Genomic DNA, 108,984 nt, shown 5'->3' on the forward strand with positions numbered 1-108,984 from the left:
TTTCGTGCGTTCGGGATGCCTGTTCGCGCAGCGGCGCCCTCTGCGGATGAATCTCGCAGGTAGGCGAACTCACCGGCGTAGGACGTTTGAGGGCTCAGTCGTCCTACGCCCAGGATTCCTCCTACCTCGGAAAGTCCATGCGAAGCATCCTGCCTCTGCCTGAGAGCGTCGGAGCGCCGACGTAGGCTGGCGGCCGTGCTGACCACATTGGCAATCGAGGGCTACCGCTCCATCCGAAGCCTGGTCCTGCCGCTCTCGCCGTTGACGGTTGTAACCGGCGCGAACGGAAGCGGAAAGTCGAGCCTGTATCGCTCGTTGCGTCTGCTGGGGGCCGCGGCGCGGGAAGGCGCCATCCGTGCCCTCGCCGCTGAAGGCGGTTTTCCGGGTACGTTGTGGGCCGGGCCTGAGGCCGGCGCGCCGACGAGCGGTCCCGTGCAGGGCACGGTGCGGAAAGGACCGATCGCGCTGCGACTGGGTTTCGGGTCGGATGCCGCGGGCTTCGGCTACGCCATGGATTTTGGCATCCCGATCCCCGCCACAACGATGTTCTGGGCAGACCCCGAGATCAAGGCCGAGGCCGTCTGGGGTGGGTCGGTGCTTCGCAACGGCTCGCTCGTCTGCGAGCGACGCGGCGCGATCTACCGTGTTCGCACCGACGCCGGTTGGCAGATGGCGCAGAGAGGGCTCGCACCGTGGGAGAGCATGCTGGCGGAATTCGGCGACATGGATGCCGCGCCAGAGGTCTTGGGCCTTCGCTCAGGCCTGCGCGACTGGCGTTTCTATGACGCGGTCCGTACTGACGCTGACGCTCCCGCTCGACGTCCCGCCATCGGCACACGGACTCCGATCCTGGCGTCCGATGGGAGCGATCTGGCCTCGGCGCTGCAGACCATCCGGGAGCAGGGTGATCCCCACGCACTCGACGCAGCGATCGAGCTCGCGTTCCCCGGCAGCAGGCTTGTCGTCACTGACCACACGGGGAGGTTCGAACTCTCGCTGCGACAGCCGGGGATGCTGCGGCCCCTGTCTGCGCCCGAGCTGTCCGACGGGACGCTGCGCTACCTCGTGTGGGTGGCGGCTCTCATGAGCACACGGCCCGCGAGCCTCATCGCCGTCAACGAACCCGAGACCAGCCTGCATCCCAGCATCCTGGAGCCACTCGCGGCGATGCTCACGGATGCGGCGACCCGAGCCCAGATCATCGTCGTCTCGCACTCGAAGACGCTCGTCGACGCGCTGGAGAGGTCCGGCGCGACGGTTCACACGCTGGAGAAAACAGGCGGGGAGACGCGACTTCGAGGTCAGGGGTCGCTCGACGCTCCTGCGTGGGTCTGGCCCACGCGCTGATCGCCCGCGAGCGGGCGGTGCCCGCGAGTCAGTCCTCCGAAGCCGGGCTGCGTCGCCGGCGAACCAGAACGACGACTCCCCAGACCAGCCCGCCGACTACCGCGACGACGGCAATCCAGGGGACGAGGAAGCCGAGCGCAACAACGATGCCGTTGAGCGTTGCGACCAGACCGTTCCAGCCGGCCACCAGGCCGTCCCAGAACCCCGCGGGGTTGGCGTCGACAGCCTCGTGACGCACGGTGATTGACACGCTCAGCGACGACATCGCGACCTGGTCCTCGAGCGTCTCGAGCTGCTGCTGGTAGGACTCGAGCGTCGCCTGCCGCTCGGCGAGCGCAGACTCGGCGGCGATCAGGTCCGACACCGACCCCGCCTGCGCCATGAGTTCCACCAGGCGGTCGACTGACGCCTGTGCGGCATCCACCCTCGCCTGCAGGTCGACGACCTGGTCGGTGACATCGAACCGGTCGATCGAGGATGCCGTCACCTCACCCACCTGCTCCAGGTCGGCCATGGCGGCAGTGAGCTCATCGGCGGGTACGCGCACGGTTATCCAGCCGTTGGTCACCGCGACGGTGGGGTCTGCCAGGTCGACGGGCATTCCGGTGTATCCCGATCCGATGCTCATCGACTCGACGTACCCGCCGCGCGCGTCAGCTCCCGCCGCGATCTGGTCTGCGGCGGCGCGCACGTCGTCGACGACGACTGTTGCAGATGAGGAGGCGATGATCGAGCGGCCGGAGTCGTCGACTGCCGATTCCGCGCTTTTGGCGCCGCCCGAACTGTCGACGACCGCTCCGTCCGTGAGCGCGATCTCGCCGCCCGACATGCCGCCATCCATGGACATGTCGGCTGACATCATGCCGCTGTCCGCGCTCTCGTTCGCACTCAGTCCGCTGAGCACGGCAGGCGAGATGATGGCCGCGACTGCGACAACCGCCGCAGCTGCTGCTCCCGTCATCCATACCCGGCCGCGCCGCACGGAACGGCGAACGGATGCCGCACGCTCACCTTCGATGGCCGTGAAAACATGGTCTTCCATCACTGCGACGCGGTCATCGTCAAGCGGCGGAAGGGCGGGGCGCGTCTCGGTTTCCGGGAGTCGGTCCGCGCCGGAAGGCTGCGGGTTTTCGGTGTTCATGTGCTCTCCTTGGCAACGGTCCGCAGACGCGTGCGGATGCGGGAGAGACGGTTGCGGACAGCGCCGTGGGGGATGCCGAGATGCTCGGCCGCGGCGCTGTAGGCATAGCCTTCGGCGGCGCACAGCCGCAGGATCTCCCGATCGGTGTCGGAGAGCGTCGCGATCTCAGCAGCGATGAGGCGAAGGTACTCCTCGTCGATCATCTGCTGTTCGACATCCACCGCCGCGGGAAGCGTGTCATCTGCCACCGCCGCGGTGTTCTCTCTATCTCTCCGCTGAGCTCGCATCCGGTTCGCTGCCTGGAAGCGGCAGATGGTTGCCAGCCACGGCAGCAGCGAGTCAGACGCCAGGTCGAGCTCGGGCAGCTTCCGCCAGGCGACGACGAACGTCTCCTGCACGACATCCTCGGCATCCGAGGAGTCACCCAGGAGCCGGTGCGCGATCCAGTACAGCGGCCGAACGTAGGCGCGATACAGCAGCCGGAAGGCCTGTTCGCTGCCGCCGGCGGCTCGGGCGACGAGTTCGGCATCGCCCGTGGTCACTGAATCGGTCATCGGTTCCCCTGTATCGCGTCGCGGATCGGCGCGCCTCATTGTCTCTCACCCCGTCAGTGTCGGCGTCCGGCGATTCGTCTCACGTAGTCTGGAGCGGCGAGAGGGAGTATCCCGTTCTTGCGCGTTCGTCATCACGGGCCGAAGGCCCCGGGCGCGCACCGCCACCTGGCGGGGGAGAGACTTTCGGTGCCCACACCTGCCCGCCTGCCGTGAAAGGCCCTCGTGGATCTCACCCTCCCGCTCTGGTTCGAGATCGGTTCGCTCGTCGCGCTGACTCTCATCCTCATCGCCGACTTGCTCATCATCCTCAAGCGCCCCCACATTCCCTCGACCCGGGAGTCGACGCTGTGGGTTGTCTTCTACGTGACGCTCGCGCTGATCTTCGCCGGGCTGATGTGGTTGATCGCCGGTGGTGAGTACGCGGGCCAATTCGTCGCCGGATGGCTCACCGAGTACAGCCTGTCGATCGACAACCTGTTCGTTTTCGTGCTCATCATGAGCCAGTTCGCGGTGCCACGGCGCTACCAGCAGGAAGTGCTGATGGTGGGCATCATCATCGCCCTCGTCCTGCGGGGACTGTTCATCCTCGCCGGCGCCGCGATCATCGAGAACTTCAGCTGGGTCTTCTACATCTTCGGCGCGTTCCTCGTCTGGACCGCCTACCGACAAGCCTTCCCCGGCGACGATCACGACGAGGACGTCAAGAAGGAGAACTTCGTCGTTCGTATCGTGCGGCGCACCGTCGACATCAGCGACCACTACGACGGAGCGAAGATACGCACCGTGGTCGATGGCAAGAAGATGTTCACGCCAATGATCATCGTGTTCGTCGCCATCGGCGTCACCGACCTCATCTTCGCGATCGACTCGATCCCCGCGATCTTCGGCATCACTCAGAGCGCCTTCATCGTGTTCACCGCGAACATCTTCGCCCTCATGGGGCTGCGCCAGCTCTACTTCTTGCTCGGCGACCTGCTCGACCGACTCCGCTACCTGCACTACGGCATCGCCTTCATCCTCGCCTTCATCGGCGTGAAGCTGTTCTTGCATGCGATGCACGTCAACGAGCTGCCGTTCATCAACGGGGGAGAGCCGATCGAGTGGGCGCCTGAGATCTCCACGCTCATGTCGCTCGGCGTCATCGTGATTTCGATGGTTGTCGCCACAGTCGCAAGCCTCGTCGCCTCGTCGCGCGAGCGCCGAGCGGCAGGTCAAGCGGAACCCGCGGACCCGGCGGATGCGGCATCCGTCGTCGCCGACGAGAAGGGCACGCCCTCGACGGTGGAGCCGCCCACGCCGAGCGAGCGCTCCGACGAGCGTCCCTGACACCGGTGGTATTCTGACCGAATGCGGATCGCTCGCCTCCTTCTTAGCGGCCGCGACGGGTCCTAGTTCTCAGGCCATCCCCGTCGCGGAGTTTCGTCGCGGGCTTGAACCACCTTTTCCTGGAACGAAAGAGCTCATGAGCGAATCCACCATCGATGTCGGCATTCCCGATCACCCCCGAACCCTGGCTGAGAAGGTCTGGGACGACCACCTGGTCGTGAAGGGCGAAAACGGTCAACCCGACCTCATCTACATCGACCTGCACCTGGTCCACGAGGTGACGAGCCCGCAGGCCTTCGACGGGCTTCGCGCCGAGGGTCGCCCGGTGCGACGCCTCGACCTGACGATCGCCACCGAAGACCACAACACCCCGACGCTCGATATCGACAAGCCGATCGCGGATCTCACCAGTCGGACCCAGATCGAGACGCTGCGCCGCAACGCCGAGGAGTTCGGCGTTCGCCTGCACTCGCTTGGCGACAAAGAGCAGGGCATCGTCCATGTTGTCGGCCCTCAGCTCGGCCTGACGATGCCCGGCATCACCGTCGTCTGCGGCGACTCGCACACCTCGACCCATGGCGCGTTCGGCGCGATGGCGTTCGGCATCGGCACGAGCGAGGTCGAGCACGTTCTCGCTACCCAGACGCTGCCTCTGAAGCCCTTCAAGACGATGGCGATCACCGTCGAGGGGGAGCTCAAGCCCGGTGTGACGGCCAAGGACATCATCCTGGCGGTCATCGCGAAGATCGGCACCAACGGGGGCCAGGGGTACGTCCTCGAGTACCGCGGCTCTGCGATTCGGTCCCTCTCCATGGAGGGACGGATGACGATCTGCAACATGTCGATCGAGGCCGGTGCCCGCGCGGGCATGGTCGCCCCGGATGAGACCACCTTCGCCTACCTCGAGGGGCGTCCCCACGCGCCGAAGGGCCAGGACTGGGAGGATGCCGTCGCGTACTGGCGAACGCTGCCCAGCGACGAGGGCGCCGTCTACGACGCCGAGGTCTTCATCGACGCTAACGAGCTCGAGCCCTTCGTCACCTGGGGGACCAACCCCGGTCAGGGCGTGTCGCTCAGTGACCGCGTACCCTCGCCCGAGTCGTTCACCGACCCCAACGAGCGTGCCGCGGCCGAGCGTGCCATCGAATACATGGACCTGGTCCCCGGGACGCCTCTGAAGGAGGTCCCGGTGGATGCCGTGTTCATGGGTTCGTGCACCAACAGCCGCATCGAAGACCTTCGCGCCTTCGCATCGATCATCCAGGGGCGCACAAAGGCCGAGAACGTCAGGGTCATGGTCGTTCCGGGATCGGCTCGGGTACGGCTCGAGGCCGAGGCTGAGGGTCTCGACAAGGTCTTCACCGACTTCGGCGCCGAGTGGCGCTTCGCGGGGTGCTCGATGTGCCTGGGCATGAACCCCGACCAGCTGGCACCCGGTGAGCGGTGCGCGTCGACCTCCAACCGAAACTTCGAGGGCCGCCAGGGCAAGGGTGGGCGCACTCACCTGGTCTCGCCCCTCGTAGCCGCAGCCACCGCTGTGCGAGGTACGCTGTCGAGCCCGAGCGATCTCGAGCCGCTCGCGGTCAGCGAAACGGTTACTGCCAGCGGAGCGGAGGCCTGACATGGACAAGTTCACAACTCACACCGGTGTCGTTGCGCCCCTGAAGCGCTCGGCAGTCGACACCGACCAGATCATCCCCGCCGTCTACCTGAAGCGCGTCACGAAGACCGGCTTCGAGGACGCGTTGTTCGCAAACTGGCGTCAGGATCCCGAATTCATCCTGAACCAGCCGACCTTCGCGAACGCTTCGATCCTTGTCGCCGGTCCCGACTTCGGTACGGGATCCAGTCGTGAGCACGCGGTCTGGGCGCTCCGCGACTTCGGTTTCCGGGTTGTCCTCAGCCCCAAATTCGCCGACATCTTCCGCGGCAATTCGGGCAAGCAGGGCCTGCTCACCGGTGTCGTCAGCGAGAGCGACCTCGAGGCGATCTGGGCCGCGATCGATGCCGAGCCCGGTGTCCAGATGACGGTGGACCTCGAGGCGCGCAGCGCGACGATCGGCGACCTTCAGGTCGCTTTCGAGATCGACGATTACACTAGATGGCGGCTCCTGGAGGGGCTCGACGACATCGGGCTCACACTGCGAAACGAAGAAGCGATCACCCAGTTCGAGTCGCGCCGCGCATCCTGGCGGCCGCGAACCCTCCCCGTTCCGTAGCCGACTACCGAGGCATCAGCAGACCCGATCGGTCCAGCGATGCCGAGATACAAGTGAGGTTCACCCCGGATGAAGACGCTTCTGAGCGACGACGCCGCGCAGGCGGCAGCTACCGAACCGACCGGCGAGGTGCTGCTGGTGCGCGGCGGACGTCCGCTCCGGGGACGGGTCACCGTCACTGGCGCGAAGAATCTCGCGACCAAGGCGATGGTGGCATCGCTGCTCGGCGACTCTCCCAGCACCCTGCGCGATGTGCCGCAGATCAGCGATGTCCGGGTCGTCCGTTCGCTGCTCGAAGTTCACGGGGTCAAGGTCAGCGACGGAGCAGAACCGGGCTCGCTCGTGCTCGATCCGACGGATGCCGTGTCGGCCCACATGGAAGAGATCGACGCCCACGCCGGTGCTTCCCGCATTCCGATCCTCTTCTGCGGTCCGCTCCTGCACCTGCTCGGTGAAGCGTTCATCCCCGACCTCGGCGGGTGCCGAATCGGCGACCGCCCGATCAACTTCCACCTGGATGCACTTCGTCAGTTCGGAGCGGTCGTCGAGAAGCTGCCGACCGGCATCCGGCTCTCGGCGCCCGAGGGGCTCCACGGCGCGAACATCGAACTGCCCTACCCGAGCGTCGGAGCCACCGAGCAGGTGCTGCTGACCGCCGTGCGTGCCGCCGGTGTGACCGAGCTTCGGGGCGCGGCTATCGAGCCCGAGATCATGGATCTGATCGCTGTGCTGCAGAAGATGGGCGCGATCATCTCTTACGAGCCCAACCGCGTCATCCTCATCGAGGGCGTCGACGAGCTCACAGGGTACGACCACCGCTGCATCTTCGACCGCAACGAAGCCGCGTCGTGGGCGTCCGCCGCACTGGCGACCGATGGTGACATCTTCGTCGAGGGCGCGAAGCAGCAGGAGATGCTCACCTTCTTGAACATCTACCGCAAGGCCGGTGGCTGGTTCGACGTGCGCGAGGACGGCATCCAGTTCCGCCGCGGCGGACCCCTCAAGCCGGTCATCGTCGAGACCGACGTGCACCCCGGGTTCATGACCGATTGGCAGCAGCCGCTCATCGTCGCGCTCACGCAGGCCGAAGGCGAGTCAGTCGTGCACGAGACGGTTTACGAGAACCGGTTCGGTTTCACTGACGCCCTGAACAAGATGGGAGCCAGCATCGCCGTGCACCGCGATGGCCTGGACGCGCCGTACCGTCGCGTTCCGCGGCGCGCTCTCGAGCAGGCAGCCGTCGTGACCGGTCCTACGCCGCTGCACGGGGCTGACGTCGTCGTGCCCGACCTGCGCGGCGGGTACAGCCACCTGATTGCGGCGCTCACCGCCGACGGGGAATCCACCGTCCGTGGCGTCGGGATTCTGAGCCGCGGCTACGAGAAGCTCTTCACGAAGCTTTCGGCGCTCGGCGCAGATTTCGATATCGTCGGCTGACATGGGCGACCCCAAACCGCGAGCCTCCTCGGAGAAGACGCGGCCCAGCCTCTTCTGGCCGTTGGCAGCCATTGTCGTGCCGCTGCTGGGAATCCTGGCGCGTGTCGACATCACCGATGGCCACAAGCTGCCCCGCGAAGGAGCATTCGTGCTCGCGCCCAACCACATGAGCGAGTTCGATCCGATCATCGTTGCGCGCGCCGTGTGGGGGATGGGACGGGCGCCTCGCTTCATGGCCAAGGAGAGCCTGTTCCGGGTCCCTGTCCTGGGCGCGATCCTTCGTGCCACAGGCATGATCCCGGTAGCGCGCGCATCGTCTGCCGGCTCTGCCAAGCAGACCATGGCGCAGGCGGAGCATTTGGTGGAGGCAGGTCGCGGCGTGATCGTCTACCCCGAGGGCAGCCTCACGCGCGACCCGGACCTGTGGCCCATGCGGGGAAAGACCGGAGCCGTGCGCCTGGCGCTCGAGGGCGGCATCCCGCTGGTCCCTGTGGCGCACTGGGGTGTGCAGCGCATCCTGCCGCGCTACGGCAAGCTCAGCCTGTGGCCGCTGCGCAAGCGTGTACGCGTGCTGGTGGGCGACCCGCTGGATCTCTCGGCTTTCGCGGGGCGGACGCGCGAGGCATCCGCCCTTGTCGCGGCCACCGATCTGCTGATGGCCGAGATCGCACGTCTCGAGGGCGTGCTGCGCGGCGAGACCCCTCCAGCGGAACGCTGGGATCCGGCATCCCACGGGCAGAAGGAGACCGGGCGTCTTGAGTCGTAAAGAGGATGCCGCCCGTCCCCGGGTGACCGTGGTCGGTGCCGGCAGTTGGGGCACGACCTTCGGCAAGGTGCTCGCCGACGGTGGTGCCCGTGTGACGATGTGGGCTCGGCGCCCCGAGCTTGCCGCTGAAATCACCGAAGCCAAGCGCAACAGCCACTACCTGCCGGGCATAAACCTTCCTCGGCACATGACCGCGACCTCCCGTCTGGAGGAGGCTATGGCGGGGGCCGAGCAGATCTACCTGTCAGTGCCGAGCCAGGCCCTTCGGCAGAACCTGAAGACGATCCGTCCGCTCATCGCCGATGCCGGTGTTCCGGTCGTGTCGCTGATGAAGGGCGTCGAGCGCAAGACCGGTCTGCGGATGAGTCAGGTGATCGAGCAGGAGCTGCGGTGCGATCCTGACCTCATCGCTGTCGCATCCGGGCCTAACCTGGCCCTGGAGATCGCGAAAGAACAGCCGACCGCGGCGGTCATCGCATCCAGCAGCCAGGAGACAGCGGATGCCGTCGCCCGGCGAGCCCGCAACTCGTATTTCCGGACGTTCGTGAACACTGACGTCGTCGGTACAGAATTCGGCGGCGTGCTCAAGAACCTGATCGCCGTCGCGATCGGCATCGTCGACGGCGTCGGTTACGGCGAGAACACGAAGGCGTCGATCATCACGCGCGGCCTTGTCGAAATGACAGACTTCGCTGTCGCACAGGGCGCCCACCCCGCTACCCTGCAGGGACTCGCGGGGCTTGGTGACCTGATCGCGACGTGCCAGTCACCGCTCAGCCGAAACAACACAGCCGGCCGTCTTCTCGGCCAGGGCTACAGCTTCCAGGATGTGGTGAAGCAGATGGAGCAGACCGCCGAAGGTCTTGCGTCTGTTGCCCCCGTCTTGGCGCTTGCCGCCGAGGCCGGCATCGACATGCCGATCGTTGAGCAGGTGAAGATGGTTCTGGACGGCACGATGAATCCCCGCGATATCGCGCCGCACCTCACAACGGATGACGACGAACCCCAGGGCGAGAGGACGCAGAATGGCACAGGCGACGGTGGCGGTGCTGTTTGGCGGTCGCTCCAGCGAGCACTCGATCAGCTCCGTCACGGCGGGAGGGGTGCTGCGGGCACTCGACCGTGAGCGTTTCCGGGTCATTCCGGTCGGCATCACCCGCGACGGCATCTTCGTCCTCGAAGAGGACGACCCCGACAAGTTCGCGCTCGACGCTGCGCACCTTCCCGAGGTGAGCGACAACGGCACGCGCGTGCTCTGGCCCGAAGGCGGTGCCGACCGCGTGCTCCGCGTACGCCACGCTGACGGGAGCGTCGACACGCTCGGTTCACTCGAGGTTGTGCTGCCGATCCTCCACGGAGTCCACGGCGAGGACGGCACCGTTCAAGGTTTTCTCGACACCCTCGGCATCCCGTACGCGGGAGGCGGTGTGTTGGATTCGGCGCTATGCATGGACAAGCACTTCATGAAGATCGTGCTGCAGGCATCCGGGGTGACCGTCGCGCCCTGGGTGACGATCACACGCGATTCTTGGGCGGCGGATCCGGATGCTGCGCGAGCGGCTGCGCGCGCTCTCGGCGTTCCGAACTTCGTCAAGCCCTCTCGGGCCGGATCCAGCGTCGGTGTCTCGAAGGTGCACGATTGGGATGAGTTCGACGCCGCTGTCGAGCTCGCGCTCGCCGAAGATGACAAAGCGCTCGTGGAGACCGCCATCGTCGGGCGCGAGATCGAGGTCGCCGTGCTTGCGTCGCCGGGGGCGGCACCTGCACGTGCATCGTTGCCGGGCGAGATCGTGCTGACAACGCGCGAGTTCTATGACTTCGAAGGCAAGTACCTCGGCGGCGACGGTGCCGAGGTCGTGTGCCCCGCCGCGCTTACAGAAGACGAGGTTGCGGCGCTGCAGGCGGCGGCAGTCCGTGCCTTCGAAGCCGTTGGCGGGCGAGGACTCGCGCGCGTGGACTTCTTCCTCACTCCCGCGGGGATCTACGTCAACGAGCTGAACACGATGCCCGGCTTCACGCCGATCTCGATGTTCCCGAAGTGTTGGATCGCCTCGGGGATGACCTACACCGAGTTGATCAGCGACCTTCTGGACACCGCCCTCGCGCGCACCTGACCGCCACGCATCGAAGCCGGCGCGGAGTCAGCCCTCGGCGGATGAGGAGCCGCTGACCTGGTCAGTGCACTGCAGACCGTTCACGGGGAGCGTGTCGACGATGATGTTCCCGAGTGTGTCGAGGACCTCGGCGCTCGAGACTGTGTCGCTGTCGAGGTAGACCTGCACCGCGGGATCGGTGCCGAACGAGGTGATCCGGTAGTAGGGCGCGTCGGTGTCGTCGACGATCCAGTCGACACCGCTGAGGGTCGAGCACGGAAGGGTCGTCGGACCGGGAACATCAACGCCGCAGGCGACGATGATGTTGCTGCCGCCGCCCTGCTCTCCCCACGCGCCAGTCGCCTGGGCATCCGTCCAGCGACGCTCGAAACCGTCGAGGGTCTGCGGGAACCGTACCGTCACCTCAGCACAGCGCGGGTTGTTCGCGTCGGGCACCGGTTGCAGCGAGACCGTCGTGCTGCACGCCGCGAGGGCGACCATGCTCGTCGCGCACATCACCATCACGGCGATGGTGCGACGGGCAAGAGGCATTGGTCCAATCTACCGCCGCGGTAGCGTGGGACGATGCAGGATCCCTGGGTTGGTGAGCTCTCCGAGGGCGAGATACTGTCAGCAATCCTGCGGGAGCTGGGGCCTTCGGCGGCCGAGGTGGGGCCGGGTGATGACGCGGCAGTGCTGACGGCATCCGATGGTCGCGTGGTCGCGACGGTCGACACTCTCGTGCATGGTCCGGACTTCCGCCTCGCCTGGTCGAGTGGGTTCGACCTCGGATGGAAAGCGGCAGCCGTCAACCTCGCCGATATCGCCGCGATGGGTGCGCGCCCGACATCGCTCCTCGTCGCCCTCGCAATGCCCGATGCCACCCGCCTCTCCTTTGTCGTCGACCTTGCCCGCGGGCTTCGTGCCGGGTGTGAAGCCCTCGCACCCGGTTGCGTCGTGGAGGGCGGCGACCTGACGGTATCGGATGTCCTCACCGTCGCGGTGACCGCGCTGGGCACCCTCGAAGGTCGCCCCGCGGTGCGCCGGTCAGGGGCTCGGCCTGGAGACGTCGTCGCTGCCACGGGGCGTCTCGGGGATGCCGCTCGCGGCTTGCGCCTGCTTTTCGACCGCTTCCGGGATGCCGCCGGCAACCCGGTCCCCGTGGACCGGGCGGATCTGACAGCCGACGAGGCTCGGGAACTCGACGCGCAACTGCGGCCCGCGCCGGGCATCACCGACGGGGTGCGGGCAGCCCTCGCCGGCGCCACGGCAATGATGGATCTGTCGGACGGCCTCGTCCTCGACGCCGGGCGCATGGCCGCGGCATCCGGTGTCACCCTCGATCTGCGTCGCGACGCGCTCGGGCCTCACCCCGACGACGCGCTCTCCGGCGGTGAGGACCACGGCCTGCTCGCGACGTTCCCGGCGACGGATGCTGTGCCCGACGCCTTCCAAATCATCGGGGTGGTCCGCGAGCACGGAGAGACGCCGGTCCTGGTCGACGGGGCACCCTTCGAGGGCAGCGGTGGGTGGGATCCCTATCGTGACTGGGATTCGTCGCGCGGCTGATCGTCGGCGTCAGCGACGCTGGGTGCGCACCGGAGCCACCAGATCGCGGTGTCACCGTACCGGCGGTGACGCGCGAGCGTGAGTCCGGCCGGAAGAGCGGGTTCGGGCGATCGTGCGGCACGCTCGGCCACGACGATCGCATCCGGCGCGAGCGAGGGGACGAGAAGCCGCAGGGTTTGGGCGAGGTCGTCCTCACCGAGGTCGTACGGGGGATCGATGAAGACGAGCTCGTACGGTTCGTGCGGGGCGGCGAGGTAGGCATCCGCTGCGGTTCGATGCACGCGGTACGCGCCGCCGACAGCGTGCCGCACGCGCCCCGCGTTGCGTTCGATGACGCTCGCTGCCCGCGGCGACTTCTCGACGAGGTCGACGGATGCCGCGCCGCGGCTGAGCGCTTCCAGCCCCAGCGCCCCCGACCCGGCGTAGAGGTCGAGTACCCGGGCGCCGGCGATGGCCCCTGACGCGTCGAGCGAGCCGAAGACCGATTCGCGGACCCGGTCGCTGGTCGGTCGCGTGCCGCTTTCCGGAACCTCGAGGCTCAGGGAGCCGGCGGCCCCGGCGATGATCCGTGTCACGCGTCCACTGTACAAACCGGTACAGCGCCGCCGCGGGCGCTCACCCGGTCTTCGCGCGTCGGAGGCTCTGCCTAAACTCAGGTGCATGGTCGCTCTCACGCTGTCGTCGCGACTGGACGGCGCGCTCGGCGGCAAAACGGCCAAGGCACTCGAGCGTGCGTTTGCGATGCGCACGGTGGGTGACCTGCTCGAGCACTACCCACGCCGTTACGCGCGCCGCGGAGAGCTCACACCCATCGCGTCTCTGCCGATCGGCGAACCGGTCACGATCGTCGCCGAAGTCCGCAGGGCGTCCGAGCGACGGATGCAGAATCGCCGGGGTTCTCTGCTCGAGGTGGTGATCAGCGACGGCAACGGGGAACTCACCCTGACGTTCTTCAACCAGGCGTGGCGGATGAGAGAGCTGGTCCCCGGCAGGCGCGGGGTGTTCGCCGGCAAGGTGGGCGAGTACCGCCGTTCGTTGCAGCTCGCGCACCCGGACTATGAGCTGTTCGACGACGAAGACCGAGCGAGGGCGACGGCAGAAGCCACCGCTAACCTTCCCGTGCCGATCTACCCGGCCACCGCGTCGCTGGCCAGCTGGCAGATCGCGAAGTTCGTCGGGATGGTCCTCGACGGCCTCGACGATCTGCCGGAGCCGCTGCCCGAGGATCTGCGGCGGGCGCATGGTCTGCTGTCGTATCGCATGGCGTTCGAGCGCATCCATCGCCCGGACTTTCCCGACCAGGTTGAGCCCGCGCGGCAGACCTTGCGCTGGCATGAGGCGCTGGTGCTGCAGACGGCCCTGCTGCAGCAGCGACAGTTCGTGCGCGCGATGTCGGCGACCCCGCGTGAGCCCGGCGCACTCCTCGATCGGTTCGACGCCTCGTTGCCCTTCAATCGAACTCCGGATCAGATCACTGTCGGTGACCAGATCGCCCGGGATCTGGTCGGCGAGTGGCCGATGAATCGGCTCGTTCAGGGTGAGGTCGGGTCGGGCAAGACGCTCGTGGCGCTGCGCGCGATGCTGCAGGTGGCCCAGAGCGGCGGCCAGTCCGCGCTCATCGCTCCGACCGAGGTGCTCGCTTCTCAGCATCTGCGCTCGATCGCTCGGATGCTCGGCCCCGACCTGGCGGTCGAGCTCATGCCGACACTGCTGACCGGTCAGTTGACGGCGGCCGAGCGGCGTCGTGCGGCGCTGCGCGTGGCATCCGGGCAGTCGCGCATCGTCGTGGGCACGCACGCGCTCCTGAGCGACGCGACGACCTTTGCCGACCTCGGGCTGGTCGTCGTTGACGAGCAGCACCGGTTCGGTGTGGACCAGCGTGAGGCGTTGCGGGCAAAGGGGACCACCCCGCACGCTCTCGTGCTCACCGCCACGCCGATTCCTCGAACGGTTGCGATGACCGTCTTCGGTGACCTCGACGTCTCCACGATTCGGTCGATGCCCGCGGGACGAGCCGGTATCGAATCGTTCGTTGCGCCGGTCGCCGACCGCCCCGCGTGGTTCGCGCGCGTGTGGGAGCGCGTGGCCGAGGAGGTGGCCCAGGGGCGCCAGGCCTTCGTCGTGTGCCCGTCGATCGATGCCGCCGCATCCGGCAAGCCGGCAGCAGACGAGGTAGCCGAGGTTCCGGCAGCCGAGTCTGCCACAGCCGCGGCAGAGGAGTCCTCGCGTAAGACGCGCTGGGGCGTGGTGCAGGTCGCCGAACTGCTGTCGCGGCATCCGGCATTCGACAAGCTCTCGGTTGAGATCCTCCACGGCAAGATGCCCGCAGAGCAGAAGGATGCCGTCATGCAGGCCTTCGCGGCGGGGAGTATCGATGTGCTCGTGGCAACAACTGTCGTCGAGGTGGGCGTGGACGTTCCGAACGCCTCGACGATGGTGATTCTCGAGGCCGACCGATTCGGCGTGTCTCAGCTGCATCAGCTGCGTGGCCGCGTCGGCCGCGGTTCCGTGCCGGGGCTGTGTCTGCTCGTGACCGAGAGCGAGGTAGGCACGTCGGGGCGTGAGCGCGTGGAGGCCGTGGCGGCGACCCTCGATGGATTCGCCCTCGCCGAAGTCGATCTCGAACTGCGCGGCGAGGGTGACGTGCTGGGTGCAGCGCAGTCCGGCGCCAGATCGTCGCTGCGCCTGCTGCGCGTCGTGACGGATGCCGATCTCATCGCCCGCGCTCGGTCAGCAGCTGAAGACATCCTGGCCAGCGATCCGGCGCTGCTGTCTCACCGACCGCTCTCGGATGAGATCGAGCGGCGGGTCGGCCAACAGGAGCGGGCGGCTCTCGCCAAGAACTGATGCTGACCCCCGATAGGCTGAAGGCATGAACAGTCGGATCGCCGTGGTTCCGGGTTCCTTCGATCCGCCGACGCGGGGTCACCTCGACGTCATCCGTCGCGCGGCGAGACTGTACGACCAGTTGCACGTGGTCGTCGTACACAACCCCGGCAAAGAAGCGATGCTTCCGATTGCGCAGCGGCTGTCTCTGCTGGAGCAGTCCATCGCTGAGGCAGACATCGAGGGCAGCGTTGTCGTTGCCTCCTGGAGCGTCGGCCTGCTCGTCGACTACGCGCGCGATGTCAACGCCGGCGTGCTCGTCAAGGGCATCCGTTCGCAGGCGGATGTCGTCTACGAAGTACCCATGGCGGTCGTCAACCGTGACCTCGCGGACGTGGAGACCGTCTTCTTGCTGCCCGATCCCTCGCACGCGATGGTGTCGAGCTCACTGGTGCGGCAGGTGGCAGCCCTCGGCGGCGACGTATCGGCCTATGTCCCGCCCGCGGTAGCTCGATTCCTGCACACCGGCGGCCACGACCTCTGACCCGGCACCGAGACTGCTCTCTCCCACGCGGGTAGCATGGACCCCCGTGAGTAGGCAGCACTCCGGACCGTTCGTCGTCCCCGTCCGCGACATCACGCACCGTCCCGGCGAAATGCGGGAGTTCTCTCTGGAGATACCGGCCCCGCAGAAGTGGGGCGAAGGGTTGGTCTCCGTCGCGGAGGGCGAGCCGCTCGTTCTGGACGTGCGTGTGGAGAGCGTCCACGAGGGGATTCTCGCCACCGGCGAGGTCGACACCGAGTACACCGGGGTGTGTGGACGGTGTCTGGGGGAGGTCGCCGAGAGCGTCCGCGTCGCGTTCCAGGAGCTTTTCGCGTATCCTGGGCAGGAAGAAACTGACTTCGAGGTTCAAGACGACCACGTGGATCTTGAAACTCTGGTCAGGGATGCGGTAGTCCTGTCGCTTCCATTTCAGCCGGTGTGTCAGCCGGATTGCCCCGGCCTTGATCCGGTCACGGGTGAGCGACTGACCGAGAGCACCGGTTCGCCCGCGAGCGAACCCATCGATCCCCGGTGGGCGGCGCTCCAGGGCTACAGCACCCAGGACGACACCACAGACCACGGCGACCACGACGCACGCGCGTGAGTGGCTGCCGAGAAGAAAGAGATGAGCTGAACAATGGCTGGTAACCCCCCGAAGCGCAAGGTCTCGCGTTCGAACACCCGCTCGCGCCGTGCGCAGTGGAAGGCCGACGCGCCCACCCTCGTCAAGACCGTTGAGAACGGTAAGACCGTCTACAGCCGCCCGCACCAGGCGAAGGTCGTCACCGACTCGCAGGGCACCGAGCTGTTCCTGGAGTACAAGGGCCGCAAGGTCGCCGACGTCTGAGCGTCGTAGCGACGTGACGACTCGCGAGTCCGCTGAACTCGCGCAGAAGCTCGGGGTCGACATTGACCCCGAGCTTCTCGCGCTGGCACTGACCCACAGGTCCTGGGCGTACGAGAACGGCGGAGTTCCTCACAACGAGCGACTTGAGTTCCTCGGTGACTCAGTACTCGGCCAGGCAGTTACGGTGCGGCTGTTCCGCGCGCATCCCGAGCTCGACGAGGGTGCGCTTGCCAAGCGCCGCGCTGCCGTCGTGTCGACCGTCGCGCTGGCAGAGGTTGCCCGGGGCATCGATCTCGGCGCCTATGTCAAGCTCGGGCGCGGCGAGGAACAGACCGGAGGCCGGGAGAAGGACTCGATCCTGGCCGACACCATGGAAGCAGTGTTCGGGGCCACCTATCTGTCGGCGGGGCCGGATGCGGCATCCGACCTGGTTCTACGGCTCATTGAGCCACTGCTTTCCGACCCCGACCGGTACGGCGCCGCAGTCGACCCGAAGACCGCATTGCAAGAGCTTGCCGCCCGTCGCAGCGTCGCTCCGCCGGCGTACGAGGTCTCATCGACCGGGCCCGATCATGACCGCCGCTTCACCGCTGTCGTGGTCGTCGGCGACCACCGAGCCGAGGGTGTCGGCACCAGCAAGAAGCACGCCGAAATGGCCGCTGCCCTCCGGGCCTGGCGCGACCTCACCTCGCGTAGCTGACATCGGGGCCTGAGCACGGTGCCTGAGCTTCCCGAGGTCGAGGTTGTCCGCGCTGGTCTCGCGCCGGCTGTCACGGGTGCCGTGATCGAGGCGGCAACCGTCTCCGATGATCGCGCACTGACGCGGCATCCCCCGGGAGCGTCAGACTTCGAGACACGTCTCCTCGGCCGCACCCTGGAGGGTCCGGCGAGACGGGGGAAGTTCCTGTGGATTCCGCTGGCGCCCCGTGATCCCGGCGCACCGCCGACGGAGGCCCTTGTCGCTCACCTCGGTATGAGCGGACAGATGCTGCTGCGCCCTTCCGGGGCGCCTCCGGAGCGGCACGAGCGCGTGCGGCTCGACATTCGGCATCCGAATCACGGCGACCTTGCCGTCGTCTTCGCCGATCAGCGCACGTTCGGCTCGCTCGCGATCGACCCACTTCAGGGCACGCGAGATGGACTCGCTGGCGGATACGGCACTGACGACGCCCTCGTCCCGGCTCAGGTCGCGCACATTGCGCGCGATCCCCTGGATCCAGGATTCGACGTTCGGGCCTTTCGCCGCACTCTGGAGCACAAGGCGTCTGCCATCAAGCGCGTGCTTCTGGACCAAACCGTGGTGTCGGGCATCGGGAACATCTACGCCGACGAGTCGCTGTGGGCGGCGCGGATCCACCCCGATACTTCAGCCTCGCACCTGACCACGCGGGCCGTCCATCGCCTCATCGCCGAGGTGCAGGCCGTGCTCGAGAAGGCTCTCGCCGACGGCGGAACGAGCTTTGACGCCCAGTACGTCAACGTGAACGGGCAGGCCGGATACTTCGCGCACTCCCTGAATGCGTACGGACGCACCGGCCAGCCGTGCGCACGGTGTGGTGCCCCCATCGTGAAGGTATCGTTCACGAACCGCTCCTCCCACTTCTGTCCGCACTGCCAACGTCCGCCCCGCACGAAGGCCTCGGCTTCCGCGGGCCTTCCCTAACGGAGCCTCCATGCGCGTCGTCATCTCGGGAACCCACGGCAGTGGCAAGAGCACGCTGCTCGGCGACTTCGTGGCTTCCCACCCCGAGTGGCACGTTCTGCCCGACCCCTACGAAGACATCGATGCCGCAGCAGACGAACCCGGGGCACTGTTGTTCGCGCATCAACTCGGCATCGCGGCATCTCGACTGCTCGAGCCGGCTCCAGGGCCGGTGCTCGCCGAGCGGGGGCCCCTGGACTTTCTTGCCTACCTCTCGGCGATGCAGTCCCTGGGCAGAGCGATCGTTGACTCCGAGCTGATCGAGCGCGGATATGAGCTGACAGCGGCGGCGATGCACTCGGTGGACCTTCTGGTGATTCTGCCCCTGAACCGACGGGATGCGATATCCATCGGCGAGAGCGAAGACCTCGAGCTTCGCGATGCGATGGATATCGCTCTGCTGGAGTACGCCGATGATTCGGATCTCATCGGGAACGCAACGGTGACGGAGATCGCGGGTGATCGTGATCGACGGCTGCTCTTGCTCGAACGAGCTGTCCGAGAACACCGCGACGCGTCAGTTGCTTCCTGAGCCAGCCAGCGTCCAGGTTCCCAACCCCTGCCGGTTGAAGAACTCCATCGTCAGTGCCGTCACGGCGCCGCCTGTGCGGGAAAAGGTCGCGGACGATCTCGAGCCCGGGGGCGCATTCTCGCCCGTCGGAGTGAAGGCAAACGTGTCGGCATCCCACGGATCAAGCGTCACGACGTACGCGCCATCCGGCCCGAGAGCTGCGCGCAGTTCGCCTGCTTCTTCGCTCACCGCCAGTTCGCCGTAGTACGGGTTCGTGTATGTCCCGACGTAATCGGATGCCGGTGCAGGAGGCGACGCATCCGCAGGTGGCGTTTGTTCGACGAGGTCACCGGTCGGGGCGTAATAGGACCCGATCGCCGCGTTGAAGTCTGTCACCCAGTCCCGGGTGACATAGCCGTATTGCACCAGATCCAGGAACTCCGCGTTGATGGCCTCCGGTACGCCCTGGGGTCCACCGTTGGTCAGGGTCACGATGCCCAGATCAAGACTCGGGACCAGCCGATAGCTCGTTGCCGCGCCCAGGATGAAGGCGCCCGAGTGACTGATCGAGGTTCGGCCACTCAGCTCCGTGCCCGTGTTGAACCCGAAGCCGTACATGCTCGTGCGCGCCGTGTTCGATACCGGATGCCCGCTGATCATTTCGCCCGTGGTGGCAGCTGTCAGCGCTGCCGGATCGATGTACTCGGCCCCGGCGATCTTCCCGTCCGAAAGCACGACATTCATCCAGGCGGCGAGATCGAGCACGGTGGACGAGACCCCTCCCGCGGGGGACTGGGGATCAGGATCTCGCTCGGAGAGCGGGACGAACTCGCCATCAACGAGGACGTGGATCGTTGCGCGGTTCGACTGCGCGAGAAAGTCGGCGTACCGGGCGCTCGAGGACGTCATACCTATCGGCTCGAAGAGCAGCTCGTCGATGGCATCCTCCCACGGCTTGTCGAGAGCGGCGGCTGCCGCTTCGGCACCGACGGTGATCCCGAAGTTCGAGTAGTTGTAGGTCGACCGGAACGCTGACAGCGGCTGCAGGTACAGATGTTCCATGATGTAGTCGCGGTCGTAACCGAGGTCCTCGAGATCGTCGCCGGCTCCGGTGGCAAGTCCCGTCCGGTGCGAGAAGTAGTCGCCGATTGTGGCGTTGCGGGTCACGTACGCATCAGAGAGCGCGAATCCTGGCAGTTCCTCGACCACGGGAGTGTCCCAGGTCACGGCGCCCTCCGTGATGGCCTTGGCGACGGCGGTCGCAGACAGGGACTTCGATACCGAGGCGATTTGGAACACGGTCTGCGCGTCGACCGTGTCATCGGTGCCCGCCGTCTTGACGCCGAAACCATCGCTGTAGACGATCTCGCCATCGTGGACCACCGCAACGGCGAGCCCCGGGACCCCGCTTTGCTCAAGCGCTGCGTCGATGAGGCCCGGCAAGGCATCAACGGCCTTCGTCACCGCCGCTGAGACCGACTCAGCCGGGAGGGCGATGGCATCTTCTCCCGGGTTGGGTTGGGTCTGCACCGGGATCGTCGCCGGTGGCGAGGTATCCGTGCAGCCGGTCAGGGCGACGAGAACGCTCGCTGACAGTGCGAGAACGGTGCAGCGTGCCGAAGGTCTGGACATCGGGTGCTCCTTGACGGGGTGCGCGGGGGCTTCATCAAGTCTTTTGTGTTGTCCGCGCCGCCTCCATAGACGTAGGTCCATGGGAACCCGCGGGTTGGGGCGCGATAGTTGTCTGCGTGGTCGATGTGTCAGGCTCGAGGCTCATGAGCTCGAGTCCGCCCGGCATCCGTGCCCAGCCGAATCCGTCCCATGCGCCGGGTGCGTTTCTGGTGGCGCTCGTCGCGAGCCTGGGCATCCTGCTCGCGGGAATGCAACTTGCCGTGATCCTGCCGGGATCGCAGCAGCCCGTCACAGCCGTCCTCATCGTGTACACCGCTGTCTTCGTCGTGTACATCGGGGCGGGAGTTCTGGCCTGGATGCGGCGACCGTCCAACGGAATGGGACCTCTGCTGATTGCGGCCAGTCTCGCGGTGTATGCCGGAAACCTCGGCAACGCTTCGGTTGTAGTTCTCGCGCTGGTCGGTGACGTTTTCGCGACTGTCGTGTTCGCGGCGATCGTGCAGCTGCTGTTGGCTTTTCCCTCCGGACGGCTGCGCGGCACAGTGTCGCGCGTGGTGGTTTCTGCTGCGTACGCGGTTGCGGTGCTCCCTGGAGTCGGTGCTCTCATCGCCCCGGGAGATCCGCAGGCTCAGGACGTCTTCGTGCTGACGCAGCGCCTGGGCGGGCTCGCCGTCATGGTGGTGACAGCTGGGCTTCTCGCGCGTACGGTCCTGGCAGCCGACGCCGTCTTCCGGCGGCTCCTTCTGCCGCTGTACGGGTACGGCATTTTCGCGGTGCTGGCTGTGCCGGCAAGCGCGGCGCTCTTCGACGTCCTCGGCGCCCAGGGCTCTGTGGCGCTCGCGACGATACAGCTCATCATCCTCGCGGGCGTTCCCGTCGCTTTTGTCGCGGTCATCCTGCGTGGCGGTTTTCCGCGCAGCGGCGGGTGGGAAGAGTTGAGTGAGGCCCTCGCGGTGGTCAGGGAGGGCAAAACGCCCCTGCGGGATGCGCTTGCTCGCACGCTCGGAGACGAGACCTTGCGCCTCGTGTTCACGGGCGAGGACGGTGCGTGGATCGACGAGCGCGGCGAGATCATCGATCCGCCGCCGGTCGGCGGTCAGCGCGCGCTCATCCCCGTCATGGTGGAGGGCCGCACCGTTGCATCGATCGAATACGATCCGCGGCTCACGGTCGATGGGGACTACGTCCGCCGAGTCGGTCAGGTCATTGCCGTCGCGATCGATCGCGCACGCTTGTCGGTCGAACTGCTGCGCAGCCGGCGCGAACTGATGGCATCCCGGGCGAGGTTGGTCGACGCCGCCGACCGGGAGCGGCTGCGGATTGCCCAGGACCTTCACGATGGGCTGCAGATGCAGCTGGTGCTCCTCGCGCTCGAAGCGCAGCAGATCGCGAACGCTGCTGAGGAAGGCGAGGCGACCAGTGCCCGCTCGCGAGTGCTCCGCGTGAACATCGATGCTGCCGCGAGTGACTTGCGCCGGCTCGTGCACGATGTTCTGCCGTTGCCCCTGGTCGGTCGCGGACTCGGCAACGCCATCGAGGATCTCGTTGACCGGATGCCGATTCCCACGGCGTTGGAGATGACATCGCTTGAGGAGATTCCCACGGCGGCGGCGACCACGGCGTACTTCGTGGTTGCCGAGGCGCTTACCAATGCCGTGAAGCATGCTCACGCCGACCGCGTCACGGTGACCGTCGCCCGAGTCGATGACGTGCTTCGCGTGTCGGTGACCGATACCGGTGTCGGTGGAGCGCACGTCGAGGGGCGAGGACTGGGCGGTCTCGTCGACCGCGTTGAGGCTGTCGGCGGCTCGCTGACCGTGACCTCGGTGGTGGGGGCGGGTACGAATCTGAGGATGGAGATCCCGTGCGGGTAGTGATCGCTGAAGACGAAGCGTTGTTGCGGCAGGGACTTGCCCTGGTTCTCGAACAGGACGGGTTCGAGGTCGTCAGCGCGGTGGGAACCGCCGCCGAGCTCGAGGACGCCGTTGGTGAACATCAGCCCCAACTGGTGATTACAGACATCCGGATGCCGCCGACGTTCACGGACGAGGGACTCGTGGCCGCGCACCGCATTCGCGCATCGTCGCCCGATGTAGCAATCGTCGTTCTGTCCCAGCACGTACAGCGCCGCTACGCGATCGAACTCGTCGGCACGGGTCAGGGCAAGGTCGGCTACCTGCTCAAGCAGCGCATCGCGGATGTTCGTACCTTCACGCAAGACTTGCGACGCGTCGTTCGCGGGGGGACGGCGCTGGACCCCGACGTGGTCGAGATTCTCCTCTCACGTGCCCAGGTGCTCGGCGGTGGTGTCGAGCGACTGACGCCTCGTCAACGCGAGGTGCTCGGCTACATGGCCGAAGGGCGCAGCAACAGTTGGATTGCGGGCGCCATCGGGTTCTCCGAGAAAGCTGTCGTCCAGCACACGTCGAAGATCTACGACGCCCTCGGTCTCGCGGTCGATGCGGACGACCATCGTCGCGTGCTTGCCGTGCTTCGCTATCTCACCCGCTGACGGCGTCGGTGCTGGCGTCGGATGCGGGCGCGAGCGTCTTCTTCCACGCGCCGATGTAGGCGACCGGGCGGAACCCGATCTCTTCATTCACGGCCAGCATGGGCCGGTTCTCCTCGGCGTTGTAGTGAGAATCCGCTGCGTGTGTGGCGCCAGTTCGCGCCAGCGAAGCAGCGCAGCGGTCTTGATCAGCATCCCGAGTCGGTGACCGCGGTGCTCGCGAAGCACCAGTGTGTCCTCCTGGTGCGTCACGGGGTGCCCAGGGCTCGACGCCAGCTCGGTGAAGGCAACCAGTCGACCCGACGCGCGATCGCGCGCCGCGACAACGAGCACGTCGCGCCCGCCCTCGATCCAATGGGTGTCGTGTTCGAGTATCCGGGCCGCATCCCAGCTTTCCTCGGCGATCTCCATGCCCGCGCTCGGTGCGTCCACACTCATTCGCGACTTCATCCAGGCGTAGTCGGCCACGAACTCCGGGGGAGTCGGCGGACGCCACGAGACGAGCTCGTACCCGGCTGACGCCACGGACGCCTGCTGATGGAGCTCGCTCACCAGATCGACACTGGTGGCCGAAAGGTCGAGGATGCTCTTGCGTTCGACCTGTTCCAGCGCGTAGCCGTGGCGAAGTGCGAATCGCGCAGCGTGATCGAGCGGAATCCGCCCGAAACCGGTCGGCGGAGCAAGTTGCTCACCGTCTGCGGTCGGGTGTTCGATCCATGACTCGATGACGCGACGCTCGTTCTCGGCGGCAGCCGCCTCGAGGATGCCGAGTGCCGCCGTTCCGACGCCATGACTCCACGCGTGGCGGCGAAGTTCGATCTGCGCGTAGGCAGCCGTGGCGTCCTCGTCGTGAGGGAGATCAAGCCCCGCGCGTCCCACGAACTCACCGCCGGACCACACCCCCCAGATGAGTCGCTGCGCGAACGGAGATGGCCGATAGAGGGGGAGAAGCACGGCGGGATCGAGTTCCTCGTCTCGGTTGCCGCTGATCTCGTCATAGACGATGTTGCGGACCCTCACCATCTCGAGGAAGTCTGCCGCCTCGGGGGCGTGGAGACTGCTCGGGATGGTGAGGGGCCGGATGTCGGGTGTTGCGGTTGTCACGTCGGATCCTTCGATCAGCGGGCGTTCAGATGCCAGGCGGCCAGGCGGACGGCCTGAGCTGCGCGCTCTTCGCGCGCACGCTCCTGGTCGTACCGGAGGCGTGCGACTTCGCGCTGTTCCCGGGAAGCAGCACGACGGAGGTGCTGCGTGAGCACCCAGACGGCTACCCGAAGGCTTGCGCGCTCGGCGAGCGTCAGATGTCGACGGACGTGGGGGTGGGTGGTGAGAGCCTCGACGGGCTCGAGCGTGGTGTACATGAGAGACCTTTTGGTCGGCTGCGAATGCCGGTGTTCTTCCGGCATGCAGCGGGGAGGCATCCGTGCGCTGGCCAGCGGGTCAGTGCAGATGCGGAGAAGTGAACGGACAGGTAGTCCGTGGGGCCGGAACCGACGAGGTCCGGTGGCTCAACCAGCGCGCGTTACGCGGCGGTGGGAGCGGCGAGCAGTCCCAGGAAGGTCAGTCCCATGGGAGCGCGCAGCGGGGTGTGTCCGAACACTGCATTGCGAATCATCATGGCTGTCCTCCTCTCGTGACGTGTCGCGATCTGGAACGTTAGCGGGTCGAAGCAGCGTTCGTCAAGCAAGCTCCCAGAATTCGAGGACCTCCGGGCGTGTCGCCAGTCCTGGGCCTGGCTCCCTCGGTGAAGCGGCCTAGCAGGGTAGCGTAGGTCGACGGTCGGTGGTGGGGGTCGATACGCCACACGTCGGGAAGGAACGCGCATGCACCTGAAGAGCGTCACGCTCAAGGGGTTCAAGTCATTCGCCCAGCCGACCACCTTCGCCTTCGAACCGGGGGTGACCGCGATCGTCGGACCCAACGGCTCGGGCAAGTCCAACGTCGTCGATGCGCTGGCCTGGGTCATGGGGGAGCAGGGCGCCAAGACCCTGCGCGGCGGCAAGATGGAAGACGTCATTTTCGCCGGTACCTCGACTCGCGGGCCGCTGGGTCGCGCCGAAGTGCAACTCACGATCGACAACAGCGACGGAGCTCTGCCGATCGAGTACTCCGAGGTCACGATCAGCCGGACGCTGTTTCGCAACGGAGCGAGCGAGTACGCGATCAACGGCGAAGGATGCCGTCTGCTTGACGTACAGGAGCTCCTGAGCGACTCGGGACTCGGGCGCGAGATGCACGTCATCGTCGGGCAGGGTCGGCTCGACACAGTGCTGCAGGCCTCTCCCGAAGACCGACGCGGGTTCATCGAAGAAGCCGCGGGGATCCTCAAGCACCGGCGCCGCAAAGAGAAGACGCTTCGCAAGCTCGAGGCGATGGAAGCGAACCTCACGCGCCTGAGCGATCTGGCCGGTGAGCTGCGCCGACAGCTCAAGCCTCTGGGCCGCCAAGCCGAGATCGCCCGGGAAGCTGCCACGATCGCCGCTGTCGTGCGCGACGCGAAGGCTCGCTTGATAGCCGACGAACTCGTCGGCTTGCGTGCGGAGCTGGCAGATCACATGCGGGCCGAGCATGAGCGCCACGCCGAGCGGCTTGTGTTGCAGGATCGATCCGATCAGCTGCGGGTACGGATCGCGCAGCTCGAGGCTGAGCAGCGGTCCGAGGCTGTCGATGGTGCGCGGCGGGTGCTGTTCTCGCTCGAACGCGTGCAGGAGCGCCTGCGCGGGCTGTACTCGCTCGCCGGCCAGCGGTTGACGCTTCTCGGGGAGTCGTCCGATGACGACGGTGCGGCAGTCCGAACCGTCACGAGCGCAATGATCGATGACGCGCGGGCTGAGATCGACGAGGTTTCTGCAGGTCTCGTGGATGCCGAGGATGCGGCATCCGAGGCTGCCCGTGACGTCATGCGAGCTCGAGCCGAACTCGACGCCCTGGATGTCGACATCGCCGAGCAGAGCGCGCTGGTTTCGCAGCATGAGATGAAGCTCACCGCTCTGCGGGGGTCGGCGGACGCCGCAGCGTCAGCGCTGGCGGCCATCGACGATGCGCTGGCACGGCAGCAACGCGCATTGGATGCCGCGACCGCTCGTCGCGAGTCGGCGGCGGCGGAGCTTGCCGGGGTCGATCCCGAGCTCGTTCCCGAGGGCAGCTCGGCGCAGTACGCAGCCGAGTACGACGAGGCTGGCCGCCGGGCGACGGATGCCGAGACCCGCGTCTCGGAGCTCCGGGACCGCCTTCACGAGACCGAACGCGAGATCGAAGCGCTCACCGCCCAGACCACGGCGCTGACGCGCGCGCTGGGCGTCAAGAACGCCTCAGCTGACCTGATTGCTGAGGAAGCTCCCGGGGTTCGGGGCCTGGTCGGTGACGCCATTCAGATCACGCCCGGGTATGAGGCCGCGATCGCCGCCGTGCTCGGTCCCCGCGCCGAAGGTGTGCTGGTGGACAGCCTCGAGGATGGCTTTGCGCTGGCCGAGCGAGTGCGTAACGCCGATCGCGGGGTGGTCGATTTTGTCATCGGCGAGGTCGCGGAAGCGGTTGAGGATCTTTCTGGATTCGGTTCGCTGCGGCCCGCCCCAGATGTTGTCACCGGTCCCGCCGGTGTGCGGGCGCTTCTGGCGCGTGTCGTCATCGCGGACGACCTCGACGCAGTTCGGAAGAGCGCGCCGCAGGTGGTCGCCGACCCGCGCACGATCACCGTCGTCACCCGGGCGGGTGAGGTGTTCACAGGCTCGTCGCTGCGAGCAGGCGCGGGAGCCTCTCGATCCCGACTTGAGCTCCTGGCCGAACGAGACGCTGCCGCCGACCGTCGCGATGAACTCGTCGTGGTGGCCGACTCCCTGCGGGAGGCGCTCGCCGATGCGCGCGCCGAGGCCGAGGAGGCCAAACGCCACACGAGCGCGGCGCTGACCCGGCTGCGTGAGCACGACGCAGCGGTGGCTGCGCACGCGGAACAGGTCAACCGCGCCACCGTGCAAGTCGAGGCTGCCAGCGCGGAGTGTGAACGGCTTGAGGCAGGACTCGCGCAGGCGCAGGCTGCCCGGGATGATGCTGCGGCAGCCGCAGCGTCGGCTCAGGCGCAATTGCAGCATGCCCTGGAGGCGCCGCGTCCCATTCTTGACGCATCGGCTCGCGACGGGCTTCTCGAGGCACTCGAGGGTGCGCGGGAGCACGAGATGCGGGCGCGGCTCGAGGTCGAAACGCTCCGTGAGCGGGTTCGCGCCGGACAGGCGCGTGTGCAGCAGCTGGAACGCCAGCGCGAGCGCGAGGCCGCGGCTGCCGCCGAAGCGGCGCGACGCGCTGTCATTCGTCGACGCCAACGTCAGGTTGCCGCCGATGTCGCAGCGACCCTGCCGGCCGTCCTGGATTCGGTCGACCGATCGGTCTCGGCGGCGCGTCTCGAGCTCGCTGAAGCCGAGTCGGCCCGCTCCGCCGTCACGTCAGAGCTGTCGGCAGTTCGGGCCGACGAAGCCGCGGTTCGGGAACGTCTGGCAGGACTCACCGAAAGCGTTCACGGGCTCGAGCTGCAGATGCACGAGAAGCGACTTCACGTGACGAGCATCCTTGACCGGGCGCGATCGGAACTGAGTCTTGAGGAAGACATTCTCGTTTCCGAATATGGGCCCGATCAGCCGATTCCTGCTGACGACGGCGAAGAGCCGGTGGCTTTCGACCGCGCGAGTCAGCGGAAGCGGCTCCAGGATGCCGAACGCAAGCTAGCGCAACTCGGTCGGGTGAATCCGCTCGCGCTCGAGGAATTTGCCGCGCTCGAACAGCGACACACGTTCCTCACGGAGCAGCTCGCCGACCTCACCAGCACGCGAAAGGACCTCGTCACGATCATCGAGGACCTCGATGAGCGGATGCAGACGATCTTCCTCGCCGCGTTCGACGACACCCGGACCGCGTTCGACGAGGTCTTTCCGATCCTGTTCCCCGGGGGCTCGGGGAGCCTGAGCCTGACCGATCCGGACAACCCGCTGACTACCGGAATCGAAGTTGCGGTGCGGCCGGTCGGAAAGAAGATCGAGCGGCTCTCGCTGCTGTCTGGCGGCGAGAGATCCCTCGCGGCGGTCGCGCTGCTGACGGCGATTTTCAAGGCCCGTCCGAGCCCGTTCTACATCCTCGACGAGGTGGAGGCGGCGCTCGACGACGCCAACCTCGGGCGACTCCTGGGTGTGTTCGAGCAGCTGCGCGCCAGTAGTCAGCTCATCGTGATCACCCATCAGAAGCGGACGATGGAGATCGCCGACGCACTCTACGGTGTCTCGATGCGACAGGACGGCGTCTCGGCTGTCGTTGGCCAGCGGATCGCCGATCGCGCGGCCAGCTGACCGTAGGCTGGAGCTATGGCCGAATCATCCTGGTCGCTCGGACGAGCGCTACGCGGCATGTTCGTCAAACCCACGATCGATGAGACGACGTGGGAGGACCTTGAGACGGCGCTCCTGACAGCCGACTTCGGCCCTGACATCACCGAGCGCATCGTGGATGAGCTGCGCGAGAAGGTCGACCGGTATCGGACCACTGATCCGCGTGACCTGCAGCGGATGCTCAAAGAAACGCTCGAAGAACACTTCGCGAGATTCGACACCACGCTCAAGCTCACCGAGCGCCCCGCCGTCGTGCTCGTGGTCGGGGTCAACGGGGTGGGAAAGACCACGACCATCGGCAAGTTCGCGAACTTCTTGCGCCGCTACCAGCGCAGCGTCGTCGTCGGCGCTGCCGACACCTTCCGCGCCGCTGCCGTCGACCAGCTCGCGACCTGGGCTGAGCGTGGCGGCGCGCATATCGTCCGGCCGCAGCATGAGGGGCAAGACCCGGCATCCGTGGCCTTTCAGACGATCGAGTACGCGAAGAACACCGGAACCGAGATCGTGCTCGTCGACACGGCAGGGCGCCTGCACACCAAGGGCGGCCTCATGGATGAGCTCGGCAAGATCCGCCGGGTCATCGAGAAGCAGGCGCCGATCAGTGAGGTCCTCCTCGTCCTGGACGCAACAACGGGGCAGAACGGCGTCATGCAGGCCGAGGCGTTCCTGGAGCACGCCGGCGTCACCGGCCTCGTTCTCACCAAGCTCGACGGCTCAGCGAAGGGCGGGTTCGTCCTCGCTGTTCAGGAGCGCACCGGCATCCCTGTCAAGCTGCTCGGGCAGGGCGAAGGAATCGGCGATCTCACCGGCTTCACCCCGCACGTTTTCGCTGCCGCCCTCGTCGATTGACGCCGCGCCGGGCGCGGGGACTATCGGTCGGCCCCCGGGGCTGGTTTCATGGGGTCATGGCGATCGAGCACGACTTCTTCGGCCTGCTGGAATCTGGTCCGGACGGTTCGATCTTCTGGTCTGAGAACGTCGAGTTCGCAGACCAGTCGGTCACCGTCGATCTGACCGCGCCCGATCAAGACGATGTCTCTCCGGACGCGCTCGATGTAGCCGCGAGCCTCATCTCGTCTCTCGAGACGATTGATCGGATCGCGCGCGAGGCGATGGTGTCGCAGCTGAGCGAGCGCACCAGCGAGGTAACCGAGTACATCCTGCAACAGCAGGAAATGCTGGGCGAGGAGTTGGAGTCGTTCCTCGTCGACATTTCCGGAGACACGCACATCGACGTCATCCGTGCCCTGCAACTGATGAGCATGACGATCCTGGCCGACGAACACGGCGGATCCGACCCGTTCGCCGTGCTCGAGTACGCCCTCGACCCGGATGCCACCGACGACGTGCTCCTGGTGAACATCGCCTCGGACGGCACGGTGCTCTCGGTCACCAGCGCTGATTGACCGCGCCCAGCTCGCTCACACGGCTTGAGCGAAGCTCAGGCCTTCGCGCGCGATGTCGTCGGCGAGGTGCGACAGGTTGTCGGGGATCTGTCGTCCCTTCGACAGCATCGACTGTGCCCACAGCCGCCCGGCGCGGTACGACGAACGGACGAGGGGCCCCGCCAGCACGCCGAGGAATCCGATCCGCTCGGCCTCCTCTTTGAAGGCGACGAACTCGTCGGGTTTGACCCAGCGCGCGACTGGCAGGTGACGCGGTGAGGGCCGCAGGTACTGCGTGATGGTGATGATGTCGGTGCCGGCTTCGTGGAGGTCGCGCAGAGCCTGAACCACTTCCTCGGGCTCCTCGCCCATTCCGAGGATGAGGTTGGACTTGGTGATCAACCCTGCCTGCCGAGCCTGGGTGAGAACGTCGAGCGAGCGCTCGTAACGGAACGCGGGGCGGATGCGCTTGAAGATCCTCGGGACGGTCTCGACGTTGTGGGCGAAGACCTCCGGGCGCGCCGCGAACACGTCATCAAGAAGGGCAGGCTCGCCGTTGAAGTCGGTAGCGAGCAACTCGACACCGGTGCCGGGATTCACGGCGTGAATCTGCCGCACCGTTTCTGCGTTCAACCATGCGCCCCCGTCGGGCAGGTCGTCGCGGGCGACGCACGTGACGGTGGCGTACCTCAGCTGCATCCGCTGGACACTCTCGGCGACCCGCCGCGGCTCGTCGGTGTCGTAGGCGGCGGGCTTTCCCGTGTCGATTTGGCAGAAGTCGCAGCGTCGGGTGCACTGAGATCCGCCGATGAGGAAGGTTGCCTCGCGGTCTTCCCAGCACTCGTAGATGTTGGGGCATCCGGCCTCTTGGCACACCGTGTGAAGACCCTCATCTTTCACCAGGTGCTGCAGCTGGGTGTACTCCGGCCCCACCTTGGCTTTCGTGCGGATCCAGTCTGGCTTGCGCTCGATGGGAGTCTGCGCATTGCGGACTTCGAGCCGCAGGAGTTTTCTGCCCTCGGGGGCAGTCTGCGCTCCGGTGGCGGACGCGCCGCCTGTCGATCCTGTCCCGCATGCACTCATGCTGTGACCTCCGCGTACTCTCGCTCGAACTGTTCGACGACGGTGGCCAGGACGTCTGCTGGTGCGACGGGCGCGCCGACCACCTCGCTGACCGTCGTGACGCCGGCATCCGTGATCCCGCAGGGGATGATCCCGCGGAAACCGGCGAGCGTGTTGTCGCAGTTGACAGCGAAACCGTGCATCGTCACACCCTTTTCCACGCGCACCCCGATGGCCGCCACCTTGTCTTCGGACAGGGGGCGGCGAACCCAGACGCCGCTGCGACCCTCGACCTGGTACCCCTCGACGCCGTGCTGCGAGAGGGCGGAGATGAGCAGCCGCTCGAGGCGACGGACGTGGGCCACGACATCGATCGGATCGGGAAGCCGCACGATCGGATAACCGACGAGCTGCCCGGGACCGTGCCACGTGATCTTCCCGCCGCGATCGACGTCGATCACCGGTGTCCCGTCGGCGGGACGCTCGTGCGGCTCCGTCCGCTTGCCAGCCGTATAGACCGCGTCGTGTTCGAGCAGGACGAGCGTGTCGGGGCGGGAACCTGCGACGACCTCGCGGTGGATGCGGCGCTGCATCTCCCAGGCGTCGAGATAGGGAACTGTCGCGGGAGACAGGCCCGCCACCACCACATCGAGCACGCAAGCCTCCGCAGTTTCTGGACTGCGTCCAACAATACGCTGAATCCTGGAAACGCCGACGTGTACCCTTCCTCCATGTCCGGAGGCAGGCCACATGCGGTATCGCGGGATTCAATCGCTGAAGCGGCATGCGAGCTCTTCCTCGAACAGGGCTACGAGCGCACGACTGTCGCGCATATCGCTCGCCGTGTCGGAGTGAGCAGGTCGAGCTTCTTCAACTACTTCGAGTCGAAGTCCGAAGTGTTCTGGTCGGGCCTGGATGAGCGGATCGAGTTTCTCGACGGATTCCTCGCTGCGGCGTGCCCGTCTTCGCGGGCGGCAGAGGTCGTGGCGGATGCTGTGCGTGAGGCCTTCTCGCGGTTCACCCCCGATGCGCTGGCGCTTGCGCTCGTGAACTCTGAAGCGATGGGAGTCGTTCCCGAGTTGACCCAGGAGATGGCGACGCGGCAGTGGCGTATCGCTGCGTCCATCAGCCCCTACCTGCGTCGAACGGGAGAGGAAGCGCTCGCCGCCGAAGTGCACGCCGCAGCCTACGCGGGGGCTGTCGTCGCTGCGCTGCGGGCCTGGGCGCTGGCTGGTGCGGGGCGCGAGAGCCTTGACGATCTGCTTCGTCGCGCCCTGGGAGTGCTTCGCTGATCCCCGGGGGCACGCTCACGTAGAATCGGACGATCATGGCAACCTTCGGCACGCTCTCGGATCGCCTTACCGAAACCTTCCGCAACCTCCGCACCAAGGGCAAGCTCACGCCCGCGGACGTCGATGGGACCGTCCGCGAAATCCGGCGCGCACTTCTGGATGCCGACGTCGCGCTCCCTGTCGTCAAGGAGTTCACCGCGAAGGTGCGAGAGCGCGCGCTCGGCGACGAGGTCAACCGTGCCCTCAACCCGGCCCAGCAGGTCGTCCAGATCGTCAACGAGGAGCTGATCGGCATCCTCGGCGGGCAGCAGCGGCGACTGCAATTCGCCAAAACGGCTCCGACTGTCATCATGCTGGCGGGCCTGCAGGGGTCGGGAAAGACGACCTTCGCGGGCAAGCTCGCGAAGATGCTCGAGAAGGACGGTCATACACCGCTTCTTGTGGCCTGTGACCTGCAGCGCCCCAATGCCGTGAACCAGCTCCAGGTCGTCGCCGAGCGGGCCGGAGCCGCGATCTACGCGCCCGAGCCCGGCAACGGCGTCGGAAACCCCGTGAAAGTCGCCAAGGATGGCGTCGAGTACGCGAAGCAGAAGCAGCACGACATCGTCATCATCGACACCGCAGGTCGGCTGGGTGTGGATGCCGAGCTGATGAAGCAGGCTGCCGACATCCGGAAGGCGACTGACCCCGACGAGGTGCTGTTCGTCATCGACGCGATGATCGGCCAGGACGCCGTCAACACCGCGAAGGCTTTCCAGGAGGGCGTCGACTTCACGGGAGTTGTCCTCTCCAAACTCGATGGCGACGCACGCGGTGGCGCCGCCCTGTCTGTGGCATCGGTCACCGGTCGCCCCATCATTTTCGCGTCCACGGGCGAAGGGCTGGACGACGTCGAGCCTTTCCACCCCGACCGGATGGCGAGCCGGATCCTCGATCTCGGTGACATCCTCACCCTCATCGAACAGGCGCAGAGCGCCTTCGATGAGGCCGAAGCGGCCAAGATGGCCGAGAAGCTCGCGACTGAGCAGTTCACGCTCGAGGACTTCCTCGAGCAGATGCAGCAGCTCAAGAAGATGGGCTCGATGAAGAAGATGCTCGGGATGCTTCCGGGCATGGGCCAGATGAAGCAGCAGCTCGACGACTTCGATGAGCGCGAGATCGATCGCACCGAGGCCATCATCCGGTCGATGACGCCCGGCGAGCGGCGCAACCCGAAGATCCTCAACGGATCGCGGCGCCTGCGTATCGCGCGCGGTGCGGGGATGACGGTCACCGATGTCAATCAGCTCGTGCAGCGGTTCGATCAGGCGGCCAAGATGATGAAGACCGTCGCGCGCGGCGGTGTTCCCAACATCCCCGGCATGGGTCCGGTTCCCGGCGGCGGTCGGCCCGGTGCGTCAGCCAAGCGCGGCAAGCAGTCCAAGGCGCAGAAAGCACGCCAGGGTTCCCGATCGGGCAACCCCGCGAAGCGCGCTGCCGAAAACGCCGGTCTCGCGACGCAGAACGCGACACCCACCGGTTCGGGCTTCGGCCTGGGCGGCGGGCAGCAGGCTCCGACCGAGGCCGACCTTGCTGAACTCCAGAAAATGCTCGGAAAGAACTGACGCCCGCGCGCTGACATTGCGCAGCTGAACTCTCGCCGCGGGACCGGGGCGTTCGCTACAATCCGCACGTCATCTGTCTTCCCCGGCGAGCGGAACCGAGAATGTCCGTGCTCAGCGGTCAGCACCTGTTCGACCGTGATGTGCCGCGCTTTCTCGAGAGCCCCGCGGGCGTGCTCCCGCCCTACCCTCGGCGCACATGGCTGCGCTGGGCGATGCGGGGAGTGCTCGCTCTCCCGCTGATCGTCGTCGTCGTGCGCTACGCGCTGCTGGCTCCCGAACCGTGGCACGACACGGCCAATCAGGCGCTGCTGTCCCGCGTGCGCGACGGAGCAGGTCAGCCAGCTCTTGACGACGTTCTCGCCGCCGCTGGGCGCGCTGCCGGCCCTGGTCCTCCCGTCGGAGTTACTCCTCGCGCTCGGCGGAGCGCTGCTGGGAGGTTTCTTCCTCCAGGGTCTTGACCAGGCGATGTTCCGCCGCGGGCTGCATGGCATCATCCGTCTCGTCGTCCTGGTCTCGCTGCTGATCTCGCCGGTGTTCGTTCTGCTCGCGGCAACCGACATCACAATGTTCGGCGCCGTCGTCCTTTTCGGCTTCGGACTCATCGACATCGTGCGTTTTGAGAATCTCGCCAACACCCAGGCGGGATTTCGTGCAGGGCTGTTGCTCGGGGCAGCGGCGATGACCGACGTACGGGCCATCCCACTCGTTCTCACCGTGGCGATCGTGGGTACTCTTCTCATCCACTCCCGCCCACAGGCCCGGGCGGCGAACGCGGTGATCGTGGCCTTTCCCACCGTCGCGGTCACTGTCGCGCTCGCCCTCGCCGGCGTGATCATCGGCTCGGGACCGCTCACTTTTCTCCGCACCGATGCGACAAGTGCCGCCCGCGCGATCGAGGCGCTGGTCTCGGATCCGCTCAGCGAGCCGCTCATGCTGTATCTCGCGCCCGTGCTTGTTGTGGCGATAACCGCGGGAGTGTTCGGATTCGCGCGCTCGGGCGTCATGATGCTCTTGATCGCGGTGGGTGCTCTGGCGGGTGTGCTGGTGGGTTCCCCGCTGATCGCCGCTGCAGCGCTCGCCTATCTGCTGGTGCACATCTCGGTCACCATCCTTCCGACCGAATCGCCAGCCCAGCATGCGGCGATCGTCGTGATGTGTTCCGTTCTCGTCGGCATCGTCGGGTGGGTGGTCGCCTCGCGACTTCCCGAAGCCCAGGAGTGGTCGGTCGTCTTCACCGGTTTCGGTTCGGTTCCGTCTGGCGGGGGCGACGGATGACGGACATCGATGTGAGCCTCCTGGATGTCGGCTTTCGCGCGGTGTACGCCCGTGAAGGGTGGATTCCGCTCGCGGCCGGTGAGGACGGCACGATCCTGGTCGGGGCGTCTCGCGAGTTGAACCCCGCGCAGGGGGAAGCGATCGCAGACGATCTCGGCGCACCGATCGAGGTGGTTCCGGTGAGCCAGCAGTTCATCGTCGATGCCGTGATCGAGGTGTTCGCGGCAGAGTTCGCTGCCGAGGCGGCAGATGGTCTCGCAAATGCCAATCCGGTGCGCTCGGCACGCACCGTGCTCTCCCGAGGCCAGGTCATCGGGTTCGCGATCGCGGCGAGCGTCGCCGTGCTCGGTGCACTCTTGCTGACCGGCGCGACACTCGTCGTCATCCTCGCTGCCATCAATCTCTTCTTCCTGGCCAGCGTGCTGTTCAAGTTCGTCGTGGCCTTCCGGGGATCCCGCTACGACCTCGTGAACAAGGTGTCGCAGTTCGAACTGGCGATGCTCGACGAAGACGAGCTGCCGTTCTACACCGTGCTGGTGCCGGTCTTTCGCGAAGAGAAGGTCGTCGCGCAGCTCATGACCAATCTCGGTCGCCTGGACTATCCGCGCGACCGCCTCGAGGTGCTGATCCTCGTCGAGGAGGGCGACGACGCAACCCGTGCGACGATCGCTCGGTCAGTAGTCCCGGAGCACTTCATCGTCGTTCCGGTTCCGGCCGGGGTGCCGCAGACCAAGCCCCGCGCGTGCAACGTCGGCCTCGAGCTGGCACGGGGGGACTTCCTCGTGATCTTCGATGCCGAGGATGCGCCCGAGCCCGACCAGCTGAAGAAGGCGGTCATCGTGTTCTCGCGAACCGATGAATCGACAGCCGTCGTGCAGGCCTCGCTCAACTACTTCAACGCGCGGGAGAACGCCCTCACGCGTCTGTTCACGCTCGAGTACGGGGCGTGGTTCGACTACATGCTCATGGGTCTCGAGGACTCCGACCTTCCGATCCCGCTCGGTGGAACGTCCAATCACTTCCGGATGACGGCGCTTCGACGCCTCGGGGGATGGGACCCGTACAACGTCACCGAGGATGCCGACCTCGGCATCCGCGCCAGCGCACTGGGCTATCGGGTCGGTGTCGTCGATGCCACGACGATGGAGGAGGCGACCTCGCGGGTCCCGCAGTTCATCAAACAGCGCAGCCGATGGATCAAGGGATACATGCAATCCGCTCTGGTGCACTCGAGGCAGCCCATCGCGCTGATCCGTCGGATCGGCCTGCGGCGCTTCGCAGCGTTCGCTCTGCTGATCGCAGGCACGCCGTTCACGTTCCTCAGCGTCATCCCGTTCGCGATCCTGCTCGTGCTCGCCCTCGCGCTGCCGTTCTATGTCGTTCCCGTTGAGGTTCCGCCGATCGTGATCGTGTTGAGCGCCTTGAACTTCTTGCTCGGCTACTCCCTGCTGATCTACATGAACATGATGGGCCCGTATAAACGGGGATTGTTCGGGCTCGTGCCCTGGGCCCTCTTGAAACCGGTGTTCTGGGTTCTGCACTCCATCGCGGCGTACAAGGCGCTGTGGCAGCTGATCACCAGGCCGCACTACTGGGAGAAGACCGAACACGGAACCTCCCGGTTCGCTGCGCCGCACGTCGACACCGCGGAGCATCCCGATCCCGCGCTGCCTGAGGAACCAGCCTCCGATGATCCGGAGGCGGGCCTCAGCCCCGAGGAGCGGGACGCGCGCAGCGCCGGGGAGCGTCAACGCCGGATGTCGTGGTGAATCTCCCCGCTAGCGCAGAGCGTTCAGGTGATCGCGTAGCGTCGGCCCGTCGCGGAACTCGGTGACGAGGTGACGCACGACTGCTCGCAGGTCTCCGCCGTTCTCGTCCGCCACCCTCAGTTGCCGTTCGTAGCTGGCACCGGTGGCGAGGATCTTCTCGACGCCGGCGAATTCCTTGGCGCATTTGAGCTGGACAGAGATCTCGGCGAGGTCATCCAGAACGTCGCGGAGGTGCTGACGAACTGGCGCGAGTGTTCCGTCCCGGTCGACGATGATCTCGGCATCCAGTCCGTACCTGGCCGCCCGCCACTTGTTCTCGCGGAGGAACCAGGGTTGGATGCCGGTCAGTTCTTCCCCGGCGTCGAGTCGCCGTGAGAAGTGCTCCACCAGCACCTGGATGAGCGCCGCGACCGCTGCAAGCTCGGGCAGCGTCGACATCCCGTCGCACGCGCGCACCTCGATCGTGCCCCAGCGTGGTGCGGGCCGGATGTCCCAGCGCACCTCGGTCGCATCCTCCATGACGCCCGTGCGCACCATGTCGTCGAGGTAGGCCTCGAACGCTGCCCAGTCATCGAGCAGCCAGGGCAGTCCCGCGGTGGGCAGTTGCTGGAAGACGAGCGCCCGGTTCGACGCGTAGCCGGTGCGGTCGCCAGCCCAGAAAGGACTCGACGCCGACAGCGCCTGAAGGTGGGGGAGATACGTCGATAGGGCGCGGATGAGCGGCATGACCTTGTTGACGTCCTCGACACCCACATGGATGTGGATGCCCCAGATCATCATGTTCCGGCCCCACCACTGGGTTCGCTCGATGAGCGCCTGGTACCGAGTCTTGTCGGTGACCTCCTGGTCGTACCACTGCGCGAAGGGGTGCGATCCGGCGCACATCAGGTCGAGGTCCCGCGGCTCGGTCGCCGTCCGGAGTGCACGGATGCCGTCCACCATGTCTTCGGCGGCGGCGGCCACTGTCGCGCCGATTCCGCTGGTCACCTCGACCGTGTTCGTGAGCAGCTCGCTCGTGAGCGAAAAGCGTTCGAGCTCGATTGCTGGCGCGAGCTCGTCGAGGATCTCGGGAGCGCGACCGACAAGGTCACCCGTGCCGCGGTCGGCGAGCATGATCTCCCACTCGAGACCGACGGAGGAGCGAGCGGATGTCGCAAAGCCGAGCGTCATGGCGTCAGTTTCGCATGCGTCGTGTCACCGGGCGCCCATTGCGGCCCGGTGCATCGACGATCAGGAAGCGCCGATCTCGATGAGCAGGACGCCTCCGGCGATCGCCACGACCCCCAAGCCCATCAGCCAGGTGAACGGCTCATCGAACAGAATCTTCGCCAACACCGCCGTCAACGCGACACCGGTAGCCGACCAGATTCCGTAGGCCACGCCGACAGGCATCCCCTCGGCAAGACACAGGAACAGCAGTGTGAAGGCGATGACGTAGGACGCGATGACCGGCGCGATCCAGACGGTGCGCCGAAAGCCCTCCGATGCCCGGAGGGACATCGTGCCGGTGACTTCGAAGACGATGGCGCCCACGAGGTACACCCACATCACTGTGCGTCCTCCGGATCACTCGCCGCCCGTCGCGGTACCGTGCGTGCAGCCCCGGCTCCGAACTCCACGAGAAACACCCCGGCGACGACCACGACGATGCCGAGGCTCATGAGCCACGTCAATGGATCCCCGAACAGCACCGATGCGAGCACTGCCGTCAGCGCGACTCCGGAGGCCGCCCACACTCCGTATGTCAGGCCGATGGGCGCACCGGCCCGCAGCAGGAGCGTGAGGCAGGCAAAAGCTCCCACGTAACCGATCCCGACGCCGACGAACCAGATAGCCGAGTCGACCGAAAGGCGAAGCGAGAGAGTGCCGCCCACCTCCAGCACGATCGCACCGATCAGATAGAGCCACTTCGTCACGCTGCACCTCCGCCTGGGGCAGTCTCTTGTCGTGTCACGGCTCACACGCTACCGGCGACGTGTGTCGACATCGGACGACAATCGGCGCGGTTCTCGGCATCCGGTCGGATCTGGCAGAATAGAGGGTCGGACCGCGCTCGACCCTCTATCCAGCGCGTCCACCCCCTGAGCTTCCGCCGGGTGTGCACCCCACGCTCCAGGCGATCAGTTCGTTCGAATCCACCACACAGGAGAATCGTGGCTGTCAAGATCCGCCTCAAGCGGCTCGGTAAGATCCGTGCCCCGTACTACCGCATCGTCGTCGCAGACTCGCGCACCAAGCGTGACGGGCGCGTCATCGAAGAGATCGGCAAGTACCACCCGACCGAGGAGCCCTCGTTCATCGAGGTCGACTCTGCTCGCGCCCAGTACTGGCTGAGCGTGGGCGCTCAGCCCACCGAGCAGGTGCGTGCCATCCTCAAGATCACCGGCGACTGGGGAACCTTCAAGGGCGACAAGAACGCCACCTCGACCCTGAAGACTGCAGAGACCAAGGAGGCCTTCGAGGCCGACTCGGCCAAGAAGTCGGTCATCAAGCCCAAGGCTGAGAAGAAGGCTGAGGAGGCCCCCGCGGCCGACGCCGACGCCGACGCTGCACCCGAGGCCGCTGAGTCGGCCGAGACCGCAGAAGCCTGATCCGTGCTCGCCGCCGCGCTCGAACACGTCGTCAAGGGAATCGTCGACAACCCGGATGACGTGCGTATCCTTTCGTCGGAGTCCTCACGTGGTGAGGTGCTCGAGGTGCACGTGCACCCCGACGACCGAGGACGCGTCATCGGGCGCGGCGGTCGCACGGCCAAAGCTATCCGCACCCTGATCTCGGCCCTGGCCGACGGGCGCCGCGTGCGGGTTGACGTCGCGGACGACTGACGTGGTCGATTCGGACGGGCGTCCGGCGCCGCCCCCTTCGGCAGGAACCCAGCTTCGGGTCGGACGCCTGGTGAAGGCGCACGGGCTGAAGGGTGCACTGAAACTTGAGCTCTACACCGATAACCCCGACGGCCGATTTGTCCCGGGAGCGACGTTCACCCTCCAGGTTCCCGACACCTCGCCCTGGCACGGCAAGCCGTTGACCGTTCGGGAGTTCCGCTGGATGAACTCCCACCCCGTCGCCTTCTTCGAAGGTGTCGATGATCGGACCGCCGCAGAGAGCCTCGTGCGTGCCATCCTCTGGGTCGATGAGGCAGCCGACGCGGCATCCGAGGAAGAGGATGCCTGGTTCGATCACCAGCTCGTCGGCCTCGACGTCCGCCGCGGTGACGCCTCCGTCGGCCGCGTTATCCGCGTTGAGCATCTGCCGGCGCAGGACCTGCTGATCGTGCGCACCGAGGCCGAGAGCGAAGTGCTCGTGCCCTTCGTCAAGGCGATCGTTCCGGTGGTCGATCCCGCTGCGGGGTATGTCGTCGTCACGCCGCCGGCTGGCCTGTTCGAGGAGCTCGTCGACGAGGATCCCGAACCCGCCGCATCCTCTGACGATTCCCCCGAGGACCCGGCTGCCGACACCGACGGGAACTGACGTGCGGATCGACGTCGTCACGATCTTCCCCGGGTTCTTCGACGTCCTCGAGGTTTCGCTGATCGGCAAGGCTCGCGAGCGTGGCCTCCTCGATGTCCGCGTTCACGATCTGCGTCAGTGGACGCATGACCGTCACCGCACCGTCGATGACACGCCCTACGGGGGCGGTGCCGGGATGGTCATGAAGCCCGAACCCTGGGGCGAGGCGCTGGACGAACTCGCTCCAGTCGATGCGTCACCTCGGCCGACGATCGTGTTCCCGTCGCCGGCTGGGGAACTGTTCCGCCAGTCGACCGCGCGTGAGCTCGCTCTCGAGGAGCACCTCGTCTTCGGGTGCGGACGGTACGAGGGCATCGACGAGCGCGTGTTCGAGGAGGCCTCCGCGCGCGGCTCGGTTCGCCTCATAAGCCTCGGTGACTACGTTCTCAACGGGGGCGAAGTGGCGGCCATGGCGATGATCGAAGCCGTCGGACGCCTCATTCCTGGGATGGTCGGCAACCCGGCGAGCATCGTCGAGGAGTCCCACGAAAATGGGCTCCTGGAGTATCCGTCGTACACGAAGCCCGCCGTTTGGCGAGATCGCGCCGTGCCCGACATCCTGCTCAGCGGCAATCACGGTGCGATTGCGCAGTGGCGCGCAGAACAACAGATCGAGCGCACCCGGACGCGCCGCCCTGATCTGCTACCGGAGTGAGCGGGCGCCGCTGAGGCGGCCCTCCGCCAGCGTGGGGAGTCACCGACTTGTCACATGCGAGAAACCCGCCGGCCGGTTCAGCGCGACAGACTGAGAGTCCGTCACCCGCTGAAGGGACCGTTGCCATGCGCCGCGCCAAGATCGTCGCCACCCTGGGACCAGCAACATCCTCATACGACCAGATCGAGGCTCTCGTTCGCGCGGGGATGGATGTCGCGCGGCTGAACATGAGCCACGGCGAGTGGGACATTCACGAGCGGTCGTACGCCAACGTGCGCCGCGCGGCTGACGCCACGGGGCGTGCGGTCGGCATCCTCGCGGATCTGCAGGGGCCGAAGATCCGGCTCGGACGCTTCGCAGACGGCCCGCACCACCTCGAGCCAGGCGACATCTTCACGATCACCACCGAAGACGTCGAGGGGACGCGCGAGATCTGCGGGACCACGTTCCCGCAGCTGGCCTCGGATGTCGTCGCCGGCGACACGCTGCTCATCGACGACGGCAAGGTGCGCCTGCGAGTGCTCGATACCGACGGCGTCCGGGTCCGCACCGAGGTCGTCGTCGGGGGAGCGGTCTCGAACAACAAGGGAATCAATCTTCCCGCCGTGGCAGTCAGTGCACCCGCGCTGAGCGCGAAGGACGAAGCCGACCTGCGCTGGGCGCTGGCGCTCGGTGTCGACATGATCGCGCTCTCGTTCGTGCGTTCGCCCAAGGACGCGCAGCGGGCCCGGATCATCATGGCCGAGGAGAATCGCCGCATCCCGATCATCGCGAAGATCGAGAAGCCGGAGGCCGTCGAGCACCTGCAGGAGATCATCGACGCGTTCGACGGTGTCATGATCGCGCGGGGCGATCTCGGCGTGGAGTTGCCGCTGGAAACCGTGCCGATCGTGCAGAAGCGGGCGATCGAACTGGCACGACGCTGGGCGAAGCCGGTGATCGTTGCGACCCAGATGCTCGAATCGATGATCGAGAATCCGGTGCCGACCCGCGCCGAAACCTCGGATGTCGCCAACGCCGTGCTCGACGGTGCTGACGCTGTGATGCTCTCGGGCGAGACGAGCGTCGGTGCGCATCCCGTCACAGTGGTCGAGACGATGGCGCGGATCGTCAGATCAACCGAGGAGACCGGGCTCGAGCGCGTACCTCAGCTCGGCACGAAGCCTCGGACGCAGGGCGGCGCTCTGACCCTCGCTGCCGCGACGATCGCCGACTTCGTCGACGCGAAATTCGTGTGCGTGTTCAGTCAGTCCGGCGACTCAGCCCGTCGTATGGCGCGGCTTCGCCACCGCGTGCCGATCCTCGCTTTCACCGATCTGCCGGGAACCCGGTCCCGTCTGGCGCTCAGCTGGGGCGTGGAGCCGTTCCTGGTCGCGCGGGCCACCTCGACCGACGGGCTCATCGAACTGCTCGACCGGGTGCTCATCGAGGCCGGTCGGGCGGTTCCCGGCGACGTCGTGATCATGACCGCAGGGGCGCCCCCGGGGACGCCGGGGTCGACGAACAACGTGCGGGTGCACCGCGTCGGTGCCTCCGACGGGTCTTGACCGCGAGTGCAGTCGCTACTCAGCTGACGCCGAGGAAGCTCCGGTCGGTGAGGATGACGGGGCCATCCTCCGTGATCGCGATCGTGTGCTCGGAGTGAGCCCCGCGCGAGCCGTCCGCGCTGCGTAGCGTCCAGCCGTCGGCATCCGTTCGCAGCTGGTCCGTCGACTGCAAGAACCAGGGTTCGAGTGCCAGCACGAGTCCGGCGCGCAGGGGGTAGCCCCGGTGTGGTTTGCCATCGTTGGGGACGTGCGGGTCCCCGTGCATCTCGCGCCCCACGCCATGACCGCCGAAATCCGTGTTGATCGAAAGGCCCTCGCCGTGAGCGACGGCGGCGATGGCTGCCGAGATGTCGCCGATGCGGTTCCCGACGACAGCCGCACCGATCGCGGCGTCCAAGGCGCGCTCGGTCGTGTCGATGAGGACGAGGTCCTCGTCACGCGGCGTGCCCACCACGAAAGACACCGCGGAGTCGGCGACCCAGCCGTCGACCGATACGGCGAAATCGAGCGTCACGAGGTCACCGTCTCGGATGGCGTAGTCGAAGGGAAGTCCATGGAGCACGGCGTCATTGATCGACGTGCAGATGACCTTGCCGAAAGGACTCGCCCCGAAGGACGGGTGGTAGTCGATGTAGCACGACTCGGCGCCCGCCTTGCGGATCATTTCGTGCGCTCGGCGGTCGATGTCGAGGAGGTTCGTGCCGACGCGGGTCTCATCGCGCAGGGTCGCGAGCACTTCGGCGACGAAGCGACCCGCCGGTTTCATCGCCTCAATCTCGGCAGGGGTGCGCAACTCGATCATCAGTTTCCTCTCGACCGATCCATTCTGTCCGATCTACTATCGATCGGCTGTGAGGATGCCTCGCATCGCGCGCCCCGGATGCCGCGGCCCAGAGCCGGGCGTAGCATCGAAGCATGTGGCTGCGACGCGCGTATTACGGCTGGATGATCCCCGCCGCCTTCGTGCTGCCGTTGTGGCTCTTCGTCGGCTGGATCGCATTCAACGCCGGCGCGTGGGCGTTGCTGTGGGTCTTGCTCATGGCCATTCCCTCGGTACTCATCGGCCAGCTCGTGCTCACGCTCTTGGTCCGCGCGCGTCCGACCGCCCGGTCTGAGCGAGCGGTGTCGTGGTGGGATGTCGCAGGATTCACGGTGTGGCACGCCCTCACCATCGCGCTGGGCTTCTTCGTCGCAGCGTGGTGGTTCCCCGTCTTCCTGCTGACGGTCGCCGTCGGGCTTTCGCTCTTCTGGCTGATGCTCTGGCAGCTGTGGCGCGAAGCACGTCCGGGCCTGTCTACGCTGCGTAGCGCGTCTGGAGTGTCATACATCCCGCCCTCGCCGTCGACTCCGCCGCGCCGCGAGGACCCCGAGGTCATCGTCATCACCGAGCAGCAGCGCGGCTCCTGACGGTTTTGTTCGCGGCGGCTGTCGTGGCAGAATAGCTGTTTGTGCCTTGACGGATTCTGCCTCAGGGGAATCCACCGCCGGTCCTGACCGCGGTTCGGCACGCCTCATCCTTTTCTATCCACCCGCGACCGACCTGTGGCGGCCGCAGAGAGTAGCGATCATGCAGACCCTCGATATCGTCGACGCAGCCTCCCTGCGCAGCGACATCCCCGCTTTCGGCCCCGGCGACACCGTCAAGGTGCACGTGAACATCGTCGAAGGAAGCCGCTCGCGCGTCCAGGTCTTCCAGGGTGTCGTGCTCGGTCGCTCCGGCGACGGCGTGCGCGAGACCTTCACCGTCCGCAAGATCAGCTTCCAGGTGGGCGTCGAGCGTACCTTCCCCGTGCACAGCCCGATCATCGACAAGATCGAGCTCGTCACCCGCGGTGACGTGCGTCGAGCGAAGCTCTACTACCTCCGCGAGCTCCGCGGCAAGAAGGCAAAGATCAAGGAGAAGCGCGACAACTGAGTCCGCACCTCTCCACGTGTGCCCCGGTACCCCTCGGTGTCGGGGCACACGTGTCTTCCCTGGGTGTTGCCCGCCACCCGGGAGCCCCATCGTGTGACACCCTTATCTGAGCGTCCGCAGCACGGCGGACGGATTGGATCGCTGCATGACTTCCGACGCCGAGGCACCCGCTGAGCCCGTGACACGGTCGCAGCGGCGTCGAGAGGGAGGCCGGCGCGGCGGCTGGGTGTTCCTGCGCGATGTGCTCGTCATCATCCTGATCGCCGTCGTCGTTTCGGCTCTGGTGAAGACGTTCCTGGTCCGTTCGTTCTACATCCCGTCGAGCTCCATGGAGAACACGCTTCAGGTCGACGACCGCATCCTCGTCGACGAGCTCACGCCGCGATGGAACGGGTACCAGCGCGGTGACATCGTCGTGTTCCAGGACCCGGGTGGATGGCTTCCCCCGAGCGTGCGCCCGGCACAGTCTCCGTTCGTCGAGGGCATCGATTGGCTGCTCACGCTGGTCGGTCTCTCGGTCTCGGACTCCGAAGACCACCTCATCAAGCGGGTCATCGGGGTCCCCGGTGACCACGTCGTGTGCTGCAACGCGCTCGGCCAGATCACGATCAACGACGTGCCGATCGACGAGTCGGCATACGTCAAGCTCGACCCGGGCCAGAGCGCGCCGGATCCTGTGCCGTTCGATGTCGTCGTTCCCGACGGGAGCCTCTGGGTCCTCGGCGACAACCGTGACCACTCGAAGGATTCTCGATTCAACCAGGACCAACCAGGTTCTGGGTTCGTGCCGATGGAGAACGTCGTCGGTCGCGCATTCGTGATTACGTGGCCGATTGCTCGGTGGGGACTCCTGGACCCGCACAGTGAGGTCTTCGCCGGGGTTCCCTCGGGCGAGGGAGCCGACGCTCGATGACGAACGCATCGCGAGCGGTCCCGCGCCTCACCCTGGAGCGGAAGCTGCTGCGCGAGTACGACCTCGTCATCTCGTGCGACGAGGTCGGTCGCGGCGCTCTTGCAGGGCCGGTTGCTGTCGGGGCTACCGTGACAGATGCTGCGCTGTCTCGCCGCCGCGTTCCCGAGGGGTTGCGCGACTCGAAGCTGATTCCCGAACCGCGCCGTGCGGAGCTGGCTCGACGCGCCGCTGGTTGGGTCGTCGACAGTGCTGTCGGGTGGGCGAGCTCGGCCGAGATCGATGAGATCGGCATCCTTCCCGCGCTCGGGCTCGCGGCCAGGCGCGCGCTGGCGGAGCTCACGGCCCACGGCGTGGACCTGTCGCGCGCGATCGTGATCCTCGACGGGAACCACGACTACATCTCGCGGGCAGCCGGGCCCCGACTCACGGTCCGCCCCGTGATCAAGGCCGATCGCGACTGCGCGGGCGCTGCTGCGGCATCCGTCATTGCGAAGGTCGCCCGAGACGACCTCATGGTCGGTCTCCACGACGACCTGCCCGCCTACCAGTGGGTTCGCAACAAGGGGTACGCGAGTCCCGAGCACCGTGCTGCGATCCTCGAGCACGGGGTGAGCGATCACCATCGGGTGTCGTGGGCCTTCGCTGGAGCTCCGACGCTCTTCTGAGGTGCCCCAGGAGGAGCCTGGCCGTGGTCGCTTGCCGCATCCCGGGAACTAGGATGAAAGCACCATGGATGACGAGGTCTTCGAGGACTACGACCGCGAACTGGAACTGGCGCTGTATCGCGAGTACCGGGACGTCGTACACCAGTTCCAGTACGTGATCGAGACGGAGCGACGCTTCTACCTCGCCAACGATGTCAATGTCGTTCGCCGGGACACGGAGCACGACTTCTACTTCGAGATCACGATGAACGACGTGTGGGTGTGGGACATTTACCGCGCGGATCGATTCGTGAAGTCCGTGCGCGTGCTCACCTTCAAGGACGTCAACGTCGAGGAACTCCAGCGCGGCGACTTCCAGTTGCCCGACGAGCTCACGCTCGACAGCTGAGCGTCTTTCCTCCCCAGGGGGTTCATTCCCCAGCTTCTTCGTTTCTTGCCTCGACCTTCGCGCTCGCCGATCCGTGTGCGGCGACGCTGGAGATATGGCACGCAAAGACGAGCTCGGCAGAGCGGGCGAAGAGGCCGCCGAGGCCTACTTTCGGGCACGAGGCTTCGAGATCCTCGATCGCAACTGGCGTTGCCGGGCGGGTGAGATCGACCTCGTCGTTGCCGACGCCGACACTGTCGCCATCGTCGAAGTCAAGACGCGACGCTCTGCCGCTTTCGGTCATCCGTTCGAGGCGATCGATGGCCGAAAGCTCCATCGTCTGCACCAGCTGGCGCGGGAGTGGCGCACCGCCCACCGTGATTCGGCGGGCAGCCGTCGCTTGCGCGTCGACGGGCTCGCCATCACCGGCGACCCGACGGCGCCCCTGCGGATCGAGCACCTGCGAGACCTCGCGTGAGCCTGGCCCGAACGTGGGCGATTTCGCTGGTGGGAATCGAGGGGGTCGCCGTCGAGGTCGAGGCCGACCTTTCCGATCAGCTGCCTGACTTTCGCATCATCGGACTTGCCGACCGGGCGCTGGGAGAGTCATCTCAACGCGTACGCAACGCCTGCGCCAACAGCGATGTGCCGCTTCCCAGCAGGCGCCTGACCGTCAATCTCTCGCCCGCAAGCCTTCCCAAACACGGCTCCGGGTTCGATCTCGCGATCGCTGTCGCTGCCCTTGCCACGCAACTGCCGATTTCGGCAGACGCGCTGATCCGCACTGCGCATATCGGCGAACTCGGCCTCGACGGCAGATTGCGTCCGGTCCCCGGCATCCTTCCCGCGGTTATGGCTGCCGCTCGCGCGGGGCTCGAGACCGTTGTCGTGCCGCGAGCCAGTGAAGACGAGGCAGCGCTTGTGCCCGGAATCACGGTGGTCGGTGCGACGAGTCTCGGCGATGTGTTGTCACGCCACGGGATCGACGCACGAATTCCCGAGGCCGATCCCGTCGACGCGTCTGCTGACGGCGACGCGGCCGAGGAGACGCTGGACCTTGCCGACGTCGTCGGCCAAGACGAGGCGGTTGCCGCGGTCCTTGTAGCGGCGGCTGGTGGGCACCATCTGCTGATGACCGGTCCGCCGGGCGCCGGCAAGACGATGCTCGCCCGACGGCTCCCCGGGATTTTGCCGCCGTTGGATGATGACGCTGCCCTTTCTGCGGCATCCATCCGTTCGCTCTCGGGGAGCGCTGTCACCCATCTCTCCCGCATCCCGCCGTTCGAAGCGCCGCACCACAGTGCGAGTGCTGCAGCCCTTGTCGGCGGCGGCACCCGGGCTCCGCGCCCGGGCGCGATCGTCCGCGCCAGCGAGGGCGTGCTGTTCCTGGACGAGGCTGCAGAGTTCGCCACCACGGTGCTCGATGCGCTGCGGCAACCTCTCGAGTCCGGGCGCATCACCGTTCATCGGGCCGGATACACGGCGTCTTTTCCCGCACGCTTTCAGCTGGTGCTGGCTACCAACCCGTGCCCGTGTGGAAACCGGGGGCTTCGGGATGCCGTGTGCGAATGCCCGTCGCAGGCGATCAGGCGCTACCAAAACCGGCTGTCTGGCCCGCTTCTTGATCGCGTCGACATCGAGTTGACCCTGCTGCGGGTCGGCCGTGTGCCCGAGGCGCGGGGAGCCCTGGACTCGACTCGGGCTCGAGCCCTCGTGGTCGACGCCCGCAACCGGGCCGCGCGCCGCCTTTCGGATACGCCGTGGCGGCGAAATGCCGACGTGCCGGGCACGTGGCTGCGCTCCGGCGCGGGGGCGCTTCCGCCCGGGGTTCGCGCTCCTCTCGATGCTGCACTGGCCCGGGGCAGTCTGACGCTGCGCGGCTACGACCGGGTTCTTCGGGTCGCGTGGACACTCGCCGACCTCGACGGCGAACGGATGCCGACACCCGACCACATTGGCCGAGCGCTGTTCCTGAAGAGAGGAACCATCTCATGATCGATCCGCAACGCGCTCGCGATGAGCTCGGTGCCCTCGTGGCTGGCCCGCTCTCCGACGACGACATCCTCGATCGATACGCCCGCGTGGTCTGGAACAGTCTCACCGAGCCGGGTGACGCGGCGGCAGGCATCCTGACGGGTTCGCTCGGGGCATTCGAAGCGCTGGCTCGCGTGCGGCGCGGAGACATCAGCGACAGCATCCTCGAGCCCGGCGAAGCGCGGGCGGCGATGCAACGATGGGAACCGAGGATGCGGCCGGGTACGGTGTCCGGGGTACTGCGCACAGCGCGTGCCGCCCGGCTGCGATTGATAACACCAGCTGACGAGGTCTGGCCGGATGCCGTCGATGATCTGGGAGTTCACGCGCCGGTCGCGTTATGGGTCCGTGGGGACCCGCGATCCATTGCGACGGCATGCACCGGTGTGGCTATCGTCGGAGCGCGTGCCGCCACCTCCTATGGCGAACATGTGGCGGGAGAGTTCGCCGCGGAACTGGCAGCTTCGGGCATCCCCGTCGTCTCTGGAGCGGCGTTCGGTATCGACGCCGCAGCTCACCGCGCGACCCTCGCCGGTGGCGGTCACACAATCGCCCTGATGGCGGGCGGCCTGGAACGGGCCTATCCGCAGGCTCACACCGACCTCGTCGAGCGCATCGCCGCGACGGGAGCCGTCGTGGGGGAGGTCGCGCCCGGCTCGGCTCCGACAAAGTGGAGGTTCCTCCAGCGCAACCGCCTCATCGCAGCGCTGTCGGCCGCGACAATCGTGGTCGAAGCCGGGTGGCGCAGCGGATCCCTGAACACCGCCCATCACGCGAGCGCCCTGGGTCGGCTCATCGGAGCAGTGCCTGGGCCCGTCACAAGTGCGGCCTCAGCTGGCTGTCACCGGTTGCTCCGCGAACTCGAAGCGACCTGCGTCACGACGGCTGGCGAGGTACGGGAGCTGATCGGTTGGGGCGAGCTCATCGGTCCAGGCGATCAGGAAGCCGCGACGCGCACCACCGACGCAACGCGTGTACGCGACGCTCTCAGTGCACGGGTCGCGCGGACGCCTCAGGAGATCGCGCGGCGCAGTGGCCTGGGCATCGCCGACGTCCAGTCCCATCTCGGGATGCTGTACCTGGACGGCGCCGTCACAAGCGACGCGGCAGGCTGGCGTCTCGCGTGAGATGCTCGGGGCAGAAAGGCGCTGAGGCTTCGCGATCTTGAGCGCGCGACAGCGGGTAGGTCGCGCCACACCGCAGCGGGCTCCAGTCCCGTTCGAGCAGCTGAGGCATCCTGTGTGCATGGAGATCTCCGCGGCGGCCGAGCAGTACTTGCGCTACGTCGCCGACGTTCGCCGGCTGTCTCCCGCAACGGTGCGCGCGTACCGGTCGGATCTCGCCGACCTGGCCGACGCTGTGGGTCCCTCCCGAATCCAGGACGTTGATCTCGAGATGCTGCGGAACTGGATGTGGCGTGCCAGCGAGCGGGGCGACGCCCGATCCACTCTCGCGCGGCGCGCAGCCTCGGTGCGCACCTTCTTCGCGTGGGCGTTGGACGCGAACCTCATCGGCACGGATCCGGCAGTGCGGCTTGTGGCCCCAAAACGGGGGCGGACCCTCCCGAAGGTTGCGTCTGCCGAGGGCCTGGCGCAGTTGCTCGATGAGCTCGGGCAGTCGGCACGCGCGGGTGGCGACCCGATCGAGCTCCGGGATCACGCCATGCTTGAGCTCCTCTATGGCGCTGCGCTTCGGGTGTCGGAACTGTGCGCTCTGGATCTCACCGATCTCGATGGCGGACGACACACTGCGCGCGTGTGGGGTAAGGGGTCCAAGGAGCGGGTCGTGCCCTACGGGGGCGCCGCGGCACGAGCACTGGATGCCTACCTCGTGCGGGGCAGACCTGCGCTGGTCGTATCCGATACGGCTCGTCGAGCGCTCTTTCTCGGAGCTCGCGGTGCGCGTATCGGTTCCCGCACCGTCTATGACGTGGTGGCACGCCGCGTCGGGGTCGTGACGGGAGGCAACATCGGCCCGCATGCGCTGCGTCACTCGGGCGCCACGCATCTGCTCGATGGTGGCGCTGACCTGCGGTCGGTACAGGAGATGCTCGGCCACGCGAGTCTCGGAACCACGCAGATCTACACCCACGTGTCGAGCGAGCGACTGACCGCGAGCTATCGCCTCGCGCATCCCCGCGCGTAGGCGCGACGAGCACCAACCGCCGCGTATCCGACGATCCGCACTTCGCCGTAGGGTTATCGCATGCATGCTCCGCGCCGCACGCTCGGTGTCGCCCTGGCGCTCGCGACGACTCTCGCGCTCGCCGGATGCATCGTGGTACCCGGACCGCGCACGACCGTGATCCCGACCCGCGGGCCCGCGACTCCCGTGCCCTCGCCGACGTGGGAGACGCTCGCCCCAACGCCGGCGCCCACAGTCACGGTTGATCCAGCTCCGGCTCCGGATGCTCTCTGCGTGAACGGCAAAGCTGTCCTCGCCGGTAACGACGTCAGCTTCGCTGTCACGGGAGACTGTGCCGAAGTGACGATTGCTGGCAACCGGATCATCGCGCAGATCGCCGGGTCCGCGGACACCGTGCTACTCCAGGGGAGTGGTAACAGCGTCACGATCGGCGACATGGGTGATGTGCGCATCGAAGGTAACGACAACAGCTTCGTCAGCGGAGCGATCGGATCCCTGCAGATCGCCGGCGACCGTATGCGTATCGACGCTGACGGTGCCATCGGAGACGTCACGGTCAACGGCAACGACAACACCTTCAGCGCGACCGGGTACGGCACGATTCAGGACAACGGCGGCAGGAACGTGTTCGGCTGATCCGGTCGCACGCGCTCATGCGCAGCAGGGAAGCAGAACTGCCCTGGGCACGCCGCCCAGCACCACCATCGGGTTGATGTACTCGCCATGCCATCGCACGCCGAAGTGCACACCGCCAGCGGGCGTGTGGCCGCCGTCACCCACGATGCCGACGTCTTCGCCTCGCGCGACGCGGTCACCTGCCACCAGCGGAGAGGTCACGGGCTCCAGTGTCGTCACGAGCCCGTTGCCGTGGTCAATCGTGATGAGGTCCCGATCGACCACGCGGCCGCTGAACTGCACGAAGCCGGCCGCGGGGGAACGGATGGTTCGCACGCCGAAAAGCTCAAGGTCGATGCCACGGTGACCCGGTCCGTAGCGATGCGCCGGTGCAACGTAGGCAGTGAGGATGCGGAATCCCGACACGGGCCAGACCCAGTCATCCGCCACCAGCGCAGGGTCGGCTGAGCGTACCGCGGCTGCTTCCGCTGCGATCCCTGGCGCGGCGGAAGCGGGTGCGGATGCTGCCAGTGAAGCGGCAGCGGTGAGGGCAAGAACCGCGGTCAGCAGATGACGAAAGGTTGACATGCCATTGAGCATCCGGTTCGCCTCAGCACTCCAGGGGCGGCCGATGCCTCGTCGGGGACAGGCGCCGGGTTCGTCGGGCCTGGGGAGGAACCAGCGCTCCGACCTCTCACGTATCTGGGCCAGGCTACCGCTGGTACACTGGGAGGGCATCCCGATCTCGGGGTGACTTCGCGTGCCCACAGCCTGACTATCAGTCAGGTGGCACGACTTCCATCGGTCTGAGCTCACCAGAGCACAGCGGAAGCGTGTCGGGCGCCAGGATCGTCGGTCGCCGACCGGCGAGATCAACCGTAAGAGACGCGGACTCGCGTCAGCAAAGGAGTACGGCCATGGCCGTCGTTACGATTCGCCAGCTGCTCGACAGCGGCGTGCACTTCGGACACCAGACCCGCCGGTGGAACCCGAAAGTCAAGCGCTTCATCCTCACTGAGCGCAGCGGCATCCACATCATCGACCTGCAGCAGTCGCTGACCTACATCGACAAGGCTTACGAGTTCGTCAAGGAGACCGTCGCCCACGGCGGCTCGATCCTCTTCGTCGGCACCAAGAAGCAGGCTCAGGAAGTCATCGCCGAGCAGGCAACCCGCGTGGGTCAGCCCTACGTCAACCAGCGGTGGCTCGGTGGCCTCCTCACCAACTTCGTCACCGTCTCCAAGCGACTTCAGCGCATGAAGGAGCTCGAGGAGCTCAACTACGACGACCCGGCTGCGAGCGGCTTCACCAAGAAGGAACTGCTGATCAAGAAGCGCGAGCTCGACAAGCTCCACAAGTCGCTCGGCGGTATCCGCAACCTGCAGAAGACCCCGTCGGCAATCTGGGTCGTCGACGCCAAGCGCGAGCACCTCGCAATCGACGAGGCCAAGAAGCTCGGCATCCCCGTTATCGGCATCCTCGACACCAACGCCGACCCTGACGAGTTCCAGTACCCGATTCCCGGTAACGACGACGCGATCCGTTCGGTGAGCCTGCTCACCCGCATCATCGCGGATGCCGCCGCTGACGGTCTCATCCAGCGCCACCAGCCCGCTGGCGAGGCCGAGGCTGCTGAGCCGCTCGCCGAGTGGGAGCGCGAGCTTCTCGAGCAGGGCGCACCCGTCGTCACCGACGTCGCGGAGGTCGAGACCATTGCGACCGAGTCCGAGGCTGACGCTGCCGGCGCCGCCGCGCACGAGGCAGTTGCCGGTGACGCGGAAACCGTCGCCGCTGACACTGACGCTGACGCCGTCGCCGAGTCCAAGTAAGCCGATCGACATCGCTCCGGTGGCGCCACCGCGCCACCGGAGCATCCACGAGAACTCATCACGAACAAGGAGCCGCCACCCATGGCAAACTTCACGATCGCCGACATCAAGGCGCTGCGCGAGCAGCTGGGCACGGGAATGGTCGACACCAAGAAGGCGCTCGAAGAGGCTGACGGCGACGTCGAGAAGGCCGTCGAGATCCTGCGCCTGAAGGGCGCGAAGGGTAACGCGAAGCGTGCCGACCGTTCCACGAGCGAGGGGCTCATCGCCGCCCGCGAACTGGATGGCAAGGTCACCCTCATCGAGCTTGCCTGCGAGACCGACTTCGTTGCGAAGAACGACCGCTTCGTGGCCCTCGCCGACAAGGTCGTCGAGGCTGCCGCAGCCGCCGGCGCGAACTCGGTCGACGAGGCCCTGGCCGCATCCGCGGGCGCGGGAACTGTCGACCAGCTCATCTCGGACGAGGCAGCGATCATCGGAGAGAAGGTCGAGCTGCGCCAGGTGCGCACGCTCGAGGGCGAGAAGTTCGAAATCTACCTGCACAAGACCAACAAGGACCTTCCGCCGCAGGTGGGTGTTGTGTTGGCCTACACGGGTGATGACGCCGAGACCGCTCGCGCGCTGGCGCAGCACATCTCCTTCGCCAACCCGTCGTACCTGTCCCGCGACGATGTCCCCGAGGCCGACGTCGAGAAGGAGCGCGAGATCGTCACCGAGATCTCTCGCAACGAGGGCAAGCCCGAGGCTGCCCTTCCGAAGATCGTCGAGGGCCGCGTGAACGCCTTCTTCAAGCAGGTCGCTCTGCTCGACCAGGACTACGCCCGAGACAACAAGCTCTCGGTCGCCCAGGTTGCGAAGGACGCTGGCCTCACGCTCACCGACTTCGTTCGGTTCAAGGTCGGCGCGTAAGCATCATGTCGAAAGGGTCCGCACCATCCAGTGCGGGCCCTTTCTGATGTGCTTCGGTAGGTTGTAGGCGACAAGAGGAGACGTACGTGGCGGATGAATCGACGGGGCGCCGACGCGTCCTGCTCAAGCTTTCGGGGGAAGCGTTCGGGGGAGGGCAGCTGGGGGTCAACCCGGATGTCGTCAGCCAAATGGCACGCGAGATCGCTGCGGCGGTCGACGAGGTAGAGATCGCCGTCGTCGTTGGCGGCGGTAACTTCTTCCGCGGCGCGGAGCTCAGCCAGCGGGGAATGGACCGAGGTCGCGCGGACTACATGGGGATGCTCGGCACCGTCATGAACGCACTCGCGCTGCAGGACTTCCTCGAGCAGGCGGGAGCCGCAACGCGCGTCCAGTCGGCGATCTCGATGACCCAGGTGGCCGAGCCATACATCCCCCGTCGCGCAGAACGGCACATGGAGAAGGGGCGCGTCGTCATCTTCGGAGCGGGCGCGGGCCTTCCCTACTTCTCGACCGATACCGTCGCCGCTCAGCGCGCGCTCGAGATCGGCGCGAGCGAGGTTCTCGTCGCGAAGAACGGCGTCGACGGCGTTTACACTGCCGATCCGCGCAAGGATCCCACTGCGACCCGCATCGACCGGATCACGTATCTCGACGCGTTGCAGCGTGGCTTGAAGGTCGTGGATTCGACGGCCTTCAGCCTGTGCATGGACAACGGCATGGACATGCGCGTGTTCGGTATGGAGCCCGAGGGCAACGTCACACGCGCTCTTCTCGGCGAATCCATCGGCACTGTCGTCACGGTCGGCTGAAAGCCTGCCGACTAGACTATGCAGGTCACACGCAGTAAGGAGTCGCCGTGATCGCGGATGTTTTGACCGATGCCGGAACCCGCATGGATCGTGCAGTGGAGGCCGCGAAGGATGACTTCGCGACCGTACGCACGGGACGCGCCAACCCGCAGTTGTTCCAGCGGATCATGGTCGACTACTACGGTTCGCCGACCCCGCTTGCTCAGCTTGCCTCGCTGAACAACCCTGAGGCGCGCACGCTTGTTATCAACCCCTACGACAAGTCCGCGCTCAAGGCGATCGAGCAGGCCATCCGGGATGCTCCCAACCTCGGTGCCAACCCGACCAACGACGGCACGATCGTTCGTGTCACGATGCCAGAGCTCACCGAAGAGCGCCGCAAGGAGTTCGTGAAGCTCGTGCGCGCGAAGGCCGAGGACGCCAAGGTGCACGTGCGCGGCATCCGGCGCAAGGCCAAGGATGACCTCGACGCCCTCAAGAGCGACATCGGTGAAGACGAGCTTGCTCGCGCCGAGAAAGAGCTCGATGCGCTCACGCGCGCCCACGTCGACCAGATCGACGAGGCGCTCAAGCGCAAAGAAGCTGAGCTTCTCGAGGTGTAGCGGTCGACATGACCGATGACCGTTCCGATGCGCGCGTCCCTGGCGAATCCGCCGGGGAAGCTACGGAGGAGGCCGGCCCCGGCCTCCAGGCGCAGATGCGCACCGCGCGAACCGAGTTCGAGCAGCATGTGGCACACGCGCGCGCGGAGTTCGAAGAGGCCAACGAGCGCATCAAGAAGCGTACTGGCAGGGACCTGATCCTCGCGATCCTCATCGGCGTGGGTATCGGGGCTGTCGCGCTCCTGTCGCTGATCTTCATCAAGTGGGTCTTCATCTTCTTGGCTCTGGGCGTCGTCGTTCTCGGCGTTGTCGAGTTCTCGCGTGCGCTGGCGGGCTCGGATCGCCGTATCGATCTCGCGCCCCAGATCGTTGCTGCAGTCGTGGTGCTTCTCTCGGGGGCGTTCCTTGAGCTGTGGCTGCACTGGGTGGCGCTGTTCGCTGCGTTGGCTTTCGTCGTCGTCTGGCGATTGATCACCCAGATGGCTGCTGCCGACGGCCGGCGATATTCCGCCGTCACGAGCGACGTACTCGCCGGGACTTTCGTGGTGTTCTACGTTCCGTTCCTCGCGAGCATGGCGATGGTGTTGCTGCGTCAGGATGCCGGTGAGTGGTGGATCATCGCGTTCATCGCGGTCGCCGTTGTCGCTGACACCGCCGCCTACGCTTCCGGACTCACCTTCGGGAAGCATCCGATGGCGCCGCGGATCAGTCCGAACAAGACGTGGGAGGGCTTCGCGGGCGCTGTCGTCGGCGCCGTTGCTGCGGGCACCCTGCTCGGTATCTTCATGCTGGGCATTCCCTGGTGGGCTGGTGCGATTCTGGGTGCTGTGATCCTCGGTACGGCGACAACCGGCGACCTCGGTGAGTCGATGGTGAAGCGAGACCTCGGCATCAAAGACATGAGTTCATGGCTGCCCGGACACGGGGGAGTCCTCGACCGGCTCGATTCGATCCTCCCGTCGGCAACAGCGGCGCTGGCCCTGTACTACCTGTTCTCGCCGTTGGTGGCATCATGATGTGGCGTAGCAGCGTGAGGCTGGCAACCGAATGACAATGACTTCTTCTCCGGAATCGGCAGCGCCCGCTGTCCCCGAACCGGCTCGTGCGCTGTTTCCCGTCACGCGTGGCCGAGTGAAGGGCTATGAGCGCGCCGCGGTCGACAGCTTCCTCTCGCACGCGCGTGATGCCTTTGAGGCTCCGGGACACCCGTCGATGACGTCGGGTCAGATTCGGGCTGCTGCTTTTCCGCTCGCGCGCCGCGGATACGAAATCACGAGCGTGGATGCCGCGCTGACCCGTATCGAGGACGCCTTCGCTCGTCGGGAACGCGACGCCGCCATCGCCCGGGTGGGGACGGATGTCTGGATCGCGCGGACGCGGCGAGACGCCCAGACGGTGCTCGACCGCCTGCAACGACCTTCTCGCCGTCGCTTCCAGCGGACCGGAGCTCTCCGATACGGGTACCGGATCGACGAGGTCGACTTCGTCATGAACAAGCTCGCTCGGTATCTCGAGACCGGGAGCGGCGCGACCATCGAGCAGGTTCGTGGGGTCGCCTTCCGCATGCAGCGGGGCGGCTACCGCGAAGTGCAAGTTGATGCCGTCCTGGACGCTGTCGTCGAGATCATGCTCGCTGTCGAGTGAACCCGCGCGTCGCTCGAGGCGAACCCGTGGCTTCGCCTCGGTAGAATCGGGTCATTGTGACTGATGAACGCCGTGGCGCCGACGTAACCGCGCGCGCGAGCAGTGAGCTCGCCCCGCGGCGTTCCAGCGTGCCGCCCCGGGCAGCTGCAGCCCCTGTCGGACACTGGTCGAAGCGCCGCGGCGTGCTCGCGGTCTTCGCTGCTTTCGCGGCACTGGGCTTTGTTGCGGCTAACGCCGGCCCGAGCGGAATGGCTTTCGCGACGGCCGAGGACGACACGCCCGAGCCTGTCTCGCTGTACGCGAGTTCGATCGTCGACGCGCAGTCACTGGTCATAGACACGGATGCCGAGCCTGTCGCTTTTGATCCAGATCGCGGTGGCTACGAGGTGTACGTCAAGCCCAAGCCCAAGCCCACTCCCGTCGTGGCATCCAGCGGTGGTGGAGGCGGCGCAGCAGCACCGTTGTTCTACTCGGGCGGTGGTTCGCCGGCCGAGTGGATGTCGGCGGCCGGGATTCCCGAGAGCGACTGGGGCTACGTCGATTACGTCGTCTCACGGGAGAGCGGGTGGAATCCCAACGCGACGAACCGGCGGTCGGGAGCCTGCGGTCTGGTTCAGGCTCTGCCGTGCAGCAAGGTTCCCGGAAGCGGCTACAACCCGGTCGACAATCTGCGGTGGGCCAACGGCTATGCCGTGGGACGCTATGGCAGCTGGGCCGGCGCGTACAACTTCTGGGTCAACAACCACTGGTGGTGACCGTCGAAGATGCCACGATCCCATCGTCGTCGACCCGAGCCTGCCGGCGATGACGGCCTCGAACGCCTGATCGCCGGCTGGAAGCGAACCGAGGTACGCCGCGGCGTGGAGTGGACGGTTCAGCCGGTATCGGCGGCGCAGGCGACGAAGTCGTATGCGTGCCCCGGATGCGTTCGCCCTATCGAGCCGGGCACCGCCCACATCGTCGCGTGGCGCGCAGATGGCGTCCTCGGGGACGCTGCCGATCTCGCGGCTCGCCGACATTGGCACTCACACTGCTGGAGGATCAGCTGACATGGAGATTCGCGGACCGATGCTTCTTCCCGCTCGCCGGCAAGAGATCGAGCTTCACACGCAAGACGGACTGACTCTGGTCGGTGAACTCGCCGTGCCTGCCGAGCGCACCCCCCACGCCACGCTCGTCACGCTGCATCCGCTGCCGACGGCTGGTGGATTCATGGACTCGCACATCTTCCGCAAGGCGGCGGCGCGCCTGCCCGCCCTGGCCGATCTTGCCGTGCTCCGATTCAACACACGCGGGACGACGTCGCCGCGGGGGACCAGCGACGGCTCTTTCGACGGTGGTGACTCCGAGCGGTGGGATGTCGCTGCGGCAATGTCGTTCGTCGCCGAACGGGGACTGCCGCGTCCGTGGATCGTCGGCTGGTCCTTCGGGACGGAGCTGGCGCTGAAGTACGCCGCCGACCACGACGTCGAAGGAATCGTGCTGCTGTCACCGCCGCTGCACCGAACCACCGAGGATGAACTGGCGGGCTGGGCAGAAGACCCGCGGCCCATCATTGTTCTTGTCCCCGAGTTCGATGACTTCCTGCGGCCCGACGAGGCGGCCAAGCGTTTCTCGGCGATCCCGCACGCCACGCTCATTCCGGTTGAGGGCGGACGCCACCTCTGGGTGGGGGAGAACCAGACCAGGACGGTGCTCACCGAGATCGTCGCTGCGATCAACCCGGATGCCCTGCCGTTGCCGACGGAGTGGGACGGCGAGCTCGGCGAGCCCGCCTGAGGCTCAGCGCTCGTTCTGGCGCGGGATCACGACCTGCCGGTAGATGATCAAGACGCTCGCCGCCGCCGGGATCGCGATCAGGGCGCCGAGGAGCCCAAGAAGCGATCCTCCCGCGAGTGCCGCGACCACCACGACCGCTCCGGGAATCGCGACGGCGCGACTCATGATTCGAGGCGAGATGACGTACGCCTCGAGCTGCATGTAGATGAGGTAGTAGATCGCCGCGATGAGGGCTATCGTCGGCGAGCCGAGACCCGGGATCAGGCAGGTCAGCACGATAATCGTCGACCCGGTGAGCGTTCCCACGAGCGGGATCAGCGAGAACAGTAGCGCCACCACCGCGAGGACCGCGGGGAACGGCGCATCGATGATGCTGAGGAAAATCCAACTCAGGATGCCGTTGATGACACCCAGGCTGACCTGGCCGATCACGTAATAGCCGACCGAATTGGTGATCTGTTCGGCGAGGTCGACGAACCGCTGACGCTTGGATGCCGCGACCAGTTGGTACACGGCCTTCTTGAGCGAGGGGATGGATGCCGTGAAGTAGATCGTCAGGATCAGCACGATGAAGGCGCCGAAGAGGCCACTTGCGATGGTGGCACCGATAGCGAGGATGTTGCCACCGATCGACCCGCCGATCGACGCGAAGTCCAGTCCCTGGAGCCACTGCAGGATGTAGGCGAAGATGTCATCCCATCTGAGCATGGGGAACACCGACTCGAGCCACGTTTGGAGCTCATCCGGCCACGAGGGGTTCTGCAGAATGCGGGTGACCTCGACGACGAACTGCGTGATCTGTTCCACGATGATCGGGAGCACCATCAGGATGACGCCGGCGAAGACGCCCAACACGACGACGATCGTGACGAGTACCGCCGCCCACCGCGGTACGCGACGGCGGATCAGCCACGAAACCATCGGTTCCAGGCCGAGCGCGAGAAACAGCGCTGTGCCCACATAAAGCAGGATCGTCGACAACGTCTGCACGCTCGCGATGAGCAGGAGTCCGAGACCCACGCCGAGGGTCGCGACGAATGCGACGCGGAAGGGGTTCTGCAGCTTCACGGGACCTCGTTCTCTCAGGCGTGACCCGCCTGGCGATCAGAATACGCATAGCCGGGGCCTAGTCGGTGATGCATCGCCTCCCTGGGGACTTTCAGGACATGTTCGCTAGTCTGAAATGTCGAGTTTTCGGCGTGCGTCGACGTCCGTGCGCCGAGGAAGGTTTTTCGTGCGTTTCGTATGGGCTGTGGTCGCGCTGGTTCTGGCGACCGTGATGATCGGGGCGGGAATCGCCCAGCGGACGATCTTCCAGGGCCCACGGTCGACGACAGCCGATGTTTCGATCACCCAAGACGAGCCGTATCTGGTCATCGACGGCGCCGTGCTGACCGCGAACCCCGGGTCCCAGACGCTGCGGGTGCTGGGGGATGGCTCTGTCTTCGCCGCTTACGGCAGAACTGCCGACGTGCAGGCATGGCTTGCTGACACCACCTACAACCAGGTAGTGCAGACCGAGGACGGCTCGCTCGTTACCGAGGAGATCGAGCCGACTCCTGAGCCCGAACCGACCGTCGACCCCACCGCCACGCCGGCAACCGACGCCCCGACTGAGGACGGGGCAGCGGCGGGGGATGCCGCGACCGATCAGGGCACCGAGGAGGAAGCTATTCCGGGGCGGAACCCGGCAGGGTCCGATCTCTGGCTGGATGAGTACCAGCAGGAAGACCTCGTCATCGCGCCGCTGCAGCTTCCAGCCGACATGAGCGTCATCATCGCCTCGGATGGAACAGAACCTGCCCCGACGACGGTGAGTGTCACCTGGCCGATCGAGAACTCCACGCCCTGGGCTGGACCCCTGATCGTCGGTGGCGGCATCCTGATGGCGGTCGGCGTTGTGCTCTACGTCCTCGGCATCCGTCACGTGCGCCGTTCGCGGGGTCCGCGCCGCAAGGGTCTGCCCGTGCCGGTGACGGAGCCGATTGATCTGTCTGTCGCGGAGTCTGACAAGGGCGTCATCAGTGCCAGCAAGCCACGGCGGGCGCTCGGGCGCGGACGAAAGACGTTCATTGCTCTCCCCGTTGCGGCGGTCACGGTCGGCCTGCTCTCTGGCTGCACGTCTGACGCGTGGCCGCAGCTGGTGCCGACCGAGACGCCGAGCCCGACCGCGTCGGTCATCGTGCCGGAGGGCCAGCAGGCTCCAGCCGTCACCAAGCAGCAGGCCGAGCGGATCGTCGAGCAGGTGGCTCAGACGGTGGCGCAGGCCGATGAGGCTAAGGATGCTGACCTCGCAGCGACCCGGCTCGACGGTGCGCTTCTGGCAGAGCGCAAGACGAACTACACACTGAGGGAGGCCATCGCCGATTATGCGATGCCGACGGCAGTTCCCGGCAAGCCCGTCGAGGTCGTGCTGCCGCAGGCCTATAACGGCTGGCCGCGTTCGTTCCTGGCGATCGTCACGGATGACGAGGCCAACACGTCGAGCATCATGGTGCTGACCCAGGCAGACCCGTGGACTCCCTACAAGCTGAGCTATATCGGCAACCTCGGTGGCAATACGCTGATGCCCGAGCTCGCCCCCTCCTACATCGGCGCCAGCCAGCTCGCCCCGGATTCGCCGTTCCTGTTGCTGCCGCCTGACGAGCTCGCCTCCGCGTACGCCGATGTGCTCGACAAGGGCGATGAGTCGGAGTTCGCGGGGATGTTCGACGAGCAGAGCGACCTCTTCCGTGCGGGAGTCGTCGCCGACCGCAAGGAACGTCTCGACGACTTCAACGAGACCGGAGCCGAAACCGGCAGTCTGACCTTCAGCGCCGCCGCCGGTGAGTTCCCTCCGTTCGCGATCGCCACGCTCGAGAGCGGCGCGATCGTCGCGGTAAGCATCGCCGAGACCGACACCGTCAAGCCGACCAACGAAGACGCCGTCATCAAGCTGGACAACAATGCGACGGTCAAGACTCTTTCGGGCGCGGACCAGTCGGCATCCGGGTTCTCGACGACCTTCAGCGACCAGCTCTTCTTCTATGTTCCGGAAAAGGGATCGAACGAACCGATCCGGCTTCTGGGGTACTCGAGTTCGATTTTGAAAGGCTCTGTGCTGTGACACTTCCCGGCTCCAACGTTCCTCTCCGGGGCGCCGTCGACCTGTCAGCCCTGCGCAACCGCCCGGCAGCGGCATCCCCGAGTGAGCCTGCTGCTGGCGCCCCCGCGGGGGGAAACACGGCGCGGCTGGTGATCGACGTCACAGACGCGATGTTCCCCGAGGTTCTTGAGCTGTCCAAGACGGTGCCTGTCGTCGTGGACCTGTGGGCCGAATGGTGCGGGCCGTGCAAGCAGCTCAGCCCCGTCCTCGAGCGCGTTGTCACGGAGCATGCGGGCCGGTTGGTTCTGGCAAAGGTCGACGTCGACGCCAACCCGCAGCTTGCTCAGGCGTTCCGCGCCCAGTCGATTCCAATGGTCGTGGCCCTGGTCGGCGGTCAGGCTGTGCCGTTGTTCACCGGCGCCGTTCCCGAACAGCAGGTGCGCGAGGTGTTCGCCCAGTTGCTGCAGCTTGCCGCGCAGAACGGCGTCACCGGCTCAGTCGGCTCAGGCGACGCCGACGCTGCTGATGAAGAGGGTGCTGCTGCCGAGCCCGCGATGCCGCCGCTTCACGCCGAGGCGTTCGCTGCGATCGAGTCCGGCGACTATGCGGCGGCGATCTCTGCGTACGAGCGCGCGCTCGCTGAGAACCCGCGCGACGCCGACGCGCGGGCGGGGCTCGCCCAGGTGCGGCTGCTCTCTCGGGTCCAGGATGCCGACCTCCAGGCCGCGCGCGCAGCGGCTGCGGCTGCTCCGACTGATGTCGACGCTCAGCTGCTGGTCGCCGACCTCGATCTTGCGGGTGGTCACGTTGAGGACGCCTTTGATCGATTGCTCGATCTGTTCGCGGCGTTGCCCGACGATGATCGCGCGCCAGTGCGGGAGCGGCTGCTTGAGCTGTTCGGCATCGTGGGCGACGACGACCCGCGCGTCATCCGGTCGCGCAGTCGCCTCGCGTCGCTGCTGTTCTGACAGTGGGCGCCCGGAAGGGCGAATTGCCCTGCGTCAGTCGCGGATAGTGGAGGGCACCCGGGCCTGCGGGTCGTAGCGCAGCCAGATGACGCTCGTCGCGGGCAGCACCATTGACGCTCTGCCGTCCTCGCCTGCAACAACCATCCCGAGGTTGCCGACGCCTGCGCCGCCGTAGTCCTGCGCGTCGGTGTTGAGGATCTCGCGCCAGACTCCGCTGTGGGGAAGGTCGAGCGCGTAGTTCGAGAGCGTGGACCCCGAGAAGTTGCACACTGCGGCGACGATGTTGCCGTCCCAGTCCCGTCGGGTGAAGGCGAGCACACTCGGGTTCCATGAGGGAGCGCCGATGCGCGAGAACGCAGACCCGTCGTTGTCGCGACTCCACAGGGGTGGGTTGGCGCGGTACGTGCCGTTGACAGCACCGACGAAGTCCTGGAGCTGTCGGTGGGTCGGCTGGTCTAGCGTCCACCAGTCGAGCCCGCGCGATTCAGACCACTCCGCCATCTGCCCGAACTCTTGCCCCATGAAAAGCAGCTGCTTGCCGGGGTGCGCCCACATGTAGGCGAGGTACGCCCGCATGTTCGCGAGCTTGGCAGCATGATCGCCCGGCATCCGAGAGAACAGACTTCCCTTGCCGTGCACTACCTCGTCGTGGCTGATCGGAAGCACGTAATTCTCGCTGAATGCGTACACGAACGAGAAGCTCAGCTCACCCTGATGGTAGGAGCGGTACAGGGGATCTCGCTTGATGTATTCGAGACTGTCGTTCATCCAGCCCATGTTCCACTTGAACCCGAAACCGAGCCCGGCGTGGTCGGTGGGCGCGGTCACACCGGGGAAGCTCGTCGATTCCTCGGCCATCATGCTGATGCCCGGGAACGTCTTGTAGCACGTCGCATTGACCTCCTGCAGGAACCGAATGGCCTCGAGGTTCTCCCGACCGCCGTGGATGTTCGGTTCCCACTCGCCAGCGTTGCGCGAGTAATCGAGGTAGAGCATCGAGGCGACGGCATCCACGCGCAGTCCGTCGACGTGGAACTCGTCGTACCAGTACAGCGCGTTGGCGACCAGGAAGTTGCGGACCTCGTTGCGTCCGTAGTCGAAGATGAGCGTTCCCCAGTCCTTGTGCTCGCCGCGACGGGGGTCCGGGTGCTCGTAGAGGGCCCTGCCGTCGAACTTCGCGAGTGCGAACTCGTCCTTCGGGAAGTGTCCGGGAACCCAGTCCATGATGACGCCGATGCCGGCCTGGTGCAGCCGGTCGATCAGGTACTTGAGGTCGTCGGGGCTGCCGAATCTGCTCGTGGGTGCGAAGTAACCCGTGACCTGATAGCCCCAGGATCCGCCGAACGGATGCTCCGCGAGGGGGAGGAACTCCACGTGGGTGAAGCCAAGCGCGCTCACGTGTTCGATCAGAGGGTCGGCTGCGTCGCGGTACGACAAGCCGGGGCGCCACGAGCCGAGGTGGACCTCGTAGATCGACATGGGCTCGGTCACCGGGCGACTCTTGGAACGTCGTGAAATCCAGGCCGAGTCCTGCCATCGGTACGACGACGCGGTGACGACCGACCCGGTAGCGGGGGGAACCTCCGCGAGTCGGGCCAGCGGGTCGGCCTTCAGCCGCCACTGCCCGTCCGGTCCCTGGATCTCGTACTTGTAGACCGCTCCCTCATCGACAGCGGGGATGAACAACTCCCAGACCCCGGAGCCACCCATCGAGCGCATCGCGTGGGCTGCGCCGTCCCACCCGTTGAAGTTGCCGACGACCCGAACTGCGCGGGCGTTCGGCGCCCAGACGGCGAAGGATGTGCCATGGCTGTCTTCGTGGGTTCGAACGTGTGAGCCCAGGACGTCCCAGAGCCGCTCGTGGCGTCCCTCGCGGATCAGATGGAGGTCCAGTTCGCCGATGGTGGGAGAGTGCCGATAGGGATCGTCGTCCCGGTAGTCGGGTCCGTCGTCGTACGTCGCGTCGATCCGGTAGGAACCAATCGGTCCGGTGACCGTGCCCTCCCAGATGCCTGCCGCGACATGCTCCAGCCGCACGCGTTTGCCGCCATCGAATACGGCGGTGACCGTCGCGGCGAGCGGTCGGCGGGTCCGGATGACCCACGTGTTCTTGCCGGTGGGATGGATGCCGAGAACGCTGTGGGGGTCGTGATGGCTGCCGTGCGCGACGGCGTCGAGTGTGGCGGGGTCGATCGTAGTCATCGCTGTCCCTCAATCCGCAGGATGTGCACGGGCTCGCGGAAGGCGTCGAGCCGCACGTAGTTGTGGTCTGTCCAGGTCCACTGGGCCCCGGTGATGAGGTCGGTGACCCCGAAGGCCTCACCCGGTTCGACGCCCCACACGCGAGTGTCGAGGTGGACCGTGGTCTCGCGCACCGAATGGGGGTCGACGTTCACCACGACGAGGATCGTGTCGGATTCGCCCGTCGGCGAGAGGGCGGCATCCAGGTGCTTCGAATAGACGAGGATCGCGTCGTCGTCGCTCCAGTGGACCGTGAGATTTCGCAACTGACGCAGTGCCGGGTGATCCCGGCGGATCTCGTTGAGGCGGGTCAGGAACGGCGCGAGGGATGAGCCCGCCGCGTCGATCGCCTCCCACTCGCGGAACTTGTACTCGTACTTCTCGTTGTCGATGTTCTCTTCGGAGCCCGGCCGGGCGACATTCTCGAACAGTTCATAACCCGCATACACGCCGTAGACCGGCGCAGCCGTGGCGGCGATCGCGGCACGGATGACGTACGCCGCGTGGCCGCCGTACTGGAGGTACTCGGTGAGGATGTCGGGGGTGTTCACGAAGAGGTTGGGCCGAAGGAAATCAGCTGTCTCGTGGGCAAGCGAGGAGAGGAACTCCTCGAGCTCCTCCTTCGTGTTGCGCCAGGTGAAGTAGGTGTAGCTCTGTTGGAACCCCGCCATTGCCAGCCCCTGGAGCGGAGCGGGGCGGGTGAACGCCTCGGCCAGGAAGACGACATCCGGGTGCTCGGCGTTCACCTCGCGGATCAACCACTCCCAGAACTGGAGCGGCTTGGTGTGCGGGTTGTCGACGCGGAAGATGCGTACGCCCTGCGCAATCCAGTGGCGCACGATCCGCAGCACCTCGGCGCGGATTCCCTCGGGATCGTTGTCGAAGTTGATCGGATAGATGTCCTGATACTTCTTCGGGGGGTTCTCGGCGTACGCGATGGACCCGTCGGGGAGCGTCGTGAACCACTCCGGGTGGCTTGTCACCCACGGATGATCCGGGGACGCCTGCAGCGCGAGGTCGAGCGCAACCTCGAGCCCTTCGGCGGCAGCTGCCCGCACGAACGCACGGAAGTCGGCGAGAGTGCCGAGATCAGGATGCACGGCATCATGTCCGCCCTCTGCCGCGCCGATCGCCCACGGCGAGCCCGGATCGCCCGGACCGGGGGTCAGCGAGTTGTTCGGGCCCTTGCGATTCGTGCGCCCGATCGGATGGATCGGCGGCAGGTACACGACGTCGAAACCCATCCGTGCAACCGCGGGAAGCCGCTTGCTGGCAGTGCGAAACGTACCGCTCTTGACGGTGCCGTCTTTGCGGAGTTTTGCCCCTTCGGACCGGGGGAAGAACTCGTACCAGGCGCCCACGCCTGCCCGTTCGCGTTCGACGAGCAAGTCGCGGTCGCTGCCCACGGTCACGAGGGACTGCAGCGGGCGAACCGTGAACGCTGCCTCCAGACGCGGATCGTCAATAAGGCTGAGCGGCTCGGTGCCGGCATCCGCGCGGAACTGCTCTGCCATCTCGGTGAGCATGCGGCGCTCGGCTGCCGGTCGATCGCGTTCGGCAGCGCCGCGTTCGCACAGCAGCGCCCCCATCTCCAGCATGAGGGGGACATCGACACCGGCGAGCACTTTGACGTGGGCCGCGTGGTGCCAGGTGGCGAAGTCGTCAGCGAAGGACTCGAAGTGGAACGTCCAGGTTCCCTCCTCAAGGAGCGCAACGTTCGTCCACCAGCGGTCGAATCCGTCCCCCGCAGGGTCCAGGCGATGCAGCGACTCGTCGCCCGACGGTGAGGTCAGGCGCAGGTGAACGCCGATGCGATCGTGGCCCTCGCGGAAGGCCGTGACGCCGAACGCGACAGCCTCGCCGTGAAAGGCGCTCGGGCTATAGGCCGCGTCGGGGGTGTCAGGCCTCGGCCGGACCATGGGGATGCGTCCCATGGCGGCGTCAGCGGCCGGCGCGAGCGGCGAGGCGGGGCGCACCGGGATCGCGGTGGCGCTTCGCCACGGCCGAGGAACGGGGGAGCGTCTGCTGGTTGCCACGTTTCGAACCTACCCCGCGCACCGCCAGCGGGAACAGGTGTGGACAGGGGGCGCGCCGTCCGCAACAATGCGCCCCTGGAAGAGGCTCAGGCCGGGTCGGCTACGAACAGGCGCATCGATGTCGGACCGAGCTCGACGGATGACGCGGGCTCGTGGGCGGTGATGTCGTCCGACGGATGCTCGTCCTCGCTCGACCAGACCGCTCGATATCGCGCGACCCCCTCGACCCGTGGCAGAAGCACGGTAACCGGACGCTCGGTGCCGTGCACCACGAGAAGAATCCGGTTGGGTGCCTCGAGTTCGGGAGTCGAAGTCGCGAGGTACTGCAGCGTGCGGTGCGTCGGATCGGCCCACCGCGCGCCCGACATCATCTCGCCGTGTTCGTCGTACCAGTCCATGACTGACGCTGACGGCGTCTCCTGGTCGTCGCGCGCGAATCTGCTCGGACGCAGCGCGGGGTTCTGCGCGCGCAGGGTCAGGAGGCGCTGGACGTGGGCGAAAAGGTTCGCCTGCCAGGGCGCGTGCTCCCACGGCAACCAGGTCAGCGGCCCGTCGTGGCAGTAGGCGTTGTTGTTGCCATGCTGCGTGCGTCCGAACTCGTCACCTGCAGTGATCATCGGGACTCCCGCGGAGAGCAGGAGCGTGCCCATCAGATTGCGCATAGCCCGGCGCCGCGTAGCCAGGATGAGCGGGTCGTCAGTCTCGCCCTCGGCCCCATGGTTGAACGACCGGTTCGTGTCGGCGCCATCACGATTGTGTTCGCCGTTTGCGGTGTTGTGTTTGACGTCGTACGACACCAGGTCGTGGAGCGTGAAGCCGTCGTGTGCTGTCACGAAGTTGACGCTCGCAAGCGGACCGCGTTCGGCGCTGAAGGTGTTCGACGACCCAGCGAGCCGTGTCGCGAACCCGCCGACCCCCACGGGCGCGCTCGCGGCGCGACGACCGTAGTCGACATCGCTGAGCCAGAAATTGCGCACGCTGTCACGGTAGCGGTCGTTCCATTCCATCCAGCCCGGACCGAAGTTGCCTGTCTGCCAGCCACCCATCCCGACGTCCCACGGCTCGGCGATCTTCTTGACATCCGCAAGCGCGGGATCGTCGATGATCGCTCGAAGCAAGGGATGCTCGGGGGTGAAGGTGTGCTCGCGGTCACGCCCGAGCGTCGTGGCGAGATCAAAGCGGAAACCGTCGACCTGCACGTCGTTGGCCCAATACCGCAGCGAGTCGAGGACCAGGCGGGAGGCGGCATCCGTCGCGGTATCGACGCTGTTTCCGCAGCCTGTGACGTCGATGTAGGCGCCGTCGGCGTGCTGACGGTAGTAGCCCCGGTTGTCGATGCCCCGGAAGCTCGAGCGCGGGCCACCGAGCTCGGCCTCGGATGTGTGGTTGTAGACGACGTCGAGGATGACTTCCAGGCCGGCCTCGTGCAGGAGCTTGACCATGCCCTTGAACTCCCGCAGCACCGCTTCCGGACCCTGGCGCCGGTTCTCTTCGGTCGCATAGGCGGCATGGGGAGCGAAAAAGCCGACGGTGTTGTAGCCCCAGTAGTTCGTGAGGCCCAGCTCGAGCAGGCGGGGCTCGCTCGCGAACTGGTGGACCGGAAGCAACTCAATGCTGGTAACCCCGAGCGCGGTGAAGTGCTCGATCATCGCCGGGTGCGCAAGTCCCGCGTAGGTGCCGTGCAGGGCGGGGGGAACCTCGGGGTGGCGCTTGGTCATTCCTTTGACGTGACCCTCGTAGATGACCGTCCGGTCCAGAGGCACGAGGGGTTTGCGCGCGCCGCACCAGTCGAAATCGCCGGCGACGACCACTGATCGCCATCCGCGGAAGCCATTGGATGCGAGGCCCCGTGCGTAGGGGTCGATGAGCAGCGTGGAGGGATTGAACGTGTTCCCGGGGCCCTGCGGTCCATCCACCTGGATCGCGTAATGGGTTCCCGGGCGCAGCCCCGCCGCATACGCCGACCAGATGTCACCGTCGGTGCGCGCCAGCGGAACAGTCTCGACGACCCAGTCCAGGTCGTCGTTGTCGAAGATCAGGAGGTCGATCGAGGATGCGTGCGCTGACCAGACCCGCAGCGTGCCGCCACCGTCATGCAGCCGGACACCGAGGTCGTCGAACCGCGGTGACAGGAGACCGGCGTCGGTCGTGTCGGCGCGCGAAAGTACAGCTGACTCGGGGATCGGCATGCGTAGAGCATAACGACGCGGTGCCTGCCGCAGACGGGTCTGCCGCAGGCGTCGGCGGCCCACGACCCCGGGGCAGTGGCACAGTGGAGTGCGTGAGCATCTACCTCGACCATGCGGCCTCGACGCCGCTGCGTCCTGAGGCGCGCGAGGCCTGGCTGCAAGCGGCGTCGGTCGTCGGCAATGCATCGTCGATCCACGCGAATGGCCAGAGTGCGCGGCGAGTCCTGGAGGATGCTCGTGAACGGCTCGCTGCGGCGGTGGGTTGCGACCCGATCGAGATCGTGATCACCTCCGGTGGGACCGAAGCCGTGAACCTCGCCCTGAAGGGGCTCTGGCAGACCCGTCGCGCCGGCACCTCCGACATCGTCCTGCCTGACGGTGAGCATCACGCCTCCATCGACCCCGTGGACTGGATCGCGAGGCGCGATGGTGCCGGCATCCGGAGTGTGCCACTCACAACCCGGGGAGCCATCGACGCTGCCGAGTTCGCGGCGGCTCTCCCTGGGGCCGCTCTGGCAACGGCGCTTGTCGCCAACAACGAGGTGGGGACGGTCAACCCCGTCGCCGATCTTGCCCGGGCGGCAGCCTCGGAGCGCGTGCCGCTCCATCTGGACGCCGTTGCGGCGTTCGGCCACATGCCGGTGTCGTTCGCGGGCCTGCGCGGAGATGCTCGGCCCGGAGCCGGACTCCTCGCCATGAGCCTGTCAGCGCACAAGGTCGGCGGACCGATCGGGGTGGGCGCTCTCGTGGTCGCCCGCTCTGCCCGACTGGACCCGCTGCTGCACGGCGGTGGTCAACAGCGCGGACTGCGCTCGGGGACCCAGGACATCGCTGGAGCGGCGGCCTTCGCGGTAGCTGCCGAGCTCGCGGTCAGGGAGCTTGCCGAAGAGTCGGCGCGCTTGTCGGGGATGCGCGATCGGCTGATCGCTGGCGTGCTCGCCACGATCCCCGCGGCCGAACTGCTCGGTGATCCGGTCGATCGCCTATCGGGGAACGCGCACATCCTCTTTCCTGGGGCGTCGGGGGAGTCGCTTCTCTTCCTGCTCGACATGGCCGGGGTCTCGGTGTCGACGGGGTCGGCGTGTCAGGCCGGTGTTCCCGAGCCGTCCCACGTCGTGACGGCCATGGGCAGAAGCGATCGGGAGGCGCGCGAGGTGCTGCGGTTCACCCTGGGGCGCTCGACGACGGATGCCGACATCGACGCGGTTCTGCGGGTGCTTCCTGATGCGGTCGAGCGGGCGCGGGCGGCATCCGGGTCCCATACAGATGGCCGCTCGTAGACTGGGACCATGCGTGTTCTTGCGGCCATGAGTGGCGGAGTCGACTCCGCCGTCGCCGCGGCGCGCGCTGTGGATGCCGGCCACGAGGTCGTCGGGGTGCATCTCGCGCTCTCGCGCGCCGGAGGGACGCTGCGAACGGGCAGCCGCGGCTGTTGCACGATCGAGGACGCGATGGATGCTCGCCGCGCGGCCGATCGCCTGGGCATCCCGTTCTACGTGTGGGACTTCTCGGAGCGGTTCCGCGACGAGGTGATCGACGATTTCATCGCCGAGTACCGGGCCGGGCGCACGCCGAACCCGTGCATGCGCTGCAACGAGAAGATCAAGTTCGCAGCGCTGTTGGAGCGCGCGATCGAGCTCGGCTTCGATGCCGTCTGCACCGGCCATTACGCGACCCTCGTCGAGACGCCGGAGGGCCGCGAGTTGCACCGGGCGTCGGATGCGGCGAAAGACCAGTCGTATGTGCTCGGCGTGCTCGACGCTGACCAGCTTGCGCACTGCCTGTTCCCGCTCGGTTCGACCCCGTCGAAGGCTGTCGTGCGCGCCGAGGCGGAGGAGCGGGGCCTGACCGTTGCGCACAAGCCCGACAGCCACGACATCTGCTTCATTCCCGACGGCGACACGAAAGGGTGGCTGGCTGAGCGCGTCGGGGTCGCTGAAGGGCCTATCGTCGATCGTTCCGGCGCCCAGGTGGGCACTCACGATGGTGCCCACGCCTACACGGTCGGTCAGCGCCGCGGGCTCGCACTCGGCACTCCGGCTCCTGATGGCAAGCCGCGGTTTGTTCTCGAGATCCGACCCGTGACCAACACGGTGGTCGTCGGGCCGAAGGAGGCTCTCGCGACCGCCGAGATCGCCGGATCACGGGTGACCTGGGCGGGGCGGGCGCCCGATGCGGCATCCTTCGCGTGCGACGTACAGATCCGCGCCCACGCCGATCCGGTTCCCGCGCGTGCAGAGATCCTCGACGGCGAGGTCGTGGTCACGCCCGATGAGCCCCTCGACGGGGTCGCTACCGGGCAGACAGCGGTGCTCTACGACGGCACGCGCGTCATCGGCCAGTTCACGATCGATCGCACGAGGTCGGCTGTTCCCATCGAGGCGTGAGCAGCGGCATCCTGTGTCGGCCTGCCGTGTCGTGGGTGGTGCCTAAACTGCACTCGTGGCCACGAACGACGTTTCCCCTGCATCTGTGACGACTCCGGATGCGGAGCTCGCGCGGCTCAGTCTCGACGATGCTCGGGCGGAGGCCTCGCGCCTTACCGACCTCATTGTCGATGCCCGCGAGGCGTACTACGGGCGCGACGAGGTCATCGTCGACGACGCCACGTACGACACGTGGATGCAGCGGCTGGAGGCTCTCGAGCGACTGCATCCCGAAGTTCAGGGGCAGGATTCGCCGACGCTGTTGGTCGGTGCAGCGTCCGGCACGCTGTTCTCGCCGGTCGAGCACGCCGAGCGGATGCTGAGCCTCGACAATGTCTTCAGCGACGAGGAATTCCGGGCCTGGGCTGCACGCGTGCAGCGTGACGTCGGCGGCTCAGTTCGTTACCTGTGTGAGCTCAAGATCGACGGTCTCGCCCTGTCGTTGCGCTACGAGCACGGGCGGCTCGTGTCTGCTGCCACGCGGGGCGACGGACGCGTCGGAGAGGACGTGACCGAGAACGTCCGGGACGTGGCCGGTATCCCGACCGCGCTTGCCGGGACGGGACATCCTGAGCTTGTCGAGGTGCGTGGTGAGGTGTTCTTCACCGTGGCTGACTTCGAGTCGCTCAACGCCTACCAGGAGTCGATGGGAGATCGCCTGTTCGCGAATCCGCGGAACGCGGCATCCGGGTCGCTCCGGCAGAAGCGCGAGGGCAAGAACGAGCGCCAGCTCGAGGCGATGCACGAACGGCTCTCGCGGCTGCGGCTGACCGTCCATGGCATCGGCGCCTGGCCGAATCCTCCGGTAGCGACCCAGAGCGAGGTCTATGGGCTGCTGGAGTCGTGGGGTTTGCCGGTGAGTCGGTACTTCACGGTCGCAGAGTCAGTCGATGCCGCCGCCGATTACATCCGCCACTACGGCGAACACCGTCACGATGTCGAGCACGAGATCGACGGTGTCGTCGTGAAAGTCGATGAGTTGGCTTTGCACGACGAGCTGGGCGCGACGAGCCGCGCGCCGCGGTGGGCGATTGCGTACAAGTACCCGCCCGAGCAGGTGAACACGAAGCTGCTCGACATCGTCGTTTCGGTCGGGCGAACCGGCCGCGCGACACCGTTCGCCGTTATGGAACCGGCGCGTGTCGCGGGCAGCGTCGTACGTCAGGCGACGCTGCACAACCAGGACGTCGTGAAGGCCAAGGGGGTCCTCATCGGCGACACGATCGTCATCCGCAAGGCCGGCGATGTCATTCCCGAAGTCCTCGGGCCGGTCGTCGAGTTGCGTGACGGCAGCGAACGCGCATTCATCATGCCGACGCACTGCCCCGAGTGCGGCTCTCCGCTCGCCCCCGCCAAAGAGGGCGACATCGATCTGCGGTGCCCGAACACGCGATCGTGTCCGGCCCAGGTTCGCGGTCGGGTCGAGCACATTGGTTCGCGCGGCGCTCTCGATATCGAGGGGCTCGGTGAGGTGTCAGCTGCCGCCCTGACGCATCCGTTGCGGCCCGAGGTGCCGCCGCTGGTCACCGAGGCGGGGCTGTTCGATCTGCGTGCCGAGGACCTGTTTCCAATCGACGTCGAGGTGCGCGATGCCGAGACGGGGCTTGTTCGGCTCGATGCCGACGGTGAGCCGGATGCGCGCAGCCCGTTCCGTCGTCAGCGCAGGTCTCCGCTGGAAGGTCGTGCGCCGACAGCGTCGCGCCCCGATCCCGTGTTCGATCCTGAGGGGCCGTTCGATGGGGATGCCGACTTCATTCTGTCGGCGGCGGCGTATGAGCTGCTCGACAATCTCGAACGCGCCAAGACGAAGGAGTTGTGGCGCTTCCTCGTCGCGTTGAGCATCCGTCACGTTGGCCCGGTCGCTGCCCGCGCGCTGGCGCAGTGGTTCGGGTCGATTGATGCGATTCGTGCGGCGTCCCGTGAGGAGCTCGCCGCGGTCGAGGGCGTCGGCCCGATCATCGCCGATGCGATCATCGACTGGTTCGAGGTCGACTGGCACGTTGAGATCGTCGAGCGGTGGGCGGCCGCAGGAGCGCAGCTGTCGACCCCCGGCCATCCTGGTCCTGGCGCTGCTGTCGTCTCGGGCGGAGTGCTCGAGGGCGTCACGGTTGTGGCTACCGGAACCCTGGAGGGATATACGCGCGAGGGCGCACAAGAGGCGATCATGGCAGCTGGCGGCAAGGCTGCCTCGAGCGTGTCCAAGAAGACGGATTTCGTGGCTGCTGGCCCGGGCGCCGGCTCGAAGCTTGCGAAGGCGGAGGAGCTCGGTGTGCGGATTATCGATGCAGCCCAGTTCCGCATCCTCGTGGAGCAGGGTCCAGCCGCGCTGGGGGAGTAATCTGGCGCCAATCTGAGTGTCGTACGTTTGTTCTAATCTCATGATCGAGATCACTGAGGGAGGACAAGATCATGAGTGCACTGGACGGCGCAACGCAGGCGTGGCTCGACCAAGAAGATCGCCACACCGTTGAGACCATTCGAAAGTACGGCACGTACATCCAGTACGTCGGTGGGGCCGGGCACGTTGAGCGCGCGCCGTTCGCGTACACGGTTGGTCTGTACGGGATCGGTCATCCCGAGCTCGCGATTCTTGGCGTGGGGCCCGAGACTGCGGCAGCGGTTCTCAACGATCTCTCGGCGCGTGTCCGGGACGGATCCGATCTCATTCCGGGCGAGATTCTGAGCTTCCAGGCGTGGCAACATCGCGTCCGCGTCGAGGCGGTTCCCAACCCGGGCGAGATCGCCTTCGCCGCCAATCGGTTCTACGAGCGACCCGACGCGTTCTCGGTTCCTCTTCTCCAACTCACCTACGACGATGTCAACGGCCACTTTCCGGACGAGGTGGAGTACTCGATTCCCGCATGGATCCAACCACGGCCTGGGCAGTGGCGAGCCTGATGCCGCGAGGCCTACTCCTCGCCCGAGAGCTCCAGAAGCTTCGCGCGCACCTGCCGCCGCAGGACCTTTCCGATCAGTGACTTTGGTAGCTCATCGACGACGAAGATGCGGCGCGGCACCTTGTAGGGGGTGAGGATGCTGCGCGCGAACTCGCGAATAGCGGTCTCGTCGATGTCCTCGACGCTGGACTCGAGCACGATAGCGGCGACAACCTCTTCACCGGAGTGCTCCGACGGCATCCCGACGACCGCGACATCGGCAACGGCAGGATGCTGCCGCAGCACTCCCTCGACCTCGGTCGGGGCGACGTTGAAGCCTCCTGTGATGATGAGCTCCTTGATGCGGTCGACGATCCGCACGAACCCGGCGTTGTCGATTGTGACGATATCGCCGGTGCGGAACCAACCGTCGACGAAGACCTCCTCGGTCTCTTCCGGTCGCCCGTAGTAGCCAGAGAAGACCTGGGGGCCACGCACGATCAGTTCGCCACGCTCGCCCTGCGCGACGTCCGTCGTCGGATCATCTGGGTCGACGACGCGACACTCGGTGCCCGGAAGAGGCAAACCGACGGTGCCGGGGACGCGGTTGTCGGCGACGGGGTTCGCCATCAGTACGGGGGAGCACTCGCTGAGGCCGTAACCTTCGACGAGGTATCCGCCGGTCTCGGCCTCGAACGGCACGACGAGTTCGTGCGGGAGTGCCATTGCTCCCGAGATCGCGACGCCCGTACCCGCGAGCGAAATCCCCGTGCGCTTCGACTCCTTCAGCAGCCGGTCGGCAATGGGAGGCACAAGGGGCAGGAAAGTCGCCGGATGCTTCTTCGTGACCTCGAGCACCATGTCGGGATCGAACCGCGGGAAAAGTACCAGGCGGGCGCCCATTGACATCGCGAACGTGAGACACAGCGTCAGTCCGTACGCATGGAACATCGGCAGGACGGCGTAGACGACGCATCCTTCGCCGCGCTGGATCGTGGGAACCCACGCTCGCGCCTGGGCAGCGTTCGAGAGCAGGTTGCGATGTGTCAGCGACGCGCCCTTGGGGTTGCCCGTCGTTCCGCTCGTGTACTGGATCAGGGCGAGATCGTCGGTGGAGGGTGACGGGTGCGTGTCGGGCAGCGGCTCGTGGCTCGCGACGTCATCCCAGCTGACGGCACCGCTGACTCGCTCGGTGAGGGCGGTGCGCGCCTCGCGTGCTTTGGCGATCGGGAGCTTGAGTGCCAGCTGCATCGTCCAGGGCATCGCCTTGGTGATGTCGACCGAGATGAGTGTGTCGACACGCAGATCGCGGGGGAACTCCTGAACGGTGCGCACGACCTTGCTCCACACGATCGCGTGCTTGGCGCCGTGGTCTTCGAACTGCTTGCGCAGTTCCCGCGGGGTGTAGAGAGGGTTGTGCTCGACGACAACGGCTCCCAAGCGCAGGATCGCGTAGAACGCGACGATGTGCTGCGGGCAGTTGGGCAGCACGATCGCGACCGGGTCGCCTGCCCGGACGCCGTGTGCGTGCAAGGCGGCAGCAGCGCGTTGGATCTGCTCGTCGAGCGACCGATAGCTCGTCGTACGTCCGAAGAACTGCAGCGCGGGAGCATCGGGATAATCCCGGACGGATGCCGCAACGATGTCGACGAGTGACCCGCTGACCGGATCGAGGTCCTCGGGGACCCCCTCCGCGTAGCTGGCGATCCAGGGGCGAGGCGGGTCGTACTGCATCACGGCATTCAGCCTAGGGGAGAGCGCGCCGCCCCTGAAGGTCCGGCTCGCGGTCAGAGTGTCTCGAAGGCGAGATGGCGCACGATCGCACGAGCGCGTGAATCCGGATCGGGAGGAGGCGGCGTTGCGCCACTGAGCCAGATTCCGGCGAGTCCGTGCACGATAGCGAACGCAGCGTACGCCGAATCGTGCGCCTCCTCGTCATCCGACGCGTCAGTGCGGGCATCGGCAACGGCCCGCTCGAGGATGCCCCATGTCGCCATCCGTGCTGCAGCGAGTGAGGAATCCTCCTCATCGGTCAGTCGCGGTGTCCACATCACCGCGTAGTGGCCAGGATGGGCGAGCGCCCACGTCACGTAGGTCACGCCGTGGTGGTAGATGTCGCCGCCCGCCTCTGTCAGCGCCGCACTGACAACATCGTCGCGGCCGCCGGGGTAGACAACCCTGCCGCGCCTTCGACGCCGCTCCTTCCGCGAGCGATGCTGCAGGTCGTCTTCATCGCGAGCGGGATCGTGGCTGCGCTCCCGGCTCATCGACTCACCGTGCGTCGGACTGAGCGCTCTGCGGCGTGAAGCCGGAGGGGTCTGCGGGGCACAGGCGGTCGAGGTGCCCCACCTAGAATGGTGCGGTGTCTGAAATCACCCCCGATCTCGTGCGCCATCTTGGTGTGCTCGCCCGGATCCGCCTGAGCGACGACGAGGTTCAGCGCCTCACCGGCCAGCTCGACGCGATCGTCGACAACATCGCCAAGGTGTCGCAGGTGGCCACTCCCGAGGTGCCTGCGACCAGTCACCCGATCGCCCTACACAATGTGTTCCGCGCTGATGTTCCGGGCGACATGCTCACGCCCGAGCAGGTGCTGCAGAACGCCCCGGATGCCGCAGACGGCCGCTTCCGTGTGACCGCGATCCTGGGAGAAGAACAGTGACAGACCTCACCCGCCTGACAGCTGCCGAGCTGGCGTCGTCGCTCGCCTCGGGCGAGATATCGAGTGTCGAGGCTACGCGCGCGCATCTCGACCGGATCGCCGCGGTGGATGCCGACATCCACGCCTTCCTCCACGTCAGCGACCACGCGCTCGAGGTGGCAGCCGATATCGACGCCCGGCGCACGGCAGGCGAAGAGCTCCCCGAGTTGGCGGGAGTCCCGCTCGCCATCAAGGATGTGCTCGTCACGACCGACATGCCGTCCACGAGCGGATCCCGCATCCTCGAGGGGTTCATGTCGCCCTACGATGCGACGGTCGTCGCGCGTTCGCGTGCTGCCGGTCTCGTCCCGCTGGGCAAGACCAACATGGACGAATTCGCGATGGGCTCCTCGACCGAGCACTCGGCCTACGGTCCCACGCGCAATCCATGGGATCTCGACCGAATCCCCGGCGGGTCTGGCGGTGGATCAGCCGCGGCAGTCGCAGCTTTCGAGGCGCCACTTGCTCTCGGGTCCGACACCGGCGGTTCGATTCGTCAGCCGGCGCACGTGACCGGCACGGTGGGTGTGAAGCCCACGTACGGCGCTGTGAGCCGGTACGGGGCGATCGCACTGGCCTCCAGCCTCGATCAGGTCGGACCGGTCACCCGGACGGTGCTCGACGCGGGTCTGCTCCACGACGTGATCGGCGGTCACGACCCCCACGATTCGACCTCGCTCGCCGAGGACTGGCCGTCGTTTGCGGATGCCGCACGCGAGGGTGCCCGCGGCGATGTGCTGAAAGGTCTGCGGGTCGGCGTCATCCGGGAACTGCCCGACAGCGGTTTCCAGAGCGGTGTTTCGGAGTCCTTCCGTGCAGCTCTGGCACGTATGGAGGCGCAGGGTGCCGAGATCGTCGAGATCAGCGCGCCCCACTTCGAGTACGGCGTCGCCGCCTACTACCTGATCCTGCCCGCTGAGGCATCCAGTAACCTCGCGAAGTTCGACTCGGTGCGCTTCGGACTGCGCGTCGACGTTCCGGGAGGAACTGTTGAAGACGTCATGGCAGCTACGCGAGAAGCGGGCTTCGGCGACGAGGTCAAGCGCCGCATCATTCTCGGGACATACGCCCTGAGCGCCGGCTACTACGACGCGTACTACGGATCGGCCCAGAAGGTTCGCACCCTCATCCAGCAGGACTTCGACCAGGCGTTCGCGCAGGTCGACGTCATCGCCACACCCACCGCCCCGACCACGGCGTTCCGCCTGGGGGAGAAGATCGACGACCCGCTGCAGATGTATCTCAACGACGTCGCGACGATCCCTGCAAACCTCGCCGGTGTTCCCGGGATCTCTCTTCCCTCGGGTCTGTCGGCAGACGATGGCCTGCCTGTCGGCATCCAGTTCCTCGCGCCGGCTCGACAGGATGCGCGGCTCTACCGCGTGGGTGCGGCGCTCGAGGCGCTGCTGCTGGACGAGTGGGGTGGTCCGCTGCTTGACCGGGCCCCGGTATTGAGCGCATCGACGGGAGGGCGTGCCTGATGGCTACCGCGAAGCTCATGGATTACGACAAGGCTCTCGAGCTGTTCGAGCCGGTGCTCGGGTTCGAGGTGCATGTCGAGCTGAACACCGAGACCAAGATGTTCTCGGCTGCCGGCAACCCGGCCCACGCCTCCAACCACAGCGCTGAGCCCAACACCCTTGTCGCCCCGGTCGACATGGGGCTTCCAGGGGCGTTGCCGGTCGTGAACGAGACAGCAGTGCGCTCGTCGATCAGTCTGGGGCTTGCCCTCGGTTGCTCGATCGCGCCCTCGAGTCGGTTCGCTCGCAAGAACTACTTCTACCCCGACCTCGGAAAGAACTATCAGATCTCGCAGTACGACGAGCCCATCGCGTTCGAGGGCAAGGTCGAGGTCGAGCTCGAAGACGGCACCATCGTCGAGGTTCCCATCGAGCGCGCGCACATGGAAGAGGATGCCGGAAAGCTCACCCACATGGGCGGTTCCACGGGCCGCATCCAGGGCGCCGAGTACTCGCTCGTCGACTACAACCGCGCGGGCGTTCCGCTGATTGAGATCGTCACCAAGCCGATCTTCGGCGCCGAGCACCGCGCGCCCGAGATCGCCAAGGCCTATGTGCGGACGATCCGCGACATCGTGCTCTCGCTCGGCATCTCGGAAGCGCGTCTGGAGCGTGGGAACCTCCGCTGTGACGCGAACGTGTCGCTGCGCCCGCGCGTCGCGGCCGGCGAGCCGCCGGCTCCGTTGGGAACCCGCACCGAGACGAAGAACGTCAACTCGATGCGCTCGGTCGAGCGCGCGGTTCGTCACGAGATCCAGCGCCAGGCCGCGATCCTCGCTGCCGGCGGCACGATCACGCAAGAGACCCGTCACTGGCACGAAGACACCGGCACGACCTCGCCCGGACGCCCGAAGTCGGATGCCGACGACTACCGCTACTTCCCCGAGCCCGACCTGCTTCCCGTTGAGCCGTCGATCGAGCTGATCGAGGAGCTTCGAGCGGCGCTTCCCGAGTCACCGGCTGCGCGTCGGCGCCGGCTGAAGGCGGAGTGGGGATTCACCGACCTCGAATTCCAGGATGTCGCCAACGGCGGCATCCTCGCCGAGGTCGAGGCGACGATCGCTGCAGGCGCATCACCGGCATCAGCACGCAAGTGGTGGACCGGTGAGATTGCCCGAATCGCGAACGCGCAGGACCGCGAAGCGAGCGACCTCGTCTCGCCCGCCGACGTCGCGGCGCTCCAGCGGCTCGTCGATGCGGGAACACTCACCGACAAGCTCGCCCGACAGGTCCTCGAGGGCGTCATCGCCGGCGAGGGCACTCCGCAGGAGGTCGTAGACGCGCGAGGGCTCGCGGTCGTCTCGGATGACGGGGCGCTGATCGCCGCGATCGATGAGGCGCTCGCGTCCCAGCCCGATGTGCTCGAGAAGATCCGCGACGGCAAGGTTCAGGCTGCCGGCGCGATCATCGGCGCTGTCATGAAGGCGATGAAGGGCCAGGCTGACGCCGCGCGCGTGCGCGAGTTGATTCTCGAGCGCGCTTCGCAGTCCTGACCCTCGGTCGGCTCGAGCTGGTGCAGCCCCGCGCGGGGCTGCACTTCATCAAGCCTGCCGCTCGAACGCGGCGAGGTGATTCTGGGAGCCGGCAAGCAGGCGCTCCAGGACAACCGCGACATCATCGGCAGCGTCGTCTAGGGCACGCGTCAGATCGGCGATGTCGGTTTGCTCGATGAGGACTCCGACATCGATGGCGGCGGCCCTGGACTGGCTGCCATCGGCCACGAGCTGGTCGTAGAGAGACTGGAGGTCGGGGTCGGTGAACACGCCGATCTCGTCCGAGCGCGGATCGGCAAGGTCGTACTCCACGAGAAGTGTTGCCACGGCATCCTGATGCGAGATCTCGGACGCTGCGATGTTGACGAAGACGTTCCCGCCCCACAGGTCACCGAGCACGGTGTACACGTCGTGAGCGAGCTTCTCCTCTTCGATGAGGTACAGCAACTGCGCCTCCAGGTCGCTCGTGACGATCTCCGCGGGGATGGGTGACCCGGTCGGCGCCAGTGGGCTCGCGGTGGTCGGGGCAGCGGATGCCTCGGCCTCGGCGGTCGGTGCGGACGCGACCGTGCACCCCGAGATCCCCAGAGCCGCAGCTGTGACCACTGCGACGGGGAGGACATGGCGTGCTGAACTGATCATGACGTGCTCCTTCGATGTCGGACTCTTATACCCCCTAGGGTATCCCGGAAGGGTCCGCGGTGACCATCCAGCGCCTATGGGAACGCCGACAGAACACTGTCGGTGGGGCGGGCGAGAATGGATGCATGGGACGAGGGGACGGCAGGAATCGCCTCGTGTCGCCCGACGATGCTGACGACACCGGCGCCGACATTCTGCACGTCGACATGGATGCGTTCTACGCGGCTGTCGAGGTGCTCGATGACCCGACCCTTGCAGGAAAGCCGATCATCATCGGCGCACCCGAGAGCCGGTCGGTCGTGTCCAGTGCTTCCTACGAGGCTCGCGCGTTCGGTGTTCGAGCTGCCATGCCGGTCGGGCAGGCGTTGCGCTTGTGCCCGCAGGCGATCGTCGTGCCGCCTCACTTCGATCGCTACGTGGCGCTCTCGCGCGAGGTCATGCGCGTGTTCCACGAGATCACACCGCTGGTCGAACCGCTGTCGATCGACGAGGCCTTTCTCGATGTGCGTGGGGCGCGGCGCCTGTGGGGGTCTCCCGGAACGATCGCACGGATGCTTCGCGCCCGCGTGCGCGACGAGACCGGCCTGACCTGCAGCGTGGGTGCCGCCGCAACGAAGCATGTCGCGAAGATGGCCTCCACCCTGAGCAAACCCGACGGCCTTCTGATCGTCGCCGAAGCAGACACCGCGGCATTCCTCGCGCCACGGTCTGTCCGCGCGCTGTGGGGCGTGGGACCGAAGGCCGCCGAGGCGCTCGAGTCGCGTGGCATCCGTACGGTTGCCGACGTGCTGGAGACGCCGCAGGCCGTCCTCGAGCGGGCCCTGGGTCCTGCGATGGGGGAGCGGGTGTGGAACCTCGCGCGGGGGCGAGATGCCCGAGCGGTCACGACAACCCGCGTGGAGAAGAGCGTCGGGCACGAAGAAACCTTCCACACCGACATCAGTGACGCCGTCGTCTTGCGTTCGGAGCTTCGGCGTTTGGCAGACCGTGTTGCGGCACGCCTGCGCGCAGCATCATGGGAAGCCGGAGCTGTCGCGATCAAGGTTCGGTTCGCCGACTTCAGCACCGTGTCCCGCTCGCGCAGCCTCCCGGAGCCGAGCTCCGTCGGCCAGCGCATCGGGGATGTCGCCCTCGAGCTGTTCGAGGGCATCGACCAGCGACTGCCCGTGCGTCTCGTGGGCGTGCGCGCTGAGAAACTCCGCACCCTGAGTGAGTCGGCGCCAGCGCTCTGGGACGACGACGGCGAGTGGCGCCGCGTCGAGTCGGCGCTGGATACTGCCGCAGCGAGATTCGGTCGAGGGGCGATCACCCGTGCGACCCTCATCAGCGAGCGCGGCGGCGGCACTCTCCCCTCGAACCCGCGCCTGTCCCGCGACGGTCCACGCTGACGAGAATCCATGCCAGGCCGGCCTGTCCTGGAACGCCCGGGGAAGGTAGCGTGGGGCCATGCCCAACATCGCGCTCGAACTCGGCAAGCAGGCAGCATCCTTCGGTGTCTCCGGCATCTACGGAGAACAGCAGGACGTGGATGGCATCAAGATCATTCCCGTCGCCCTCGCGTCCTCCGGTTTCGGCGGGGGCTCGGATGAGGGCGGCAACGGTGGCGGTGGGGCCGGCGGTACGGCGATCCCGATCGGCGCGTACATTCGCCGCGGTGATGACCTGCGCTTCGAGCCCAATCTGATCTCTCTGCTTGCTGTCGGCATCCCGTTCGTGTGGGTCGCCGGGCACGTCCTCATTCGTGTCATCCGCGCCCTCAAGAAGTGACGATCCCGTCGGTCAGGTCCTGACCGAGGCCACCGACGCCCTGCGCGACGACATCCTGGCGCTGGGTGGCCCGGCGCCAGTCATCCTGATCGACGGGCGCAGCGGAGCCGGCAAGACGAGCCTGACGCGCCTTCTTCTGGAGCGGTGGCCGTTGGATGCCTCACCTCAGTTGCTCGCGCTGGACTCGACGTACCCGGGTTGGGACGGGCTGGATGCCGCCGTCGAGGACGTCACACGTCACGTCCTCATCCCGCATGCCAACGGACAGCAGGGCCGGTGGCGACGGTGGGACTGGAGCGCGGGTGAGTATGCGGAGTCGTATGGCGTGGATCCGGATCTTCCGCTCGTGATCGAAGGATCCGGCATCCTCACCCCGACGACCGCTGCGCTCGCGAGCGTTCGCGTGTGGGTCGAATCGCCGGCGGACTCCCGACGAGAACGGGCCCTGGAGCGCGACGGGGACACGTACCGACCACACTGGGAGCGGTGGGCGCGCCAGGAGGATCGCCACATCACTCGTGACGACCCGGCAGCACACGCAACGCGGGTCTTCGTCGTTCCGTGAGCCGATCGGTGCCTGGTGTCGTCAGGTGCCGCGGGGATCGGAATCTGCGTCGATCGCGCTAATGAGGCTGTCGAGGCGGTAGCCGAGCCAGTCGTAGATCCCGAAACGCGGATCAGAGGCATCGTGGTCGTCATCGGCCTGAATCCCGAGCCTCGTCGCGAGTACGAGCCGAATCGCCGACAGCGTGCGCAGCAACGCGCTCACATCAGCTGCGCTTGCGTGCACGACGACCTCCTCCGTGAGCGCCGGGTCGTCGGATGCGATCGGCATGGCGGGTAGCGTCGGGCGCAGGATGCCGAGAACAGTCTCGGCATCCGTGTGACGGCGGTCCAGCAGCTCGCGCTCGGTCAAGCGGCGGAACTCGCGAGCTGCGGCGTCATCGTCGAGATACCCCTCGGGAACGAGGCGTGCCACGGCATCATCGCTTGATGCGTCTGTCGTGGCGTCGAGGAGGTCCCGGAACTGCTCCGTCATCTGCGAGAGGTGCAGAGCCTCGATCCGCGTGATGGCCATCACGAGTTCGCGGGTCATGCCGGAGCCCTCCGCACCGTCGCCGAGAGCCCGTAGTCATGCATCGCGTGAACGTGGAGCTCCATCTGCTCGCGCGCACCTTCGGCCACTACGGCATGGCCCTCATGATGCACGGCGAGCATCAGTGATTCGGCCCGCTCGGCGCTGAACCCGAAGTAGCTCCGAAAGACATGGGTGACGTAGCTCATCAGGTTGACCGGGTCGTTCCACACGACTGTCTGCCACGGCGTTTCAGCGGCGCGGAGCGTGTCGACATCCTCATCGGCTCGAGGCAGTGTCGCGCTGTTCATCAAGCCCATCCCAACTCGTGGAGCCGGTCGTCGTCAATCCCGTAGAAGTGCGCGATCTCGTGCACGAGAGTCGTATGGATCTCGGCGCGAAGGTCGTCCAGATCGTCGCACGCTGCCAGGTGCGCTTCGCGATAGACGATGATCCGGTCCGGAAGCTCACCCACGCCATATCGATCGCGTTCGGTCAGCGCCCACCCGTCGTAGAGCCCGAGGAGGTCCAGGGAACCGTCCTCGCCGCGGTCTTCGACGACGAAGATGACGTTGTCCAGTCCGTCGACCATGTCATCGGGAAGTCGGTCGAGTTCTTCGACGACCAGGCGCTCGAACGCGTCGGCATCCATCTCGACCATCGTGCCCCGCGCCTTCCCGCCACTCATCTCGTGCCCCCGACTGGACTCGAACCAGTAACCGTCGGATTAGAAGGCCGATGCTCTATCCATTGAGCTACGGAGGCGCATCAACCAGATTACCGGGAGCCGCCGCAGTAGCCGGGAGCGCCCGCTCTAGGATGGGCGGCATGGCTTCGAGCGAGAACGACCGGCTGGTGTGGATCGACTGTGAGATGACCGGACTGGACCTCGCCGTCGACGAACTCGTCGAGATCGCGGTGATCGTCACCGATTTCGAGTTGCGCCCGCTGGATCCCGGCTTCCAGATCGTTATCAAACCTGACGCTTCTGCGCTGGCGAACATGAATGACTTCGTCACCGCCATGCACGAGAAGTCCGGACTGCTCGAGGCGATCCCGAACGGCGTCAGCGTCGCAGAGGCCGAATTCGAGGTTCTCGAGTACATCCAGCGCTTTGTTCCCCTCGAGGGCAAGGCGCCGTTGGCCGGAAACACGATCGGGACTGACCGGATGTTCCTCGCGAAGTACATGCCCCGCGTCGATCGGTGGCTGCACTACCGCAACGTCGATGTGTCGAGCATCAAGGAACTGGCCAGGCGCTGGTACCCACGCGCATACATCCACGCCCCGGCGAAGGATGGCGGCCACCGCGCGCTCGCCGACATCAGCGAATCGCTGCGCGAGCTGGCGTATTACCGCAGCGTCGTGTTCGTTCCCGAACCGGGTCCGACCAGCGATGAGGCCAAGCAGGCAGCGGCTGTCGCCGTGTCGGCGTTCGCCCCCGGCGTGTGAGAGAATCTTTTGGTTGCGCACTCCGGTGTGCACATGGTGGCTATAGCTCAGTTGGTAGAGCACCGCGTTGTGGTCGCGGGGGTCGCGGGTTCAAGCCCCGTTAGCCACCCCACGTATTCCTACCTCGGTGACGCGAGGGGAGTGGTCGGCGCCGCTACCAGCCGCGATGTCGCCCGCGTGCGAGCGGTGTCGAACAGCGGCAAGGTGAGGTGGACCAGCGGGCCGATGGTCGCCGCGAACAGGACGGTCCCGAGCCCGACGGTGCCTCCCAGCAGCCACCCGATTACCAGCACGGTGAGCTCGACGCTGGCGCGAGCTGCCCAGATCGGCATCCCAAACCGGCTGCGCAGGCCGGTCATCAGGCCGTCGCGGGGACCCGGCCCGAAGTGCGCGCCGATGTACAGCCCCGAGGCGACGGCGACGAGCAGGATGCCGCTTACGAGCACCGCGAGCTGCGCGAGGAATCCCGTGATCGGTGGCAGGACCCAGAGGGTGACCTGCATCGCGGTTCCGACGACGAGGATGTTGGCCACGGTGCCGATGCCGGGGCGTTGGCGCAGCGGAATCCAGAGAAGCAGGATCAACAGGCCGAGGATGTTCGTCATCCACCCGACGCCGATACCGGTTCTGATCGACAAGCCCTCGGCCAGCACAGTCCAGGGGTCGACGCCCAGTCCAGCATCAACCGTCAGCGCAGCTCCGGCCCCGTAGAGGGGGAGCCCGATGAGAAGTTGCAGGATGCGGCGCGACATGGCACCATCCAAGACCAGAAGTGGACTGACGTGACCAGTCCAATCGGGAAGGAGTGGCCGTGGAGTCCCGAATGTCCGCGCGATCATTGACCCTCGCACTGGGCGGATGGCGCACGCGCGAACCGGCTTACGAGGCGCTCGCTGACGGCATCCGTCTGCTCTGCTTGGACAACCGCATCGCGCCCAGGACCGCGCTTCCGGCTGAGCGCGAACTCGCCACCGCACTTCGAATCAGTCGCAGCACCGTCTCGATGGCCTATCAGAGCCTTCGCGACTCCGGGCACATCAGCAGCCTGCGGGGGTCGGGAAGCGTCACCCTTCCGCTCGGCCGGCGCGAGGTCGCGAGGGTGCTCGGAACTGACGGCACCATCGACCTCCAGCAGGCGAGCCCCCCAGCTTGGCCCGGGCTTGCGGGTCACATGGCCGAGGTTGCGGCCGATGCCGCGACCCTCGCCTCGCGCTCGGGGTACGACGTCCTCGGTCGCGCTGAGCTGCGCGAAGCCATCGCCGAGCTGTTCCGCGCTCGGGGACTGCCGACCGAGTCTCGCCAGATCATGATCACCGCCGGTGCCCAGAGCGCGATCCACCTGCTTGCGAGCGTGCTCATCGGACGCGGCGATCGCGTCGCGATCGAGACCCCCACGTATCCGCATGCAGCCGACGCACTCCGTCGCGCCGGCGGGCGGCTCGTCGGCATCCCGGTAGCGGCCGAAAGCGGATGGGATCTCGAGCGCGTCGCCGAGTCCTTCGCTCGCACCCGCCCCTCCCTTGCCTACCTCATGCCCGACTTCCAGAACCCGACGGGCCGCAGTATGTCGGCGTACGAGCGCGAGACCATCATGACGGCTGCACAGCGCTCTGGAACCCTCCTGGTGATCGACGAGACGACCGCCGACCTCGACATCGATCGAGGATCCCAGGACCGCGGTTTCCAGGCGACCGATCAATCCCTCGTGGTGCGCGTCGGGTCGCTCGGCAAGACCGTGTGGGGAGGTTTGCGTGTCGGGTGGATACGGACCGACCATGACCTCATCGACCGGCTCGTGCAGGAACGCCCGGCGTACGACCTCGGGACACCGGAGTTCGAACAGGCAGTGGCAACCGGGCTGATTCCGCGGCTGCCCGAGATCGCGCGACATCGCGGTGAGTTCCTGCGCGAGGGACGGGATGCGCTGGTCTCAGCGCTGGCGGAACGGCTGCCGGAGTGGCGCGTGCCCTCGGTTGATGGGGGAGTCGCCCTCTGGGTCGAGCTGAACGCGCCACTGAGCTCTGCTCTCGTGCTTCAGGCGCGAGCGGCCGGGCTGCTGCTGGCGGCAGGCCCCCGATTCGCACTGGAAGGCGGGAACGAACGGCACTTGCGCATTCCGTTCACGGCCCCTCCGGGGGAACTGCGCCGCGCCGTGGAGATACTTGCGGACGTTTGGCCCGGGGTCCTCCAGGATGCCCCGCACGGTGTTCGAGATCTCTGGAGCTCACCGGTCTGACGCGGGATCCGCGAGAGCGGCGTCAGGTCGACAGCACGAGGGCATCGATGGCGTCATCGCGGCTCCAGAACCGTCCGAGCGCATGGAATTGCCTGTCACTCGGGTGGAAGCGTTTCACCGCGAAGTGCTCACCCTGAGCGTCGCGATCGACGCGCAGGTGACCGATCGGCCCGCGGCCCGCATCAACGACGCGCCAGGCGTCGATCCCGATCGGCACGAGCTGTATCTGTGAGGTCTGCATCAGTGTCTCCCTGAGATCGAACATAGATCCGACCTCCGACACATCGCAGGGAACAGCAATACGCGCGAGACTGTTGTTGCCAGTGGCGCCGAGAACCCGGCGCCACAACAAGGAGAAATCATGCACACGTTCGTTCTCGCAGGCGGCTGCTTCTGGTGTCTCGACGCGGCGTACCGCGCTCTTCGCGGAGTGTCGTCGGTCGTTTCGGGGTATGTCGGCGGCACCGTCGAGAACCCCTCCTATGAGCAGGTCTGCACGGGCCGTACCGGGCACGCCGAGGCCGTCGCCGTCACCTTCGATCCCGACGTCATCTCGGACGACGTCATCCTGGATGCCTTCTTCACGATGCACGATCCGCGACAGCTGAACCGACAGGGAAACGACGTCGGCACCCAGTACCGCAGCGCGATGTTCCCCGCCGACGACCAGCAGCGCGAGCTCTTCGAAGCAGCCCGCGATCGCGCGGCCGAGTGGTGGGATGGCGGCATCGTCACCACGATTGAGCCCCTCGGTGAGTTCTATCCCGCAGAGGAGTACCACCAAGACTTCTTCGCGAAGAACCCCACGCAGGGCTACTGCCTCGCTGTTGCAGTGCCCAAGGTGAATAAGGTTCGTGCGCGCTTCGCGGAGTATGTGACGGCCTGAGTTTTCCTCCCCAGCCACGCCGGTGCGCGGTCTGTCCACGGCTCAATGGGGCGGCGGACGTCAGTTAGCGATGATCGGCGAGCCTGATCTCGGCGCTGGTACCCGACGGGCACTCGGGTACCAGCGCAGCCCGGAACCGCTCCGGGCGGGAAAGGGAGAAATGCAGGACATCATCACCGTCACGGGAAACGTTGCGGGCCCTCCGGAATTCAAGATCACGGCGGGAGGTCTGCCCGTCGTCAACTTTCGGCTCGGCAGTGCGCAGCGCCGTCTCGATCGCTCGACCGGCACCTGGGTCGACGACGGGACGAACTGGTACAACGTCTCCGCGTTCCGGGGTCTTGCCGAGCACATCGCCGCCTCGGTCACGAAGGGGGAGCCGCTGGTGGTCACCGGCCGTCTGCGGCTTCGTCCCTGGGAGGCCGGCGGCAAGAAGGGTGTCAGCATCGATATCGACGCCGACACTGTCGGTCACGACTTGCGGTGGGGAACCACGACCTACACCAAGCAGGCAACCGCGCAGGGGACCGCATCCGCCGCTCCGGTGAGCCACGATGACGGTGCGGACTCGTGGGCTGCACCGGGACTCGACGGCGCCGCCGCTGCCTCAGCGGTCGGCAGCGAGACACCGTTCTAGGCTCCCAGGGAGCTGAGGGGAGTGGGGCTCTAGACTCCTCAGCGTGTGTGCCGCTGGAATTACCGCTCCGCCCCCTGTCAGGGGACGCTCTCGCTTGGGCGGATTCGCCTCCATAGTCAGCGCGGCACTGGTGGTCGGGATGCTCGCGGGGTGTACCGCGACTCCGGAACCATCGCCGACGCCGACTGTCACTGCCATACCCACCCCGACTGAAACAGCGTCCGCGGCACCGGCTCAGGTCAGTGAGGCGACGACCGCCGACGAGGCGCTGCCGTTCTTCGCCGACGTCGTCGCAACCGTATGGGCAACCGACCAGCGTTTTCAGGGGCGCGCCTATATCGATGGCCTCACCCAGGCGGGTTTCGACAAGTCGGCAATGGAAGTCACGTACGACGAGTCGACCGTCGGCAACCCGGCTGAGAGCATCCAATTCTCGGTTCGGTGGGGCGAAGAGTGCCTTGTCGGCCAGGTCGGCCCTTCGACGGGAGACCCCGTGGTAGCCGTCATGCCGGGTCTTCAGACCGGCCGTTGCCTCATCGGGGACACCCGACCCATCGATTGGTGAGGCGCGGGCGACGCTCGGGCGGCCCGTAGACTGGTCGGGCTATGGCTGAGTACATCTATCAGATGGTCCGCGCCCGCAAAGCTGTGGGCGAGAAGCTGATCCTCGACGACGTGACGATGGCGTTCCTCCCGGGAGCGAAGATCGGAATGGTCGGCCCCAACGGTGCCGGAAAGTCGACGATCCTGAAGATCATGGCGGGTCTTGACGCCCCGTCCAACGGTGAGGCGACCCTCAGCCCGGGGTTCAGTGTCGGCATCCTGATGCAGGAGCCGGAACTCGACGAATCCAAGACCGTTCTCGAGAACATCCAGGACGGGATCGCGGTCAAGGCCAAGCTGGATCGGTTCAACGAGATCTCGGGCCTGATGAGTGACCCCGATGCCGACTTCGACAGCCTGCTGGCTGAGATGGGGACGCTGCAAGAAGAGATCGATGCGGCAGACGCATGGGACCTCGACTCGCAGCTGGATCAGGCGATGAACGCGTTGCGCACCCCGCCGGGCGATGCGCAGGTCGCGCACCTGTCGGGAGGCGAGAAGCGCCGCGTCGCGCTCACCAAGCTCTTGCTGCAAAAGCCCGACCTGCTGCTGTTGGACGAGCCGACGAACCACCTCGACGCCGAAAGCGTGCTCTGGCTCGAGCAGCACCTCCAGAAGTATGCAGGCGCGGTGATCGCAATCACTCACGACCGGTATTTCCTCGACAACGTCGCCGAATGGATCGCGGAAGTCGATCGCGGCCGGCTCATCGGGTACGAGGGCAACTACTCGACGTATCTGGAGAAGAAGGCCGAGCGCCTCGACATCCAGGGCAAGAAGGACGCCAAGCTTGCCAAGCGCCTCAAGGACGAACTCGAGTGGGTCCGCTCCAACACCAAGGGGCGCCAGGCGAAGTCGAAGGCACGTCTGGCCCGCTACGAGGAGATGGCAGCCGAGGCCGAGCGCACCCGCAAGCTCGACTTCGAAGAGATCCAGATTCCGCCGGGTCCCCGCCTGGGAAGCGTCGTCATCGAGGCCAAGAAGCTGAAGAAGGGGTTCGACGGCCGATCCCTCATCGATGGACTGAGCTTCAGTCTTCCGCCCAACGGCATCGTCGGTGTCATCGGACCCAACGGTGTCGGCAAGACCACGCTCTTCAAGACCATCGTCGGTCTCGAACCGCTTGACGGCGGTGACCTGAAGATCGGCGAGACCGTCAAGATCAGCTATGTGGACCAGTCGCGCTCCAACATCGACCCCACCAAGACGCTGTGGGAGGTCGTGTCGGACGGGCTCGACATCATCACGGTGGGCAAGACTGAGATCCCGTCCCGCGCCTACGTGTCGAAGTTCGGCTTCAAGGGGCCCGACCAGCAGAAGAAGGCCGGCGTGCTCTCCGGTGGTGAGCGCAACCGCCTCAACCTGGCGCTCACCCTCAAGGAGGGTGGCAACCTACTGCTGCTCGATGAGCCGACGAACGACCTTGATGTCGAGACCCTTCAGTCTCTTGAGAACGCTCTGCTCGAGTTCCCGGGCTGCGCTGTGGTCATCACCCACGACCGGTGGTTCCTGGACCGGATCGCGACCCACATCCTGGCGTACGAAGGCACCGACGAGAACCCGGATGCGTGGTACTGGTTCGAGGGCAACTTCGAGGCCTACGAGAAGAACAAGCTTGAGCGCCTGGGGCCGGATGCGCTCAACCGCGCGAGTTCCACGTACCGCAAGCTCACACGCGACTGACCCGGCAATGAGCGAGACCGAAGCAAGTGTGCCCGGCGGGGCTCGGCTGCACCTACCGATCCACCTGCGGTGGGGCGACCTCGACGCATTCAATCACGTCAACAACACCTCGATGCTCAAGCTCCTCGAAGAGGCGCGGGTTCGCGCGTTCTGGCGGCCCGGCGCCGGCGAGAGTGCACCGCCAACGGCCGTCATGGACTCGAGTCTGCACGCCGGCGTCCTGACGCTCATTGCTCGCCAGGAGATCGAGTACCTGCTCCCTGTTCCCTACCAGCGGCATCCGTTGGACGTCCAGCTCTGGTTCGGCAGGCTCGGCGGTTCCAGCATCGACGTGTGCTACGAGGTCTGCAGCCCCCTGGAGACCGCCGGCGCGGACGGCCAGCAGATCTACGCGCGTGCAACGACGGTTGTTGTGAAGGTGGATGCCGAAACCGGCAGGCCCGTCCGTCTGAGCGAGGTCGAACAGGAAGCCTGGGCACCCTACGTCGGTGAACCATTGCGATACGGACACCGCCGCTGAGCGGGCTCAGACCAGACGCTAAGCAGGTCAGTCGCGGTCGTGCGGCAGGCGGATCGTGATCTCCTGCGCGACGCTCGCCACCAGTATTCCTTCCGAGGAATAGATTCTGCCGGTAGCGAGACCCCGGCCTCCACGGGCACTGGGTGATTCCTGAACGTAGAGCAACCACTCGTCGACCCGCGCGAACCGGTGCCACCACATGGCGTGGTCGAGGCTCGCAACCTTGAGTCCCGGGGTTGACCAGGCGACGCCGTGAGCGCGCAGCACCGACTCCTGGATCGTCATGTCGCTCAGGTAAGCGAGCGCGGCGCGATGCAGGTCGGGGTCGTCGGGCAGCGATCGGCGCGTACGAAGCCACACCGCCTGGTGAGGGACGTGCTCGCCTTCCACGTGAAGATAGATGGGGCCGGGAACATGGCGCACATCGAGCGGCCGGTCGGTGAACATGCGCTTGCTCATGGGATGCAGACCGACCAGGTGATCCTCGAGGTCGGGGAGCTCGTCCGCGTGAGGGATGCCGCTCGGCATCGGCTCCGCGTGTTCCACGCCAGGGCCCTCATCCTGGAATGAGGCGATCATCGAGAAGATCGGCACGCCATCCTGGTACGCCTGCGTTCGGCGGGTCGAGAATGATCGCCCGTCGTGGATCCGATCCACCGCGAAAGTGATTCCCGCAGAGGAGTCTCCCGGTCGCAGGAAGTACCCGTGCATCGAGTGGACGGTTCGTCCGGGCGGCAGCGTGTGCGATGCCGCCACGATGGACTGGGACAGCACCTGGCCGCCGTACACACGTCCGAGCGGCATCGACTGGGAGACGCCGGTGAAGATGTCCTCCGTCGTCCGGGCACCGCTGAAGGAAAGCGTGAGAACGGCAAGGAGCGAAGCTACCGGATCGGCTTCGACGACCTCCCTGGGGGTGTTCGTGGCGCCGTCGGTCATCGGTTCTCCCGTAGCTTGCTGGTATCGCCGCGGCCGCGGCAGCTGTTCCGCTTGGTAGTTTAGGTCGGATGTCGACGCCCCTGAATCTCGCCGATCCCGAGACCGCCGTGGACGCGCAGACCTTTGCCTCTCGCGCAGCGCGCGTCGGAGACGGCGCCGTGCGGTTACGGGCAAGCGGCGGCATCCTCGTCATGTCCTGCGCACCCATTGCGCCACGCGGCATCCTGGATACCGCGCCGACCATTCTGGGTGTTCGCGCTCTCGCCGCCGACCCGGAACTCGTATGCGACCTGGTCGTCGACGGCGCTTCTCTGCGGGCGCACGGCGTCACACTCGAATTGCCCGACGCGGGCGTGCGCGCGGCCTGGGCCGGTATCTCCCCGCCGGTGTCGGGCTGGACGGTGACCGGTGAGATCGCCTCGACCGACCTGGCCGCGGCTGCCCACCGCGGCATGGAGGAGGTCGCGACGTCGGTCCCCACGAATGCGGGTGAGGATGTGGTGCGTCAGATCCGTGCAGCGGTGTGGGGAGCGCCGGATGCAGGCCTCGGCGGACTACCGCGCGGCGTCGGATTCGTCGCCCAGGTGCTTGGCTTTCTCGGGCCAGACGTCGAGAGTGTGTCGATGCGCGAAACCGGTGCATGGGTGCGGTTGTCTCTTCGCCGCGGGCACGTTCTGGTGCGCAGATCCGGGATGAACCCGCGCGGGCCGCAGGCCGGGGGCCTCCTCGGCTGAGGGCCGGCCGAAGCATATGCTTGACCGCGAATTCGCCGTGCCCCTACGGTGACGGAATGGCGACTGCACCGATTACCTTCACGGCACCCGAGGGCAAGGGGTTGGCAGCCGGCACGCTGGGCTTGTGGGGATCGACCGTCGTCGGGTTGGCATCGACGGCGCCGGTGTACTCGCTGGTTGCAACGCTCGGGTTCATCGTCATCGCGGTGGGTGCGCAGGCGCCGATAATCTTCGTCCTGGCGTTCGTGCCGATGCTCTTCATCGCCTACGCGTACCGGGAACTCAACCGTGAGATTCCCGACTGCGGGACCACGTTCACCTGGGGAACGAAAGCCTTCGGTCCGTGGGTGGGATGGATGGGCGGCTGGGGAGTCGCCGTGGCCGGCATGGTCGTGCTGGCAAACCTCGCGCAGATCAGCGGGATCTATCTCTGGGCGCTTGTCGACGGCATCGTCGGAAGCCCCCAGGACGCTCTCCTTGCCGACAATGCGCTGCTGGTCACCGCGACGGGCGTCGTCTTCATCGTCGCGATGACGTGGGTCAGCTGGCGCGGTGTCGAGATCGGCGAGAGGGTTCAGAACATCCTGCTCGGCCTGCAGTATCTCGCACTCGCGATCTTCATCGTCGCGGCCCTCTGGCACTTCTTCTCAGGCAGCGCACCCGATCCGACTCCGTTCGAGTGGTCCTGGCTGAGCCCGTTCGCGATCGGCGACTGGAGCGGCTTCGTGCAGGCAATCCTGCTCGCCCTGTTCATCTACTGGGGCTGGGACACGACGCTGGCGCTCAATGAAGAGACGAAGGATCCCCGGCGAATCCCCGGACGCGCCGCACTGCTCACGACAGTCATCCTGCTGTTCACCTACGTTGCGGTGACGATCGCGGCGATGATGTATGCCGGGCTCGGCGATGGACCGACGGGCCTTGGCAACGAAGCCAACGCCGACGACTTCTTCATCGCCATCAAAGACGGCCTTCTCGGTCCGCTCGGGTGGGTGCTGGTCGTCGCGGTCATGGTGTCTGCGATCTCGTCGACGCAGACGACGATCCTCCCGACAGCGCGCGGCACCCTCGCAATGGCCGCCTACCGCGCTCTCCCCAGGAGGTTTGCGACGGTGCATCCGCGCTTCAAGACGCCATCGTTCTCGACCCTCGTCATGGGGATCGTCGCGGTCGTGTACTACGTCGGGATGACGCTGATCAGCGACAGCATCCTGCAGGACTCGATCCTCTCGCTCGGGCTCGCTATCGCGTTCTACTACGGAATCACGGGCTATGCGTGCGTCTGGTACTTCCGTCGCGAGCTGTTCACCTCACGGCGGAACTTCTTCTACAAGTTCCTGTTCCCGTTGCTCGGTGCGCTGATGCTGACCTACGCATTCGTCCAGTCGGCCATCGACATGTACAACGTCGACTACGGCTATACGGTGCTCTTCGGTGTCGGCGGCACGTTCGTTCTCGGCGTCGGCGCACTCGCTTTCGGCGTGTTGCTGATGTTCCTGTGGTTCCTCTTCCCGCGCGCGAAGTCGTTCTTCCGCGGCGAGAGCCTCAACCGCGACACGCCGGTCATGGTCCGCGACGAACCGTCAGCATACGGTCGCTCGGTTGACGGCGGACTGACCTGACGCTGGACGCAGCAATCGGTCACACGGTCGCAGCCGCGCCTCGCCCGGCTGCCCGACCGGAGAACAGGCATCCTCCGACGAAGGTCCCTTCGAGCGCGCGATAACCGTGCACGCCTCCGCCGCCGAACCCGCTGGCCTCGCCTGCGGCGAACAAGCCCGCGATCGGCTCGCCGCTGGGTCCGAGAACCCGCCCGGAGAGGTCGGTCTCGATGCCGCCGAGCGACTTGCGCGTCAACACGTGCAGCTTGACAGCGATCAGAGGTCCTGCAGCGGGGTCGGTGATGCGATGCGGGGCAGCCGTGCGGACGAGCCTGTCACCGCGGTAGGCGCGAGCCGAGCGCAGCATCGCGACCTGGGCGTCTTTGGTGAAGTCGTTGTCCATCTCGCGGTCTCGCGCCTCGACCTCGAAACGCACCCGGTCGGCATCCAGGGCTTCGCCGCCAGGCAGGGCCCGCATGCCCTCGATGAGGCTGTCGAGGTCGTCGCGGATGACGAAGTCGGCGCCATGGTCGAGGAAGGCTTGGACGGGACCGGCAGCGCCCTTTCCGAGCCGCGATCGCAGGAGCAGTCGCACATCCTTGCCGGTGAGGTCGGGGTTTTGTTCGCTGCCCGAGAGCGTGAACTCCTTCTCGACGATCCGCTGTGAGAGCACGAACCAGGAATGGTCGTGGCCGGTGGCTCGAAGGTGCGCGAGGGTGCCGAGCGTGTCGAACCCGGGGAACAGCGGAACGGGGAGGCGCGCGCCGGTTGCATCGAGCCAGATCGAGGACGGGCCCGGCAGGATCCGGATGCCGTGCAGCGGCCAGATCGGGTCCCAGTTCTGGATGCCCTCGACGTAATGCCACATGCGGTCGCGGTTGATGAGGTTCGCCCCCGCGGTCTCCGTGACTTCGAGCATTGATCCGTCGACGTACGCGGGTACGCCTGCCACCATGTCGGCGGGAGCTGCTCCCAGTCTCTCGGGCCACCACTGGCGCACGAGGTCGTGGTTGCCGCCGATTCCTCCGGATGCGACGACCGTTGCGCCAGCCTCGATCTCGAAGGTGCCGACGACGTCCCGCGACGTTGCCACACCACGGGCGGCGCTGGAGGGCGCCAGCACGTCGCCGGCAGCTCCTGTCACGGCGCCGTTTCGCAGCGTGAGGGAGGTCACGCGGTGGCGGGGGAGCACCGTGAGTGTTCCGGCACGCTCGGCATCCTCGAGTGCAGCCTGGAAGGGTGCGACAAGACCCGGGCCGGTTCCCCACGTGATGTGAAAGCGGGGCACGGAATTGCCGGGACCGCCGGCGGTGTAGCCGCCGCGCTCTGCCCAGCCGACGACCGGGAAGAATCCCACGCCGCGTTCGCGCAGCCAGCTGCGCTTCTCACCTGCGGCGAACTCGAGGTAGGCCTCGGCCCAGCGGCGTGGCCAGGCGTCCTCTGCCCGATCAAAACCCGCTGTGCCGAACCAGTCCTCTCGTGCCAGTTCGATGCTGTCCCGAATGCCCATCCGCCGCTGCTCGGGCGAGTCGACGAAGAACAGCCCACCGAAAGACCACCACGCCTGCCCACCGACGTTGGTGCGTGGCTCCTGGTCGATGATCGTGACACGCTTGCCCGCCGCGACTGCCTCTGCGGCGGCGACGAGTCCAGCCAGCCCCCAGCCGATCACGAGGACGTCGGTTCGGTGAACGGATGCTTCGGTCATGCGACTCCCTTGTCGTGGAATACCGTCGTCGTGTGTGTCAGTTCTCGGAGGTCAGCGGGATGTCTGCGCGACCGCCAGCCCCGGGCCCGATCTCGGTTCGTTCGAACGTGTTCACCATGGCATGCGCGGCACGACTCAGGTAGTCCCAGAGGGTTTCTTCGTGCAGGGGCGACAATCCGACCTCGTCGACGGCGGCGCGCATGTGTGCGAGCCATCGGTCGCGTGCGTCAGGATTCACCGGAAAGGGTGCGTGCCGCATCCGAAGGCGGGGATGACCCCGCTGCTGGCTGTAGGTCGTCGGTCCGCCCCAATACTGTTCGAGGAACATCAAGAGGCGCTCCTTCGCCGGCCCGAGGTCCTCTTCGGGGTACATGGGCCGCAGCACCGGGTCACCGGCGACCCCGCGGTAGAAGCCATCGACGATGCGCACGAACGTCTCATGTCCGCCGACTGCCTCATAGAACGACTGCTGCTCGGGCGTGCTCACTGCTCTGCTTCCCCGGATGCCTCGGAGTCGGCATCCGTTTTCTTACTCGTTCGCTTGGCTCGCCACACGGGCCGATCCGGAACCCCGGGCTGCGCGATGGGGGTGGGTTTGGTCCGGGGCGGGTTGGCGCCACGCACCCTGCCGGCCGTCTCGAGACCGGACAGCATGATGGAGTTCATCTGCGGCAGGGTGAGTCCGAGCCCATCGATCGCGCGCTTGAGTCTCATGCGCAGTTCGCGCGCGACGTCGTCCTTCGCCCCTGCCCGTGTCTTGATCACGATCCGGATGACCAACGCGTCGCCCGAGACCGACTCCAGCCCCCACACTTCGGGATCCTCGATGATGCGGCTGCGCCACTTCGGCTCCTGTGCGAGAGCGCGCGCGGCATCCAGCATCGCTTGTTCGACCTCGTCGACATCGGCATTCACCGGTACGGCGAGGTCGATGATTGCGCGCGACCATCCCTGTGACATGTTGCCGATGCGGGTGATTTCGCCATTGCGCACGAACCACAGCGTGCCGTTGACGTCGCGAACCTGGGTGATGCGGACACTCACGTATTCGACGACGCCGGTGGCAAGCCCCAGGTCAGCGACGTCACCGATGCCGATCTGGTCTTCGGCGACGATGAAGATCCCGTTGAGCACGTCTTTGACGATGTTCTGTGCGCCGAAACCGAGGCCGGCCCCGATGGCCGCGCTCAGCAACGTGAACGAGCCCATCACCTGAGGTCCCGCGAGGATCAGGATGATCAGCAGAATCGCGACGATCACGACGGTGACGTTCACGATGTTCTGCAGGATCGACCCGAGGGTGCGGGTCCGCTGCACGACGCGAACGGATGCCAACGGCGACCGTTCGAGCGCCTGCGTGTCGTCGACGCGAGCGCGGGATTTGGCGCCTTCGACCACCCGACGAACGACCCGACGGATGATCAGTCGCAGCACCCAGACGACCACCACGGCGCTCACGAGGACGATCGCGACCTGCAGGAGCGTGCCGCCGATCTCGCCGAGTATGGCGAGGAAGCTCTCCCACGGGGTCGCGGGTGCCGGGGCGGTCTCGAACTGGCGCATCACGAGAATCCTAGGACTCTCGTCTCAGCGTTGTCGCCGGGTTCGGACCGCCCCGGTTCATCGCTCACGCGTCGCGGCTGCGCAGCAGCACCCACCCGCCGATCAACGGGAGGATCGCCCAGCCGATGAGCGTGAGAAGGGGTGCGACGACGTCGGTGGCTCCAACGGCCGTGAGCGTCGAAGCTGCGGTCATCGGCAGGTAGGCGCCGAGATCCACGAGCCACTGCCAGCTCTCGCCAGCGAGCGAGAACAACTGGAAGACGATGGGAAGAACGAACAGGATGCCGACGGTGATCGCGATGGCGCCGGCGCCGTTTCGCACGATGAACCCGACGCCGAGTCCCAACAGTGTGAACGAGACCATCGAGAGCACCCCGTAGGAGAGCGGAATGATCGAGTCCGCTGGCGTTCCCCAGTCGATGCCCGTGGCCAGCAATGGCGCGGTGGCTGCGATCGCCACGGCGTAGGTGACGGCTGTGGCCAGGGCCATGATCACTCCGATGACCACGGCCTTGGCGATCAGCACGGCTCCGCGGCGGGGCTCCGCGGTAAGCGTCGAACGGATCATGCCGGTCGAGTATTCGCCGGTGATCACGATCGCACCGAGGATGCCGGCTACGAGCATCGTGAACTGTGTCGGCGACAGGATCGCCGAGATGGGAGGCAGTGGGTTCGGAAAGTCCCGGGAGCTCGCTGCAATGAGGCACGAGATCGCCAGGGAGAGAACGAGAGCGATCCCGAGCGACCACCACGTGGAGCGCAGGGTTGTCACTTTGATCGCCTCGCTGCGCAGCAAGTTCGCACCGTTGAGGCGGTGCGTGCCGGCGTGTTCGACCGTTCGAGTGGGGGTGGCAGTGGCGGTGGTCATGCGATCTCCTTCGTCCGGTACTCGACGGCCTCGCCGGTGAGAGCAAGGTAGGCATCCTCGAGAGAACCGGCATGGGGCGTGAGTTCGTGCAGCGGGATGCCGCGAGCCGCGGCAAGATCGCCGATGCGTGCAGCTGTCAGCCCCGTGATCGTCGCAAGCTCCGGTTCGTTCGAGGTCACGGTGACCTCCGATCCTTCTATTTCGCTGATGAGCTCGGTCAGCCGAGGCGATCGCACTGTCACGGCTGTGCTCGTCCATTCCTGAACGAGGTCGGGCAGATCACCCTCGGCGAGAACCTTGCCGCGTCCGAGCACGACGATGCGGTCTGCTGTCTGTGCCATCTCGCTCATGAGATGACTCGACAAAAGCACCGTACGTCCCTCACCCGCGACATAACGCACGAACTGCCGTACCCACCGCACGCCCTCGGGATCCAGACCGTTCACCGGCTCGTCCAAGATCAACGTGTGCGGGTCACCGAGCAGTGCGGTTGCGATCCCCAGACGTTGTCCCATACCGAGCGAGAAGGTGCCGGCGCGGCGACCGGCCACAGAGGCGATACCGGTCAGTTCGATGACTTCGTCGACCCTGGCCCGACCGAAACCGTGGGTTGCAGCGATCGCGCGCAGGTGGTTACGGGCGGACCGCCCCGTGTGAACAGCTTTCGCGTCGAGGAGAACGCCCACTTCCGTCAGAGGCGCCCGCATCGACTGGTACCGCGCGCCGTTCACGGTCACGCGACCAGCGGTCGGACGGTCAAGGCCCACGATCATCCGCATCGTGGTGGATTTGCCCGCCCCGTTCGGGCCGAGGAACCCGGTGACCTTCCCCGGCGGCACGGTGAAGGAGACATTGTCTACGGCGAGTTTGTCTCCGTAGCGTTTCGTGAGCTGCTCTGCAACGATCATGCCTCCACGCTACGGAGGTCACCGCCGAGAAACATCCATCGCAAGGCGGACACGAGCGCGGGGGAAGTACTACCGAAGTGGTGCTTCCCCCGCGTTGATACGTCAGAGCGCGTCGCGCTCCTGGACCGCAAGGGCGCGTTCCACGCCGGCGAGGTTTTCTGCCACAAGCCGGCGCAGCGCCGCTGGCGCTTCCCCGTTGGCGGAGAGCCACGCGCGTGTCGCGTCGCGGAGCTTCGCGTTTGCCAGCGGCGCGGGGTACAGGCCCAGCACGAGGTACTCGGCGATCTTGTACGTGCGCGACTCCCAGACGGGAAGCAACATCGCGAAGTACTGGTCCACGAACTCGTCGAGCAGCAGCACACCGGCGGGGTGCGTGAAGCCGAGACCTGCGGCGCGTACGAGCGTGTTGGGCAGGCGATCCGAGTCGACAAGCGATGACCACGCCGCGTTCTTCGCCTCCGGCGTCGGCAGCGCAGCCTTGGCCTGCGCGGCGAACTCAGCGCCCTTGGCGGTGTTGTCGCTAGCCAGCGCCTCGTCGATGACGCCCTCGGTGATCACTCCGCCCGCGGCGAGCGACACGAGCAGCTGCCACGACAGATCAGTGTCGATCGTGAGCCCATCGAGGGTGATCTCTCCGGCGCGCAGGGCGCGCACCGTCTCCCAGTGCTCGGGGGTTGCAGCCGCGCTCGCGAACGCGGTGACGAACTGCAACTGGCTGTCGCTGCCGGCATCCGCTGCCTGCGCGAGCGCCCACAGCCCATCTGCGACCTTGTGACGCGACGCGTCGCGCTTGTCGGGGGTCACGTACGAGTTGGCCGCCAGCTGCAGCTGCGCGAGAGTCGTTCGCACCGTGGTCGATTCGGTCTCGGAGGCGATGTTGCCGAGGACCAGGTCGATGTAGTCGGACGCCGAGGCTTCGGCATCCCGCGTCTGATCCCACGCGGCACCCCACACCAGTGACCGGGCAAGCGGGTCGGAGATCTTCGAGAGATGGTCGATCGCCGTCTGCAGCGACCGCTCGTCGAGGCGGATCTTCGCGTACGCGAGGTCGTGGTCGTTCAGGAGAACCAGGTCGGGGCGGGTCAGGCCGACGAGCTCGGGAACATCGGTGAGGTCTCCGTCGACATCCAGCTCCGTGAAGTGGGTGCGGACGAGTTCACCGTTCTGCAGGTCGTAGAAGCCGACGCCGAGGCGGTGGGGCCGGATCGTCGGGTAGTCCGACGGGGCCGTCTGGACGATCTTGAACGCCGAGATCGTGCCGTCTGCACCCTCGACGATGGCGGGGGAGAGGGTGTTGACGCCGGCGGTCTCGAGCCACTTCTTCGACCACTCGGTCAGCTCGCGTCCACTGGTCGTCTCGAGCTCGGTCAGCAGGTCGCGAAGCTCCGTGTTGCCGTACTCGTGCTTGCGGAAGTACGCCCCGACACCGGCGAAGAACTCGTCGATGCCGACCCAGGCTGCCAGCTGCTTGAGCACCGACCCGCCCTTCGCGTAGGTGATGCCGTCGAAGTTCACCTGAACGTCTTCGAGGTCGCGGATCTCGGCGACGACGGGGTGGGTGGAGGGGAGCTGGTCCTGGCGGTAGGCCCAGGTCTTCTCCATCGCATTGAACGTCGTCCAGGCCTCGGTCCACTCGGTGGCCTCGGCCGTCGCAATCGTCGAAGCCCACTCGGCGAACGACTCGTTGAGCCAGAGATCGTTCCACCACTTCATGGTGACGAGGTCACCGAACCACATGTGGGCAAGCTCGTGGAGGATCGTGACGACGCGGCGCTCCTTGACGGCATCCGTCACCTTGCTGCGGAAGACGTACACCTCGGTGAAGGTGACTGCTCCCGCATTCTCCATGGCTCCGGCGTTGAACTCCGGGACGAACAATTGGTCATACTTCGCGAACGGGTACGGGTAGTCGAACTTGTCCTCGTAGTAGGCGAAGCCCTGGCGGGTCTTCTCGAAGATGTAGTCGGCGTCGAGGTACTGCCACAGGCTCTTGCGCGCGAAGATGCCAAGCGGGATGACGCGACCCGAGGCGCTGGTCAACTCGGAGAACGTCGACTCATAGGGGCCGGCGATCAGTGCCGTGATGTAGGACGAGATCCGCGGCGTCGGCTCGAACTCCCACGTTGCGACGCCCTCGCCGCTGGGTACGGGCTCGGGGGTCGGGGAGTTGGAGATCACCTTCCACGACGCGGGAGCGGTCACGGTGAACTGGAACGTCGCCTTCAGGTCGGGCTGCTCGAACACGGCGAAGACGCGACGCGAGTCGGGCACCTCGAACTGGGTGTAGAGGTAGACCTCGCCGTCGACGGGGTCGACGAACCGGTGCAGGCCTTCGCCGGTGTTCGTGTATTCGCAGTCGGCGACGACGACGAGTTCGTTCTCGAGCGCGAGTTCGTCGAGCGCAATCCGGGAGTCGGTGAACGCCGAGGCCGGGATGCTGCGTCCATTGAGCGTGACGGAGTGGACGCGTCGGGCGATCAGGTCGATGAAGGTCGACGCGCCCTCGGTGGCGGTGAAGCGCACGGTGGAGGTCGACCGGAACACCTCCGGGCCGGTGGTCAGATCCAGCTCGACCTCATAAGACTGCGTGTCGAGGACGCCGCGACGCTCCTGCGCTTCGATGCGGGTGAGGTTTTCTCCAGGCACTTTCGGATGCTCCCAAGTGTGTGAGGGGTTCATGGATGCCGCGAAACGGCCTCGCGCATTGTGGGCGCGACAACCCCCAAGCCTACGCCGCGACCTCCTCGCAGCCGCGCGACCAGCGCAGGAGGCGGTATAGCGTTGAGCCGACGTTTACCTGACGAGTGAGTGCACACGGAATCAGGGAGACCTCGATGGCGCGGACCAATGACGGTGCGGGGACGAACGGACCTGTCAAGCGAGTGCTCCGCGAGGTCAACACCCCAGAGCTCGAGCGCGGCATCCATCCGGCGCTGATCCCCGGCATCGGTGTTGAACAGACGGGGCGCCGATCCTCAACGAATGTGACGGTCTTTCTCACGGCGGGCGTCTTCGTCGCAGCGGTGATCATCTGGGCGATCGTGTCGCCGGCAAGTCTACAGTTCGTCGGCAGCACCGCGCTCGGCTGGGTGACGACGAACTTCGGCTGGCTGTTTTCGACGCTCGCCGTTCTCGTCCTGGGCTTCATGCTCGTGATCGGCTATGGCCGCACAGGCGGGGTGCGCCTCGGTGCTGACGACGAGAAACCCGAGTTCTCGACGATCTCGTGGATTGCCATGCTCTTCTCGGCCGGAATGGGGATCGGACTGCTGTTCTATGGTCCGCTGGAACCGTTGTCATTCTTCGTCGACCCACCGCATGGTTTCACCGTCGAGCCGGGCACGACTGATGCCATGGAGACAGCCCTCGCGCAGACACTGTTCCACTGGGGCCCGCTGGCGTGGGGGTTCTACGCTCTCGTCGGCGCCGCTATCGCCTACGGCGCGTACCGGCGTGGTCGCGCGCCGCTCATCTCCGGGATTTTCGAGCCCCTGTTCGGCCGCCGGGTGGACGGCTGGGCTGGTGGCGTGATCGACATCTTCGCGATCATCGTCACGCTCTTCGGTGCTGATCGTCACCTTGCTGCCGTCGGGCCTGGTGACCTTCTTCAGCGACCTCGGCATCATGATGTCGCGCAACTCCTTTGAAGGTGAGGATGCCGCATCCTTCATGGCGTCCTGGACTACCTACTACTGGGCATGGTGGATCTCGTGGTCGCCCTTCGTGGGGATCTTCATCGCGAAAATCTCGCGCGGCAGGACGCTGCGCGAGTTCGTCACCGTCGTCATCCTCATTCCCTCGGCCGTCTGCTTCGTGTGGTTCACGACCCTCGGCGGAACGGCGATGTGGATGGAGCAAGAGGGAGTCGGGCTCAGCGAGCTCGCCCAACCCGAGGACGTGCTGTTCGGAGTGCTCGGGGAACTGCCACTGGGTGCCCTGACCTCGGTGGTCGCGATCATCTCGATCGTCGTCTACTTCGTCACCTCTGCCGATTCCGCCTCGATCGTCATGGGATCGATGAGTCAGCGCGGGAAGCCGGAGCCATCCTCGTGGGTGACCATCACCTGGGGTGTGCTGCTTGGTGGGGTCGCTGCGGCGCTCTTGGTGGTCGGCGGTGCGACAGCGCTGCAGGGGCTGCAGTCCATCATGATCGTGACCGCCTTGCCATTCGCGCTCGTGATCATCGGAATCATGATCGCGTGGGCGAAGGAACTGCGCACAGACCCGTACGTGCTCCGCCGGAAGTTCGCTCGTGCAGCGATCGCGCAGGGGGTCCGGCAGGGCATCGCCGAACACGGCGATGACTTCGTGTTCGACGCCACCGAGGTCGGCTCGGGCGAGGGTGCGGGAGCGTGGCTTGATTCGACGGATCCCGAGCTCACCGAGTGGTACACGACAGCGACGCAGGAGATCGACGTGGTCGATGCTGACGACGTTGCACGCACCCTCGAGCCGGGCCGCATCCAGCCGAAGGGGCCTGACCGTCCCGACCACGAGGCATCCGGCGACGCGTCCCTCGTGACACGCGAGCGGCGGCCGAAACCCGCTGAGGACGACACCCCGCAGACGTGACGTCAGTCGCTTCTAGGATGGGAACCATGCGCATCCACATCGCCACCGACCACGCCGGTATGGAGTTCTCCACGCAGCTCCAGCACCACCTCGCCGAGCAGGGTCACGAGGTCATCGACCACGGCCCTATCGAGTACGACGCCGTCGATGACTACCCGTCGTTCTGCATCCGTGCCGCCCTCGGCGTCGTCGCCGATCAGAGTGCGGGCATCGAGGCTCTCGGCATCGTGTTCGGTGGCTCAGGCAACGGTGAGCAGATCGCTGCGAACAAGGTGCGCGGCATCCGCGCAGCCCTCGTCTGGAGCATTGCGACTGCCGAGCTCGCCCGGCAGCACAACGATGCGAACGTCATCGCGATCGGAGCGCGCCAGCACTCCTTCAGCGAGGTCGTGACCTTCATCGACCGGTTCATAGAGACGCCCTTCTCGAACGAGGAACGTCACGTGCGTCGCATCGGCCAGATCGCCGCGTACGAGGCTGACGGGTCGCTCCTGCCCGACCCGCGGGATGTCGCGAACACCGCCGCGACCGACTCGTTCGACCCGGAAGCTGGTTGATGCCCGAGGGTCATTCCGTTCACCGGATCGCTCGGCAGTTCGCTCGCAACTTCGTCGGTCGCGCTGTGCAGGCATCCAGCCCGCAGGGTCGCTTTGCCGACGGGGCCGCAGCGCTCGCAGGCCGGGAAATGCTCGAGGCGCGTGCGGTCGGCAAGCAGATGTTCCTGCGCTTCGATGGTGACCTGTGGCTGCGTGTGCACCTCGGCATGTACGGTGCGTGGGACTTCGCCGGCGTGATCGACGCCGATCCCACCATCGCCTCCGCGAACGGGCGGATGGGACAGACCAACCAGCGCGGCACGGTGATCGACGAGCCGATCATGGATGCCGCGGGCGAGAACTCGCTCACCTCGATCGGCGCGCCCCGGCGCGCGCGCGGTCACGTGCGGATGTCGGAGCAGACGACCGGGCTGCCCGATGAGGAGGGTCAGTGGCCGCCCCCAGTGGTCGGCCAAGTTCGTCTGAGGCTGCTCACCGACGAGACCTGCGCCGATCTGCGGGGACCCACAGCCTGCGAGCTGCAGACGCCGGACGAGGTCGCCGCATCGCTCGCCAAGCTCGGACCGGATCCGCTCGTGGACGACCTCGCCGAGGGTGAGGAGCTGTTCACCGCGCGCGTGCGACGCGCCCCGACGCCCATCGGGCTGCTGCTGATGGACCAGTCGGTCGTCAGCGGAATCGGAAATGTCTATAGAGCTGAACTCCTGTTCCGGGCTCGGCTGAACCCTCATACCCCGGGGCGCGACGTGCCCGAAGAGACGGTGCGAGCACTCTGGCGCGATTGGACCCGGCTGCTCGCCATCGGCGTTGAGACCGGCCAAATGATGACAATGGATGACCTCGATCCTGACGCCTATCGTCGCGCCATGGCCCACCGCGGCGACCGTCACTGGGTCTACCACCGCGCCGGGTTGCCCTGCCGGGTCTGTGGCACTGCGATCGTGGTCGAAGAGGCCGCGTCGCGGAAGCTGTACTGGTGCCACAGGTGTCAGGCGTGAGCCTGGATCCGACCACCTTAGGCTGAATGCATGCGGCAGAATCCGAGCTTCGCCATGACCGACGTTGGCGAGTTGCGACGGATCGTTGAGCAGAATCCGTGGGCGACCCTGGTCAGTTCGACGGATGACGGTCTCGTCGCCTCCCACTACGCGGTGCTCCTGGATGACACTCGTGACGATCTCACCGTCGTCGGTCACGTCGGCAAGCCCGACGACCTGATCCACGACCTCGGGGCTCGCGAGTTGCTGATCATCGTCCAAGGTCCGCACGGCTACATCTCGCCCGGCTGGTACGGCGACCGGCCGAGCGTGCCGACCTGGAACTTCGTGACAGTGCACCTGCGGGGAGCGCCGGAACTGCTGTCGACCGACGAGAATCTACGGGTGCTCGACCGTCTGGTTGCGCGTTTCGAGACCCCGATGCCCGAGCCTCGGATGCTGTGGGAGCGTCCGAACGATGCTGATTTCGTCGAGCGACTCGAGCGCGGCACCGTCGGCTTTCGCCTCACACCGACGTCGGTGACGGCCAAGCGCAAGCTCAGCCAGAACCGGCCCGTCGAGCTCGTCGACCACATCATCCGTGAGCTCGAGGATGACGGTCCGCATCACAATCCGCCGCTTGCCGCAGAGATGCGCCGCGCGAATGACGCTCGCGCATGAGTGCCGTGGGCGCGACAGTGTCGACCATCGTCGGCGCACGGATCACGGGGCCGGGGAGCGAACTTCTGCCGGTCGAGGGCGCGTATGACGTGTTCATCGAGGGTGGCCGCGTCACGGATCTTGCTCCTACCGGCGCTGTTCGTCCGGTCGGTGAGGTGCTGCAGGCCGGCGGTGCGTGGCTGATCCCGGGCCTGTGGGACCACCACGTGCACACGGTGTCAGCTGCCCTCACTCGACAGCGTGAGCCGCTCGGTGGTGCCGAATCAGCGCACCATGCCGCACACATCATGTCGAGCGCCAGGCTGCTCGGTCGTGGCATCCGGGTCGGCGCTGGCTTTCGGGATGCTTTCTGGCCCGATGAACCGACGCTCGAGATGCTGGATGCGGCCACGGGCACCATTCCTACCTACCTGATCAACGCGGACCTGCACAGCGTGTGGCTGAACTCCGCTGCCTTCGCTCGTGAGCAGATCACGCCCCCGGATGCGTCGGGGATGCTGCGCGAGGAGCCGGCGTTCGAGATCACGCGTCGGCTGGCTGCCGCAAGCCCCGACGACGCCGACGAGGCTGTCGCCGACCTCGCCCGGCATGCTGCGGCGCGCGGCGTTGTCGGAATCATCGATCTCGACATGGCCTGGAATGCGGATTCCTGGTCTCGCCGTGTCGCGGCTGGCTTCGATTCCTTGCGCGTGAAGTTCGGCACCTACCCCTCGCAGCTGAGCCGGCTCATCGAGACGGGGTGGCAGAGCGGCGAGCGCCTCAGCGAGCTGATCACGGTCGGCCCGCTGAAGGTCATCACCGACGGGTCGCTCGGAACCCGGACCGCCGCGTGCTCGCATCCGTATCCGGGTGACCCGCACAATCATGGGGTCCTGACCATCCCGCCCGCCGACCTTGTCGCGCTCATGACGGATGCCACGGCTCACGGCATCTCCTGCGCCATCCATGCGATCGGCGACCTGGCGAACACCCACGCGCTCGACGCCTTCGCGGCAACCGGCGCGACAGGAACGATCGAGCACGCGCAGTTGGTTGCTGCCGTCGACATCCCCCGCTTTGCGCGGTTGGGTGTCGGTGCGAGCGTCCAACCCGAGCATGCCCTCGATGACCGGGATCTCTCCGACACCATCTGGTCTGCCCAGATCGCGCGTCCCTATCCCTTCCGGGAACTGGTGGACGCCGGCGCGAATCTGCTCTTCGGGTCCGACGCCCCAGTGGCGCCGCTCGACCCGTGGGCGGCGATGGCATCGGCGATCTATCGCACCCGCGACGGACGTCCACCGTGGCAGGTCGAGCAGGCCATCGACGCCCGCGTCGCACTGGCCGCGTCGACACACGGGGGATCCGCCGCCCCGGGTCGCATCGAACCGGGGACTGTTGCGGACCTGGTCCTGTGCGCCCAAGACCCGCTGACAGCATCCGAGTCGGATCTTCGCACGATGCCGGTGCGAGCTACCCTGCTCGGTGGCCGCGTGACACACCTCGAGGACTGAATCCCTCGTACTGCGGCTGGCCGGGCCGAGTAGCGCTGATCTACTGTCGGAGCATGACCTCAGATTCCGCATCCGTTCTTTCCGTCGCCGGGCTGAGTCCCGAAGTCGACGAGTCCGCGTTTCTGGCCGCCGGTGCGCGCGTGATCGGTGATGTTCGACTCGGGCCCGAGTCCAGCGTCTGGTACAACGCGGTGCTGCGCGGCGACAGCGCCTCGATCACGGTTGGCGCCGGCTCGAATCTGCAAGACAACGTTTCGGTCCATGTGGATGCCGGCAGCCCGGTGGTCATCGGCGAGAACGTCTCGGTCGGACACAACGCCGTGGTCCACGGCTGCACGGTCGAAGACGGATGCCTCATAGGTATGGGATCCGTGATCCTCTCCGGCGCCGTGATCGGCGCTGGATCGCTCGTCGCCGGGGGAGCGCTCGTTCTCGGCGGCACGATCATCCCACCCGGATCGATGGTCGCCGGCGTCCCCGCGAAGGTGCGGCGTGAACTGACGGACGAGGAGAAGCTCGGCATCCTGCGTAACGCCGAGGTCTACCGTGCCGGTGTCCTCGCGCATCGCGAGGCCCGGGACGCGGGGGAGTAAGACTGCCGTTAGCTGGAGGGGGCGACGGGAATCGTCC

Annotated in this window: 110 protein-coding genes and 2 tRNA genes; 78 read left to right on the forward strand and 34 right to left on the reverse strand. The window is 66.5% G+C overall.

The window, feature by feature from the left end:
- Window positions 1–195 precede the first annotated feature (195 nt).
- Window positions 196–1,347 carry an AAA family ATPase gene (locus B4F19_RS09655; protein WP_292734498.1) on the forward strand — a complete coding sequence of 384 codons (1,152 nt, stop codon included), beginning with the start codon at window positions 196–198 and terminating at the stop codon, window positions 1,345–1,347.
- A 28-nt stretch (window positions 1,348–1,375) separates the two neighbouring features.
- Here B4F19_RS09655 and B4F19_RS09660 read toward each other — a convergent pair whose 3' ends face one another.
- Window positions 1,376–2,488, reverse strand: coding sequence for a DUF4349 domain-containing protein (locus B4F19_RS09660; protein WP_292734501.1), 1,113 nt, complete (start codon window positions 2,486–2,488; stop codon window positions 1,376–1,378).
- Complete coding sequence (locus B4F19_RS09665) at window positions 2,485–3,042, reverse strand: RNA polymerase sigma factor (RefSeq protein WP_228178113.1); 558 nt, start codon at window positions 3,040–3,042, stop codon at window positions 2,485–2,487. Before B4F19_RS09665 ends, B4F19_RS09660 begins: the two co-directional genes overlap by 4 nt.
- Window positions 3,043–3,264: 222 nt before the next feature.
- Between B4F19_RS09665 and B4F19_RS09670 the strand changes: the two genes are divergently transcribed.
- The 7 genes from B4F19_RS09670 to B4F19_RS09700 all read left to right on the forward strand — a co-directional run bounded on the left by B4F19_RS09670 (window position 3,265) and on the right by B4F19_RS09700 (window position 10,904).
- The gene (locus B4F19_RS09670; protein ID WP_292734504.1) at window positions 3,265–4,368 is read left to right on the forward strand and encodes a TerC family protein; all 1,104 of its coding nucleotides are present in this window, start codon (window positions 3,265–3,267) and stop codon (window positions 4,366–4,368) included.
- Window positions 4,369–4,504: 136 nt separating this feature from the next.
- Window positions 4,505–5,989 (forward strand): 3-isopropylmalate dehydratase large subunit, encoded by a 1,485-nt coding sequence (gene leuC / locus B4F19_RS09675; protein ID WP_292734507.1) that lies wholly within the window; start codon window positions 4,505–4,507, stop codon window positions 5,987–5,989.
- A 1-nt stretch (window position 5,990) separates the two neighbouring features.
- Window positions 5,991–6,587: a 3-isopropylmalate dehydratase small subunit gene (gene leuD, locus B4F19_RS09680; RefSeq protein ID WP_228178115.1), complete on the forward strand. Its 597-nt coding sequence runs from the start codon at window positions 5,991–5,993 to the stop codon at window positions 6,585–6,587.
- A 69-nt stretch (window positions 6,588–6,656) separates the two neighbouring features.
- A complete protein-coding gene (gene murA / locus B4F19_RS09685) occupies window positions 6,657–8,024 on the forward strand; it encodes a UDP-N-acetylglucosamine 1-carboxyvinyltransferase (RefSeq protein WP_228178116.1) in 1,368 nt (455 codons plus the stop codon).
- Between the two features lies 1 nt (window position 8,025).
- Complete coding sequence (locus B4F19_RS09690) at window positions 8,026–8,790, forward strand: lysophospholipid acyltransferase family protein (RefSeq protein ID WP_228178117.1); 765 nt, start codon at window positions 8,026–8,028, stop codon at window positions 8,788–8,790.
- Complete coding sequence (locus B4F19_RS09695) at window positions 8,780–9,916, forward strand: NAD(P)H-dependent glycerol-3-phosphate dehydrogenase (RefSeq protein ID WP_292734511.1); 1,137 nt, start codon at window positions 8,780–8,782, stop codon at window positions 9,914–9,916. Before B4F19_RS09690 ends, B4F19_RS09695 begins: the two co-directional genes overlap by 11 nt.
- Window positions 9,816–10,904: a D-alanine--D-alanine ligase family protein gene (locus tag B4F19_RS09700; protein WP_292734514.1), complete on the forward strand. Its 1,089-nt coding sequence runs from the start codon at window positions 9,816–9,818 to the stop codon at window positions 10,902–10,904. The genes B4F19_RS09695 and B4F19_RS09700 overlap by 101 nt, the downstream gene beginning before the upstream one ends.
- Before the next feature lie 27 nt (window positions 10,905–10,931).
- Here the strand turns inward: B4F19_RS09700 and B4F19_RS09705 are convergent, their stop codons facing one another.
- Window positions 10,932–11,435: a DUF3515 family protein gene (locus tag B4F19_RS09705; RefSeq protein WP_292734517.1), complete on the reverse strand. Its 504-nt coding sequence runs from the start codon at window positions 11,433–11,435 to the stop codon at window positions 10,932–10,934.
- A 33-nt stretch (window positions 11,436–11,468) separates the two neighbouring features.
- Between B4F19_RS09705 and thiL the strand changes: the two genes are divergently transcribed.
- Window positions 11,469–12,452: a thiamine-phosphate kinase gene (gene thiL, locus B4F19_RS09710; protein WP_292726119.1), complete on the forward strand. Its 984-nt coding sequence runs from the start codon at window positions 11,469–11,471 to the stop codon at window positions 12,450–12,452.
- Here thiL and rsmD read toward each other — a convergent pair.
- Window positions 12,422–13,027 (reverse strand): 16S rRNA (guanine(966)-N(2))-methyltransferase RsmD, encoded by a 606-nt coding sequence (gene rsmD, locus B4F19_RS09715; RefSeq protein ID WP_228178122.1) that lies wholly within the window; start codon window positions 13,025–13,027, stop codon window positions 12,422–12,424. The two genes, thiL and rsmD, sit on opposite strands and share 31 nt — an antisense overlap.
- 85 nt (window positions 13,028–13,112) lie before the next feature.
- Here rsmD and B4F19_RS09720 point away from each other — a divergent pair, with 85 nt between their 5' ends.
- From B4F19_RS09720 to B4F19_RS09750, 7 genes are all read left to right on the forward strand, one after another.
- On the forward strand, window positions 13,113–15,299 hold the full coding sequence (locus B4F19_RS09720) for an ATP-dependent DNA helicase RecG (RefSeq protein WP_292734520.1): 2,187 nt from the start codon (window positions 13,113–13,115) through the stop codon (window positions 15,297–15,299).
- A gap of 25 nt (window positions 15,300–15,324) precedes the next feature.
- Complete coding sequence (gene coaD / locus B4F19_RS09725; protein WP_228178124.1) at window positions 15,325–15,822, forward strand: pantetheine-phosphate adenylyltransferase; 498 nt, start codon at window positions 15,325–15,327, stop codon at window positions 15,820–15,822.
- Between the two features lie 112 nt (window positions 15,823–15,934).
- Window positions 15,935–16,426, forward strand: coding sequence for a YceD family protein (locus B4F19_RS09730; RefSeq protein ID WP_228178234.1), 492 nt, complete (start codon window positions 15,935–15,937; stop codon window positions 16,424–16,426).
- Between the two features lie 33 nt (window positions 16,427–16,459).
- Window positions 16,460–16,669, forward strand: coding sequence for a 50S ribosomal protein L32 (gene rpmF, locus B4F19_RS09735; protein WP_195691641.1), 210 nt, complete (start codon window positions 16,460–16,462; stop codon window positions 16,667–16,669).
- A gap of 13 nt (window positions 16,670–16,682) precedes the next feature.
- Complete coding sequence (rnc, locus tag B4F19_RS09740; RefSeq protein ID WP_228178125.1) at window positions 16,683–17,369, forward strand: ribonuclease III; 687 nt, start codon at window positions 16,683–16,685, stop codon at window positions 17,367–17,369.
- 18 nt (window positions 17,370–17,387) lie between these two features.
- Window positions 17,388–18,332 (forward strand): bifunctional DNA-formamidopyrimidine glycosylase/DNA-(apurinic or apyrimidinic site) lyase, encoded by a 945-nt coding sequence (gene mutM / locus B4F19_RS09745; protein ID WP_228178126.1) that lies wholly within the window; start codon window positions 17,388–17,390, stop codon window positions 18,330–18,332.
- Window positions 18,333–18,342: 10 nt separating this feature from the next.
- The gene (locus B4F19_RS09750; RefSeq protein ID WP_228178127.1) at window positions 18,343–18,903 is read left to right on the forward strand and encodes an ATP-binding protein; all 561 of its coding nucleotides are present in this window, start codon (window positions 18,343–18,345) and stop codon (window positions 18,901–18,903) included.
- On the opposite strand, the gene B4F19_RS09755 is transcribed toward B4F19_RS09750, so the two are convergent.
- The gene (locus B4F19_RS09755) at window positions 18,889–20,514 is read right to left on the reverse strand and encodes a serine hydrolase (RefSeq protein ID WP_292734523.1); all 1,626 of its coding nucleotides are present in this window, start codon (window positions 20,512–20,514) and stop codon (window positions 18,889–18,891) included. The two genes, B4F19_RS09750 and B4F19_RS09755, sit on opposite strands and share 15 nt — an antisense overlap.
- 143 nt (window positions 20,515–20,657) lie before the next feature.
- On the opposite strand from B4F19_RS09755, the gene B4F19_RS09760 reads away from it, so the two are divergent.
- Window positions 20,658–22,388 carry a sensor histidine kinase gene (locus B4F19_RS09760; protein WP_292726131.1) on the forward strand — a complete coding sequence of 577 codons (1,731 nt, stop codon included), beginning with the start codon at window positions 20,658–20,660 and terminating at the stop codon, window positions 22,386–22,388.
- Window positions 22,379–23,026 (forward strand): response regulator transcription factor, encoded by a 648-nt coding sequence (locus tag B4F19_RS09765; protein WP_228178130.1) that lies wholly within the window; start codon window positions 22,379–22,381, stop codon window positions 23,024–23,026. Before B4F19_RS09760 ends, B4F19_RS09765 begins: the two co-directional genes overlap by 10 nt.
- Before the next feature lie 87 nt (window positions 23,027–23,113).
- Here the strand turns inward: B4F19_RS09765 and B4F19_RS09770 are convergent, their stop codons facing one another.
- The gene (locus B4F19_RS09770; protein ID WP_292734525.1) at window positions 23,114–24,127 is read right to left on the reverse strand and encodes a GNAT family N-acetyltransferase; all 1,014 of its coding nucleotides are present in this window, start codon (window positions 24,125–24,127) and stop codon (window positions 23,114–23,116) included.
- A 14-nt stretch (window positions 24,128–24,141) separates the two neighbouring features.
- Window positions 24,142–24,384: a hypothetical protein gene (locus B4F19_RS09775; protein ID WP_228178132.1), complete on the reverse strand. Its 243-nt coding sequence runs from the start codon at window positions 24,382–24,384 to the stop codon at window positions 24,142–24,144.
- Window positions 24,385–24,846: 462 nt separating this feature from the next.
- Between B4F19_RS09775 and smc the strand changes: the two genes are divergently transcribed.
- Genes smc through B4F19_RS09790 form a run of 3 tightly spaced genes read left to right on the forward strand, consistent with a single transcriptional unit; the run spans window position 24,847 to window position 29,798 of the window.
- Window positions 24,847–28,353 carry a chromosome segregation protein SMC gene (gene smc, locus B4F19_RS09780; protein WP_292734527.1) on the forward strand — a complete coding sequence of 1,169 codons (3,507 nt, stop codon included), beginning with the start codon at window positions 24,847–24,849 and terminating at the stop codon, window positions 28,351–28,353.
- Between the two features lie 15 nt (window positions 28,354–28,368).
- The gene (ftsY, locus tag B4F19_RS09785) at window positions 28,369–29,241 is read left to right on the forward strand and encodes a signal recognition particle-docking protein FtsY (RefSeq protein ID WP_228178134.1); all 873 of its coding nucleotides are present in this window, start codon (window positions 28,369–28,371) and stop codon (window positions 29,239–29,241) included.
- A gap of 56 nt (window positions 29,242–29,297) precedes the next feature.
- Window positions 29,298–29,798, forward strand: a complete 501-nt coding sequence (locus B4F19_RS09790) for a DUF2004 domain-containing protein (RefSeq protein WP_228178135.1) — start codon at window positions 29,298–29,300, stop codon at window positions 29,796–29,798.
- A gap of 15 nt (window positions 29,799–29,813) precedes the next feature.
- Here B4F19_RS09790 and lipA read toward each other — a convergent pair whose 3' ends face one another.
- Both lipA and lipB read right to left on the reverse strand, forming a co-directional pair.
- On the reverse strand, window positions 29,814–30,860 hold the full coding sequence (gene lipA / locus B4F19_RS09795) for a lipoyl synthase (RefSeq protein ID WP_292734529.1): 1,047 nt from the start codon (window positions 30,858–30,860) through the stop codon (window positions 29,814–29,816).
- Window positions 30,857–31,495, reverse strand: coding sequence for a lipoyl(octanoyl) transferase LipB (gene lipB, locus B4F19_RS09800; protein WP_292726138.1), 639 nt, complete (start codon window positions 31,493–31,495; stop codon window positions 30,857–30,859). The genes lipA and lipB overlap by 4 nt, the downstream gene beginning before the upstream one ends.
- Before the next feature lie 75 nt (window positions 31,496–31,570).
- Between lipB and B4F19_RS09805 the strand changes: the two genes are divergently transcribed.
- The 4 genes from B4F19_RS09805 (at window position 31,571) to B4F19_RS09820 (ending at window position 36,779) form a co-directional block, all read left to right on the forward strand.
- Window positions 31,571–32,131: a TetR/AcrR family transcriptional regulator gene (locus B4F19_RS09805; protein WP_292734531.1), complete on the forward strand. Its 561-nt coding sequence runs from the start codon at window positions 31,571–31,573 to the stop codon at window positions 32,129–32,131.
- A gap of 35 nt (window positions 32,132–32,166) precedes the next feature.
- A complete protein-coding gene (ffh, locus tag B4F19_RS09810) occupies window positions 32,167–33,735 on the forward strand; it encodes a signal recognition particle protein (RefSeq protein ID WP_228178139.1) in 1,569 nt (522 codons plus the stop codon).
- Between the two features lie 345 nt (window positions 33,736–34,080).
- On the forward strand, window positions 34,081–35,010 hold the full coding sequence (locus B4F19_RS09815) for a hypothetical protein (RefSeq protein ID WP_292734534.1): 930 nt from the start codon (window positions 34,081–34,083) through the stop codon (window positions 35,008–35,010).
- On the forward strand, window positions 35,007–36,779 hold the full coding sequence (locus B4F19_RS09820) for a glycosyltransferase (protein ID WP_292726143.1): 1,773 nt from the start codon (window positions 35,007–35,009) through the stop codon (window positions 36,777–36,779). The genes B4F19_RS09815 and B4F19_RS09820 overlap by 4 nt, the downstream gene beginning before the upstream one ends.
- A gap of 9 nt (window positions 36,780–36,788) precedes the next feature.
- Here B4F19_RS09820 and B4F19_RS09825 read toward each other — a convergent pair whose 3' ends face one another.
- Genes B4F19_RS09825 through B4F19_RS09835 form a run of 3 tightly spaced genes read right to left on the reverse strand, consistent with a single transcriptional unit; the run spans window position 36,789 to window position 38,695 of the window.
- On the reverse strand, window positions 36,789–37,949 hold the full coding sequence (locus tag B4F19_RS09825; RefSeq protein WP_292734537.1) for a glutamate--cysteine ligase: 1,161 nt from the start codon (window positions 37,947–37,949) through the stop codon (window positions 36,789–36,791).
- Window positions 37,950–38,009: 60 nt separating this feature from the next.
- A complete protein-coding gene (locus B4F19_RS09830; RefSeq protein ID WP_228178143.1) occupies window positions 38,010–38,330 on the reverse strand; it encodes a DMT family transporter in 321 nt (106 codons plus the stop codon).
- Window positions 38,327–38,695, reverse strand: coding sequence for a DMT family transporter (locus tag B4F19_RS09835; RefSeq protein WP_228178144.1), 369 nt, complete (start codon window positions 38,693–38,695; stop codon window positions 38,327–38,329). The genes B4F19_RS09830 and B4F19_RS09835 overlap by 4 nt, the downstream gene beginning before the upstream one ends.
- Before the next feature lie 237 nt (window positions 38,696–38,932).
- On the opposite strand from B4F19_RS09835, the gene rpsP reads away from it, so the two are divergent.
- From rpsP to pyk, 5 genes are all read left to right on the forward strand, one after another.
- Window positions 38,933–39,370 (forward strand): 30S ribosomal protein S16, encoded by a 438-nt coding sequence (gene rpsP / locus B4F19_RS09840; RefSeq protein ID WP_228178145.1) that lies wholly within the window; start codon window positions 38,933–38,935, stop codon window positions 39,368–39,370.
- 3 nt (window positions 39,371–39,373) lie between these two features.
- The gene (locus tag B4F19_RS09845) at window positions 39,374–39,604 is read left to right on the forward strand and encodes an RNA-binding protein (RefSeq protein WP_228178146.1); all 231 of its coding nucleotides are present in this window, start codon (window positions 39,374–39,376) and stop codon (window positions 39,602–39,604) included.
- A gap of 1 nt (window position 39,605) precedes the next feature.
- A complete protein-coding gene (gene rimM / locus B4F19_RS09850; protein WP_292726148.1) occupies window positions 39,606–40,250 on the forward strand; it encodes a ribosome maturation factor RimM in 645 nt (214 codons plus the stop codon).
- Between the two features lies 1 nt (window position 40,251).
- Window positions 40,252–40,944, forward strand: coding sequence for a tRNA (guanosine(37)-N1)-methyltransferase TrmD (trmD, locus tag B4F19_RS09855; protein WP_292726150.1), 693 nt, complete (start codon window positions 40,252–40,254; stop codon window positions 40,942–40,944).
- Between the two features lie 125 nt (window positions 40,945–41,069).
- Window positions 41,070–42,491: a pyruvate kinase gene (pyk, locus tag B4F19_RS09860; protein ID WP_228178149.1), complete on the forward strand. Its 1,422-nt coding sequence runs from the start codon at window positions 41,070–41,072 to the stop codon at window positions 42,489–42,491.
- 19 nt (window positions 42,492–42,510) lie between these two features.
- On the opposite strand, the gene map is transcribed toward pyk, so the two are convergent.
- Window positions 42,511–43,293: a type I methionyl aminopeptidase gene (map, locus tag B4F19_RS09865; RefSeq protein WP_228178150.1), complete on the reverse strand. Its 783-nt coding sequence runs from the start codon at window positions 43,291–43,293 to the stop codon at window positions 42,511–42,513.
- Between the two features lie 113 nt (window positions 43,294–43,406).
- Here map and B4F19_RS09870 point away from each other — a divergent pair, with 113 nt between their 5' ends.
- The 10 genes from B4F19_RS09870 to B4F19_RS09915 all read left to right on the forward strand — a co-directional run bounded on the left by B4F19_RS09870 (window position 43,407) and on the right by B4F19_RS09915 (window position 51,166).
- Window positions 43,407–43,898: an MFS transporter permease gene (locus B4F19_RS09870; protein WP_228178151.1), complete on the forward strand. Its 492-nt coding sequence runs from the start codon at window positions 43,407–43,409 to the stop codon at window positions 43,896–43,898.
- A gap of 160 nt (window positions 43,899–44,058) precedes the next feature.
- Complete coding sequence (gene rplS, locus B4F19_RS09875) at window positions 44,059–44,406, forward strand: 50S ribosomal protein L19 (RefSeq protein ID WP_228178152.1); 348 nt, start codon at window positions 44,059–44,061, stop codon at window positions 44,404–44,406.
- Between the two features lie 145 nt (window positions 44,407–44,551).
- Window positions 44,552–45,319: a signal peptidase I gene (gene lepB, locus B4F19_RS09880; protein ID WP_228178153.1), complete on the forward strand. Its 768-nt coding sequence runs from the start codon at window positions 44,552–44,554 to the stop codon at window positions 45,317–45,319.
- A complete protein-coding gene (locus B4F19_RS09885; protein ID WP_228178154.1) occupies window positions 45,316–45,984 on the forward strand; it encodes a ribonuclease HII in 669 nt (222 codons plus the stop codon). Before lepB ends, B4F19_RS09885 begins: the two co-directional genes overlap by 4 nt.
- 64 nt (window positions 45,985–46,048) lie before the next feature.
- Window positions 46,049–46,372, forward strand: coding sequence for a DUF2469 family protein (locus B4F19_RS09890; RefSeq protein ID WP_195691615.1), 324 nt, complete (start codon window positions 46,049–46,051; stop codon window positions 46,370–46,372).
- A 94-nt stretch (window positions 46,373–46,466) separates the two neighbouring features.
- Complete coding sequence (locus tag B4F19_RS09895) at window positions 46,467–46,829, forward strand: YraN family protein (protein ID WP_228178155.1); 363 nt, start codon at window positions 46,467–46,469, stop codon at window positions 46,827–46,829.
- Complete coding sequence (locus B4F19_RS09900; RefSeq protein ID WP_292734541.1) at window positions 46,826–48,346, forward strand: YifB family Mg chelatase-like AAA ATPase; 1,521 nt, start codon at window positions 46,826–46,828, stop codon at window positions 48,344–48,346. The genes B4F19_RS09895 and B4F19_RS09900 overlap by 4 nt, the downstream gene beginning before the upstream one ends.
- Window positions 48,343–49,512: a DNA-processing protein DprA gene (gene dprA / locus B4F19_RS09905; protein WP_228178157.1), complete on the forward strand. Its 1,170-nt coding sequence runs from the start codon at window positions 48,343–48,345 to the stop codon at window positions 49,510–49,512. Before B4F19_RS09900 ends, dprA begins: the two co-directional genes overlap by 4 nt.
- Window positions 49,513–49,630: 118 nt before the next feature.
- Entirely contained in the window at window positions 49,631–50,530 is a 900-nt protein-coding gene (locus B4F19_RS09910; protein ID WP_228178158.1) for a tyrosine recombinase XerC, read from the forward strand.
- Between the two features lie 60 nt (window positions 50,531–50,590).
- Window positions 50,591–51,166 (forward strand): hypothetical protein, encoded by a 576-nt coding sequence (locus B4F19_RS09915; RefSeq protein WP_228178159.1) that lies wholly within the window; start codon window positions 50,591–50,593, stop codon window positions 51,164–51,166.
- A gap of 15 nt (window positions 51,167–51,181) precedes the next feature.
- Here B4F19_RS09915 and B4F19_RS09920 read toward each other — a convergent pair whose 3' ends face one another.
- Complete coding sequence (locus tag B4F19_RS09920) at window positions 51,182–51,733, reverse strand: murein hydrolase activator EnvC family protein (protein ID WP_228178160.1); 552 nt, start codon at window positions 51,731–51,733, stop codon at window positions 51,182–51,184.
- A gap of 329 nt (window positions 51,734–52,062) precedes the next feature.
- On the opposite strand from B4F19_RS09920, the gene rpsB reads away from it, so the two are divergent.
- The 9 genes from rpsB to B4F19_RS09965 all read left to right on the forward strand — a co-directional run bounded on the left by rpsB (window position 52,063) and on the right by B4F19_RS09965 (window position 58,717).
- The gene (gene rpsB, locus B4F19_RS09925) at window positions 52,063–52,974 is read left to right on the forward strand and encodes a 30S ribosomal protein S2 (protein ID WP_292734544.1); all 912 of its coding nucleotides are present in this window, start codon (window positions 52,063–52,065) and stop codon (window positions 52,972–52,974) included.
- A gap of 81 nt (window positions 52,975–53,055) precedes the next feature.
- Window positions 53,056–53,883, forward strand: coding sequence for a translation elongation factor Ts (gene tsf, locus B4F19_RS09930; RefSeq protein WP_292734547.1), 828 nt, complete (start codon window positions 53,056–53,058; stop codon window positions 53,881–53,883).
- 86 nt (window positions 53,884–53,969) lie between these two features.
- Window positions 53,970–54,692 carry a UMP kinase gene (gene pyrH, locus B4F19_RS09935; protein ID WP_228178163.1) on the forward strand — a complete coding sequence of 241 codons (723 nt, stop codon included), beginning with the start codon at window positions 53,970–53,972 and terminating at the stop codon, window positions 54,690–54,692.
- Between the two features lie 47 nt (window positions 54,693–54,739).
- A complete protein-coding gene (frr, locus tag B4F19_RS09940) occupies window positions 54,740–55,294 on the forward strand; it encodes a ribosome recycling factor (protein WP_292726839.1) in 555 nt (184 codons plus the stop codon).
- An 8-nt stretch (window positions 55,295–55,302) separates the two neighbouring features.
- Complete coding sequence (locus tag B4F19_RS09945; protein ID WP_292734550.1) at window positions 55,303–56,310, forward strand: phosphatidate cytidylyltransferase; 1,008 nt, start codon at window positions 55,303–55,305, stop codon at window positions 56,308–56,310.
- Window positions 56,311–56,347: 37 nt separating this feature from the next.
- Window positions 56,348–56,938, forward strand: a complete 591-nt coding sequence (locus tag B4F19_RS09950) for a DivIVA domain-containing protein (protein ID WP_228178166.1) — start codon at window positions 56,348–56,350, stop codon at window positions 56,936–56,938.
- Window positions 56,939–56,994: 56 nt separating this feature from the next.
- Window positions 56,995–57,693, forward strand: coding sequence for a transglycosylase SLT domain-containing protein (locus tag B4F19_RS09955; RefSeq protein ID WP_292726841.1), 699 nt, complete (start codon window positions 56,995–56,997; stop codon window positions 57,691–57,693).
- Between the two features lie 9 nt (window positions 57,694–57,702).
- Complete coding sequence (locus tag B4F19_RS09960) at window positions 57,703–57,987, forward strand: hypothetical protein (protein WP_228178168.1); 285 nt, start codon at window positions 57,703–57,705, stop codon at window positions 57,985–57,987.
- 1 nt (window position 57,988) lies between these two features.
- Window positions 57,989–58,717, forward strand: coding sequence for an alpha/beta hydrolase (locus B4F19_RS09965; protein ID WP_228178169.1), 729 nt, complete (start codon window positions 57,989–57,991; stop codon window positions 58,715–58,717).
- 3 nt (window positions 58,718–58,720) lie between these two features.
- Here the strand turns inward: B4F19_RS09965 and B4F19_RS09970 are convergent, their stop codons facing one another.
- The gene (locus B4F19_RS09970; RefSeq protein WP_228178170.1) at window positions 58,721–59,785 is read right to left on the reverse strand and encodes an AI-2E family transporter; all 1,065 of its coding nucleotides are present in this window, start codon (window positions 59,783–59,785) and stop codon (window positions 58,721–58,723) included.
- Window positions 59,786–59,951: 166 nt separating this feature from the next.
- Here B4F19_RS09970 and B4F19_RS09975 point away from each other — a divergent pair, with 166 nt between their 5' ends.
- Both B4F19_RS09975 and B4F19_RS09980 read left to right on the forward strand, forming a co-directional pair.
- The gene (locus B4F19_RS09975) at window positions 59,952–61,823 is read left to right on the forward strand and encodes a glycosyl transferase (protein WP_228178171.1); all 1,872 of its coding nucleotides are present in this window, start codon (window positions 59,952–59,954) and stop codon (window positions 61,821–61,823) included.
- Window positions 61,820–62,770: a tetratricopeptide repeat protein gene (locus B4F19_RS09980; RefSeq protein WP_228178172.1), complete on the forward strand. Its 951-nt coding sequence runs from the start codon at window positions 61,820–61,822 to the stop codon at window positions 62,768–62,770. The genes B4F19_RS09975 and B4F19_RS09980 overlap by 4 nt, the downstream gene beginning before the upstream one ends.
- A gap of 33 nt (window positions 62,771–62,803) precedes the next feature.
- On the opposite strand, the gene glgB is transcribed toward B4F19_RS09980, so the two are convergent.
- The 3 genes from glgB to glgX form a co-directional block, all read right to left on the reverse strand.
- Window positions 62,804–64,972: a 1,4-alpha-glucan branching protein GlgB gene (glgB, locus tag B4F19_RS09985; RefSeq protein ID WP_292734553.1), complete on the reverse strand. Its 2,169-nt coding sequence runs from the start codon at window positions 64,970–64,972 to the stop codon at window positions 62,804–62,806.
- Window positions 64,969–66,930, reverse strand: a complete 1,962-nt coding sequence (locus tag B4F19_RS09990; protein ID WP_292734604.1) for a maltotransferase domain-containing protein — start codon at window positions 66,928–66,930, stop codon at window positions 64,969–64,971. The genes glgB and B4F19_RS09990 overlap by 4 nt, the downstream gene beginning before the upstream one ends.
- A gap of 203 nt (window positions 66,931–67,133) precedes the next feature.
- Window positions 67,134–69,236, reverse strand: coding sequence for a glycogen debranching protein GlgX (glgX, locus tag B4F19_RS09995; RefSeq protein WP_292734556.1), 2,103 nt, complete (start codon window positions 69,234–69,236; stop codon window positions 67,134–67,136).
- Between the two features lie 92 nt (window positions 69,237–69,328).
- Between glgX and B4F19_RS10000 the strand changes: the two genes are divergently transcribed.
- The 4 genes from B4F19_RS10000 (at window position 69,329) to B4F19_RS10015 (ending at window position 74,560) form a co-directional block, all read left to right on the forward strand.
- On the forward strand, window positions 69,329–70,516 hold the full coding sequence (locus B4F19_RS10000; protein ID WP_292734559.1) for a cysteine desulfurase family protein: 1,188 nt from the start codon (window positions 69,329–69,331) through the stop codon (window positions 70,514–70,516).
- Window positions 70,517–70,525: 9 nt separating this feature from the next.
- Complete coding sequence (gene mnmA, locus B4F19_RS10005) at window positions 70,526–71,623, forward strand: tRNA 2-thiouridine(34) synthase MnmA (RefSeq protein WP_292734562.1); 1,098 nt, start codon at window positions 70,526–70,528, stop codon at window positions 71,621–71,623.
- 85 nt (window positions 71,624–71,708) lie between these two features.
- The gene (gene ligA / locus B4F19_RS10010; RefSeq protein ID WP_292734609.1) at window positions 71,709–74,000 is read left to right on the forward strand and encodes an NAD-dependent DNA ligase LigA; all 2,292 of its coding nucleotides are present in this window, start codon (window positions 71,709–71,711) and stop codon (window positions 73,998–74,000) included.
- Between the two features lie 71 nt (window positions 74,001–74,071).
- The gene (locus B4F19_RS10015) at window positions 74,072–74,560 is read left to right on the forward strand and encodes a DUF4262 domain-containing protein (protein ID WP_292734565.1); all 489 of its coding nucleotides are present in this window, start codon (window positions 74,072–74,074) and stop codon (window positions 74,558–74,560) included.
- An 11-nt stretch (window positions 74,561–74,571) separates the two neighbouring features.
- Here the strand turns inward: B4F19_RS10015 and B4F19_RS10020 are convergent, their stop codons facing one another.
- Both B4F19_RS10020 and B4F19_RS10025 read right to left on the reverse strand, forming a co-directional pair.
- Window positions 74,572–76,272, reverse strand: a complete 1,701-nt coding sequence (locus tag B4F19_RS10020) for a long-chain-fatty-acid--CoA ligase (RefSeq protein ID WP_292734612.1) — start codon at window positions 76,270–76,272, stop codon at window positions 74,572–74,574.
- Between the two features lie 53 nt (window positions 76,273–76,325).
- Window positions 76,326–76,805 carry a TetR-like C-terminal domain-containing protein gene (locus tag B4F19_RS10025; protein WP_228178177.1) on the reverse strand — a complete coding sequence of 160 codons (480 nt, stop codon included), beginning with the start codon at window positions 76,803–76,805 and terminating at the stop codon, window positions 76,326–76,328.
- A gap of 95 nt (window positions 76,806–76,900) precedes the next feature.
- On the opposite strand from B4F19_RS10025, the gene gatC reads away from it, so the two are divergent.
- The 3 genes from gatC to gatB are packed head-to-tail and all read left to right on the forward strand — an operon-like array spanning window position 76,901 to window position 80,252.
- On the forward strand, window positions 76,901–77,200 hold the full coding sequence (gene gatC, locus B4F19_RS10030; protein ID WP_228178178.1) for an Asp-tRNA(Asn)/Glu-tRNA(Gln) amidotransferase subunit GatC: 300 nt from the start codon (window positions 76,901–76,903) through the stop codon (window positions 77,198–77,200).
- The gene (gene gatA, locus B4F19_RS10035) at window positions 77,197–78,720 is read left to right on the forward strand and encodes an Asp-tRNA(Asn)/Glu-tRNA(Gln) amidotransferase subunit GatA (protein WP_292727735.1); all 1,524 of its coding nucleotides are present in this window, start codon (window positions 77,197–77,199) and stop codon (window positions 78,718–78,720) included. The genes gatC and gatA overlap by 4 nt, the downstream gene beginning before the upstream one ends.
- Window positions 78,720–80,252: an Asp-tRNA(Asn)/Glu-tRNA(Gln) amidotransferase subunit GatB gene (gene gatB, locus B4F19_RS10040; RefSeq protein ID WP_228178180.1), complete on the forward strand. Its 1,533-nt coding sequence runs from the start codon at window positions 78,720–78,722 to the stop codon at window positions 80,250–80,252. Before gatA ends, gatB begins: the two co-directional genes overlap by 1 nt.
- 48 nt (window positions 80,253–80,300) lie before the next feature.
- Here gatB and B4F19_RS10045 read toward each other — a convergent pair whose 3' ends face one another.
- Window positions 80,301–80,894 carry a DUF2202 domain-containing protein gene (locus tag B4F19_RS10045; RefSeq protein WP_292734569.1) on the reverse strand — a complete coding sequence of 198 codons (594 nt, stop codon included), beginning with the start codon at window positions 80,892–80,894 and terminating at the stop codon, window positions 80,301–80,303.
- A gap of 125 nt (window positions 80,895–81,019) precedes the next feature.
- Here B4F19_RS10045 and B4F19_RS10050 point away from each other — a divergent pair, with 125 nt between their 5' ends.
- The 3 genes from B4F19_RS10050 to B4F19_RS10060 are packed head-to-tail and all read left to right on the forward strand — an operon-like array spanning window position 81,020 to window position 83,226.
- Window positions 81,020–82,282, forward strand: a complete 1,263-nt coding sequence (locus B4F19_RS10050) for a DNA polymerase IV (protein WP_292734572.1) — start codon at window positions 81,020–81,022, stop codon at window positions 82,280–82,282.
- Window positions 82,283–82,340: 58 nt separating this feature from the next.
- On the forward strand, window positions 82,341–82,661 hold the full coding sequence (locus B4F19_RS10055) for a hypothetical protein (protein ID WP_195691589.1): 321 nt from the start codon (window positions 82,341–82,343) through the stop codon (window positions 82,659–82,661).
- Window positions 82,636–83,226, forward strand: a complete 591-nt coding sequence (locus B4F19_RS10060) for a hypothetical protein (RefSeq protein WP_292734575.1) — start codon at window positions 82,636–82,638, stop codon at window positions 83,224–83,226. The genes B4F19_RS10055 and B4F19_RS10060 overlap by 26 nt, the downstream gene beginning before the upstream one ends.
- A gap of 21 nt (window positions 83,227–83,247) precedes the next feature.
- Here B4F19_RS10060 and B4F19_RS10065 read toward each other — a convergent pair whose 3' ends face one another.
- The 4 genes from B4F19_RS10065 to B4F19_RS10080 all read right to left on the reverse strand — a co-directional run bounded on the left by B4F19_RS10065 (window position 83,248) and on the right by B4F19_RS10080 (window position 84,501).
- Window positions 83,248–83,757: a DUF2017 family protein gene (locus B4F19_RS10065; protein WP_228178184.1), complete on the reverse strand. Its 510-nt coding sequence runs from the start codon at window positions 83,755–83,757 to the stop codon at window positions 83,248–83,250.
- Entirely contained in the window at window positions 83,754–84,047 is a 294-nt protein-coding gene (gene clpS / locus B4F19_RS10070) for an ATP-dependent Clp protease adapter ClpS (protein WP_374198018.1), read from the reverse strand. Before clpS ends, B4F19_RS10065 begins: the two co-directional genes overlap by 4 nt.
- Window positions 84,047–84,397 carry a metallopeptidase family protein gene (locus B4F19_RS10075; RefSeq protein WP_228178239.1) on the reverse strand — a complete coding sequence of 117 codons (351 nt, stop codon included), beginning with the start codon at window positions 84,395–84,397 and terminating at the stop codon, window positions 84,047–84,049. Before B4F19_RS10075 ends, clpS begins: the two co-directional genes overlap by 1 nt.
- A 31-nt stretch (window positions 84,398–84,428) precedes the next feature.
- Window positions 84,429–84,501, reverse strand: a tRNA-Arg gene (locus B4F19_RS10080).
- A gap of 63 nt (window positions 84,502–84,564) precedes the next feature.
- On the opposite strand from B4F19_RS10080, the gene orn reads away from it, so the two are divergent.
- Window positions 84,565–85,188, forward strand: coding sequence for an oligoribonuclease (gene orn / locus B4F19_RS10085; RefSeq protein ID WP_228178186.1), 624 nt, complete (start codon window positions 84,565–84,567; stop codon window positions 85,186–85,188).
- Between the two features lie 36 nt (window positions 85,189–85,224).
- A tRNA-His gene (locus B4F19_RS10090) sits at window positions 85,225–85,300 on the forward strand.
- Between the two features lie 7 nt (window positions 85,301–85,307).
- On the opposite strand, the gene B4F19_RS10095 is transcribed toward B4F19_RS10090, so the two are convergent.
- Window positions 85,308–85,940, reverse strand: a complete 633-nt coding sequence (locus B4F19_RS10095) for a YczE/YyaS/YitT family protein (RefSeq protein ID WP_292734578.1) — start codon at window positions 85,938–85,940, stop codon at window positions 85,308–85,310.
- Between the two features lie 59 nt (window positions 85,941–85,999).
- Between B4F19_RS10095 and B4F19_RS10100 the strand changes: the two genes are divergently transcribed.
- Window positions 86,000–87,424 carry a PLP-dependent aminotransferase family protein gene (locus B4F19_RS10100; protein WP_292734581.1) on the forward strand — a complete coding sequence of 475 codons (1,425 nt, stop codon included), beginning with the start codon at window positions 86,000–86,002 and terminating at the stop codon, window positions 87,422–87,424.
- A gap of 22 nt (window positions 87,425–87,446) precedes the next feature.
- Here the strand turns inward: B4F19_RS10100 and B4F19_RS10105 are convergent, their stop codons facing one another.
- Complete coding sequence (locus B4F19_RS10105; RefSeq protein WP_292734584.1) at window positions 87,447–87,665, reverse strand: hypothetical protein; 219 nt, start codon at window positions 87,663–87,665, stop codon at window positions 87,447–87,449.
- A gap of 120 nt (window positions 87,666–87,785) precedes the next feature.
- On the opposite strand from B4F19_RS10105, the gene msrA reads away from it, so the two are divergent.
- The 5 genes from msrA (at window position 87,786) to B4F19_RS10130 (ending at window position 91,753) form a co-directional block, all read left to right on the forward strand.
- A complete protein-coding gene (msrA, locus tag B4F19_RS10110) occupies window positions 87,786–88,310 on the forward strand; it encodes a peptide-methionine (S)-S-oxide reductase MsrA (RefSeq protein WP_292734586.1) in 525 nt (174 codons plus the stop codon).
- Between the two features lie 160 nt (window positions 88,311–88,470).
- Complete coding sequence (locus B4F19_RS10115; protein ID WP_292734590.1) at window positions 88,471–88,947, forward strand: single-stranded DNA-binding protein; 477 nt, start codon at window positions 88,471–88,473, stop codon at window positions 88,945–88,947.
- Between the two features lie 94 nt (window positions 88,948–89,041).
- Window positions 89,042–89,512, forward strand: coding sequence for a DUF6993 domain-containing protein (locus B4F19_RS10120; protein ID WP_292734593.1), 471 nt, complete (start codon window positions 89,042–89,044; stop codon window positions 89,510–89,512).
- A 41-nt stretch (window positions 89,513–89,553) separates the two neighbouring features.
- Entirely contained in the window at window positions 89,554–91,233 is a 1,680-nt protein-coding gene (gene ettA, locus B4F19_RS10125; protein WP_292734595.1) for an energy-dependent translational throttle protein EttA, read from the forward strand.
- Window positions 91,234–91,240: 7 nt separating this feature from the next.
- Window positions 91,241–91,753: an acyl-CoA thioesterase gene (locus B4F19_RS10130; RefSeq protein ID WP_228178194.1), complete on the forward strand. Its 513-nt coding sequence runs from the start codon at window positions 91,241–91,243 to the stop codon at window positions 91,751–91,753.
- A 27-nt stretch (window positions 91,754–91,780) separates the two neighbouring features.
- On the opposite strand, the gene B4F19_RS10135 is transcribed toward B4F19_RS10130, so the two are convergent.
- A complete protein-coding gene (locus tag B4F19_RS10135) occupies window positions 91,781–92,692 on the reverse strand; it encodes an acyl-CoA thioesterase (protein ID WP_228178195.1) in 912 nt (303 codons plus the stop codon).
- Window positions 92,693–92,760: 68 nt separating this feature from the next.
- Between B4F19_RS10135 and B4F19_RS10140 the strand changes: the two genes are divergently transcribed.
- The gene (locus B4F19_RS10140) at window positions 92,761–93,426 is read left to right on the forward strand and encodes a hypothetical protein (protein ID WP_228178196.1); all 666 of its coding nucleotides are present in this window, start codon (window positions 92,761–92,763) and stop codon (window positions 93,424–93,426) included.
- A gap of 56 nt (window positions 93,427–93,482) precedes the next feature.
- Window positions 93,483–95,048 (forward strand): APC family permease, encoded by a 1,566-nt coding sequence (locus tag B4F19_RS10145; RefSeq protein WP_228178197.1) that lies wholly within the window; start codon window positions 93,483–93,485, stop codon window positions 95,046–95,048.
- A gap of 19 nt (window positions 95,049–95,067) precedes the next feature.
- Here B4F19_RS10145 and B4F19_RS10150 read toward each other — a convergent pair whose 3' ends face one another.
- The 6 genes from B4F19_RS10150 to pepN all read right to left on the reverse strand — a co-directional run bounded on the left by B4F19_RS10150 (window position 95,068) and on the right by pepN (window position 102,720).
- Window positions 95,068–96,735: an FAD-binding dehydrogenase gene (locus tag B4F19_RS10150; RefSeq protein ID WP_292734598.1), complete on the reverse strand. Its 1,668-nt coding sequence runs from the start codon at window positions 96,733–96,735 to the stop codon at window positions 95,068–95,070.
- A gap of 37 nt (window positions 96,736–96,772) precedes the next feature.
- Window positions 96,773–97,222, reverse strand: a complete 450-nt coding sequence (locus B4F19_RS10155) for a globin (protein WP_228178199.1) — start codon at window positions 97,220–97,222, stop codon at window positions 96,773–96,775.
- Entirely contained in the window at window positions 97,219–98,298 is a 1,080-nt protein-coding gene (locus tag B4F19_RS10160) for a mechanosensitive ion channel family protein (protein ID WP_228178200.1), read from the reverse strand. Before B4F19_RS10160 ends, B4F19_RS10155 begins: the two co-directional genes overlap by 4 nt.
- Window positions 98,299–98,362: 64 nt before the next feature.
- Window positions 98,363–99,166: an ABC transporter permease subunit gene (locus B4F19_RS10165; RefSeq protein ID WP_228178201.1), complete on the reverse strand. Its 804-nt coding sequence runs from the start codon at window positions 99,164–99,166 to the stop codon at window positions 98,363–98,365.
- On the reverse strand, window positions 99,163–100,074 hold the full coding sequence (locus B4F19_RS10170; RefSeq protein WP_228178202.1) for an ABC transporter ATP-binding protein: 912 nt from the start codon (window positions 100,072–100,074) through the stop codon (window positions 99,163–99,165). Before B4F19_RS10170 ends, B4F19_RS10165 begins: the two co-directional genes overlap by 4 nt.
- Window positions 100,075–100,176: 102 nt before the next feature.
- A complete protein-coding gene (gene pepN, locus B4F19_RS10175) occupies window positions 100,177–102,720 on the reverse strand; it encodes an aminopeptidase N (protein WP_228178203.1) in 2,544 nt (847 codons plus the stop codon).
- A gap of 188 nt (window positions 102,721–102,908) precedes the next feature.
- On the opposite strand from pepN, the gene B4F19_RS10180 reads away from it, so the two are divergent.
- Genes B4F19_RS10180 through B4F19_RS10210 form a run of 7 tightly spaced genes read left to right on the forward strand, consistent with a single transcriptional unit; the run spans window position 102,909 to window position 108,947 of the window.
- On the forward strand, window positions 102,909–103,721 hold the full coding sequence (locus tag B4F19_RS10180; protein WP_228178204.1) for a BCCT family transporter: 813 nt from the start codon (window positions 102,909–102,911) through the stop codon (window positions 103,719–103,721).
- The gene (locus tag B4F19_RS10185; RefSeq protein ID WP_414683127.1) at window positions 103,672–104,646 is read left to right on the forward strand and encodes a BCCT family transporter; all 975 of its coding nucleotides are present in this window, start codon (window positions 103,672–103,674) and stop codon (window positions 104,644–104,646) included. The genes B4F19_RS10180 and B4F19_RS10185 overlap by 50 nt, the downstream gene beginning before the upstream one ends.
- A 26-nt stretch (window positions 104,647–104,672) precedes the next feature.
- Window positions 104,673–105,203 carry a ribose-5-phosphate isomerase gene (locus B4F19_RS10190; protein ID WP_228178206.1) on the forward strand — a complete coding sequence of 177 codons (531 nt, stop codon included), beginning with the start codon at window positions 104,673–104,675 and terminating at the stop codon, window positions 105,201–105,203.
- Window positions 105,203–106,201 carry an Fpg/Nei family DNA glycosylase gene (locus B4F19_RS10195; protein ID WP_292734601.1) on the forward strand — a complete coding sequence of 333 codons (999 nt, stop codon included), beginning with the start codon at window positions 105,203–105,205 and terminating at the stop codon, window positions 106,199–106,201. The genes B4F19_RS10190 and B4F19_RS10195 overlap by 1 nt, the downstream gene beginning before the upstream one ends.
- A gap of 30 nt (window positions 106,202–106,231) precedes the next feature.
- A complete protein-coding gene (locus B4F19_RS10200; RefSeq protein WP_292727762.1) occupies window positions 106,232–106,861 on the forward strand; it encodes an FMN-binding negative transcriptional regulator in 630 nt (209 codons plus the stop codon).
- Window positions 106,858–108,354, forward strand: a complete 1,497-nt coding sequence (locus B4F19_RS10205; RefSeq protein ID WP_292727764.1) for an amidohydrolase — start codon at window positions 106,858–106,860, stop codon at window positions 108,352–108,354. The genes B4F19_RS10200 and B4F19_RS10205 overlap by 4 nt, the downstream gene beginning before the upstream one ends.
- 53 nt (window positions 108,355–108,407) lie before the next feature.
- Window positions 108,408–108,947 (forward strand): gamma carbonic anhydrase family protein, encoded by a 540-nt coding sequence (locus B4F19_RS10210; RefSeq protein WP_292727766.1) that lies wholly within the window; start codon window positions 108,408–108,410, stop codon window positions 108,945–108,947.
- Window positions 108,948–108,984 lie beyond the last annotated feature (37 nt).

The sequence above is a fragment of the Microbacterium sp. UBA1097 genome (assembly GCF_002313585.1).
Lineage (GTDB): Bacteria > Actinomycetota > Actinomycetes > Actinomycetales > Microbacteriaceae > Microbacterium.

Bases quoted from the DNA above. Each gene is read 5' to 3' on its own strand.
- B4F19_RS09660 (WP_292734501.1), bottom strand. From the start codon at position 2,488: ATGAACACCGAAAACCCGCAGCCTTCCGGCGCGGACCGACTCCCGGAA.
- B4F19_RS09665 (WP_228178113.1), bottom strand. From the start codon at position 3,042: ATGACCGATTCAGTGACCACGGGCGATGCCGAACTCGTCGCCCGAGCC.
- leuC (WP_292734507.1), top strand. From the start codon at position 4,505: ATGAGCGAATCCACCATCGATGTCGGCATTCCCGATCACCCCCGAACC.
- leuD (WP_228178115.1), top strand. From the start codon at position 5,991: ATGGACAAGTTCACAACTCACACCGGTGTCGTTGCGCCCCTGAAGCGC.
- murA (WP_228178116.1), top strand. From the start codon at position 6,657: ATGAAGACGCTTCTGAGCGACGACGCCGCGCAGGCGGCAGCTACCGAA.
- B4F19_RS09690 (WP_228178117.1), top strand. From the start codon at position 8,026: ATGGGCGACCCCAAACCGCGAGCCTCCTCGGAGAAGACGCGGCCCAGC.
- B4F19_RS09700 (WP_292734514.1), top strand. From the start codon at position 9,816: ATGGCACAGGCGACGGTGGCGGTGCTGTTTGGCGGTCGCTCCAGCGAG.
- B4F19_RS09705 (WP_292734517.1), bottom strand. From the start codon at position 11,435: ATGCCTCTTGCCCGTCGCACCATCGCCGTGATGGTGATGTGCGCGACG.
- thiL (WP_292726119.1), top strand. From the start codon at position 11,469: ATGCAGGATCCCTGGGTTGGTGAGCTCTCCGAGGGCGAGATACTGTCA.
- B4F19_RS09720 (WP_292734520.1), top strand. From the start codon at position 13,113: ATGGTCGCTCTCACGCTGTCGTCGCGACTGGACGGCGCGCTCGGCGGC.
- coaD (WP_228178124.1), top strand. From the start codon at position 15,325: ATGAACAGTCGGATCGCCGTGGTTCCGGGTTCCTTCGATCCGCCGACG.
- B4F19_RS09730 (WP_228178234.1), top strand. From the start codon at position 15,935: ATGCGGGAGTTCTCTCTGGAGATACCGGCCCCGCAGAAGTGGGGCGAA.
- rpmF (WP_195691641.1), top strand. From the start codon at position 16,460: ATGGCTGGTAACCCCCCGAAGCGCAAGGTCTCGCGTTCGAACACCCGC.
- B4F19_RS09750 (WP_228178127.1), top strand. From the start codon at position 18,343: ATGCGCGTCGTCATCTCGGGAACCCACGGCAGTGGCAAGAGCACGCTG.
- B4F19_RS09755 (WP_292734523.1), bottom strand. From the start codon at position 20,514: ATGTCCAGACCTTCGGCACGCTGCACCGTTCTCGCACTGTCAGCGAGC.
- B4F19_RS09760 (WP_292726131.1), top strand. From the start codon at position 20,658: ATGAGCTCGAGTCCGCCCGGCATCCGTGCCCAGCCGAATCCGTCCCAT.
- B4F19_RS09775 (WP_228178132.1), bottom strand. From the start codon at position 24,384: ATGTACACCACGCTCGAGCCCGTCGAGGCTCTCACCACCCACCCCCAC.
- smc (WP_292734527.1), top strand. From the start codon at position 24,847: ATGCACCTGAAGAGCGTCACGCTCAAGGGGTTCAAGTCATTCGCCCAG.
- ftsY (WP_228178134.1), top strand. From the start codon at position 28,369: ATGGCCGAATCATCCTGGTCGCTCGGACGAGCGCTACGCGGCATGTTC.
- B4F19_RS09790 (WP_228178135.1), top strand. From the start codon at position 29,298: ATGGCGATCGAGCACGACTTCTTCGGCCTGCTGGAATCTGGTCCGGAC.
- lipA (WP_292734529.1), bottom strand. From the start codon at position 30,860: ATGAGTGCATGCGGGACAGGATCGACAGGCGGCGCGTCCGCCACCGGA.
- B4F19_RS09805 (WP_292734531.1), top strand. From the start codon at position 31,571: ATGTCCGGAGGCAGGCCACATGCGGTATCGCGGGATTCAATCGCTGAA.
- ffh (WP_228178139.1), top strand. From the start codon at position 32,167: ATGGCAACCTTCGGCACGCTCTCGGATCGCCTTACCGAAACCTTCCGC.
- B4F19_RS09820 (WP_292726143.1), top strand. From the start codon at position 35,007: ATGACGGACATCGATGTGAGCCTCCTGGATGTCGGCTTTCGCGCGGTG.
- B4F19_RS09825 (WP_292734537.1), bottom strand. From the start codon at position 37,949: ATGACGCTCGGCTTTGCGACATCCGCTCGCTCCTCCGTCGGTCTCGAG.
- pyk (WP_228178149.1), top strand. From the start codon at position 41,070: ATGCGCCGCGCCAAGATCGTCGCCACCCTGGGACCAGCAACATCCTCA.
- map (WP_228178150.1), bottom strand. From the start codon at position 43,293: ATGATCGAGTTGCGCACCCCTGCCGAGATTGAGGCGATGAAACCGGCG.
- B4F19_RS09870 (WP_228178151.1), top strand. From the start codon at position 43,407: ATGTGGCTGCGACGCGCGTATTACGGCTGGATGATCCCCGCCGCCTTC.
- rplS (WP_228178152.1), top strand. From the start codon at position 44,059: ATGCAGACCCTCGATATCGTCGACGCAGCCTCCCTGCGCAGCGACATC.
- lepB (WP_228178153.1), top strand. From the start codon at position 44,552: ATGACTTCCGACGCCGAGGCACCCGCTGAGCCCGTGACACGGTCGCAG.
- B4F19_RS09885 (WP_228178154.1), top strand. From the start codon at position 45,316: ATGACGAACGCATCGCGAGCGGTCCCGCGCCTCACCCTGGAGCGGAAG.
- B4F19_RS09890 (WP_195691615.1), top strand. From the start codon at position 46,049: ATGGATGACGAGGTCTTCGAGGACTACGACCGCGAACTGGAACTGGCG.
- B4F19_RS09895 (WP_228178155.1), top strand. From the start codon at position 46,467: ATGGCACGCAAAGACGAGCTCGGCAGAGCGGGCGAAGAGGCCGCCGAG.
- dprA (WP_228178157.1), top strand. From the start codon at position 48,343: ATGATCGATCCGCAACGCGCTCGCGATGAGCTCGGTGCCCTCGTGGCT.
- B4F19_RS09910 (WP_228178158.1), top strand. From the start codon at position 49,631: ATGGAGATCTCCGCGGCGGCCGAGCAGTACTTGCGCTACGTCGCCGAC.
- B4F19_RS09915 (WP_228178159.1), top strand. From the start codon at position 50,591: ATGCATGCTCCGCGCCGCACGCTCGGTGTCGCCCTGGCGCTCGCGACG.
- B4F19_RS09920 (WP_228178160.1), bottom strand. From the start codon at position 51,733: ATGTCAACCTTTCGTCATCTGCTGACCGCGGTTCTTGCCCTCACCGCT.
- rpsB (WP_292734544.1), top strand. From the start codon at position 52,063: ATGGCCGTCGTTACGATTCGCCAGCTGCTCGACAGCGGCGTGCACTTC.
- tsf (WP_292734547.1), top strand. From the start codon at position 53,056: ATGGCAAACTTCACGATCGCCGACATCAAGGCGCTGCGCGAGCAGCTG.
- B4F19_RS09945 (WP_292734550.1), top strand. From the start codon at position 55,303: ATGACCGATGACCGTTCCGATGCGCGCGTCCCTGGCGAATCCGCCGGG.
- B4F19_RS09950 (WP_228178166.1), top strand. From the start codon at position 56,348: ATGACTTCTTCTCCGGAATCGGCAGCGCCCGCTGTCCCCGAACCGGCT.
- B4F19_RS09960 (WP_228178168.1), top strand. From the start codon at position 57,703: ATGCCACGATCCCATCGTCGTCGACCCGAGCCTGCCGGCGATGACGGC.
- B4F19_RS09965 (WP_228178169.1), top strand. From the start codon at position 57,989: ATGGAGATTCGCGGACCGATGCTTCTTCCCGCTCGCCGGCAAGAGATC.
- glgB (WP_292734553.1), bottom strand. From the start codon at position 64,972: ATGACTACGATCGACCCCGCCACACTCGACGCCGTCGCGCACGGCAGC.
- B4F19_RS09990 (WP_292734604.1), bottom strand. From the start codon at position 66,930: ATGGTCCGGCCGAGGCCTGACACCCCCGACGCGGCCTATAGCCCGAGC.
- glgX (WP_292734556.1), bottom strand. From the start codon at position 69,236: ATGCCGATCCCCGAGTCAGCTGTACTTTCGCGCGCCGACACGACCGAC.
- mnmA (WP_292734562.1), top strand. From the start codon at position 70,526: ATGCGTGTTCTTGCGGCCATGAGTGGCGGAGTCGACTCCGCCGTCGCC.
- B4F19_RS10015 (WP_292734565.1), top strand. From the start codon at position 74,072: ATGAGTGCACTGGACGGCGCAACGCAGGCGTGGCTCGACCAAGAAGAT.
- B4F19_RS10020 (WP_292734612.1), bottom strand. From the start codon at position 76,272: ATGCAGTACGACCCGCCTCGCCCCTGGATCGCCAGCTACGCGGAGGGG.
- B4F19_RS10025 (WP_228178177.1), bottom strand. From the start codon at position 76,805: ATGAGCCGGGAGCGCAGCCACGATCCCGCTCGCGATGAAGACGACCTG.
- gatB (WP_228178180.1), top strand. From the start codon at position 78,720: ATGGCTACCGCGAAGCTCATGGATTACGACAAGGCTCTCGAGCTGTTC.
- B4F19_RS10045 (WP_292734569.1), bottom strand. From the start codon at position 80,894: ATGATCAGTTCAGCACGCCATGTCCTCCCCGTCGCAGTGGTCACAGCT.
- B4F19_RS10050 (WP_292734572.1), top strand. From the start codon at position 81,020: ATGGGACGAGGGGACGGCAGGAATCGCCTCGTGTCGCCCGACGATGCT.
- B4F19_RS10055 (WP_195691589.1), top strand. From the start codon at position 82,341: ATGCCCAACATCGCGCTCGAACTCGGCAAGCAGGCAGCATCCTTCGGT.
- B4F19_RS10065 (WP_228178184.1), bottom strand. From the start codon at position 83,757: ATGACCCGCGAACTCGTGATGGCCATCACGCGGATCGAGGCTCTGCAC.
- clpS (WP_374198018.1), bottom strand. From the start codon at position 84,047: ATGAACAGCGCGACACTGCCTCGAGCCGATGAGGATGTCGACACGCTC.
- B4F19_RS10075 (WP_228178239.1), bottom strand. From the start codon at position 84,397: ATGGTCGAGATGGATGCCGACGCGTTCGAGCGCCTGGTCGTCGAAGAA.
- orn (WP_228178186.1), top strand. From the start codon at position 84,565: ATGGCTTCGAGCGAGAACGACCGGCTGGTGTGGATCGACTGTGAGATG.
- B4F19_RS10095 (WP_292734578.1), bottom strand. From the start codon at position 85,940: ATGTCGCGCCGCATCCTGCAACTTCTCATCGGGCTCCCCCTCTACGGG.
- B4F19_RS10105 (WP_292734584.1), bottom strand. From the start codon at position 87,665: ATGCAGACCTCACAGATACAGCTCGTGCCGATCGGGATCGACGCCTGG.
- msrA (WP_292734586.1), top strand. From the start codon at position 87,786: ATGCACACGTTCGTTCTCGCAGGCGGCTGCTTCTGGTGTCTCGACGCG.
- B4F19_RS10115 (WP_292734590.1), top strand. From the start codon at position 88,471: ATGCAGGACATCATCACCGTCACGGGAAACGTTGCGGGCCCTCCGGAA.
- ettA (WP_292734595.1), top strand. From the start codon at position 89,554: ATGGCTGAGTACATCTATCAGATGGTCCGCGCCCGCAAAGCTGTGGGC.
- B4F19_RS10130 (WP_228178194.1), top strand. From the start codon at position 91,241: ATGAGCGAGACCGAAGCAAGTGTGCCCGGCGGGGCTCGGCTGCACCTA.
- B4F19_RS10135 (WP_228178195.1), bottom strand. From the start codon at position 92,692: ATGACCGACGGCGCCACGAACACCCCCAGGGAGGTCGTCGAAGCCGAT.
- B4F19_RS10140 (WP_228178196.1), top strand. From the start codon at position 92,761: ATGTCGACGCCCCTGAATCTCGCCGATCCCGAGACCGCCGTGGACGCG.
- B4F19_RS10145 (WP_228178197.1), top strand. From the start codon at position 93,483: ATGGCGACTGCACCGATTACCTTCACGGCACCCGAGGGCAAGGGGTTG.
- B4F19_RS10150 (WP_292734598.1), bottom strand. From the start codon at position 96,735: ATGACCGAAGCATCCGTTCACCGAACCGACGTCCTCGTGATCGGCTGG.
- B4F19_RS10160 (WP_228178200.1), bottom strand. From the start codon at position 98,298: ATGCGCCAGTTCGAGACCGCCCCGGCACCCGCGACCCCGTGGGAGAGC.
- B4F19_RS10165 (WP_228178201.1), bottom strand. From the start codon at position 99,166: ATGACCACCGCCACTGCCACCCCCACTCGAACGGTCGAACACGCCGGC.
- B4F19_RS10170 (WP_228178202.1), bottom strand. From the start codon at position 100,074: ATGATCGTTGCAGAGCAGCTCACGAAACGCTACGGAGACAAACTCGCC.
- B4F19_RS10180 (WP_228178204.1), top strand. From the start codon at position 102,909: ATGGCGCGGACCAATGACGGTGCGGGGACGAACGGACCTGTCAAGCGA.
- B4F19_RS10190 (WP_228178206.1), top strand. From the start codon at position 104,673: ATGCGCATCCACATCGCCACCGACCACGCCGGTATGGAGTTCTCCACG.
- B4F19_RS10195 (WP_292734601.1), top strand. From the start codon at position 105,203: ATGCCCGAGGGTCATTCCGTTCACCGGATCGCTCGGCAGTTCGCTCGC.
- B4F19_RS10200 (WP_292727762.1), top strand. From the start codon at position 106,232: ATGCGGCAGAATCCGAGCTTCGCCATGACCGACGTTGGCGAGTTGCGA.
- B4F19_RS10205 (WP_292727764.1), top strand. From the start codon at position 106,858: ATGAGTGCCGTGGGCGCGACAGTGTCGACCATCGTCGGCGCACGGATC.
- B4F19_RS10210 (WP_292727766.1), top strand. From the start codon at position 108,408: ATGACCTCAGATTCCGCATCCGTTCTTTCCGTCGCCGGGCTGAGTCCC.